Annotated in this window: 115 protein-coding genes and 3 pseudogenes (2 of these 118 only partly in view); 23 read left to right on the forward strand and 95 right to left on the reverse strand. The window is 37.8% G+C overall.

Annotated features, from left to right (window positions below):
• Positions 1 to 154, reverse strand: partial view of a formate dehydrogenase subunit alpha gene (gene fdhF, locus ACZ9EE_RS31180; protein ID WP_476033165.1) — the start only. 2,792 nt of this gene lie to the left of the window's left edge; the window shows 154 of its 2,946 coding nt (coding positions 1-154); the start codon lies at positions 152 to 154; its stop codon lies off the left edge, out of view.
• Positions 155 to 341: 187 nt separating this feature from the next.
• Here fdhF and ACZ9EE_RS31185 point away from each other — a divergent pair, with 187 nt between their 5' ends.
• A complete protein-coding gene (locus ACZ9EE_RS31185) occupies positions 342 to 605 on the forward strand; it encodes a hypothetical protein (RefSeq protein WP_476032465.1) in 264 nt (87 codons plus the stop codon).
• A 109-nt stretch (positions 606 to 714) separates the two neighbouring features.
• Here ACZ9EE_RS31185 and ACZ9EE_RS31190 read toward each other — a convergent pair.
• From ACZ9EE_RS31190 to ACZ9EE_RS31205, 4 genes and pseudogenes are all read right to left on the reverse strand, one after another.
• Positions 715 to 1,408: pseudogene (locus ACZ9EE_RS31190) on the reverse strand (DUF2278 family protein).
• 116 nt (positions 1,409 to 1,524) lie between these two features.
• Positions 1,525 to 2,499 (reverse strand): S8 family peptidase, encoded by a 975-nt coding sequence (locus tag ACZ9EE_RS31195; RefSeq protein WP_476032466.1) that lies wholly within the window; start codon positions 2,497 to 2,499, stop codon positions 1,525 to 1,527.
• A 307-nt stretch (positions 2,500 to 2,806) separates the two neighbouring features.
• Positions 2,807 to 3,382, reverse strand: a complete 576-nt coding sequence (locus ACZ9EE_RS31200) for a YitT family protein (RefSeq protein ID WP_476032467.1) — start codon at positions 3,380 to 3,382, stop codon at positions 2,807 to 2,809.
• A 223-nt stretch (positions 3,383 to 3,605) separates the two neighbouring features.
• Positions 3,606 to 4,508, reverse strand: a complete 903-nt coding sequence (locus ACZ9EE_RS31205) for a DMT family transporter (RefSeq protein WP_476032468.1) — start codon at positions 4,506 to 4,508, stop codon at positions 3,606 to 3,608.
• Between the two features lie 392 nt (positions 4,509 to 4,900).
• Here ACZ9EE_RS31205 and ACZ9EE_RS31210 point away from each other — a divergent pair, with 392 nt between their 5' ends.
• Positions 4,901 to 5,083 carry a hypothetical protein gene (locus ACZ9EE_RS31210; RefSeq protein WP_098527274.1) on the forward strand — a complete coding sequence of 61 codons (183 nt, stop codon included), beginning with the start codon at positions 4,901 to 4,903 and terminating at the stop codon, positions 5,081 to 5,083.
• Between the two features lie 169 nt (positions 5,084 to 5,252).
• Here ACZ9EE_RS31210 and ACZ9EE_RS31215 read toward each other — a convergent pair whose 3' ends face one another.
• Both ACZ9EE_RS31215 and ACZ9EE_RS31220 read right to left on the reverse strand, forming a co-directional pair.
• Entirely contained in the window at positions 5,253 to 5,750 is a 498-nt protein-coding gene (locus ACZ9EE_RS31215; RefSeq protein ID WP_476032470.1) for a hypothetical protein, read from the reverse strand.
• A gap of 292 nt (positions 5,751 to 6,042) precedes the next feature.
• A complete protein-coding gene (locus ACZ9EE_RS31220) occupies positions 6,043 to 6,849 on the reverse strand; it encodes a hypothetical protein (RefSeq protein WP_476032471.1) in 807 nt (268 codons plus the stop codon).
• A 241-nt stretch (positions 6,850 to 7,090) separates the two neighbouring features.
• On the opposite strand from ACZ9EE_RS31220, the gene ACZ9EE_RS31225 reads away from it, so the two are divergent.
• On the forward strand, positions 7,091 to 8,560 hold the full coding sequence (locus ACZ9EE_RS31225; RefSeq protein ID WP_476032473.1) for a flavin monoamine oxidase family protein: 1,470 nt from the start codon (positions 7,091 to 7,093) through the stop codon (positions 8,558 to 8,560).
• 216 nt (positions 8,561 to 8,776) lie between these two features.
• Positions 8,777 to 8,950, forward strand: a complete 174-nt coding sequence (locus ACZ9EE_RS31230; protein ID WP_476032475.1) for a hypothetical protein — start codon at positions 8,777 to 8,779, stop codon at positions 8,948 to 8,950.
• Between the two features lie 118 nt (positions 8,951 to 9,068).
• On the opposite strand, the gene ACZ9EE_RS31235 is transcribed toward ACZ9EE_RS31230, so the two are convergent.
• From ACZ9EE_RS31235 to ACZ9EE_RS31245, 3 genes are all read right to left on the reverse strand, one after another.
• Entirely contained in the window at positions 9,069 to 10,316 is a 1,248-nt protein-coding gene (locus ACZ9EE_RS31235; protein ID WP_476032477.1) for a Bcr/CflA family multidrug efflux MFS transporter, read from the reverse strand.
• Between the two features lie 584 nt (positions 10,317 to 10,900).
• Positions 10,901 to 11,107 (reverse strand): hypothetical protein, encoded by a 207-nt coding sequence (locus ACZ9EE_RS31240; protein WP_476032479.1) that lies wholly within the window; start codon positions 11,105 to 11,107, stop codon positions 10,901 to 10,903.
• 415 nt (positions 11,108 to 11,522) lie between these two features.
• Complete coding sequence (locus ACZ9EE_RS31245; RefSeq protein ID WP_476032481.1) at positions 11,523 to 12,245, reverse strand: DUF2161 domain-containing phosphodiesterase; 723 nt, start codon at positions 12,243 to 12,245, stop codon at positions 11,523 to 11,525.
• Between the two features lie 316 nt (positions 12,246 to 12,561).
• Here ACZ9EE_RS31245 and ACZ9EE_RS31250 point away from each other — a divergent pair, with 316 nt between their 5' ends.
• Positions 12,562 to 12,945, forward strand: a complete 384-nt coding sequence (locus ACZ9EE_RS31250) for a DUF1398 family protein (RefSeq protein WP_476032483.1) — start codon at positions 12,562 to 12,564, stop codon at positions 12,943 to 12,945.
• Positions 12,946 to 13,255: 310 nt separating this feature from the next.
• Here the strand turns inward: ACZ9EE_RS31250 and ACZ9EE_RS31255 are convergent, their stop codons facing one another.
• The 19 genes from ACZ9EE_RS31255 to ACZ9EE_RS31345 all read right to left on the reverse strand — a co-directional run bounded on the left by ACZ9EE_RS31255 (position 13,256) and on the right by ACZ9EE_RS31345 (position 35,707).
• Positions 13,256 to 14,506, reverse strand: a complete 1,251-nt coding sequence (locus tag ACZ9EE_RS31255) for an ATP-binding protein (protein ID WP_476032485.1) — start codon at positions 14,504 to 14,506, stop codon at positions 13,256 to 13,258.
• Positions 14,507 to 14,810: 304 nt separating this feature from the next.
• Positions 14,811 to 15,464 (reverse strand): vWA domain-containing protein, encoded by a 654-nt coding sequence (locus ACZ9EE_RS31260; RefSeq protein ID WP_476032487.1) that lies wholly within the window; start codon positions 15,462 to 15,464, stop codon positions 14,811 to 14,813.
• A gap of 77 nt (positions 15,465 to 15,541) precedes the next feature.
• A complete protein-coding gene (locus ACZ9EE_RS31265) occupies positions 15,542 to 16,522 on the reverse strand; it encodes a macro domain-containing protein (protein ID WP_476032489.1) in 981 nt (326 codons plus the stop codon).
• Positions 16,523 to 16,751: 229 nt separating this feature from the next.
• The gene (locus ACZ9EE_RS31270; RefSeq protein ID WP_476032490.1) at positions 16,752 to 17,699 is read right to left on the reverse strand and encodes a sugar ABC transporter substrate-binding protein; all 948 of its coding nucleotides are present in this window, start codon (positions 17,697 to 17,699) and stop codon (positions 16,752 to 16,754) included.
• Entirely contained in the window at positions 17,696 to 19,777 is a 2,082-nt protein-coding gene (locus ACZ9EE_RS31275; protein WP_476032492.1) for a PAS domain S-box protein, read from the reverse strand. The genes ACZ9EE_RS31270 and ACZ9EE_RS31275 overlap by 4 nt, the downstream gene beginning before the upstream one ends.
• A complete protein-coding gene (locus ACZ9EE_RS31280) occupies positions 19,731 to 20,576 on the reverse strand; it encodes a CheR family methyltransferase (protein ID WP_476032494.1) in 846 nt (281 codons plus the stop codon). Before ACZ9EE_RS31280 ends, ACZ9EE_RS31275 begins: the two co-directional genes overlap by 47 nt.
• 12 nt (positions 20,577 to 20,588) lie before the next feature.
• Positions 20,589 to 23,330 carry a response regulator gene (locus ACZ9EE_RS31285; protein ID WP_476032496.1) on the reverse strand — a complete coding sequence of 914 codons (2,742 nt, stop codon included), beginning with the start codon at positions 23,328 to 23,330 and terminating at the stop codon, positions 20,589 to 20,591.
• Between the two features lie 461 nt (positions 23,331 to 23,791).
• Positions 23,792 to 24,166 (reverse strand): FixH family protein, encoded by a 375-nt coding sequence (locus ACZ9EE_RS31290; RefSeq protein WP_476032498.1) that lies wholly within the window; start codon positions 24,164 to 24,166, stop codon positions 23,792 to 23,794.
• Positions 24,167 to 24,223: 57 nt separating this feature from the next.
• Positions 24,224 to 24,673 (reverse strand): hypothetical protein, encoded by a 450-nt coding sequence (locus tag ACZ9EE_RS31295; RefSeq protein WP_476032500.1) that lies wholly within the window; start codon positions 24,671 to 24,673, stop codon positions 24,224 to 24,226.
• A 276-nt stretch (positions 24,674 to 24,949) separates the two neighbouring features.
• Positions 24,950 to 25,855 (reverse strand): hypothetical protein, encoded by a 906-nt coding sequence (locus tag ACZ9EE_RS31300; protein WP_476032502.1) that lies wholly within the window; start codon positions 25,853 to 25,855, stop codon positions 24,950 to 24,952.
• Positions 25,856 to 26,195: 340 nt separating this feature from the next.
• A complete protein-coding gene (locus tag ACZ9EE_RS31305) occupies positions 26,196 to 27,059 on the reverse strand; it encodes a 50S ribosomal protein L11 methyltransferase (protein WP_476032503.1) in 864 nt (287 codons plus the stop codon).
• A 286-nt stretch (positions 27,060 to 27,345) separates the two neighbouring features.
• Positions 27,346 to 27,969 carry a chloramphenicol phosphotransferase CPT family protein gene (locus tag ACZ9EE_RS31310; protein WP_476032505.1) on the reverse strand — a complete coding sequence of 208 codons (624 nt, stop codon included), beginning with the start codon at positions 27,967 to 27,969 and terminating at the stop codon, positions 27,346 to 27,348.
• Positions 27,970 to 28,157: 188 nt separating this feature from the next.
• Complete coding sequence (locus ACZ9EE_RS31315; protein ID WP_476032507.1) at positions 28,158 to 28,664, reverse strand: AAA family ATPase; 507 nt, start codon at positions 28,662 to 28,664, stop codon at positions 28,158 to 28,160.
• A 157-nt stretch (positions 28,665 to 28,821) separates the two neighbouring features.
• Positions 28,822 to 30,150: an alpha-galactosidase gene (melA, locus tag ACZ9EE_RS31320; RefSeq protein WP_476032509.1), complete on the reverse strand. Its 1,329-nt coding sequence runs from the start codon at positions 30,148 to 30,150 to the stop codon at positions 28,822 to 28,824.
• A gap of 25 nt (positions 30,151 to 30,175) precedes the next feature.
• Positions 30,176 to 30,817: a YesL family protein gene (locus tag ACZ9EE_RS31325; protein ID WP_476032510.1), complete on the reverse strand. Its 642-nt coding sequence runs from the start codon at positions 30,815 to 30,817 to the stop codon at positions 30,176 to 30,178.
• Positions 30,818 to 30,845: 28 nt separating this feature from the next.
• Entirely contained in the window at positions 30,846 to 31,733 is an 888-nt protein-coding gene (locus ACZ9EE_RS31330) for a carbohydrate ABC transporter permease (RefSeq protein WP_476032511.1), read from the reverse strand.
• Positions 31,723 to 32,595 carry a carbohydrate ABC transporter permease gene (locus ACZ9EE_RS31335; protein ID WP_476032512.1) on the reverse strand — a complete coding sequence of 291 codons (873 nt, stop codon included), beginning with the start codon at positions 32,593 to 32,595 and terminating at the stop codon, positions 31,723 to 31,725. The genes ACZ9EE_RS31330 and ACZ9EE_RS31335 overlap by 11 nt, the downstream gene beginning before the upstream one ends.
• A gap of 143 nt (positions 32,596 to 32,738) precedes the next feature.
• On the reverse strand, positions 32,739 to 34,067 hold the full coding sequence (locus tag ACZ9EE_RS31340; protein ID WP_476032513.1) for an ABC transporter substrate-binding protein: 1,329 nt from the start codon (positions 34,065 to 34,067) through the stop codon (positions 32,739 to 32,741).
• Between the two features lie 611 nt (positions 34,068 to 34,678).
• The gene (locus tag ACZ9EE_RS31345; RefSeq protein WP_476033166.1) at positions 34,679 to 35,707 is read right to left on the reverse strand and encodes a LacI family DNA-binding transcriptional regulator; all 1,029 of its coding nucleotides are present in this window, start codon (positions 35,705 to 35,707) and stop codon (positions 34,679 to 34,681) included.
• An 864-nt stretch (positions 35,708 to 36,571) separates the two neighbouring features.
• Between ACZ9EE_RS31345 and ACZ9EE_RS31350 the strand changes: the two genes are divergently transcribed.
• The gene (locus tag ACZ9EE_RS31350) at positions 36,572 to 37,021 is read left to right on the forward strand and encodes a hypothetical protein (protein WP_476032515.1); all 450 of its coding nucleotides are present in this window, start codon (positions 36,572 to 36,574) and stop codon (positions 37,019 to 37,021) included.
• A 263-nt stretch (positions 37,022 to 37,284) separates the two neighbouring features.
• Here ACZ9EE_RS31350 and ACZ9EE_RS31355 read toward each other — a convergent pair whose 3' ends face one another.
• From ACZ9EE_RS31355 to ACZ9EE_RS31425, 15 genes are all read right to left on the reverse strand, one after another.
• A complete protein-coding gene (locus tag ACZ9EE_RS31355) occupies positions 37,285 to 37,863 on the reverse strand; it encodes a hypothetical protein (protein ID WP_476032516.1) in 579 nt (192 codons plus the stop codon).
• 565 nt (positions 37,864 to 38,428) lie between these two features.
• Positions 38,429 to 39,451: a DUF3231 family protein gene (locus tag ACZ9EE_RS31360; RefSeq protein ID WP_476033167.1), complete on the reverse strand. Its 1,023-nt coding sequence runs from the start codon at positions 39,449 to 39,451 to the stop codon at positions 38,429 to 38,431.
• A 269-nt stretch (positions 39,452 to 39,720) separates the two neighbouring features.
• The gene (gene lepB, locus ACZ9EE_RS31365; RefSeq protein WP_476032518.1) at positions 39,721 to 40,266 is read right to left on the reverse strand and encodes a signal peptidase I; all 546 of its coding nucleotides are present in this window, start codon (positions 40,264 to 40,266) and stop codon (positions 39,721 to 39,723) included.
• Between the two features lie 326 nt (positions 40,267 to 40,592).
• The gene (locus ACZ9EE_RS31370) at positions 40,593 to 40,940 is read right to left on the reverse strand and encodes a hypothetical protein (RefSeq protein WP_476032520.1); all 348 of its coding nucleotides are present in this window, start codon (positions 40,938 to 40,940) and stop codon (positions 40,593 to 40,595) included.
• 232 nt (positions 40,941 to 41,172) lie between these two features.
• Positions 41,173 to 41,523, reverse strand: coding sequence for a VOC family protein (locus ACZ9EE_RS31375; RefSeq protein WP_476032521.1), 351 nt, complete (start codon positions 41,521 to 41,523; stop codon positions 41,173 to 41,175).
• 237 nt (positions 41,524 to 41,760) lie between these two features.
• On the reverse strand, positions 41,761 to 42,234 hold the full coding sequence (locus ACZ9EE_RS31380; protein ID WP_476032522.1) for a GNAT family N-acetyltransferase: 474 nt from the start codon (positions 42,232 to 42,234) through the stop codon (positions 41,761 to 41,763).
• A 146-nt stretch (positions 42,235 to 42,380) separates the two neighbouring features.
• Positions 42,381 to 42,740, reverse strand: coding sequence for an HIT family protein (locus ACZ9EE_RS31385; protein WP_476032524.1), 360 nt, complete (start codon positions 42,738 to 42,740; stop codon positions 42,381 to 42,383).
• A 262-nt stretch (positions 42,741 to 43,002) separates the two neighbouring features.
• Positions 43,003 to 44,331 carry a group II intron reverse transcriptase/maturase gene (ltrA, locus tag ACZ9EE_RS31390; protein WP_476025116.1) on the reverse strand — a complete coding sequence of 443 codons (1,329 nt, stop codon included), beginning with the start codon at positions 44,329 to 44,331 and terminating at the stop codon, positions 43,003 to 43,005.
• Between the two features lie 642 nt (positions 44,332 to 44,973).
• Complete coding sequence (locus tag ACZ9EE_RS31395) at positions 44,974 to 46,098, reverse strand: NADH-dependent flavin oxidoreductase (protein ID WP_476032526.1); 1,125 nt, start codon at positions 46,096 to 46,098, stop codon at positions 44,974 to 44,976.
• A 172-nt stretch (positions 46,099 to 46,270) separates the two neighbouring features.
• On the reverse strand, positions 46,271 to 46,690 hold the full coding sequence (locus tag ACZ9EE_RS31400; RefSeq protein ID WP_476032528.1) for a MerR family transcriptional regulator: 420 nt from the start codon (positions 46,688 to 46,690) through the stop codon (positions 46,271 to 46,273).
• A 319-nt stretch (positions 46,691 to 47,009) separates the two neighbouring features.
• A complete protein-coding gene (locus ACZ9EE_RS31405; protein WP_476032529.1) occupies positions 47,010 to 47,297 on the reverse strand; it encodes a DUF4362 domain-containing protein in 288 nt (95 codons plus the stop codon).
• 334 nt (positions 47,298 to 47,631) lie between these two features.
• On the reverse strand, positions 47,632 to 48,039 hold the full coding sequence (locus tag ACZ9EE_RS31410; RefSeq protein ID WP_476032531.1) for a VOC family protein: 408 nt from the start codon (positions 48,037 to 48,039) through the stop codon (positions 47,632 to 47,634).
• Positions 48,040 to 48,129: 90 nt separating this feature from the next.
• Positions 48,130 to 50,166 carry a glycoside hydrolase gene (locus ACZ9EE_RS31415; protein ID WP_476032533.1) on the reverse strand — a complete coding sequence of 679 codons (2,037 nt, stop codon included), beginning with the start codon at positions 50,164 to 50,166 and terminating at the stop codon, positions 48,130 to 48,132.
• A 123-nt stretch (positions 50,167 to 50,289) separates the two neighbouring features.
• A complete protein-coding gene (locus tag ACZ9EE_RS31420) occupies positions 50,290 to 50,499 on the reverse strand; it encodes a transposase (RefSeq protein ID WP_476032534.1) in 210 nt (69 codons plus the stop codon).
• Positions 50,500 to 50,783: 284 nt separating this feature from the next.
• Complete coding sequence (locus ACZ9EE_RS31425; protein WP_476032535.1) at positions 50,784 to 50,972, reverse strand: hypothetical protein; 189 nt, start codon at positions 50,970 to 50,972, stop codon at positions 50,784 to 50,786.
• Positions 50,973 to 51,792: 820 nt separating this feature from the next.
• Between ACZ9EE_RS31425 and ACZ9EE_RS31430 the strand changes: the two genes are divergently transcribed.
• The gene (locus ACZ9EE_RS31430; protein ID WP_476032536.1) at positions 51,793 to 52,254 is read left to right on the forward strand and encodes a hypothetical protein; all 462 of its coding nucleotides are present in this window, start codon (positions 51,793 to 51,795) and stop codon (positions 52,252 to 52,254) included.
• Positions 52,255 to 52,828: 574 nt separating this feature from the next.
• Here ACZ9EE_RS31430 and ACZ9EE_RS31435 read toward each other — a convergent pair.
• The 3 genes from ACZ9EE_RS31435 to ACZ9EE_RS31445 are packed head-to-tail and all read right to left on the reverse strand — an operon-like array spanning position 52,829 to position 53,877.
• Positions 52,829 to 53,260, reverse strand: a complete 432-nt coding sequence (locus ACZ9EE_RS31435) for a GerAB/ArcD/ProY family transporter (protein WP_476033168.1) — start codon at positions 53,258 to 53,260, stop codon at positions 52,829 to 52,831.
• Positions 53,202 to 53,474 (reverse strand): GerAB/ArcD/ProY family transporter, encoded by a 273-nt coding sequence (locus ACZ9EE_RS31440; RefSeq protein ID WP_476032538.1) that lies wholly within the window; start codon positions 53,472 to 53,474, stop codon positions 53,202 to 53,204. Before ACZ9EE_RS31440 ends, ACZ9EE_RS31435 begins: the two co-directional genes overlap by 59 nt.
• Positions 53,440 to 53,877 carry a GerAB/ArcD/ProY family transporter gene (locus ACZ9EE_RS31445; protein WP_476033170.1) on the reverse strand — a complete coding sequence of 146 codons (438 nt, stop codon included), beginning with the start codon at positions 53,875 to 53,877 and terminating at the stop codon, positions 53,440 to 53,442. Before ACZ9EE_RS31445 ends, ACZ9EE_RS31440 begins: the two co-directional genes overlap by 35 nt.
• Before the next feature lie 583 nt (positions 53,878 to 54,460).
• Here ACZ9EE_RS31445 and ACZ9EE_RS31450 point away from each other — a divergent pair.
• The 3 genes from ACZ9EE_RS31450 to ACZ9EE_RS31460 all read left to right on the forward strand — a co-directional run bounded on the left by ACZ9EE_RS31450 (position 54,461) and on the right by ACZ9EE_RS31460 (position 55,601).
• The gene (locus ACZ9EE_RS31450; RefSeq protein WP_476032539.1) at positions 54,461 to 54,757 is read left to right on the forward strand and encodes a hypothetical protein; all 297 of its coding nucleotides are present in this window, start codon (positions 54,461 to 54,463) and stop codon (positions 54,755 to 54,757) included.
• A 172-nt stretch (positions 54,758 to 54,929) separates the two neighbouring features.
• Entirely contained in the window at positions 54,930 to 55,088 is a 159-nt protein-coding gene (locus ACZ9EE_RS31455) for a hypothetical protein (protein ID WP_476032541.1), read from the forward strand.
• Between the two features lie 342 nt (positions 55,089 to 55,430).
• On the forward strand, positions 55,431 to 55,601 hold the full coding sequence (locus tag ACZ9EE_RS31460; RefSeq protein ID WP_476032542.1) for a Spo0E family sporulation regulatory protein-aspartic acid phosphatase: 171 nt from the start codon (positions 55,431 to 55,433) through the stop codon (positions 55,599 to 55,601).
• 217 nt (positions 55,602 to 55,818) lie between these two features.
• Here the strand turns inward: ACZ9EE_RS31460 and ACZ9EE_RS31465 are convergent, their stop codons facing one another.
• From ACZ9EE_RS31465 to ACZ9EE_RS31490, 6 genes are all read right to left on the reverse strand, one after another.
• Positions 55,819 to 56,037, reverse strand: coding sequence for a GNAT family N-acetyltransferase (locus tag ACZ9EE_RS31465; RefSeq protein WP_476032543.1), 219 nt, complete (start codon positions 56,035 to 56,037; stop codon positions 55,819 to 55,821).
• A gap of 522 nt (positions 56,038 to 56,559) precedes the next feature.
• Complete coding sequence (locus tag ACZ9EE_RS31470) at positions 56,560 to 57,012, reverse strand: YoqH family protein (RefSeq protein WP_476032544.1); 453 nt, start codon at positions 57,010 to 57,012, stop codon at positions 56,560 to 56,562.
• Positions 57,013 to 57,580: 568 nt separating this feature from the next.
• Positions 57,581 to 58,399 carry an alpha/beta fold hydrolase gene (locus tag ACZ9EE_RS31475; RefSeq protein WP_476032545.1) on the reverse strand — a complete coding sequence of 273 codons (819 nt, stop codon included), beginning with the start codon at positions 58,397 to 58,399 and terminating at the stop codon, positions 57,581 to 57,583.
• 143 nt (positions 58,400 to 58,542) lie between these two features.
• A complete protein-coding gene (locus ACZ9EE_RS31480) occupies positions 58,543 to 58,773 on the reverse strand; it encodes a hypothetical protein (protein WP_476032546.1) in 231 nt (76 codons plus the stop codon).
• Between the two features lie 763 nt (positions 58,774 to 59,536).
• On the reverse strand, positions 59,537 to 60,574 hold the full coding sequence (locus ACZ9EE_RS31485; protein ID WP_476032547.1) for an FAD-dependent monooxygenase: 1,038 nt from the start codon (positions 60,572 to 60,574) through the stop codon (positions 59,537 to 59,539).
• 185 nt (positions 60,575 to 60,759) lie between these two features.
• Positions 60,760 to 61,611, reverse strand: a complete 852-nt coding sequence (locus tag ACZ9EE_RS31490; RefSeq protein WP_306074788.1) for an aldo/keto reductase — start codon at positions 61,609 to 61,611, stop codon at positions 60,760 to 60,762.
• A 182-nt stretch (positions 61,612 to 61,793) separates the two neighbouring features.
• On the opposite strand from ACZ9EE_RS31490, the gene ACZ9EE_RS31495 reads away from it, so the two are divergent.
• Positions 61,794 to 62,228, forward strand: coding sequence for a MerR family transcriptional regulator (locus tag ACZ9EE_RS31495; protein ID WP_476032548.1), 435 nt, complete (start codon positions 61,794 to 61,796; stop codon positions 62,226 to 62,228).
• A 197-nt stretch (positions 62,229 to 62,425) separates the two neighbouring features.
• On the opposite strand, the gene ACZ9EE_RS31500 is transcribed toward ACZ9EE_RS31495, so the two are convergent.
• On the reverse strand, positions 62,426 to 62,731 hold the full coding sequence (locus tag ACZ9EE_RS31500) for a hypothetical protein (protein ID WP_476032549.1): 306 nt from the start codon (positions 62,729 to 62,731) through the stop codon (positions 62,426 to 62,428).
• A gap of 373 nt (positions 62,732 to 63,104) precedes the next feature.
• On the opposite strand from ACZ9EE_RS31500, the gene ACZ9EE_RS31505 reads away from it, so the two are divergent.
• Positions 63,105 to 63,182 (forward strand): YjcZ family sporulation protein, encoded by a 78-nt coding sequence (locus ACZ9EE_RS31505; protein ID WP_476033171.1) that lies wholly within the window; start codon positions 63,105 to 63,107, stop codon positions 63,180 to 63,182.
• Positions 63,183 to 63,400: 218 nt separating this feature from the next.
• The gene (locus tag ACZ9EE_RS31510; protein WP_476032550.1) at positions 63,401 to 63,553 is read left to right on the forward strand and encodes a hypothetical protein; all 153 of its coding nucleotides are present in this window, start codon (positions 63,401 to 63,403) and stop codon (positions 63,551 to 63,553) included.
• A gap of 95 nt (positions 63,554 to 63,648) precedes the next feature.
• Here the strand turns inward: ACZ9EE_RS31510 and ACZ9EE_RS31515 are convergent, their stop codons facing one another.
• The gene (locus ACZ9EE_RS31515; protein ID WP_476032551.1) at positions 63,649 to 63,867 is read right to left on the reverse strand and encodes a Type 1 glutamine amidotransferase-like domain-containing protein; all 219 of its coding nucleotides are present in this window, start codon (positions 63,865 to 63,867) and stop codon (positions 63,649 to 63,651) included.
• Between the two features lies 1 nt (position 63,868).
• Between ACZ9EE_RS31515 and ACZ9EE_RS31520 the strand changes: the two genes are divergently transcribed.
• The gene (locus ACZ9EE_RS31520) at positions 63,869 to 64,174 is read left to right on the forward strand and encodes a hypothetical protein (RefSeq protein ID WP_476032553.1); all 306 of its coding nucleotides are present in this window, start codon (positions 63,869 to 63,871) and stop codon (positions 64,172 to 64,174) included.
• A gap of 73 nt (positions 64,175 to 64,247) precedes the next feature.
• Complete coding sequence (locus tag ACZ9EE_RS31525) at positions 64,248 to 65,144, forward strand: RCC1 domain-containing protein (RefSeq protein WP_476032555.1); 897 nt, start codon at positions 64,248 to 64,250, stop codon at positions 65,142 to 65,144.
• A 235-nt stretch (positions 65,145 to 65,379) separates the two neighbouring features.
• Here ACZ9EE_RS31525 and ACZ9EE_RS31530 read toward each other — a convergent pair whose 3' ends face one another.
• The 10 genes from ACZ9EE_RS31530 to ACZ9EE_RS31575 form a co-directional block, all read right to left on the reverse strand.
• Complete coding sequence (locus ACZ9EE_RS31530) at positions 65,380 to 66,672, reverse strand: MFS transporter (RefSeq protein WP_476032557.1); 1,293 nt, start codon at positions 66,670 to 66,672, stop codon at positions 65,380 to 65,382.
• Positions 66,673 to 66,844: 172 nt separating this feature from the next.
• A complete protein-coding gene (locus ACZ9EE_RS31535) occupies positions 66,845 to 70,018 on the reverse strand; it encodes an SH3 domain-containing protein (RefSeq protein WP_476032559.1) in 3,174 nt (1,057 codons plus the stop codon).
• A 437-nt stretch (positions 70,019 to 70,455) separates the two neighbouring features.
• Complete coding sequence (locus ACZ9EE_RS31540; protein WP_476032561.1) at positions 70,456 to 70,743, reverse strand: hypothetical protein; 288 nt, start codon at positions 70,741 to 70,743, stop codon at positions 70,456 to 70,458.
• Positions 70,744 to 70,877: 134 nt separating this feature from the next.
• Positions 70,878 to 71,207: a DnaA N-terminal domain-containing protein gene (locus ACZ9EE_RS31545; protein ID WP_476032563.1), complete on the reverse strand. Its 330-nt coding sequence runs from the start codon at positions 71,205 to 71,207 to the stop codon at positions 70,878 to 70,880.
• Positions 71,208 to 71,520: 313 nt separating this feature from the next.
• Positions 71,521 to 72,534, reverse strand: a complete 1,014-nt coding sequence (locus tag ACZ9EE_RS31550; RefSeq protein ID WP_476032565.1) for a GlgC family sugar phosphate nucleotidyltransferase — start codon at positions 72,532 to 72,534, stop codon at positions 71,521 to 71,523.
• Positions 72,535 to 72,575: 41 nt separating this feature from the next.
• Positions 72,576 to 73,706 carry a glucose-1-phosphate adenylyltransferase gene (locus ACZ9EE_RS31555; protein WP_476032567.1) on the reverse strand — a complete coding sequence of 377 codons (1,131 nt, stop codon included), beginning with the start codon at positions 73,704 to 73,706 and terminating at the stop codon, positions 72,576 to 72,578.
• Positions 73,707 to 73,909: 203 nt separating this feature from the next.
• Positions 73,910 to 74,038, reverse strand: coding sequence for a hypothetical protein (locus ACZ9EE_RS31560; RefSeq protein WP_476032569.1), 129 nt, complete (start codon positions 74,036 to 74,038; stop codon positions 73,910 to 73,912).
• Positions 74,039 to 74,244: 206 nt separating this feature from the next.
• The gene (locus ACZ9EE_RS31565) at positions 74,245 to 74,826 is read right to left on the reverse strand and encodes a hypothetical protein (protein WP_476032571.1); all 582 of its coding nucleotides are present in this window, start codon (positions 74,824 to 74,826) and stop codon (positions 74,245 to 74,247) included.
• Between the two features lie 411 nt (positions 74,827 to 75,237).
• Positions 75,238 to 75,879, reverse strand: coding sequence for a PAQR family membrane homeostasis protein TrhA (gene trhA / locus ACZ9EE_RS31570; RefSeq protein ID WP_476032573.1), 642 nt, complete (start codon positions 75,877 to 75,879; stop codon positions 75,238 to 75,240).
• A 219-nt stretch (positions 75,880 to 76,098) separates the two neighbouring features.
• Positions 76,099 to 77,832, reverse strand: a complete 1,734-nt coding sequence (locus ACZ9EE_RS31575) for an AAA family ATPase (RefSeq protein WP_476032574.1) — start codon at positions 77,830 to 77,832, stop codon at positions 76,099 to 76,101.
• A 384-nt stretch (positions 77,833 to 78,216) separates the two neighbouring features.
• Between ACZ9EE_RS31575 and ACZ9EE_RS31580 the strand changes: the two are divergent.
• Positions 78,217 to 78,408 (forward strand): annotated as a pseudogene (locus tag ACZ9EE_RS31580) (SelT/SelW/SelH family protein); the annotation flags it as partial.
• A 400-nt stretch (positions 78,409 to 78,808) separates the two neighbouring features.
• On the opposite strand, the gene ACZ9EE_RS31585 reads toward ACZ9EE_RS31580, so the two are convergent.
• Both ACZ9EE_RS31585 and ACZ9EE_RS31590 read right to left on the reverse strand, forming a co-directional pair.
• Entirely contained in the window at positions 78,809 to 79,360 is a 552-nt protein-coding gene (locus ACZ9EE_RS31585; RefSeq protein WP_476032576.1) for a DUF6241 domain-containing protein, read from the reverse strand.
• A gap of 78 nt (positions 79,361 to 79,438) precedes the next feature.
• Positions 79,439 to 79,609 carry a hypothetical protein gene (locus ACZ9EE_RS31590; protein WP_476032577.1) on the reverse strand — a complete coding sequence of 57 codons (171 nt, stop codon included), beginning with the start codon at positions 79,607 to 79,609 and terminating at the stop codon, positions 79,439 to 79,441.
• A 417-nt stretch (positions 79,610 to 80,026) separates the two neighbouring features.
• Between ACZ9EE_RS31590 and ACZ9EE_RS31595 the strand changes: the two genes are divergently transcribed.
• Entirely contained in the window at positions 80,027 to 80,341 is a 315-nt protein-coding gene (locus tag ACZ9EE_RS31595; protein ID WP_476032578.1) for an excalibur calcium-binding domain-containing protein, read from the forward strand.
• A gap of 61 nt (positions 80,342 to 80,402) precedes the next feature.
• Complete coding sequence (locus ACZ9EE_RS31600; RefSeq protein ID WP_476032580.1) at positions 80,403 to 81,056, forward strand: class D sortase; 654 nt, start codon at positions 80,403 to 80,405, stop codon at positions 81,054 to 81,056.
• Positions 81,057 to 81,188: 132 nt separating this feature from the next.
• Here the strand turns inward: ACZ9EE_RS31600 and ACZ9EE_RS31605 are convergent, their stop codons facing one another.
• The 3 genes from ACZ9EE_RS31605 to ACZ9EE_RS31615 are packed head-to-tail and all read right to left on the reverse strand — an operon-like array spanning position 81,189 to position 85,844.
• Positions 81,189 to 81,788, reverse strand: a complete 600-nt coding sequence (locus ACZ9EE_RS31605; RefSeq protein ID WP_476032582.1) for a hypothetical protein — start codon at positions 81,786 to 81,788, stop codon at positions 81,189 to 81,191.
• An 11-nt stretch (positions 81,789 to 81,799) separates the two neighbouring features.
• A complete protein-coding gene (locus ACZ9EE_RS31610; protein ID WP_476032583.1) occupies positions 81,800 to 82,237 on the reverse strand; it encodes a hypothetical protein in 438 nt (145 codons plus the stop codon).
• Positions 82,230 to 85,844, reverse strand: a complete 3,615-nt coding sequence (locus ACZ9EE_RS31615; RefSeq protein ID WP_476032584.1) for an AAA family ATPase — start codon at positions 85,842 to 85,844, stop codon at positions 82,230 to 82,232. The genes ACZ9EE_RS31610 and ACZ9EE_RS31615 overlap by 8 nt, the downstream gene beginning before the upstream one ends.
• 242 nt (positions 85,845 to 86,086) lie before the next feature.
• Here ACZ9EE_RS31615 and ACZ9EE_RS31620 point away from each other — a divergent pair, with 242 nt between their 5' ends.
• The gene (locus ACZ9EE_RS31620; RefSeq protein WP_476032585.1) at positions 86,087 to 87,187 is read left to right on the forward strand and encodes a DUF4236 domain-containing protein; all 1,101 of its coding nucleotides are present in this window, start codon (positions 86,087 to 86,089) and stop codon (positions 87,185 to 87,187) included.
• Positions 87,188 to 87,415: 228 nt separating this feature from the next.
• On the opposite strand, the gene ACZ9EE_RS31625 is transcribed toward ACZ9EE_RS31620, so the two are convergent.
• Together ACZ9EE_RS31625 and ACZ9EE_RS31630 are read right to left on the reverse strand one after the other, a co-directional pair.
• The gene (locus ACZ9EE_RS31625; protein ID WP_476032586.1) at positions 87,416 to 87,739 is read right to left on the reverse strand and encodes a thioredoxin family protein; all 324 of its coding nucleotides are present in this window, start codon (positions 87,737 to 87,739) and stop codon (positions 87,416 to 87,418) included.
• 144 nt (positions 87,740 to 87,883) lie between these two features.
• Entirely contained in the window at positions 87,884 to 88,765 is an 882-nt protein-coding gene (locus ACZ9EE_RS31630) for a LysR family transcriptional regulator (RefSeq protein WP_476032587.1), read from the reverse strand.
• A gap of 143 nt (positions 88,766 to 88,908) precedes the next feature.
• On the opposite strand from ACZ9EE_RS31630, the gene ACZ9EE_RS31635 reads away from it, so the two are divergent.
• Entirely contained in the window at positions 88,909 to 90,117 is a 1,209-nt protein-coding gene (locus tag ACZ9EE_RS31635) for a multidrug efflux MFS transporter (RefSeq protein WP_476032588.1), read from the forward strand.
• A gap of 235 nt (positions 90,118 to 90,352) precedes the next feature.
• Here the strand turns inward: ACZ9EE_RS31635 and ACZ9EE_RS31640 are convergent, their stop codons facing one another.
• From ACZ9EE_RS31640 to ACZ9EE_RS31650, 3 genes are all read right to left on the reverse strand, one after another.
• A complete protein-coding gene (locus tag ACZ9EE_RS31640; RefSeq protein WP_476032589.1) occupies positions 90,353 to 90,511 on the reverse strand; it encodes a hypothetical protein in 159 nt (52 codons plus the stop codon).
• A 57-nt stretch (positions 90,512 to 90,568) separates the two neighbouring features.
• Positions 90,569 to 90,703, reverse strand: coding sequence for a hypothetical protein (locus ACZ9EE_RS31645; RefSeq protein ID WP_476032590.1), 135 nt, complete (start codon positions 90,701 to 90,703; stop codon positions 90,569 to 90,571).
• Between the two features lie 601 nt (positions 90,704 to 91,304).
• Positions 91,305 to 91,955 carry a hypothetical protein gene (locus ACZ9EE_RS31650; RefSeq protein ID WP_476032592.1) on the reverse strand — a complete coding sequence of 217 codons (651 nt, stop codon included), beginning with the start codon at positions 91,953 to 91,955 and terminating at the stop codon, positions 91,305 to 91,307.
• A gap of 143 nt (positions 91,956 to 92,098) precedes the next feature.
• Here ACZ9EE_RS31650 and ACZ9EE_RS31655 point away from each other — a divergent pair, with 143 nt between their 5' ends.
• Positions 92,099 to 92,332 (forward strand): hypothetical protein, encoded by a 234-nt coding sequence (locus ACZ9EE_RS31655; RefSeq protein ID WP_476032593.1) that lies wholly within the window; start codon positions 92,099 to 92,101, stop codon positions 92,330 to 92,332.
• Positions 92,333 to 92,396: 64 nt separating this feature from the next.
• Here ACZ9EE_RS31655 and ACZ9EE_RS31660 read toward each other — a convergent pair whose 3' ends face one another.
• The 5 genes from ACZ9EE_RS31660 to ACZ9EE_RS31680 form a co-directional block, all read right to left on the reverse strand.
• A complete protein-coding gene (locus ACZ9EE_RS31660) occupies positions 92,397 to 92,543 on the reverse strand; it encodes a hypothetical protein (RefSeq protein WP_476032594.1) in 147 nt (48 codons plus the stop codon).
• A 165-nt stretch (positions 92,544 to 92,708) separates the two neighbouring features.
• Positions 92,709 to 93,158 carry a CBO0543 family protein gene (locus ACZ9EE_RS31665; RefSeq protein WP_476032595.1) on the reverse strand — a complete coding sequence of 150 codons (450 nt, stop codon included), beginning with the start codon at positions 93,156 to 93,158 and terminating at the stop codon, positions 92,709 to 92,711.
• A 165-nt stretch (positions 93,159 to 93,323) separates the two neighbouring features.
• On the reverse strand, positions 93,324 to 93,833 hold the full coding sequence (locus ACZ9EE_RS31670; protein ID WP_476032596.1) for a CBO0543 family protein: 510 nt from the start codon (positions 93,831 to 93,833) through the stop codon (positions 93,324 to 93,326).
• 127 nt (positions 93,834 to 93,960) lie between these two features.
• The gene (locus ACZ9EE_RS31675; RefSeq protein WP_476032597.1) at positions 93,961 to 94,461 is read right to left on the reverse strand and encodes a DinB family protein; all 501 of its coding nucleotides are present in this window, start codon (positions 94,459 to 94,461) and stop codon (positions 93,961 to 93,963) included.
• A 188-nt stretch (positions 94,462 to 94,649) separates the two neighbouring features.
• Entirely contained in the window at positions 94,650 to 95,411 is a 762-nt protein-coding gene (locus tag ACZ9EE_RS31680) for an SDR family oxidoreductase (RefSeq protein ID WP_476032598.1), read from the reverse strand.
• Positions 95,412 to 96,073: 662 nt separating this feature from the next.
• On the opposite strand from ACZ9EE_RS31680, the gene ACZ9EE_RS31685 reads away from it, so the two are divergent.
• Positions 96,074 to 96,694: an NAD(P)-dependent oxidoreductase gene (locus ACZ9EE_RS31685; protein WP_476032599.1), complete on the forward strand. Its 621-nt coding sequence runs from the start codon at positions 96,074 to 96,076 to the stop codon at positions 96,692 to 96,694.
• 136 nt (positions 96,695 to 96,830) lie between these two features.
• Here ACZ9EE_RS31685 and ACZ9EE_RS31690 read toward each other — a convergent pair whose 3' ends face one another.
• The 10 genes from ACZ9EE_RS31690 to shc form a co-directional block, all read right to left on the reverse strand.
• Positions 96,831 to 97,148: a hypothetical protein gene (locus tag ACZ9EE_RS31690; RefSeq protein ID WP_476032600.1), complete on the reverse strand. Its 318-nt coding sequence runs from the start codon at positions 97,146 to 97,148 to the stop codon at positions 96,831 to 96,833.
• A 53-nt stretch (positions 97,149 to 97,201) separates the two neighbouring features.
• Positions 97,202 to 98,308 carry a chitobiase/beta-hexosaminidase C-terminal domain-containing protein gene (locus ACZ9EE_RS31695; RefSeq protein WP_476032601.1) on the reverse strand — a complete coding sequence of 369 codons (1,107 nt, stop codon included), beginning with the start codon at positions 98,306 to 98,308 and terminating at the stop codon, positions 97,202 to 97,204.
• A gap of 34 nt (positions 98,309 to 98,342) precedes the next feature.
• Positions 98,343 to 98,654 carry an AtuA-related protein gene (locus tag ACZ9EE_RS31700; protein ID WP_476032603.1) on the reverse strand — a complete coding sequence of 104 codons (312 nt, stop codon included), beginning with the start codon at positions 98,652 to 98,654 and terminating at the stop codon, positions 98,343 to 98,345.
• On the reverse strand, positions 98,635 to 99,972 hold the full coding sequence (locus ACZ9EE_RS31705; RefSeq protein WP_476032604.1) for an acyclic terpene utilization AtuA family protein: 1,338 nt from the start codon (positions 99,970 to 99,972) through the stop codon (positions 98,635 to 98,637). Before ACZ9EE_RS31705 ends, ACZ9EE_RS31700 begins: the two co-directional genes overlap by 20 nt.
• Before the next feature lie 11 nt (positions 99,973 to 99,983).
• Positions 99,984 to 101,282, reverse strand: coding sequence for a CitMHS family transporter (locus ACZ9EE_RS31710; protein ID WP_476032605.1), 1,299 nt, complete (start codon positions 101,280 to 101,282; stop codon positions 99,984 to 99,986).
• A 350-nt stretch (positions 101,283 to 101,632) separates the two neighbouring features.
• A complete protein-coding gene (locus ACZ9EE_RS31715; protein WP_476032606.1) occupies positions 101,633 to 103,051 on the reverse strand; it encodes a sigma-54 interaction domain-containing protein in 1,419 nt (472 codons plus the stop codon).
• Between the two features lie 241 nt (positions 103,052 to 103,292).
• Positions 103,293 to 104,642: an MFS transporter gene (locus tag ACZ9EE_RS31720; RefSeq protein WP_476032607.1), complete on the reverse strand. Its 1,350-nt coding sequence runs from the start codon at positions 104,640 to 104,642 to the stop codon at positions 103,293 to 103,295.
• Between the two features lie 939 nt (positions 104,643 to 105,581).
• Positions 105,582 to 105,914 (reverse strand): nuclease domain-containing protein, encoded by a 333-nt coding sequence (locus tag ACZ9EE_RS31725; RefSeq protein ID WP_476033172.1) that lies wholly within the window; start codon positions 105,912 to 105,914, stop codon positions 105,582 to 105,584.
• A 90-nt stretch (positions 105,915 to 106,004) separates the two neighbouring features.
• Positions 106,005 to 106,550 carry an HXXEE domain-containing protein gene (locus tag ACZ9EE_RS31730; protein WP_476032608.1) on the reverse strand — a complete coding sequence of 182 codons (546 nt, stop codon included), beginning with the start codon at positions 106,548 to 106,550 and terminating at the stop codon, positions 106,005 to 106,007.
• A gap of 148 nt (positions 106,551 to 106,698) precedes the next feature.
• Positions 106,699 to 108,591 carry a squalene--hopene cyclase gene (gene shc / locus ACZ9EE_RS31735; protein WP_476032609.1) on the reverse strand — a complete coding sequence of 631 codons (1,893 nt, stop codon included), beginning with the start codon at positions 108,589 to 108,591 and terminating at the stop codon, positions 106,699 to 106,701.
• A gap of 116 nt (positions 108,592 to 108,707) precedes the next feature.
• Between shc and ACZ9EE_RS31740 the strand changes: the two genes are divergently transcribed.
• A complete protein-coding gene (locus ACZ9EE_RS31740) occupies positions 108,708 to 109,844 on the forward strand; it encodes a DUF2515 family protein (RefSeq protein WP_476033174.1) in 1,137 nt (378 codons plus the stop codon).
• Between the two features lie 324 nt (positions 109,845 to 110,168).
• Here ACZ9EE_RS31740 and glgA read toward each other — a convergent pair whose 3' ends face one another.
• The 5 genes and pseudogenes from glgA to ACZ9EE_RS31765 all read right to left on the reverse strand — a co-directional run.
• Positions 110,169 to 111,614, reverse strand: coding sequence for a glycogen synthase GlgA (gene glgA / locus ACZ9EE_RS31745; protein WP_476032610.1), 1,446 nt, complete (start codon positions 111,612 to 111,614; stop codon positions 110,169 to 110,171).
• Positions 111,611 to 112,636: a GlgC family sugar phosphate nucleotidyltransferase gene (locus ACZ9EE_RS31750; RefSeq protein WP_476032611.1), complete on the reverse strand. Its 1,026-nt coding sequence runs from the start codon at positions 112,634 to 112,636 to the stop codon at positions 111,611 to 111,613. Before ACZ9EE_RS31750 ends, glgA begins: the two co-directional genes overlap by 4 nt.
• Before the next feature lie 32 nt (positions 112,637 to 112,668).
• Positions 112,669 to 113,203: pseudogene (locus ACZ9EE_RS31755) on the reverse strand (GlgC family sugar phosphate nucleotidyltransferase); the annotation flags it as partial.
• Between the two features lie 538 nt (positions 113,204 to 113,741).
• On the reverse strand, positions 113,742 to 113,825 hold the full coding sequence (locus ACZ9EE_RS31760) for a putative holin-like toxin (protein ID WP_476033175.1): 84 nt from the start codon (positions 113,823 to 113,825) through the stop codon (positions 113,742 to 113,744).
• A 1,398-nt stretch (positions 113,826 to 115,223) separates the two neighbouring features.
• Positions 115,224 to 115,343: the 3' portion of a hypothetical protein gene (locus tag ACZ9EE_RS31765; RefSeq protein ID WP_476032612.1), read on the reverse strand. It continues 36 nt past the right edge of the window; 120 of the gene's 156 nt are visible here — the last part of the coding sequence; its start codon lies beyond the right edge, outside the window; it ends in the stop codon at positions 115,224 to 115,226.

The raw sequence follows: 115,343 nt of genomic DNA on the forward strand, positions 1-115,343 counted from the left end.
CATTTACTTCTACGATACAAGCGTCACAAGTTTCAATCGGCCCGAGACTGGGATGATAGCACACCTGCGGAACTTCAATCGAGCTGTTGTTAAGGTATTCGAGGACTGTCTGGCCTTCCGCTGCCGGAACAATTTCACCGTTAATCGTAACCATTATGTTTTTTACCAATATGGCTTCACCCTTTCTGCTTTATGATGAATGCAATGATTCTCACCTTTCTAAATACCCCATCGGTTAAAAAATTAACACCAAATCCGATTAGTTCAATGAAAATAGGGTAAAAAGCAGGTTTGCAGATTGTGAAATTGTGGTAAATAACTTAATAAAAGGACGAATCTTCATGAAATATATTATTTTAAAAACGAAAAACGGGAATGGCAAATATAGGTACCGAATGGTAGATACAATAGAAGCGTCGTCTTTGGAGGTCGCGCGAGATCTCTTATACAGGAAATTTAGACGAGAGGTAAACAAGGAGAACGGTGAAACATACATAATTATTCCTTACAGCCAAAATATCAATTTGAAGAAAAATGAAATTCCGTTGGAGGGTGTTCTCTATGGAGTGCTGCAGTATCGGGAACCGGGGGATGATTTACTTTAAATTGATTCATCAAAGAAACTATGTCATAAGGGGGTTAACGAGACTTTAGGTTCTGCAGGCACTAGTGATGACCACTAGTGCCCTTGATTGGTTATAACAATACGATTCTCTATTTCGAAACCATTTTAGTTTGATAGTTACATTTTTCAACTTCTGTGATGACATCACCGTTTCTTATCGGTACACCAAGATTGGGATTGAAAGGCCAAAAAGATCGCTGCCCACCTATTCTCCTGTTCAAAATGAATGAAAATTCCTCCATCCTGCCAGATCCCGTTATCAGTTTCCCAGCGTCCACTATTACCCTGATTCATATGAATATCATGGATACCGTTACCCGGTGAAAAATGAAAATAGGTATCTGGCCGACCCTGTTCCGGCCCCCAGATGTCTCCATACGTGTAAATGATCGCCTTATGGTCAACCGCATGGCTAAAATAAGACTGAATTTTCTCGTTTAAATCATTATCAGGACCTTCTACATCAGAAGCCAAAGGAATCATCTTGGCTGAATCAAACAAGTTTCCTCTGATATAATCCAGTCCCATGTCAGGACTATTTACTGGGATGAAGGTTAAACCATCAGGTAAATCTGGTAATTTATTGGTGTGTTCGGAGTGGAAGTCCTCATCCACAAAATATAATACTTCTGATGGTTGAGCTTCCGATTTTATATTAATGGCAATCCGATATTTCGTACTTTGCCTATCCTCGATTAGTACCTGGAAATGGGGCTTATCCCCTCTTCCCATCATCGTTTGAATGGCTCTGCCCTTTAGAACACCATACCGTTTTAGAGGCATAATCAAGTCCCTCCCTTTTTAGATGGTTATTTCCAATCGTCTTTCTATTTAATATAGCTAAATAAAGCTATAAATAAAGCAATGCCAAAAGAATTCGTTGACACTGCTTTATATATCTAGTTGTTTATTAAAACTTCAGCTACCTCTGCTTTCACCTGATTGCTGAATACTTTCTTTAAATAATCAGCCGTCGTCAGATACAACAGTCCATTTCCTTCTAACTTTGGAGAATCACCAAGAGGAACTGTTCTCTTGATTAATTGCGCATAGAGCTCAGTTACGGTTAACTCCCTCTCAAATGTTTCGGTCGCAATCGCTTTGATAAGAGCTAGCGCACCAGATACATGTGGAGTGGCCATGGACGTTCCGCTGAGCTTCGCATATTTTCCATCCAGATAAGTGGAAAGAATCGTTTCTCCAGGAGCGACGAGATCCACTTCATTATTCGAATTACTAAAATCAGAGATTCGTCTATCCAGGTTGATGGCTCCAACACTGATTACCTCATTGTAGGATCCGGGATAATCAAATTCATTGGTGACATCCTGTCCATCGCCTTCATTGCCGGCCGCACATACGACAAGAATATGATTCTCGACTGCCTTTTGAATGGCTTCATGTAACTCCGGAACATCTTCAGGACCGCCCAGGCTCATCGAAATAATGTCAACCTTTTGTTCAATTGCATAGTTAATGCCATTAATGATCCATTCATATTGACCCGAACCGTTTTTATCAAGGACTTTGACAATTAATAGATTAGCTTCAGGAGCAACACCGACAACCCCTTGTTGATTTTGCGTTGCTGCGATCGTGCCAGCTACATGGGTGCCATGGCCATTATAATCCCGATAAACATCTTCACTCCCATTATCATCATTCGTGAAATTCCGTCCGCCGATAATCCGTTCCTTCAAGTCAGGATGAGTTAGATCACAGCCGGTATCGAGGATGGCAACGGTCATGCCCTTTCCTTTTGTTTGTTCCCAGACTTTTGGAGCCTGAATCATTTCGATTCCCATTGGCACCTCGGTTACTTCTTCAACCTCAGCAATCAATCGGTAAGGAATTAAGCGTACTTTTCGTTCCATGTTATCCCCTCCTGTTAGTTTCATTGAAGTCAACCCATGATGATAATAATAGTTTAACCCGTCTGATTCTATTAAAACAGATTCTTTTTACGTACATTTGTTCCCGTCCTTTTTTCCTATTTTAGGTATCTGCCTTTTTCAATTACTATTTATACAGAAATATAAGAAAATGTCTGGTTGGAATGACCTGTTAATACAACATTAAAAAAAAGAGTTGCACAGCAACTCCTTTTCAGCTTCAACACTTAACTAAAGTCCTTTTTCCTTTAAACGGTCGTTTTTTACCAATTCTGCTAATATTTTAGATTTATTCAATTTTTTTTATCAATAATGAGGTGATTAAACCGATGATAATGATTGCCAGACAAGAACAAAGGAATCTTTCTAAATCAAATAAAGCATACCCAGCCAAGACGATAAATCCGTCAATTAAAATAATGACAATTGCAATATTGACCGAAGTCGTTTTTGATATAATTTTAGCAAGTAAATCAGTTCCCCCAGTGCTTGTCTCATATCTAAGCATAAGCGCTACTCCTACACCGATTAAGACTCCTCCAATTAAAGCACCTTCTAAGCTAGAAACATCGAATTGGGAACTGATTGGAGAAAGTAAATCGATAAATAAAGAAGAAATCAATAACCCTTGCAAACTATTAAAAAAATATCCTTTATAAAATATGGATGAAAGCATGCAAATTGGAAGACTTAATATAAACATTGTCATTCCTGTCTGAACTTCAAAATAGTAATGAAGAATAAGAGCTATTCCGATGATTCCCCCATCTATCAAGTGGTTAGGAACTAAAAATCCATTTACCCCAATTCCTAATAATAAACTCCCGATGAGAGTAGCGGCAAATTTTTGAAGAATAACAATCACCTTATTTTAGCTTTTAACCTATACTATGTCTCCTCTGTTAAATTAAGAATCTTTTTGTCAATGAGTTTGTTGCAACTGGAATTCATCGCCATTTAACCTCAATAAGAAAAAAGCCACTAAATGGGACTAATGACAAAATTTGTCATCAGTCCCATTTGGCAGCTTATAAGACTATTGATTATTTAATCGAACCAAAGAATCATCTATTCTTCTAACAACTTTGCTATAAATGGATCCGTGCTTTTACTTTTTGAGGTTTAAGGTTGATATTTACAAGACAAATGCTAAAAACAATGAATAAAAGTCCAATTACCAATTTAAAAGTAATAGATTCATGTAAAAGAAAAGAACTACAAATAATGGCAATGAGGGGAATTAGAAAAGTATACGAACCAACTTTACTAGCTTCACCCGAACCCACAAGTGTAAAGAAAATAAGCCAGCCAAAAGCAATCACAAAGATAGAGATAAAAAGCAAGTTTGATATAAACGGTAATTTCCATTGAATACTTGACCAGCTCTCAAAGCTCGAACCTACACATGATAAAAAGATTCCACCAATAATTAGTTGAAGGGTAACCATCCATAGGGAATCAACACGATTACCCGTTTTCTTTACAAAAACGGTCCCTAATCCCCAACCAATCGCAGAACCTAAAGCAAGAATAATGCCAATCACCGAAATATCACCGGAAAAACCCCCAGAGCTGATGATGGCAACACCTGCAAAGCCAAGAATTAAACCGATAACCTTTAATCGATACATTGATTCACCCAACCAAATCCAACAAAAAATCCCAAGTAGAACGGGCTCAATGAACACAATAGCGGAAAATAGTCCCGCCGGCATATAACCTAATCCCACTGTTTGCAGACCGTAAAACATAATAATGTTTAGGAAGGAAGAAATGAAATATAAATGCCAGGTTTCCCTAAAACGAAGTTGCTTATATCTTGGTAATGCAAAAATGAGCAAGATAAGCCCGCCTAGTAACGTTCTTAAGCCTGCGAACAATAATGGTGGTGTATAGTTAAGTGCCATTTTTGATAATGGCCAATTGATCCCCCAAACAATAACAAGAAAAGTAAGTAATAAAACCGTTCTTGTTCGCGAAATTTTTCCCATAGATGTCCCCCCTTAGTTGTTAAGTCACTTTAACAATAATACTTATTTTATTGAAATAAACAATTGATTTGCTCTCTCGGTAGTCCTGTTAAATTCTCCTACTTTAAAAAATAAATAATTCGTCATAAATGCCAAAGTATACTTTAGCATAATTTCCATACCCACAAACAAACAATTGAAAATAATATTTTTCTACAATTAGTAGATTCCCTGTTAGATTTACCGTCTTAATTTGCAAGAAAAAGGAGTATTTTTTCTATTCTTTATAAAATATGGAGATTCGTGTAGATAAGTTTTATAACGTGGGGGCAGGAAAAAGTCATCTTTATACAAAATATTAAAGACAAGACAAAACAGATGTCTTACGAATAAGTTGAAAGGTGGTATGATCCTTGAATGAACTAACCCTACAACAACTCGTCGAAGGTCTTCCAAAGTCTTTATTAAATGCATCTGATCGGGATTTGGAAGGATTTCAAAAAATCATCGAAGAAACGATAAAATTAAGAGAAGGTCATCGAAACCTGCAAAAGATGGTGAAAAACTTCTCACTCTCTACAATTCAGCGAACTTAAAACTGAATCAATAAAAAATTTGGAAGGTGAAAGTACCTTCTTTTTTTTCGTTCCCCAGGTTTTGATGGTTGCAACGTGAAACAAATGAAACGAAAAAATGAGAGGAAATACCAAGAAGAAGAAAATCAGCCAGATTACCGCTGTGTTCTGGCTGATTGTTTTTAAAAAACTACTGGTTCATTGAGCCGCTGTTATTGGTGGCATTTCGGTTGTTAGAAGCATTGTTATTTCCGCCAGCTTCCTCGCCAATTTGGTTTCCGAGTGCACCGCCTGCAAGTCCACCTGCGACAGTACCGATTGGTCCCAAAATAGATCCAACCATAGCTCCAGCTGCACCGCCGCCTACCGTACCTACCGCTTCACCAACGTCACTTCCACCTTGGTTTGTTGCATTGTTACCAGCCTGGTTCGTTGCATTGTTACCAGTTTGGTTCGTTGCATTGTTACCAGCTTGGTTTGTTGCATTGTTACCAGCCTGGTTCGTTGCATTGTTACCAGTTTGGTTCGTTGCATTGTTACCAGCTTGGTTTGTTGCATTGTTACCAGCCTGGTTCGTTGCATTGTTACCAGTTTGGTTCGTTGCATTGTTATCAGCTTGGTTCGTAGCGTTGTTGCCGCCTTGGTTTGTGTTTCCACCATATTGATTGCGTTCGTTATTTTCAGTCATCTATTTTCACTCCCTTGTTGTATAGGAATGAGCTACTAACTTGGTTAGCAACATTCCCACAACATATTTTATCCAATCTACTCGGTATTACCCACTTATCATGGATTTTCTTAAAAGCCCATACGGTCGTAATATTTTGTTGGATAGGTGGAAAATCTAATACCTATATACTGCTGATAAGACGCTAATTTAATCAGGGTCCTTTTAAACTTATGAACGACTGCATCCGAATATCAGTGTACCTTGTTATATAAAAAAGTTGGTGCCATTGTCTAGCACCAACTTCAAATGACTATTTTATCTTTTCGCATTCCTCTAATATATTCTCCGTCTGTTCGATTAAGGAGAACGTTTCATTCCAAGAGTGTTCCGTGCTGATATCCTGAGAATGGGCCAAATTGTTCCGAAGTTCTTCTAGCTTTTTAAAAAACTGTTTCCCCTTCGTCTTGTTCTCAATCCCCAACTGTTTTCTCAATGGGTCTTCATTTAGGACAATGTCTCTTTTATCACAAATCTGCAAGCAATCACTTAATTGAATCGCTTCATTCTTGGATTTTCGAAGAGCATATAGATCTTCTGCAAATTTGACCCGATTAGGATTTAAATGTTGTTTCCAGGTATCATTAGGAAAATAATCATGAATAATCCGATATAAATGCATCTCTAATAAGGAAATCAACCCAAAAAGCAGCATCCGAACAGGCGGCTTTTGTAAATCGGCCAAGGTGACAACTTTTGTGATTCTATTCCCTTCCAGGATAAAAATTCGTTCCATTTCTTTGAAAATAAACAGCGTCTGTAAAAGTGACGTTGATTCTGAAACAAGCTCAGTCGGACTAAACCTTCGATAGTATTCTTTACAGGTTCCTTCCCGAAGCTCGTCTCTTACCAGATAACCAATGACAATTCCGTTCTCTTCCACACCCAAAATATCAAAGTCTTTCGCTACCATCATGTTTTTTATCTCATTAGCATCATCGTATAGTTGACAAGTATCTAAATGTTCGGCAATGCTATTTACAGTGATGTTTTGTTCATATAAGGAACGAAGACTTTGATAGGAACTGACTTTATCGCGCTGTGCTGGAATAACTGTCATAATAACCTCCTCCGATAAAACTCCTTTTCCACAAAAAAACTTAAATTTATTATAACCATAATCATGACAAGAAAAATAGAGTAGTCCTATGGAAAAGATGATTTCGCCAGGACCTTTTGAGTGTTTCACAGCACAGAAATAGGAAAAGTACATACCCGAACATGCCTCTAATTACTCATAAACACATAGGTGCCTCTTGAAGTGAATACAATGTAATAAATTATTCACAAGGGGGGATGGGATGCCTGATCCATCTAATCAGTTAACGACTCCACAAATGATCAGCGTGATTAGAAATGGGCTGACCAAGTCGAAAGTACCTAAGAATATTACGATCGTTGGCGCTGGAATAGCAGGACTTGTTGCCGCTTCACTATTGATGGATGCCGGTCACACGATCAACCTCTTGGAAGCCAGTGACATGGTAGGCGGCCGCATCTATACCATCCGTTCCCCTTTTCACAACGGGCTGTATATGAACGCTGGACCGATGCGTATTCCAGAATCACATTATTTAACCTTAGAGTATATTAAGAAATTTGGGTTAAATTTAAACGTGTTCATTAACCGAACCGACGTCGATATTCTTTATATTAACGGAATCAAAACACGACTGAACATCTTTGAACGTTATCCGGATATCCTTCACTTTCCAGTAGCGCCCAACGAAAAAGGGAAAAGCGCCGAAGACCTTTTAAATTTAGCTTTACAGCCCATTGTGGATTTTATTAATAAAAATCCTCAAAAAAATTGGCGCTTTATAGAAAAAGAATTTAGTGACTACTCGCTTGGTTCGTTCCTAAAATTTTACCATTATCAATATGGAACGACATTTTCTAAAGGCGCGGTTGATATGATTGGTGTGCTGCTTGATTACGAAGCCTATATGGGAATGTCCTTTCTTGAAGTATTGCGAGAAGCCTCGCAATTCCGAACAACACGTTACTATGAGATAACAGGTGGTATGGATTTGCTTCCTAAAGCATTTCTGCCACAATTAAAGGATGTCATTCGGTTTAATCAAAGGATGACCAAAATTACCCAGCATCCCAATAGTGTCTCGATCCATTCCTCCCATCCGAAAACGCTAGCTCCTTCTACCATAACCAGTGATCTTGCCATCATCACCATACCCTTCTCCGTTCTAAGATTTGTCCAAGTGGAGCCTTATCATTCTTTTTCCTACTACAAACGGCGGGCGATTCGTGAATTGAACTATATGGCCGCAACCAAAATAGGAATAGAATTTAAAAGCAGGTTTTGGGAACGGGCCAATCAACTTGGAGGAAAATCGATAACGGACTTACCCATCCGTTTCAGTTATTACCCGAGTCAGGGGATCGGGACAAGTGGACCTGCTGTGATGGTGGCCAGTTATACATGGGCCGATGAGGCTTTGACATGGGACGGTTTATCAGACGAAGATCGCATTCAATACGCTTTAAGGAATTTAGCTGAAATTTACGGAGACCAGGTCTATTCGGAGTATATCGTTGGGACTTCGTTTAGCTGGGTCGATAATCCCTACTCTACTGGAGCATTAGCCACCTTCGAACCGGGTCAAGAAACCGAGCTGTTTCCTTATATCACTAGACCCGAAGGAAGAGTCCACTTTGCAGGTGAACATACCATCATGACCCACGGATGGATGCAAGGTGCGATTGAATCCGGGATACGGGTCGCTTATGAAGTGAATGACCTGCCAAAATGAACAACAATAGGTATGGTTGCTCGAGCGATGAGCAACCTTTTAGTTGTCCGCTAAAGTTTTAATATCATCCACCTACTGATATGCTAAAAATTTGATGGTTAATCCAGTCTTCCACTTCCTATGAATTTTTTTGAAAACGTTCACAAAAAATAGTGGAAATCGCTTTCAATATCCTATATAATTATATTAAAATTACAACTTGAGAGGTGAAACAGCATGAAAGAATATATTTTTCTTCTAGAAGAACCAGTCGGGACTAGAGAGATTAAGATATTAGCAACAGGAATGATGGAAGCTTTTAAAAAAGCAAAAGAATTTCGAAAAAATATTGTTCAAGATGCTAAAATAAATGTCGATATGATGTTAAAAGGTGTTAGATATACGGATTAACCTTAAAGAAAATGATAAAGAAAGGAACAATCCTACCTTTATGTTCTTATTAAGATTAATAGTAGACAAATAAAGGAGAACACATTCACTAATTGATGAAATGTGTTCTCCTTCTCATTTATATCTTAGAGACGGTTTTCTTTAAAACGCACTGGTCCTTGGATAGTTGCATTTTCAGCGAAGCTCTTCTTACTAATCCAAAATAGGAAAGGAACGCCAGAAAACTTGCACAAAAGATTATGACACCCATCGGAACGCCTGTAAACGCCCCAGCAATACCCACAAGTGGAGCCGTTATGGAGCCAAGAACAAATGGCAATAACCCTAATAAGGCAGAAGCACTGCCGGCAATATGTCCTTGCGTTTCAATCGCTAAAGCAAACGATGTGGTTCCAATAATACTGATAGAAGAAATAAAAAAGAAAATCGGAATCGCGACAGCAATAAGCGGAGCTTTTAATAACAATGCGATCAATAACCAAGCCCCGGCTATATTAGAGATGGCTAAGCCGATCTTTAAGAACGTCCGCTCCGAAACGATGTCTGCCAAGCGACCAACCAACTGACTGCCAATAATTAACGCTATTCCATTTGTCCCAAATAATAAACTAAATTGCTGTGGAGTTACCCCATAAATATTCTGATAGACAAATGGAATCCCAGATACATAGGCAAAAATCCCAGCCGTCGTAAAACCTTGCGTTAGTGCGTACCCCATGAACGTTCGATCCTTAAATAAAGAACCAAAATTCTTCATGATCTGTGGTAAATTACTTGGAACACGGTTTTCTTCTGGCAACGTTTCTTCTAGTTTAAAAGAAACAGTAAAGAGCAACACCGCGCCGACACAGGCCAAAGCAACAAAAACTCCATGCCAATTGGTAAAAGCAAGGATCCCCCCTCCAGCAATCGGTGCCACGATCGGCCCAAGGTTACCTACTAACACCATCATCGTAAAGAACTTCGTCAGTTCCCTTCCGCTAAAAAGATCTCGAACAATCGCTCTTGAGATTACCAGTCCACCTGCCGCAGCAAAGCCCTGGACTAAACGCGCGATGATCAGGAAATAGATATTAGGCGCAAACGAGCATGTTACGGAAGCCAGTAAGTACAAGCTGATAAAAAATAGCAAGGGTTTCCGGCGGCCTTTTACATCACTCAAAGGACCAATGACTAATTGCCCCAATCCCAATCCTAATAAGCATGATGTTAAACTAATTTGCACAAGTGATGCTGTAGTATCAAAATCTTTTACAATCGTTGGAAAGGACGGTAAATACGTATCGATTGTAAATGGTCCCAAAAGTCCAAGTGATCCTAAAAGTATAGCCAGCTGTATTCGTTTCTTTCCACTCGGTTTATTCAATGTCCATCGCCTTTCTAAAAATAGTATTTTCACATGGTCTATCTTTTCACGTTCACATTACCCCTATTGTCTGCCCAATCGATGATCTAGAGAATCCCCTCCAATATGTCTGTACCCCTTTGTTCCATAAAATAACGAAAGAACTTTTCCAATTATTTCGACATGCTAAATAAAATAATGTTTATTATAACCCGATATTGCTCAGTGGTAAACAAATAAATTTATTTGAATATATGTAAGTTGTAAGGACAGCTTTAATAGTGCATTAGAATCAAATAAAAGAAGGGTGGGAATTAGCCTAAGTAGTTCAGTTACGAGTAGAAAATTAAAATGCACAACTGAGCTATCAACCTGATTAACACTGCTTTTGTACGAAAAAAATAGCAAAAAAAATATTTGGGAAACTGAGCGTTTTTTTTAGCGTGTCGGGTAAACTTATTTGTAAGAAGATTTCCTGACTTTGGACAGAACTGAAGTAATTCAGCCATCTGTTGTCCGAAGATGCCTCGACTTTGGACAGGATTAAAGTAATATAGCCATCTGCTGTCCGAAGATGCCTCGACTTTGGACAGGATTGAAGTAATTTAGCCATCTGCTGTCCGAAGATGCTTCAACTTCGGACAGAACTGAAGTAATTTAGCCATCTGTTGTCCGAAGATACCTCGACTTTGGACAGGATTAAAGTAATATAGCATCTGCTGTCCGAAGATGCCTCGACTTTGGACAGGATTGAAGTCATATAGCCAGCTGCTGTCAGAAGATGTTTCGACTTTGGACAGGATTGAAGTCATTTAGCCAGCTGCTGTCCGAAGATGCCTCGACTTCGGACAGAACTGAAGTCATTTAGCCAGCTGCTGTCCGAAGATATCTCGACTTTGGACAGGATTGAAGTCATTTTGCCAGCTGCTGTCAGAAGATGTTTCGACTTTGGACAGGATTGAAGTCATTTAGCCAGCTGCTGTCAGAAGATGTTTCGACTTTGGACAGGATTGAAGTAATTTAGCATCTGCTGTCAGAAGATGCCTCGACTTCGGACAGGATTAAAGTCATTTAGCCATCTGCTGTCACACATTTGCCCGTATGATGTTTTGAGCAGCAAGCGGAAGTTAAAATTACATTTTTTATTTTTATAATCGAATCAAATGTATAATCATAATATAATCGAGTTTCAGCTATCAGCTATCCTGGCCCAAGTGTATCTAAATACTAGTTTTTTAAACTACTTAAATAATAATTCAAAAGATCAGGATATTCCTTTATTTCTTCTCTGCCCTTCTCACTTATTACATAGGTTCCTCTCTTAATTCTTTCAAACCAACGATAATAGTTTTTAACAAGAATGGAGGAAGTTTTGTCTCCAGTTCCTAATTGAATTAACGCTTTCGGTGATAAGGGTCCCAGCTCCATTAGATAACAAGCAATTTGGATACAAGTCTCTTTATAGGCTGTCATTATTTTAGTCCGATTGCTGCCGCCCACATTGAAGTCTGCACTTCGCCCATTAATTTCCTTCAAAACAGCTGCTCTTTTTAACTTGCTTTGCCCCATACTTTTACGGCGGTCAAATGTAGATGGATGAAATACTACTTCTGTCTTCCCCCGTTTCGATGGGCTTGAAACCAAAATTAACCCCAATTCCAGCCTTCTAATTAAATGACATTTATCAGCCCACCGTCTAGAATTAAGACGATGCTTTGGTTTGGGGATGGCAATATAAACTTGATCTGTTATTCGCTGTCGTTTGGCAGCCTGTATAAGCAAATCAACACTTAACGTAAGCTTCAATTCAATCACAACTATTTGTTCATCTTTGACCGCAACGATATCACAATCTTTCACTTCACCGTAAACCTCATAGCCTTCTTTTACGAAAAAAGTCTGAATTGGCTTATATAAATCCATCTCTTGCAGCTTTTTTGTTTCCGTCATATATGATCACCATCCAATTCAAACCAAACTTGCTGCCCAAAATACTTTTTAAAAACAAGAAATAATTTTATATATTAAATTTAACCTATATTGTGTTCTTGGAAAAGGCTAAAATCGGCAAAGTTCATCATTGTAGTAATTATCCTGTTTTTTCTTACCATGGTAAGTAGACTATTTGGCTGTTATTTCTTTTTCAGCTGAGATGGTTTCTGACCATTTTATTTAAAGCTTTCCTTATCTGATTGTTCCTATTTTGGCATAAGAATTAGCTTTACGGTTAAAATGATGAAGAAAATCTCTAGCTGGAGGAATAATCATGAATGACGATCTAACGGAGAAAGAGTTACATAAAATTATTGAAAGAAGAAGTACAGGAAAGACAAGCTTTGCGGAATTCTTGGATGAACTATCTACTAGCGGGATTACTGAGTACGATATTGATGTAGCCACCGGTGAAGCTACATACAAAAGCGAGCACGCAGAGCTAAAAACAGATCCTCAAGTTGACTTTGTGATTTCAAAAGACTTTGATCGGAATGAAGCATTAGAAATCATTGGAAACATGTCCCTTCCCTTTTTAGACTTTCTACGGGAGATAGCGAACACAGGAATTAAGACTTATAACATAAATATTAACGAAAAGAAAGCAATTTATGTCGGAATGAATGGTGAACAAATCGTGGAACAACTTCGACTTTAAAATTAACGAACGTTTTTTAATTCGGGTTTACAAAACGTATCTGTTGTTTATTACCTAACATTCCAAGTTATTATTGGTTACCAATGTGCATCAATTATTTGACATAAAAAACATGTCCTGAATAGAAAATTCAGGGCATGTTTATTGTAGTTACTAATTTTAATTCTTCTTTCAAAATCGAACGTTATACCTCTTTTAATTCATGATTCATGATTCATGATTAGCCTCAAGAATTTTTTATTATAACCTGCATTTATTTCTAAAAAACCATAAACGACTAATGTAAATCCATTTATTAAAACGTTAATCGTTAGGCTATCTGGGGCAAAAGAATGATAAATTCTGTCCCCTTTTCTTTTTCACTGTTCACTTGTATTTTCCCTTTGAAAGAACGGACAATTTGAAAACTAACCATCATTCCCAGTCCGGTCCCACTTTCCTTTAAGGAATAAAACGGAGATCCAAGCCGATCAATTTGCTCTTTGGTCATGCCAATTCCTTCGTCCTTTATGGAAATCTTGATATATCCATCATCCGTTGCCGTACAACTAACCCATACCAGTCCTCCATTCGGCATGGATTCGATTGCATTTTTCAAAATATTAATCAACGACTGGTTTAATTTTTGAGGATTCGCATAAATCCAACAATCATCCAAAAAATCTGTTTTAATTTCAACATTATAGTTCTGGGAGTAACTTTGCAGGATATTTACGACACGTTTTAACTGATAACTTACATCGATTTTCTGGCTTTGATCGATAGTAGGTTTACCAAGAGTTAAAAAATCATTAATAATTTCATTCGCACGATCTAATTCTTCAATCGATAACTGTAAATATTTCTTCTTTTCATTAGGCAATTCAGGCTCGTTGAGAAGCTGCAGAAAGCCTCGCGTCACTTGCATTGGATTTCTAATTTCATGCGCAAAAACACTGGTTAACTCACTAATCACTCGCAATTTCTCCGTGTTTTCCATCTCTGATCGCATCTGGTGAATCTCCCTGATGGTTTCATTGAGGACCATGAAAAACCAAGTAACGACCACCGCAAAGATGAGATGAATGCCCTGTACTTTCAGATTATCGAAGGTAAATCCTCTTAGAATACCAAAGATAGTCAGGCCAATCAGACAGTAATAAAAGGCTAGACCAACAGCAATTTTAACCCGTTTATTTTTTCTCGCACTCGCAAATGATTTTTGAAAAAATAAGATAACAGGCAGTGAAAATAATAAAACCAGCAGCGTATTATAAAATCCTACACTGATTCCAAAATAAAGTCGATAAAGGATAATAAGAACTGATAGGAAGATACCTGGCCAAACTCCTCCATAAAGGGTTCCTAATAAGAGAGGAATAATTCTTAATTCTATCCGAGCATTTTCGCCAAAATCCACTGGGAAGGACATACAAAATATGATAGATATTCCCCACAAAATGGACATGATGACGATTCTATTTTTTCTACACTTTACCCACTCGGTCAAAAAAGTGTAGTAAGTAAATATGGGTAGGACCATAAGTGTTAATTGCAGCAAAAAATCCTTTATTATACTCATCTTGGTTACCTTTCATACTGTGTTCTATCTTTGAATCGTGCTGGATAGGGCGATAATCTTGTTCTTATATGTAATGGTCTATTCATTTAAATATGGATTTAAGATAGTACCTAATTATGCCAATTATACCTTAAAATGATGATCATTTGTCAGTTTTTGTTATTAAAAATGCACGTAATATAAGTTTTTTGTATGATTCTGAAGATTTGTTCGACAAGAAAAGGGCCGCCGCAGCGACCCTTCACCATTTTTCCCCTTATCGTCTTAAACAATTTCAATGTATTCCCTTGAATAAAATGATTTCCTATTCATTCCTCGAACGCCGAATATAATCGTTTTCGATTCCTTTTTTCCAGTTTCGATCAATCTTTTTACCGCTTCGAAGGCTGCTGACTGCTTCATTAACTGCTTCATAATTTAATTGTGTCCCGACGTCATCAGCATGGTAATCGACCGCGAAGTCCTCATCAATTCCAAATCGTGCAGCTGTTGAGATGGCATCAATATTCGCGCCAAGAAATAAGAAATCCCAGCCATATTGCTCTTTTTGGTGATGAACCATTTTTTTAATCTTCTCCGCTGTGAACTCGCGGCTGGCATTTTCCATTCCCTCTGTGGTAATCACAAACAATACTTTTTCTGCCTGTTCTTCCTTCCTCGTTCGTTTTTGCACATTGACGATTTTTTGAATCGTAAAGCCAATCGCGTCTAATAACGCAGTGGTGCCGCCTACTTCATAATCCTTTTCGGTCAGGAGTGAAATACCCTTGACATTGATTCGGTCATGTAAAAGTTCGTATTGATGGTCGAATAATACGGTGGTGACAATCGCTTCACCTTCGGCTTTCTGCTGTTTCTTTAACATTGCATTATAGCCGCCAATCGTATCCGCCTCAAGCCCACCCATCGAGCCGCTCCTGTCTAAAATAAACACTAATTCGGTTAAATTTCTTTTCATGATCATCATCCTTCGTCATTTGATAAACAAAGGATAGCATTCATCCGGGAGGGATTGGTCGCTTGGAAAGCGACATTTTAAGCACCGAGTATGGGCTGATCGAAAGCAAATAAGGCTCCATTGATTTCATGAATATTGTAGTTGGCTTGTTGAACAAAGAACTCAATAATCACATCAAATTTACTGCTCCGTGATAACGTGTAGCCGGCCGCCTCAAGCAGTTCATTTGTTTCCGCTAAATTTAATTGTAATGCAATCGCAAACGCAACAGCGGTCTTCTTTTTTGGCGTATAATCAGCTTCATTGCGAATTTTAGAGAATAACCGCCGGTCAATATTGGCCCGTTTATACGTCTCCACATCCGTCAAGCCTTTCTCATCAATAAAACGTAACAACCGATCCGAAAAAGATTCATTAAGCTGGTCTAACAAATCGACCAACGAATATTCTGCTTCTTGGAACAGATCCTGCTGTTGTTCCAAGATATAGTGTTCTTCCCGATTCCGATTAAACATGTTTTCCGCTTCATCTACATAATGCTCATCGATATATTCATTAATGGAAGAAAACAATTTCTTTGTTAACCCGAATGAACGTTTATCAAAAACCACCAGGAAAACAAGCATCTCATGGTTCAGTAAAAAGGAACTAATGGCGGAAACCGCTATCTGTAAGGCTTGTTCCTTTGGATAACCATAGATGCCCGTCGATATTAACGGAAAAGCAATCGATTCACATTGATGATTTTTTGCCAGTTCCAACGAGTTAAGATAACAAGCCTTTAATAGATCAGCTTCTTGGCGGTTTCCCCCTTCCCAAATAGGACCGGGTGTATGGATGATGTATTTGGCATCTAAGTTACACCCATCCGTAATGACCGCTTCACCCGTCTGGCAGCCGCCAATTTCATCACATTCTTGTTGTAACTCGCGGGCACCTGCGGCCTGAAAAATCGCACCACAAACACCCCCGCCCATTTGCAGCGCAGTATTCGCAGCATTCACAATCACATCAACCTTCATCTTCGTGATATCATGGCGAACCAGTTCTAACGGCATAAATGAAGCCCCCAATACTTTAATCTAGCTATTATTACTATACTATAAAAGGAAGCATGGGGACGGTTCTCCTGCTCCCTTCCCAAACCATAAATGTATGACTATGAGCAATATGCAGCAGCTACCCAAAACGTAAATCTACAGCATAAAAAGACTGGCTGATAAAGTTGGTATACACTCAACTATATCCGCCAGCTCTTTTTTCTCGCTCTATCTTTTCTATTTATTTCTACTTTTTTAATATACCTTCTAAAAATTCTATTTTGCTTTTAGCATTATCCGCTGTAATAATGTCAACGTCACTGTTTATCCTTTTTTCAACTCTTTGCCCTTTTATCGCCTTTAAAGCATTTTGGACACTGATATAGCCCATGTCATATGGATTCTGTGCAACGGAGCCTGTCAACGTTCCATCTTCGTGATATTTAAGCATTTTAATAATACCATCTGCCCCGACAACTGGCATCTTCAATCCTTTTTGTTTTACATACTGGATCACTTCTAAAGCCATTCGATCATCAGAGGCAAACACACCTTTTAAATCAGGATGATCATTCAGCAATTGAGCGATAATGGGAATCACTTTACCGTCAGGATCATCAACCCGTATCTTCCCGTCAACCGTGTCAATTCCAACTGTATGTAAAGCCTCTTTTGCCCCTTGAATCCGCTCTTCACTTACATGATCTTTTGAAATCCTCCCGATCAATGCAACCTTGTCTCCCGGCTGCAGCATCGAGGATAATAGTTCCCCCGCTTTTTCACCTAAGGAGGGGTTATCGGTTCCAATAAAGGAGGTTTGACCAGGCCAATTGACCGACGTATCAACAAGCAGCACGGGAATATGGTTCTTTTTAAATTCCTTTAAGACAGGGATTGAGGCTGGAGGGTCGTTCGGCGCGAATATAAGGGCGTCCGGTTTATCCTTTAAGACCCGTTTCAAAATAGAGAGTTGCTCTTCATTATTTAGGTCAGGAGCATAAATTTTCCCTTTCACTCCAAAGTTTTTTAAGCCTTTTTCGACTCCAGCGACGATAATCGCCCAATACTCCGACTTTGTTCCTTTCAACACGACAGCAACGGTCGGCTTTTCGGCTGCATATGCTTTGTAAAAGTAACCCAATAAACCACAGAAAAAGAAGGCGGAAACAAGTAGGATCTTCCATTTTTTCTTCACTGGTTCTCACCATTCAACAACTGTTTTTTATTTGAACACTGGAAACAAATCGAAAAACAGGTTCCTTCATGCCCCGACTCCACGTTGATTTTTGCCTGATGCCGATCGGCGATACTATAACAAACTGCTAGTCCCAATCCAGTCCCCTGGTCTTTTGTCGTAAAAAAAGGAGTACCCATTTTGTCCAAAATGTCGGCTGTAATTCCTTTTCCGCAATCCTTCACTTCTAAAATAACCAGATCTTCTTCATGGTAGGTTCTAACAGTAAGAGTCCCGCCAAAATCCATCGCCTCAAGTCCATTTAGGACCAGATTCAAGAAAAGCTGCCGAATTTCTTTTTCATCTAAGAGCAGTTCAGGACATGGCTCCAACTGATGCTGAACTCGTTTCCCAGCCAGGTTCGCTTCTGCGTTGATTAAGGGGAGGATGGTTTCGATGATTCTATTTAAGGATTGTTTGGTTTTGTTACTTGCCTTATTTTTGGCAAGCGTTAAAAACTCTTTAATAATGCTATTTGCTCTGTTTAATTCATCTAGCATAAGATCGATGTATTCAGGTGAAAGCGGTTCGCTGGTACTTTTCCACATTTGCAAAAAACCATGCACCGTTGTCATCGGGTTGCGAATTTCATGTGCGATTCCAGCAGCCATCTCGCCGATTAAATTTAATCGGTCCAACCGAAACATTTCTTTCTCTAAATTCTCTCGATCCGTAATATCATTGACCAAGATGAGAACGCAGGCTTCATCCTGGATTTCAATGATTTCCGTTGATAACAAACCACTGCGCAATTGCCCGTTTTTTGATTGGTACTTGATCTTTAGATTACTCAACGGTTTATTCCACTCGAGCTCAGCTAAATCGTTCTGATTCCCCTCCATACACCTAAAAAGGGCCCAGTCGAACATCTGATTCTTTACTTTTTCATATTCATAACCAGTTAAATCTAGCCATGTTCTATTAACATCTATAAATCTTCCATTACTGATGGAACGAATCGCCATTAAGCAAGGACTAGCCTCAAAAATCTTTTTAAAGCGTTCATGGGAAACAAATAGGTCATCCGCTACTTTTTTCCGCTCGCTAATTTCCTCTTTTAGCTTCTCATTGGTAGATAACAAGTCTAATGTTCGTTCTTCCACTACTTTTTTAAGAAGATGGAATTGTTGGTTTTTGATTTTCTCGATTTCTTTCCGTTCCGTCACATCACGAATGGTACATACAAAAAGAGGATTATTTTCGATGGCCGCTTTTCCAATTTGAATATCAACAGGAAAACGGTTTTTATCTTTTCTTACGGCTACCCCCTCGAGTATTTTTCCAATCGAGAACTTGGTAAGTGATGGAATGGATAAGGGCTCCATCCGTTCGCCGTTTTGCTTTACCACTGGAAGAAGTGTGGCTAAATGCTTCCCTATTAATTCCTCAGTAAAATAGCCAAACATTTCTTGAACCATCGGATTAACCGATAAAATAACTCCCGATTCATCAAAGGTAACAATCGTGTCCAGCAAGGTTTCACCAATCACCTTTGATAGAGTCTCATTTTTATTTAAATCAACCGTTGTACGATTCAATTTGAGTTGAACTTCCTCAAGCTCAATCGATTTTTTCCATTCGCACTGTTTTAAGCTCTCAGTATGACTATGATAAATTTTTACAAATTGTTCTACTTTTTGTTTTAAGGTCTCGGGATTGAACGGTTTAAAGATATAATCAATCGCACCAACAGAATACCCATGAAGAACATGTTCCATGTCTTGACTGATGGCGGTAATAAAGATAATCGGAATATTTTTTGACTTTTTTCTGGCTTTAATCAGTTTTGCCGTGTCAAAACCATTAAGTCCTGGCATTTGAACATCGAGCAAAATGACGGCAAAATCTTGCTTTAGTATGCATTTTAACGCTTCTTCACCAGACCTTGCCGTCACCAAATGATAGCGGGGTGAAGAGAGAACTGCTTCCAACGCGACTAAATTTTCCTTAAGGTCGTCTACCATTAAAATATTAATCATTTCCGTGTCTGGATTATTTGTTTTTTCGGTAAAGTCTTTCTGCTGAATGGAGTACTTCATAGTGTTTTGCATAATTGGTAAAACGGATCTCCTCTCTATTTCCAAGCCCTAAAAAACCCGAATAAAATAGACTTTCATATAATAACTGATGAACATGATTTTGCAGCTTTTTATCAAAATAAATCATAACATTTCGGCAAATAATGATATGAAACTCGTTAAAGGATTGATCGGTAACCAAATTGTGTTGAAAAAAGACCATATTCTTTTTTAAAAAGGGAGAAAAACAAGCTCCTTCATTTTTCACCGAGTAATACTCTGAAAAAGCCTGTTGCCCCCCGGATTGAATGTAGTTGGTTGTGTAAAGTTTCATTTTCTCTAAAGGGAAAGAACCTTGTTTCGCCTTTTCTAAATTGACCTGATTGATATCGGTGGCATAAATCTTTGTTTTTTCCAATATTCCTGCTTCATGCAGCAAAATAGCCATCGAATAAACTTCTTCCCCAGAACCACAGCCAACATGCCATATGCGGATCGCTGGATAGTCTCTTACTAGAGGAATAACCTTTTCTCGTAGACTCTTAAAAAAAGAGGGATCCCGAAACATTTCTGTTACATTTATAGAAAAATCCTTAAACAATCTCTCCATGGCAAGGGTGTCATGTAAAATTTTTTCCTGCAATCCTGAGACGGTCCTTCGCTTTTCTGCGGTCATTCGATTCAAAATTCTTCTTTGCAGGAATGGAGCAGCATAGTTTCGAAAATCATATCCGTAATGGCGGTAAATGGCTTCAAGTAATAACTCCATCTCCATTTTCTGCAGTTGCGGAACGTCTTGTTTCTGATCGATATTGGTCATGGTTATCCCCGCCTATCTATATAGCCAAACCTGGATCAGTGAGTATAACTGATCGACATCAATTGGTTTGCTAATGTAATCTGAAGCACCAGCATCGATACATTGTTCCCGGTTATGTTTCATTGCCTTGGCTGTTAGGGCAATAATGGGTAAATTCTGAAATTCCGGTTTCGTACGAATGTAGCGCATAGCCTCAAATCCATCCATTTCCGGCATCATAATATCCATCAAAATGAGATCAATATCTGGAGATTCTTGTAACACTTCGATCCCTTCTCTGCCATTCTCAGCAAAAAGAACATCGATTTCAAATTCCTCCAGTGCAGAGGATAAAGCATAAATATTTCGCATATCGTCATCTACGATTAGAATTTTCTTCCCATTCATTAACGGGTATTCCCTTGTTGCATCTTCGTCATTTATATTTTCATTCGGTTGAAAATGACCAGCGCCGTTGGAATGCGTTTCCTCCTCATGAAAGGCAGCAGCCGTTTCTAGTAGGGTGGAAACGTACTGTTCATTTTCTTTCAATTGTTGAAGGGGCAAGTAAAGTGTAAAGGAACTTCCAGCCCCTTCTTCACTTTGTAAATCGATAAAGCCTCCAAGCAACTCGGCCAACTCTCGACTAATCGATAAGCCTAAGCCTGTCCCCCCATATTTTCGGCTAATCGTTCCGTCAGCTTGAATAAACGCATTAAAAACCACTTCCTGCTTATCTTTTGAAATCCCAATTCCTGTATCCATAATGGTAAAACTGATCAATGGTTCGGTCTGCTTTGCTGATTCACTTGGAACCACCTTTTTAATCATTAAGGAAACCTTTCCTTTTTCTGTGAATTTATAGGCATTGGATAAAAGGTTTCGCAAAATTTGGTTCAGTCGATGCTCATCGGTATAAATGGATTTCGGTAAATCATCAGCTAAGAAAATACCAAACTCCAAACCTTTTTGACGAGCTAAAGGAGAAAAATATCTTTCTGCAAAGGTCGTAATCGTTTCAAATGGAACTTCTCCGTGCAAGACCTCAATTTTTCCAGCTTCCACTTTTGCTAAATCTAAAACTTCATTAATCAAATGAAGCAAATCAATTCCCGATGAATAAATGGTTTGGATATATTCCAATTGTTTAGCTGTTAAATTTTCATTCTTCTTTTCCATTAGCATTTGAGCCAGAATCAATAAACTATTGAGAGGGGTCCGAAGCTCATGTGACATATTCGCAAGGAATTCAGATTTATACTGGGAGGTTTGAGCAAGTTCTTGTGCTTTCTCCTCCAAGGCAATACTGAATTTCTCCAATTCCTTATTTTTCTCTTCCGAATGTATATACTGCTCCTCGAGCTCTTCGTTTATGATTCGCAGCTCCTCTTGCTGCTGCTGCAGCTCTTCTGATTGACTTTGCAGCTCCTCTGTTAATGCCTGTGATTCTTGTAATAAATGTTTGACCTGCATTCGATTACCTATACTGTTGATGGTAATGCCGATATGGTCCATGACTTCATGAAGAAGGGCTTGTTGAACGGCAGTAAACGGTTTAAAAGATGCGACCTCAAGCACAGCCAAAACTTCTCCTTCATATTCAGCTGGCAGAATCAAGATATTTTTGGGAGATGCTTCACCGATTCCAGAAGCAATTTTCACATAATTGTCGGGGACCTCCGAAATCATAATCGGTTTCTTTTCAGCCGCACATTGGCCGACAAGTCCCTCCCCGAGATGGAAACTTCTTGACGTAACCGAATCAAGGTTATACGCATAAGAAGCCCTACTGATCAGACGTTGATCACCGTTCCTACATTCTTTAATATAAAAGACACCAAAATGCGCCTCTACCATCGGTGTGATATTTTGGATAAATAATCGGGATAATGTGGAATAATCCTCAACGGAAGTATACATGGAAGTCATCTCCGCCACTTTTGATTTCAGCCAGCTATGTTCCTCCGCTTTTTCGATTAATGCTTTTTCTTGTTCCGCTTTTTCTTCCAAGGTTTGAGCCATTTGATTATAGGCAACAGAAATCGCTCCAATTTCGTCTTTTGTAGCAATCCCGATGCGCGGGAACTTTGTCCCATGATAAAGAGCGACATTGCCCATGACGGACGTCACCCGCTGCAAGTTTTTGGTCAAGCCCCTAATAATCCAAATTGCAGCACAAAGGCCGATAAGAAAACCAATGAGTACTAGGACATAAATCATGTTTAACTCAAGGTTATAGGTTTGCCTTGTTCGTAAAAGTTGATCTTTCATTTCCTGTTCCTGCAGGGTAATTAATAAATCGGTAATTTGCTGGAGCCGTGCCCGATCGCGCTTGACATCTCCCCAAATGAGCTTGTCAAAATGAGCGTTTTGATCCGTTTTTTGTAAAATGATAATTTGGTTGCCGACCTCTTCATAGGTTTTGTAAATCGTATTAAATTTAGAAAGTAAAGCCTGTGTTTCTTTACGTCTATCTAACTTTCCTAGTTTTTCAATGGAGGAGTGAATATTTAACCTGGATTGCTCCCATTCATTGACTACTTGTGGAAGGACATTTTCAGGCGGGATAGAGGCGATTTCACTTAGCTCTCTGCCCATATTGCTAACTTCGAACTGAATAGTCGAAGCCATCAACTTCCGATCATCTAAATCGGAAACGACGGAATTCATGCTAACGGTCTGTTGATTAATCATCTTAATTAAAATAACGAGAAAGATAATGCTAAAAAGAAATATAAGTCCTAACCCACCATAAAGCTTTGTTCTAAATTTCATATAGACTTCATTCTCCTGATTGTTTTAATGAATTACGATTAGAAATTTGTTATTTAACAACGAAATGACGGATGACAAATTAAAAAAGCGAAGATTGGGAAAATTAATAATGTTATAGAGTATTATCCTATGATCATCTTATTTATACATAAATCATATAGAGTAGTGCTTATGTAATGAAATCTATACCTATTTTAGAATACATACTTTTCTGTAGTGGATTCTAGTAAACTTTAATATAAAAACACAAATAACTTGAGTAGACTAAATTAGTTTATCATAATCGTTAGGGCTAGAAAAGGTTTGTTAAAAAGAACGCACATGTATCCTGATGAAAATCTATCCAAGCTATTATGTATTTATAAAAAAATCCTCGAAATCATGAATGGTTTCGAGGATTTTTGCTGGCCCGTTCTAAATTTTTCGAACTTCGGCTAATATAGGATTGTTATTTTTTTAATTTATTCTGCTTTGTTATAAACAATGGAAAATCTTTTTTCACCTTTCCATTTTTCCCCGTTGGAGTCTATATAAATGTTTGCAGTATAGTCCCCTTCCATTTCCAATTTAGCTTGGCCAACATACACCCCATTTTCTGTTTCCTGCATCTTCATAGAAACATCACCATGACTCATCCCCTGCATATCCAATATGGAACTAACCTTCGCACCTTTTACTGGTTTACCATCCTGATCGAAGATTGTTAGTTGGATGGGAGTAGCTTGGCCTGGTGTAAAGGATTTAGGTGTAGATAGTTTTATGTCAAAGTTGTTTGAACTGCAGCCTGCGATCAAGACCATTATTAGGCTAAAAATTAAAACTGTAAATTTGTTCATACGCACCCTATTCTTTCTATAGATTTGTCTTGTTGAAATCAACCCCTGTATAGAGGCCTAAAATGGTAAATCATCATTGGCTATACTAAATTGTAATTTACTATTTTGTGTTTGAAGGATCGTGTTAGTTTCTTCATCTTCTTCCATCTCAGCTTTTGTTATCCCAAAGGGTACTCCGTTTTCAGTATATCCAGCTGCAAAATAAAACATATCTTCGCCAAATTCATCTTCCAGTTCTTTTTCTCTCTTCCTTATTTCCTTTTGTTTTTGTCTAGCTGCGAGAGAGTTTTTAACCTGATTTTTGTAAGACTGTTTAAATTTATACCCTAGTATTTCTAGCTCGGTAATCGCGCATAACAGGTCTACTCCAAACCAATTACTATATCCTTTTGCTATATGTTTGCCATTATAGTGGTCAACCCATTTTTTAGCGTTTTGAAGACGGTCTTTTAGATTATACCGTTTCCTTCTAGGAGCGTTATTTGTATTATGCTTCTTTTTTGCCACACTACTGCCTCTTTTCAATGATTAACATATTAATAGTATAATATTTTATTCATTCTTTCATATAAATCATCTTTCTAATTTTATATTCCCCTCATAACCGTGGGAAAGTCAAATTAAACTGAGGGATTTACATTTCATAATAAAATGGTTGGTGTATGTTTTTGCGAATAAAATAAGGCAAACCCAATAGAGGATATGCCTTAGTCGTTGTAGTTGGTACTTCTTAGTGTACACTTAGTTAGTTGGAACTTAGCTTACTAGCTGTCTTCAATAATTTTACTTCTCACCAAATTCTACATCAAATAGATAATCAGCTGGTTCGGTACTATCGAAGCTTTCCTGTGTAATATGTCCTTGTTCATCTCTTTCTTCACTTGTTTTCTTCATTGCAAAAGTTGAAATATAATATCCTTCAACTGGCAGCTGATCATCATCTAATAATTGAATTTTTCCATTTGTTACAATAAAATGAGTTGGATCTTTTACTGCATAATTTTCCCGTTGCCCTGAGCTTTGTATACTATAGGAAGAAAAGTCACCTTTAGTATGAGTAATATCTTTAATATTTAGTACATTAAGATTTTCAAAGAAACGGTCAGCATCAATTAAGCGATTGTATTGAGGCCATATATCTAGCTGACGATCCATAACTTGATACCTGCTCTTCCTAACATCATATTGGATTTTATATAGATTATAGCTATCGCCATTTTGCTCGAGTAGCTGCCATCTTAAGTCTGTAATTCTACCATTTTTAACATAGTCTACTTTAAAATCCTCAAGACTCATACTATTGTTATCTAGATTTAATTCCTGCTTAATTCGTTCATTTTCATCTTGAAAGTTCAGCGTATATACTGAACCAAGTTGATGTTCGATATATATTGGGCGACTTTCCCATTCATTAATGGCAAATGGTAAAAGCCAATGGGTAAGTATAAACGCAAGAACGCCAAAGACAGCAGCTAGTCGTTTTACATCTATATTTAATTTGGGTCGAAAAAAGATCAAATACACTACAAACCCAAGTGGAAGTGAAATTTGATTGAAATTAAATGCAAATGAACCTAATACAAAGTATCCCATGATTTTTAGCGGATAATAAGATTCTGTATCGCTCTTTTTCTTCACTAAAAATAGGAAACTAACAATTAATATTACGATATAAACAATAGATGCCATTTTTACCTCCATCTGCAGGAGTACGCTAGCCAATGTGGAAAATCTGCAAGATAAGCTAAGCAATCCTAAATTTCATTTTCTTCTTAAACAAATACCCCGTTAACACCATAAGCCTTTTTACCAATTTTACCATATTATTACTCAATAAAATGCTAAAAGCAGTGTGATTTCGGCTGAGAAATCCACTGCTTTTATATGTGTTTACCATATGCTTTTTGCTATGACATGTCCTTAAACATTTCAACTAAATTATAGTAAAACTGATTTTGAATAAATTAAACAAGACCAGGCATGCAGCAACATGTCCGGTACAGCAATAGACGGTTCCCTCTTAGGGCGATCAATTGAAAATGCATGTCACCCATTCGTTACTTTGTTTCTTTTCCTCCAAAAGGAATCCTTCTTCTTTAAATAAAGTCTCTACCCGATAGTAATTCCATTCAAGCATACCTGACAATATAAATGTAGTGTCCTTGCAATCTAAGAGTCTTTGGGCATTTAGGATATCAATATTTTCCTGCGTTCCGATATTAATAAAAATCCAATCATATTGTTTGTTGATTCGATTTTTATTCTTGATTAAATCACTTTGAAACACATTCACCGGCTTGACACTATTTAATTCACACTGATACAGTATTTCTCGTTCGACCGGTTGGATATCATATGTATCGATAGATTTTGCTCCCTTAAGGGCTGCAGCAACACTTAAGACTCCTGAACCAGCTCCGATATCCGCAACACTCAACCCTGTAAAATCACGGTTTAATATGAAGTTCAAACAATCTTTTGTAGTTTCATGATAGCCTGTACCAAAATTCCCTTGGGAGTCAAGTACAATTCGCTTTTCTTTGTGGTAATGATTCCTTCTATCGGGTGTGGTGATGACCCATCCATTCTCAAGGAAAATATCATTAAACGTTTGCTGGTAAATCCGTTCATTAACTTCCTTAACGACGAGACTAAATTCGTCAATGGCTAATAATTCTAATAAATTTCGTCGTTCCTTTGCTTCGAGATAATTATTTATATAGATATTTAGTTCTGTTGTTTCATTTTGCTTCTCAACAAAGGCATAGCCGTTGGAATCTGTCACTACATCTAATGGAACCTCATAAAAGGTTTGGTAGTAGCCCCTGTGGTATAAAGATGTAACAATTCTCTCGATCTTTTTTGTTGGGAGTCTTACGGTTATTTCATACATTGTTTTTCTCCTTGTTGTGGCTATTTACATCATACGAATAGCCCTTTATTGATCAATCTTTTTATCATTATCGCCAGGAAAACTAAACGAATTCCTTAAACCTAGGTATATTTTCATCTAAGAAATTCGAATTTTGGACATGTTTGGGAACATTGATCATAATAGATTGAAAACTTTCCTGAGAGAAAAACTGTTCTTCTTCAGCCATATTCGAACCCCAGAGAAAATCGTATTTAACGGAAGCTTAAATAGAGTCATTCACATACTTACTTCTAGAAAGACTCAGTTAAACTCCCTTCTTTGCAATGCGCTGGAAAGCTGTCGGGGGTGGACCATCTTCGAGCAGCTGGCGAATCAATTTAGCACACTCATTAGAAGTGAGCACTGATGTATCGACCACCAAGTCATAGATACCAGGTACGTGGACTTGCTGCTGCCATAAACTGACTGGCTTTGGTATTTTTCCATCAGCGGTGTATCCAATATACCCAGTTTTAAGCCGCCGTTCCATGACAATTTCGATTGGACAACAAACGCCAACAAACCAAACAGGAAGCCCATTTAAGATCCGAGCACAATTTGGAAGAATGTTCAATGGAATGGAATACCCTTCATGGTGACCAACATCTACTACGACGTTTAGCCCTAATCGACTATATAGAGCAATCGTCTCATACATCGCACGGTACATAATAGTTACGAGAGGTTCAAGGTCAGGGCGTTCACCGCCAGGTCGCAAACCTATCCCAGGCTGATATTTTTCGGGAGTCATCTGCATGAACGAATCGACCCCTATGTTCATCCACACACCTTCGAACCTATTCTGAATCACAGCGGCAATACCGGATTTCCCAGATCTAGGAGTTCCGTTTAGGATTATAATCTTTCCAGGTTTATTAACTTTTAACATAGAGTTCTCTCCTTTGATCATACGCTTTTGAAGAAATATGCTCTTTGAATTCAAGTAATCTGTTGCTACTGTGTCATTTAGCTAAGATTTTCATAACTCCATTTATTTTACTTAATTTTTTTAATTCAGATAGTCGCTCCCTTTTGTTGGTTAGGTTCTATTCATTTCTGTAACCAACCAAGAAAAAATTAGTTATCCAAAACGTTCAACACCCAATTTTTAATATTCAGCGCTACTTCATCCACATTACGATTTGATGTATCGACGATAGGCATAGGTGGAGAATAAGCTTTATCCGCATTTTCAAGCAGCCATTTTGCAAAAATTTTATGTTCCTCAATAAGTTCCTCTGACCAACCTCTTTTAGATAATCGTTTTTCACGAGTAGCATCATTACAATGAAGGTTCAGATAATAAATATGACTAAAATCTTGATAAGTAACGCATTTTTCGACATCCCAAGGCATGATCGTTCCACAAAGAACGGTCATTCGATGGCTTTTAGCGATATTACTTGCAATTTTTAACCAGACATTTTTAAGTTTTTGCCAATCACCAACATCTTCCGATATGACATCTATATCAAACACATCAAAGTGACCCAACATCTCTTGAAGGTATGGAACCACTGTACTTTTACCCGTCCCACTCGCACCAGTAATAATAAATAAAGGTAATTTATTATTTTCCAACAAATTGGACCACTCCTTAAACTATTTTCTTAATGCTTAACCGTACAATAGCGATAAACCTTCTTTAACTCCGACTATCCTTGAGTTCATATGCCGCCAAGTCACAAAAGACTCTCAATTATACAATTGAGAGTCCTTACACCGTAAAAGATTTTTAACCTTAATTCGTAGCGATAAACTGTTTTTTATCTTGATAGGCAGGCAGCCATTCTCCATGGGCCTCTATTAAATCGTCGCATAATGAGACAATATCATCTAATGATAACTCTGACGCTGTATGTGGATCGAGCATAGCTGCTTGGTAAATGTACTCTTTTTTCCTTGTTACGGCAGCTTCAATGGTTAGCAATTGTGTATTGATATTTGTTCGATTTAAAGCGGCCAGCTGCTCAGGTAATTCCCCTATATAACAAGGGATGATGCCGCTTCGGTCCGCAATACAAGGAACCTCTACAACCGCCTTTCGAGGGAGATTACTAATCAGTCCGCCTGTGTTTAATACATTGCCGCCGAACTTAAAGGCAATATTTGTTTCCATCGCTTCAATAATTCTTGAACCATATTCTGATGAACGTACGTGTGAAAGATTGGAGTCAGTGGTAAGAGATTCGCGCATTTCTTCCCAGCCTTTAATTTGATTTTCACAACGCCTTGGGTATTCATCAAGCGGTATATTGAACTTTTCAATTAGTTCTGGATAGTTATTTTTAATAAAGTAAGGATGGTATTCAGCATTGTGTTCAGAAGATTCTGTTACATAAAAGCCGAATTTATCCATTAGTTCAAAACGGACCATATCATGATGTTTAGATTTTTGCTTTTCTAATGCTCGCTGTTTAATTTCAGGGTATAGATCCTTCCCATTCTTTTTGACTTCCAGCAGCCAAGCCATATGGTTAATTCCAGCTATTTTTTCTTCCACGCCTTCAGGATCCATCTCTAATGTCTTAAACAAGTCTCTTGTACAAACTTGAACACTATGACATAATCCTACTGTTTTTACATTTGTATATCGCAGCATGGCCCCTGTTAAGGAAGCCATCGGATTAGTATAATTTAAAAGCCAAGCGTCAGGGCATACCTCTTCAATATCCTTCGCAAAGTCGAATAGTACCGGGATGGTACGTAACGCTCTAAAAATACCTCCGATGCCAATCGTATCAGCAATGGTCTGACGAAGGCCATATTTTTTAGGAATTTCGAAATCAATTACTGTACTTGGCCTATATCCGCCCACCTGGATTGCATTGATTACGTATTTAGCTCCTGTTAATGCTTCCCTCCGGTCTAAATAGGCTTTAATGCTAATGGATTTATTGTAACGATTCCTTAGATTCGTCAGCATAGCCTCTGATTCTCTTAATCGCTTTTCATCAATATCATATAAAGCAAATTCAAAGCCATCAAGGGCAGGAACCATCATACAATCCCCCAAAACGTTTTTCGCAAAAACAGTACTGCCTGCCCCAATAAAAGTAATTTTCTCCATTCCCTAATCCTCCCTAAAATAAAGTTTATATTTCTAAAAACTCGACATCATATGGTTCCTTGACAGATTCCACCCCCTTAAGCCGTTCTATTTTCCGAAAACAACGGTTGCAAAGGGAAAATAATCCATAAGTACTGATGCTAAAAATAATCACACCAGTAATAGGCAATGCCATTGCAAGGATCGCTGTTCCAACTAGCATCAACAGCCCCAAAAGGGTTGTCGGAAAATGAATAATTGAAATGAAGATCGCATTTTTAATGACCATACGCCAATTCGCTTTGTAGTGGACCATGACAGAAAACAAAAAGACGGTTGAAAAAGAGTATAGAATCCCAAAAAAGAATAGAATCGGCAGCAAAATAGGACGGATCGAACTAAAATGGTTCATAAACTTATAGTCAAAATATAATAAAAAACCAATAAGCAGCCAGATAATCCCTAGCAGAAAACTCTGCTTGAAATTTTCCTTAAAAAACCGGAAAAAAGGTCTAATTACACTGGAATCCTTATACAAAACCGATTGCCTAATAACCGCATACATGGCGGTTGTTGCTGGAAATATCGTAACTATAGGCAAACACATTAAAAGCCAAAGCAAATTGATCAGAAGAAGATTCGAAGCAGTCTCGAATGCGGAATATGCCTTGCTGTTCATAAAGTTCATATATTTTCACCACTAGTTTTTTAATTTCTTATTTAATTCCTGTAATCGTGACACCTTCAATAATTTGCTTTTGAGCAACAATATAAATGATCAATACTGGAATAACAGAAATGGTCGTTCCTGCCATCATCAGCGCCCAGTCAGCGACATACAGACCTTTGAACGTGTTTAGCAGCAATGGTACAGTAAATTTCTCAGGTGTATTTAAGAAGATTAAGGCATCCAGAAAGTTATTCCATGAACCTAAGAACACAAATATTCCTACTGCCGCAAGGGATGGACGAATAAGCGGCAAAATAATGCTCCAATAGATTCTAAGGTAGCCAGCCCCGTCAATAATCGCTGCCTCTTCCAATTCTTTTGGAATTCCCATGATAAATTGCCTTAATAAAAATACGGCAAATGCGTTAAATAAAGCACCTGGTACAATCAGGGACAGGTGGGAATCTAACCATCCGATTTTCCCCATAATGATATATAAAGGAATCATCGTTACTTGCTTCGGAATCATCATAGTAGCTAAGAAAAGAATGAACAAAAAGTTTGCGCCTTTAAACTCAATTTTCGCAAAGGCATAGGCGGCCATAGAAGCTGTCAGTAATGTAGCCAATACAACTACAGCTGTAATATAGAAGCTGTTCCAGTAGGCTAAACCGAATGGCATCGCAGTCAAAGAATCGATATAATTCGACCACTTAATGGGATTTGGGAGCCAAGCCGGCGGCACCAGAAAGATTTGTGAAATATCTTTTAAGGAACTGCTTACTGTCCATAGGAATGGAAAAATCATTATGATTGCGCCAATCGTTAAAATAATATGAAGAATGATTTGAGACGGTTTAACCTTTTTCTTCACCTTTGCCTCAATAACTGGAATGGCGTTCTTTTCTACTGTTGTGACAACATTATTCGCCATAGTGAACCCACCTTTTCGACATTTTAAATTGGATAAGTGTGAAGATTAAGATAATCACAAACAAGATCATGGCCGTAGCAGAGCTATCTCCCATTTTGAAGTCAATAAATCCTTTTTGATAGATATGATAAACGAGTGTGTAACTCGCTTTCGCTGGGCCACCGTTTGTCATAACAAAGGCCTGATCAAATACTTGGAAGGAGCCGATGATGGCCATGATGGCAATAAAAAACGTCGTTGGTGAAAGAAGTGGCAGGGTAATGTGCCAAAACTTCTGAAAACTGTTTGCTCCGTCTATTTCGGCAGCTTCATAATAACTTCTTGAAATTCCTTGCAATCCCGCAAGAAAGATAACCATGTTATTGCCAAGTCCCCACCATATACTAAGGATGGCTATAGCTGGAATAACCCAATGCGTATCCGTCAGCCACTTTGGTCCTTCAATCCCAATATGGGAAAGCAGTATATTCAAAATTCCAAAGTCACCGTTTAATATCCACATCCAAATGACTCCGATGGAAACAGAGCTTGTAACAACAGGCATGAAATAAAACACACGATATATCTCTTTTCCTTTTACATTGTTTAAGGCCACTGCAAGGAGCAGGGAAATGACAATTCCAACGGGAATAACTAATATCATGTAATACACCGTATTTTTCATTGCCATCCAAAAATCAGGATTTTGAAACTGCTTTGAATAGTTGGCGAAACCTACAAAGGTTTTAGCACCAAAACCGTCCCATTTCATGAAACTTAACACAAGTGCGTAAGCAACTGGGAATAATGAGAAAGCAAGCAGGCCAATCAATTGCGGTGTAATAAACAAATATCCTGCTAACGCCCTTTGACGTTTATGCATGGAACTCACCCTCCACTTCAATTTATGATAATCAGACCGCTAAGCCCCAAAGCTTCTATATTAAGCGTCTGTCATCTATCGATTTGAATAGAGAAAAGGAAGGAATAGAACGTGATCATTCCCTCCCTCTTACTCTCGTAAAATTAGTTTCCTGCTTTATATTCGCTTGTCAATTGCTTCGTTTTCTCGGTAATATTCTTGATTGTCTTATCTACACCTTGTTTACCTAAAAGCAATAAGTCGTATTGATCTTCTACTTCTTTATTCAATCCAGGAATTTGACCTTTGAACATAAGAGGGGCGCCGTTAACAAAGCCTTTTTCACGGCCATCCATTAAGTATTGTGTGTGCTCGACTGTTTTATCGCTTGTTACGATCTCGTCAATCCCGCTAACGGATGGTATCGCGTTACCATTTCCATCTAAGCGAGCCCTCTGTCCTTCTTTGGAAACATAGTAGGTTACAAAATTCATAGCTTCTTCTATATGTTTAGACTTTTTATTTGCGGCCATATAGGCTACACCAATTTGAACAGGCTCCATTTTGTTACCTGTGTTAGTTGGCCAGTAAATGTAATCGAAATCAAGATTTTTATTTTCACTGAACATTGGAGTTAACCAGCGGCCAGCGGCCACCATTCCTACTTGGTTGGACATGAACATGGCATCTAGACCTTGGCCCTTAGGAAGGGAACCAGCATACATAATTTGTCCTTTTTTTGTTAAGTCACTGATAAATTGAATAGCCTCATGTGCTTTTTCATTCTGATCTAAAACATAATTACCTTGTTCATCATAGGCACGTCCGCCGTTTGACCAAATCCACGTATCCATCAGCCATTTTTCAGCGATAAAGCCTTTTTTACCACCGTCTTTTAACTTTTTCGTCACTTCATCAAAAGCCTTCCAATTCCATTGCCCTTCGTCAAAATATTCTTGAGGCGTTTTAATTCCTAAATCCTTGAACATCTTTTTGTTGTAGTAAAGTAACAACGGGTTACAGTCTACCGGTACACCATAATATTTTCCATCCTGCTTGGCTGCTCCCCATAACCCGTCGGCATATTCATCTGGCTTAGCATAACTGTCGCCGGTCTGCATATATTCACCTAACTCCGCTACAGAACCGTTTTGCGCAAGCTTTGCCATTGTCGCGTCACCTACATAAAAGACGTCTGGGGCATCTCCACCTTGCAGCTGCGTCAATATTTTTTGTTCATAACCATCGCTAGGCACTGGAATTAATTTGATTTTTACGTTTGGATGCTCTTTTGTATAGGCATCAATTCCTTTTTGATATACCTTCAACTCTGCTGGATTTCCCCAAGCAGACATCGTAAGATTTACGATATTACCAGAACCGCCGCCTTCGGAGGATGCTTTTTCCCCACTGCCGCTGCAGCCGGAAAGGGCTAGCATGCCGGCAAACAATACTGGAGCAATCTTGAGGAGAACATTTGATTTTCTTTTCATATATATCCCTCCTGATTCTTTTTTGGAAATGAAAAAACAATAGATTGTGCTGTCTTGGATACCTCTATGTATCCCTACTTGTTTCCTTTTTTTATTCCAATTCAGTTATCTCTGAAAAGTATGTTGAACTTACCAACTAGCTCCAATGGTATAATCTACAGTAACCTCTTACCTATTGCAGCTCGATTTGAGTCATAGAACCATGTTACATACTGTGTTAGTTATCTATCTCCCTACTAGTCTATGACCTTCTTGACTGGCTTTTTTACATCTTCCAGGCTAATCCGATGACAGCCTATCCTACGAGATAAGTTGTAGATCTTTAATACTTGCTAAAACAAAATTTCCCACCCTGATACTTCTCGTAAAGCGTCTCAAGACTTTGAATGCGCTTTCGCATTTAGGAGTATTCTCTCAAATACTTAAGCTGCATTCATAATGTTGCTAGTAGAATGAGACTGCTATATAATAATAGAGACTCATTTACTTAGTCCTTGAGTCCTGGTTTAATGTCCCTATCACATGTGATGGCCGTCACAATAGGGATATTAAACCTAATTAAAACTACTGGCATTTCTCTCTTAATCACCTCCTTAAAGTGGTACTTCTTTCTACTTATTGGTTCCACAGCTTTGTCTAATCACTAATTCTGTAGGAACCGTTACTTTCAACGGAAGTTTTCTGCCATTGATTCGATCTAATAATAATTTAACCCCAGTTTGTCCCATCTCTTTTGTATGGACCTTTACGGTTGTTAAAGGCGTACTACAAAATTCTGCCATTTCAATATCATCAAAGCTGACGATAGCTAGATCGGACGGAACGGAAATTCTTAATTCCTGCAGGGCCCGTAAAGCTCCAATTGCCATTGGATCACTCGCAATAAAAAATGCTTCTGGTACATCGTTCTGTTTGACAGCTTTCTTCATCAATTCATATCCTTGCATCATCGTATATTCACCAATGAACACATAGGAAGGTTGATAGAATCCTTCTGATTTCATCACATTTTCATAGGTCGTAAGGCGTTGATCCTCACTGATGATCGTTGTCTCTTTTAGATGCTCTCTTTCGACGCCGCCAATATAACCGATCCGTTTAAAACCAGCTTCCAGTAAATGCTGTAAGGCTTTTTCTGTTGCTTTTTGAAAATCGACGACAACGGAATCGTACATATCCTCATCAGGAGAATGATTGATATAAACGATGTTTTTACTATGCGAGCTTACTTTCTTTAAGGCTTCATCATTTATTCTTCCAACAATAATCATTCCATCAAGTTCCCGAACTTTCTGATGATCGACCTTATCATATAAGCGGATCATAGTGGTTGTACTAATCCCTTGCTTTATCAGTTCTTCCTCAATTCCCTGACGGATTGATAAAAAATAAGGATCACTCAACTCCTCTTCATTTGAAAGAAAAAGGACAACACCTATTGCAGGATTCTTTTTACTTATGGTAGTTTGTTGTTGATTACGGCGTTCTTGAATGGTCTTATATCCCAGTTCTTTGGAGGCCTGATATATTCGCTGGCGGGTTTGGTCCTGAACAGTGATGGTATCATCACCATTTAACACCCTTGAAACCGTTGCAGCTGAGACCTTTGATAATTTTGCTATATCCTTAATGGTCGCCATATTACACCTTTCTAGTAAATAATTTACTAAATAACCGATAATTCTGTTAAACATTTACTTGTACAATTTTAGAATATCAGGAAATGAAAGTGCTTTCAAGAAAATTTTAAATTTTTTGTATTTTTTTACTAAATAGGAGAACTGTTAATTAAAATTTACTAAATTACCGCGCAATAGAGCGATACTGATAGAACGAAATGAACTATAAGAAATGAGAGAATTCGGGAAAAAACCTCAAGGTCCTTCTTTTGTTAGAGACTCTTCTTTGTGTCTCTTTGTTACAATTCCACAGCCGGAAAGAAAATAATTACCATCACTTGTTAGAATACCTTTCAGGCCTTCCTATTTTTAGTGAATTTTTCCTCTCCACTTTAAAACCTTACCTAATGTGTCTAGAAAACGTATAAACGTAGAGTTAATAGATCGGTAGACACATGGTTCTACCGATCTATTCTCCTTAATCGCTCTATTAGCTTTAAGCAATCGTCTCAAACACTTTTTACATTTCAGATCAATCACTTTCTTTTCATACATTTTCACAATAGATCTTTCTATGCCACCATCGGGTTAGTTTTATAGGATAAATCCCTCGATCTATATCAAGTAAATCCAGCCAAGAGTAACAAACGCAAATCATTATGTTTATAAAGATGTTGGAACGGAGACCCATGTTAAAGTCTAGTCCATTTCATTCCTCCAGATAAGTGCTACCTAAATACAAATAAACCTACCAATTAGGATTCCACAGGTGTTATTGCAACTTTTTTGAAGGTGATCGCCTCAAATGCAATAGGAAAAAAGCCCAAGGAAAATAGAAGGATTTACTTCCCCCCTTCTTTTCTTAAAAATAAGATGTAGAAGACGTTGAAAGGTCGTGTCGATAACATGCTTTATATAAAAGATATTGAGAAAATTATTGAAAATACATTGCAAGAACTCAAATTAACTGTTGATTATGAATTTAATAATAACCTACCCGCACCTATGAGTTTTAACGTATCAAATACTACGATTAAGTTTAACTATTTACAAATTAATGGATACATAGCTAATATTAACTTTAAGATAAAAGAGACAGATGAAGACTGTGTAAAACTTATTCTCTATCATCAGCTTGGATATTATTTAGCTTTTAAGGACAACAAACATGATTTAAGGGTTTTAAAGTATTTCGAGGATGAAAAAAAAGCACAGCTTCTAGCTAAAATAGAATCCAATGCCTGGGATTATGGGAGAACCTTGGTACCAGAAAGATTAGTAAATTCCTATGATAAAGTCCGTCAATTAGATAAAATGCTACTAAAAAACTATTAAACAAATGTAAAATGAAATAGTATTGGGTGATATTGCAGTAAACCAACCGTCTTTAGGGTTTATTTACCGTGCTTAGTGCGTCCAGTCAGTATTATCAGGTGAAAATTCTGCAAAAGCCGTATTAATAAAAATAAATTAAGCGATGCTTCTTTCTTAAGCATCGCTTAATTTATTTTTTACCTACCTTCGTTTGTATCGCCTGATGTACTTGTAGTTGCTCATCGGACACTTTAGACCTCAATAATAACCATGGAGCTTAAAATCTATTTCAAATTTACCGGCCTTTTAAACTTGTAATCCGTCCTAAAGAAACTAAAAATCGGTTCAGATGAATTAGAATGAAGAACGCTTGTTGTGTACTCGGGCATTCCCATATTTAAGGATAGAGTTACACAATCATCGTTTGGATAATTAGGATCATAAATAGAAATGGACAAATTGTTTTCATTCAAGTCATACCCATAGGCAAGTACTTGATGATTTCTCCTAATCTCAAAAGGATTAAGGGATTTGACTCTGACTAAACCAAGTGGTGAAAGCTTTCCGTTATCAAGATCATTTTTCACTCTCGGCCATTCCTCTTTCATCATTCTCCACGCCCTTCCGTTCGGTCCATGATCCTGGAGGAAAGGATTCATTAAAGCCATATATTTCATAAGTCCTAAGGGCAGATGAAAGCTTTCAATCTGCCGATTAACGAGATATTGGAATAATGGACCTGAGGAAGGAGCGGTCGGATTGAACGGGATCGGCATGTTTGCTTCAAAATAATCGATGACAGCAAAAATCATTCCCCCGCAAAGACCATAGGAGGCATCACCGATCGTTAGCTGCCGACCCAATACCTTAAATTTCTTTACGGGAACATGTGGAAAGCTGTTTCCGAATTTAAAGGCGGATTCGCTTGGTAGAAAGCCTGTTAAAGTTGATATACTGATTTCCCCCCTTTCTTAGACGTAAATGAATATCTAAATCAAGCTAAAAAAGATGGATGGTAAATATTTACTCACAAAAGGTTCCATTAAAACTATGTTCTTAAATATTTTATTTAAGTTGTATAAAAATAATGGTGAATAAATTAAAAAAGACCAAACATGTTTTTGGCCCTTTTCTGTATTACTAATATTGTTCAACCTCTGTTTTTAGAGCTTAGATACCCATATTCAAAACTTCGGTTTTAACGGCAAGGTTTTCAGTCATTTAATCTGATAAAAATGTGATTTAACATTTATGCTAAATCACAATAGAATAAAAATAATCCCTTAAAGATACTTTCCTTTTTAGTTATTGACCAAAACCTCCGAAGAGCTATGCTCCATAACAACGCTTCTTTTTTGTTCACCACAATTATTATAGTCATTTTCTAAATATTTTTTCGACTAACCTACAAATAATCCAATAGCATACTTAAACTCTGTCAAATGCTTGAGGAGGTGATTCCAGCCAACCTTTATCAATTAAGATATTGGCACCGTCATCAACAAATATGCCAATGTTCATAAGAGCTCTTCCGTACAACAATCCTAAATCCCTTCTTGGGCTAACGGCCAAAGAGTTTCCAAAAGCCCTTATCTTCATGGAAAACATATCAACTTTGTGAAACAGCATTATTTTATCGGAAAAAGGAGGGTATGTAGATGTTGTAACCAAATGGTCTAAGTAAGACGGTGTTTGCATGTGTTCGGTATGAAGTTTTTCCATATACTGCTTTACTGATTTGTCTGTCATACCTAAACCTCTTTTAAACAGAGCTTTTATCTTTTCATCTTGAACCGTCTGATAAAAACCCAATAACAATGTCTTACTCGTAACATTATTCTCAATGTTATCAAAAAGATGAATAATTTCCATTGCATTCAATGGTCGGACATCTCCAACAAAACCATTTAAGTAACTTTGTTGATCAGCAAAATCAATTCCTTTTGGTAACGGAATAGTGGGAACCTTTGGAATATATTTTCTTTCAATTAAAACGTTATTGATTTGCCCTAATAAAATTGCGGTGCATTTAAAACAATAAATAAAAAACTCTCTTACATCCTCCTTCATTACTAATGGAATGGCTACTGAATAAAGGCTCATTCCCGCTTTTGCCGCATATTTTAAATAGTGAGCATAAAATTCATCTAGATATAAGCGTGGAGCCCCAAGATTTACATCGTCTTGTGTAAATCCTATTGGCATGGGAAAGTTCTCTTTTTTAAAAAATTCTTCTATCTTCTGCATGAAATCCTTAACTAAGGCTAAACCATTTTCCAATAGCGTTTTAATATCTTGATCCTCACAATGTTGAAGAAAAAAAGATAAGATTTGTTTAGACATACTATTTCCGACATAAGTTGCCCAAAGTTTCCCCATTTCAGCTGATGTGAAGGCTTGGTTTTCATCTAATTCTTTTGAACTTAATTTTATTGGTTTCATCACATTCATTGGATTTAATTCTTTGTCTGTGGTCATTACTAATCCTCTTTTCCCGCATTTTTGATTAGGATTACCATTGGAAAATACTTTCATTCCAACAAATACAATGACTTGTCCTCAACTCCCTGCGGTAGTTAACAACACTAAGCTTTTTTAATATTTTTAAACTAACCCGCCAGTAAACACAACAAGAAAAAGCTGCCGAGGAATGGCAGCTGCATTAAACTTTTACACCACGTTGAACAATGAGTATGCTTTTTCATCTATCTTTGGCAATATTATTTACCAATAATTTTTATCTCATTAATAGGGTAATAAACAATTTTCGTTGTTCCTACTACCTTTTCCATTGAAATAGCCCCTATATGGCGGCTGTCCTTGCTTCTTCTTCTATTATCACCCATTACAAACAAATGCCCATCAGGAACAGTCGCACTGCCGACTGCCGTTTCCTCCAGTTTAAAAGACTCTGTAAGTGGACCAGTCTCGATTTCCCGTTTGTATTTGTCAAGATAAGGTTCTTTATAAGCCTTACCATTGACAAATAAAGTATCATCTTTATATTCAATACGGTCTCCAGGCAAACCGATTACACGTTTGATATAATCTGTTTTTTCTGAAGCGTGGAAAACAACAATATCAAATCTTTTGGGTTCACCTATTTTTGTTACAACCATTCGATCATGGTCTTGTAAAGTGGGCATCATAGAAGCACCTTCCACTACAATTGGTGTAAGGAGGAATGTTCGGATAATAAAAGCAAATAATAGTGCAATAAGAAGTGCCTTAGTCCATTCCCAAGTTTCATTTCTATCCTTTGCCATTAACTTCATCCTTTCAAACAGGTAATTTTCTTCAGCATATTAACCCATAGAGGGGTCTAATAGCGTTATTCTTCACGTAATTCGAACACTAAGGAAATCTATTTCAAGGAATATATTTCCACAATAAAGGTGTAAATTCCTTCTTTCACTAACTGTCAGTTACGCACTAAGCAAAAAAAGGATCACCACAGCGGTCCTCTGGCGTCGGTTAGCTGAAGAAGTAAGTATTACAAACTTGTTCTTATATTATTTTTATAAAGGTCCACATTGTTTGCTGTGAAGTTCAATAATTGATTTTTTTCCATTGATGTTAAGACTAATAATTTTTAATTCTTTACTATTGGAGCTTTCCTCCGTTTTAAAATTAATTTAATCACCAAATAAAAGAAGAAAAAGTTAAATATAAACCCGAAAGAGCTAAAAGATAAATCCCATCCGCCCCGATAAACAAAACCTTCAGCAGGAAGACCAAGGTGAAACTCCTTAAAATCTTTATCAACTCGATTAACAATTGTAGGAATGAAAGTAAAAATAATAGTTGAAATAAGACTTAAGATAGATAACCATTTTTTATGTCGGTTTATTTTGCTATTGAGGCTTAATAATGCCATTATTATTAATGCGTTCAAAACAAACTCGAATAAAAAGGTTAACACTTTTTCCATCTCATTCATCTAAAACGCCTCGTTTCGAATATGGTTATTTTCTCCATATTAACCCAAATTTGTATTATATAAAATATTTTGTTTTACATAATTTCTTCTTCGACTGCTAAACTGCCAAGTTAGTCCAATAAATCTTTAATTGCGAATTATCTTCGTAATGTGCAGCAGTAACTCTTTTGTTTCTATTCAACAAAAACTCCTCATTAAAGTAGATAATCAACACATATGTCATCTTATTTATCTAAAGATGGCTAAGAATATTAATAAGCTTACCGAAGGGATCTTTTACATAAAAACGTCGAACCCCCCACGGCTCCTCAATTGGTCCATACTCAATTGGAATCTCTGCTTCTTTTATGCGAGTTAGTGCATTATCGAGATCATCAACTTCAATTGACAAGTCAGGCACTGGTGTCCCTGAACCTCCCTCAGAAAGAAAGCTAATTTGAGTGTCCATTTTCTCATGCGAACCGTAAGTTACAATAAATCCCATATCCATCAGTTGATCAAGTCCGAGCACTTCCCCGTAAAAGTACCTTGCTTTAGATATATCCTGAGTCTCAACATTGGCAACAATTCGTTTGATCTTCATTACTACATGCTCCTTAATTTTTGTGATCCAATAGTTCAAATCTTACAGTAAATAAATTTATTGCACATCCTGAGTCGATGCATAATGGGTAATTATTCACTCACCTGTCCTAAAAAGCTGTCAAGGTAGCCGATGTTCAAGTAACGCCCCCGTTAGTTTAAGTTCAGTGATTAACATACTAAAAAAAGGCTGTGTCAACAGCCCTAACAAATTACAGACTCATATTAACTGGAAGAATTAACATACTTTTGTGTAATGAACCAATGTTGTATTTTCATTTAAGTTATGTTTCCAGTCTTCTAACTGTTTATAACCCATTTTTTCATACAAATAGCAATTTCGTTCTTCCTGTATAAGTGTCCTCAATTCCCAAGTTGTTGCATGGGGAAATAACTCTTCAATTAAGCGTATTGCCTTCTGTGCAATACCTTTACCTTGATATTCAGGTAAAATAAACATCGGACTTATCCAAAATTGATTCTTTTCTCTCCAAAATACGCAGATAGCCCCTACAAGAACATTATCATATAGTATTTTATAAAATCTTCCTTCTGGATTATTAATTCTTTGAATAACTCTTTCAATCTTTTCGCTTGCTGGGTTTGTATCGTAATCTTTATATTTTTCCAACAAAGGCATAAAAGCCTTAACCTGAATCTCAAAAATAGCTTGTGCATCTTCATCTTTTGCTTTTTCTAATCTTACTATCATAAAGAACCACCACCAAAATAAAGTAATTCCTAAGTATTCCACAACTCCCTAAACAGTTTCCTTCTTGAACAAATCTGCCTACCTAGTTAAATAAAAAAGGCTGCTTTTTTAGCAACCAGTTGTTTACGGAAAGTATCAGTTTGCTTTTAGCACCAAGTACCATCTAAATATTTTATACGATTTCCATAATGAACATGCCAATGCATGTGTTTATTGCTTTGATACTCACCTAGATTAGTTGATACAGTACAGGCACCGTATTTATCGTTTACCTGTTTTGATACTTTCTGAATCACCGAAAATAAATCATTAAGCACATCTTTATCCTCTTCTTTTACATCTATTAATGAAGTAATGTGTTTTTTGGGGATAACCACGATATGTACATCGTAAAAAGGACGCGTATGATAAAAAGCTAGAGTATCCTCAGTTTCCAGCACTTTTTCAACCACTGTATTGCCACTTAAAACTTCGTCACAATAAAAATCTTCAACACCATTTGTCACAGTAACAACTCCCAAATATTTAATAACTAATTACTTATACAACAATTTTTATCTAATTCCTCTAATTTAAAAGAATTAGAATTTTTCTTTATTCCACTAATCTTCCAGTTAGTTCAACAAGAAAAAATGACCGCAGTAGCGATCATCATCCTTTACAAGTCGAGTAGAAGGGAGCCTTTCTACCTTGCGGTAGATTGTACTCCTCCCCCCTCACAGAACCGTGCTTGCGCTATTAACGCACACGGCTCCTCCTAGTCATCATTTACAAAATATAGCTAATTTCTTTTCTTAAGTCGTATATATTAACCTTAACTCTTGCGTAAGGTAATGGATATTTATTAAGAAAGAGTCTGAATTTATCCCAAGTAAATGATTTCCTTTGACTTCTTCTATTGAGCCATTTAAACAGTAAGTACCCGATTTTGTCTCTGAATTTGTTTACACTTTGGGTATTATCTGTGATGCAATAGTAGTTGTAATAACCTACTAGTGAGCGTTTAAATCTATCCATAATCATATGAATGTCTTTATTTCTGTTAATTTTCAACCATTCTTTAATTTCTTTTAGTTTAGCTTGGACTTTCTTCCTGCTTGTTCTCCGTTTTACTCGAAATTTCCCTTGTTTACTTCTACCGCAATAGTGTGTAAATCCAAGGAAATCAAAAGTTGCCGGTTTACTCCTTCCCTGTTGATTTGCATTTTGCTCCGCAAACCGCCCGAAGGGTATGATTTTAGTTTTATCCTCAGCTATTTCTAGATTAAATTTCTTTAATCTCAACTTTAATGAATGGAAGAATTGCTCGGCTTCACATTTATATTGAAAACAACAAACAAAATCGTCTGCATATCTCACTATGTATGCTTGTCCCTTGCACTGTTTCCTAACCCTTTTCTCAAACCATAGGTCAAGGACATAATGGAGGTATACATTGGCTAATATCGGAGATATTACTCCACCTTGCGGTGTGCCTTTGTCTGTTTTATATTTCTTACCTTCTTCCATGTATCCACCTTTAAGGAATCTACCAATGATTCTTAGTAGGTTAGGGTCAGCGATTCTCAGTTTTAAGAAATTCATCATCCATGTGTAGTCAACATTGTCAAAGAATCCTTTAATATCTACATCTACTACATAATTTACTGTTCTCTTTTCAATATAGTGGTTCAATGTTTTCAAAGCGTCGTGGCAGTTACGATTTGGACGGAATCCAAATGAACAGTCTATAAAATCATTTTCATAGATAGTATTTAGTATTTTCGTAATGCCTCTTTGAACAATCTTATCTTCATGTTCCGGAATTCCCAATGGTCTTTTCTTGTTTGAATTGAGCTTTGGAATATACATTCTCCTTACTGGAACAGGATGATAACTTTTGCTTTTAAGCCTATTTACTAAATTCTCTATGTTTTCTTTTAGATTTTCACCGTATTGATCTTTGGTTGTACCATTAACCCCAGTTGCTTTCTTGTTAGGTAGCTCCTGGTGACATTGAACTAGTGATTGCTCCTTTAATAAATGTGCAAGAGATGTAAATTTCATTTTAGGATTTGATTTTGCTAATTCTGCTATCCTTAGTAGTTTTGTTTCCATTTATTTCCCCTACCTCTGTGTGTAGTAAATGTGTCCCTAGTAAGGGTGATAACTGGTAGCTAGCCTTTCCTCCGTCGGCATTACCCAACTTCATTGGTACTACGCTGCTATCCGACTCCCTACATCGGCATTTGGTTTCCTTGCTTGTTATCGCTTGTACACCATACTCTTCTAAAAAAAAGAAAAGACCGGTAGGGTCTCCCGAGTTGCCGTATCATATCAATGTATAACGTGCCAAGGTCTCTGACTCCAGAGAGGTTTTATCCTTCTTGCCTTTAACGAAAGATAAAATGTAGCTTTCTGCTGTGCTTAAGGCATCAGCCCTCTCGATTTACTAACATTATGGAGCTCAATCCCTTCAACCATTTGGCTTTCGGCCCGCTACCTAACTGTCTACGCTTAAAGACTAAAGTTACCTTTAGCCCTCCAAGACTCGTTACGAGCGAATGGCTAGTTCTTACTCGACGGGAATCCCACCCGCTATATGATACGACCTATGCTCGGCCGCACAAGCACCCGTTTGTTTAAGTACAAAGCTTCACAAGCTTTGAGTTCAATCTTCCTTTTTATTAATGTCTCAAATACCAAAAAAGCACCCCAAAAAAGTGAGTCTGAAAAAAACAGTAACATTTCTATTCGATTTTAATCTTCAATCTTAAACCAGGGACCTGAAGCTTGAATGAAATTCCAAAGTTTTTCTGGAAGCTCAAGCTCGCTTACTTTTGAAGTCTTAATTGCTGTCTCAATTTCAGCTTCTTTTCCATTCTGAATCTTTTCTACCCAGTCTGGATTCATGATTAATGTCTGACCAACTGCTGCTAGGGATAGACCCTTATCTAATGCAGATGCAACATCATCAGCAGTTACCATAGAACCCGCAGCCATTACAGGAACTCTGTCGTTTACATGTTCAACAATTAATTCAAGCCGTGTTTTTCCATCTTCAATGCCTCGTGGTTTTGAAGATACATCATCAAGCGAAACATGGATGTAATCCAAACCCTGTTCAACCAGACGGTCAATTAATTCATAGGCATCTTCCATCCCATAACCGCCATTTTCTTCGGGTGATATTCTATACCCTAAAATAAACGGCTTTGTTGCGTGATTCTTAATCACATTTTTCATTTCCTGAATGACTGCCAATGGGAAACGCAAGCGATTTTCTAGAGAGCCACCCCATTCATCCTCACGTCTATTGAAGAAAGGAGAGAAGAAGTTTTGAAGTAAAAATCCGTGTGCACCATGAATTTCAACACCATCAAAACCAGCTTCAATAGCTCGTCTGGTTGTTTCTCCAAAAGCATGAATCACTTCTATTATTTCATCATGTGAAAGTTCTCTAGGTAATACTGAAGGAGCAAATGCAGTAGCTTCAGTCTCTACAGCACTGGAACTAACCACCTCACCATTTGGAGTTAAAGATGGCAGTGCTTTGTTGCCTGCATGAAAAATTTGAAGCAACGCAGGAGCTCCTCCACTTTTCGCCGCATCCGCCAATTTCCGTAGACTTGGAATAAATTTATCATCATAAGCTGCGAATTCATGCGTAAAACCTATACCGTTTGGTTGAACATGAGTACATCCAGTGATAACAAGTCCTACTCCATTGACTCTTTTTTTATAATATTTTACTTCTTCATCTGAAACGGTGTAATCATCATTACTGCTCCAAGTTGTCATTGGTGCCATAACGACTCTATTTTTTATGGTGATACCATTTTTAAATGTAAATGATTCAAATAAGTTGCTATATTTTGTGTTCATTTTTAACCTCTTTCTTCTTCTAGTTAGTTTTGCACTATTTTGTATAGGTGTATCAAATGGTGCAAGAATAGGTTAATCCTTAGAGAGCACTCTAAGGCAAGTGTTTTTTTATTTTTATTTTTTCGATTACGAGTTTTTTAAAAAAGACGCAAATGGAAAAACAACTGGCTGTTTAATTTTTAGAGAAACAGTCTCCTAATTCATTTTCATAAAAATTAATTTTATTATCCAGATGTTCTAAACTTTGACGAAGCTTCTCAAATTCTTCCACTACTTTTTTTCGATGATTTTTAAGTAAAGCTAACCGTTCTTCCATTGTTGCATCCCCAACATGCCCCCACATGGCAAATTGCTTCATGTCTTTTAGTGACATCCCCGTATTTTTTAGGTGGAGCAATGATTCAATCCATAATTTATTTTCATCAGTGTAGATTCTGACATTGTTATCGTCTCTGTTTACTTTTATTAAGCCTTCCTTTTCATAAAACCTCAATGTATGTTCACTTAACCCAACAATTTTAGAAAATTCTCCAATAGAATATGTCAATATAATCGCCTCCATTAAATCTGATATGTCTATATCTTCTTTCATTTTTAATTTTTGACACCAAGTAAGTGTAATGCTTAGAGTTTACTCTAAGTCCAGAATTATTAATTCCTCTGCCCGTTTTGAGGTGCTTTCCCAAAGTTATAACCAAAATTACAGTTGCTTTAACTCGATATTGACATACAAAAAATCAAAACTCGCCACAGGTATATTGGCGAGTTTCCTTTACTATATTTTCCGATTCCTTATTCAACTAACCTGCCCCGTTAGCACAAGAAGAAAAGGGGATCGCCGCAGCCATCCCGTGTTTAACCTAAGCACCCGTTAGTTGAATAGGGTATCTTAATTTGATACAAAATAAAATTCATTTCCAAATTGCCAAAATGCCATTTTCAATACTGGGACTCTCACAATTTTCAACCATATAACTTATCTTTTCGTGATTTTCTTTTATCCCTATTGATTCACAAGTTGTAATTTCTATTTTACCAGACCCAGATTTGTCTCTAGTGTAGTCTTTAGTTGATTTAATATTTTTTCCGTTATATTCAAGGTCGTGAATTATAGAGTAACCTTCGATTGTATAACTAATAACCCTAACTTTATCTTTCTCTCCGGTTAGCTTATTACTCGATTTTTGGTATTCAGGCACATGTCAAACAACACTTCACGATCATCCTCTCCAATAAATTGGGCACGATACGGGAGCATTGCTGTCTAGGTATTGCCCTCTCTTCACCTCCAAACTTCCTTTCAAATAAGCGAAGAGATTGAAGCCTTTCTGGAAAGAGATCTGATTGTTACCGATTACTAATAGGAAGAAAAAGGACCATTGAGCGATGAATTAGTTTATTCATCCCCTCAATGGTCCTTCTATTGCTCATACATACAAGCGATATTGCAACTAGTGGGTCTTTCGCACGTAACAGTAGATTTCGCTAGATGCAATTTTTATTATTTTAGCATTTTTCCTTTTTTAACACTCTCTAAGCATTATTTTGGGGCGATTCCGGGTGCATCTGCATAAATTCAATTCGATTGCCATCCGGATCCCTTACCCAGCATTGATAATTAAGATCGGCACCCTGCTTTGGTTCATCATCTAGGGTTAATCCGTGGCTTTTCATATGGTTAGCGATTTCATTTATATCCTCTACCTCTAGACATAAGTGGGAATAACCAATAGTAGAGAAGTCAGTAGTTACTTCTTTGCTTCCGCCGTAGAACAGCTCAATGAATTGCCTTTCCCGAACCTTTAAATAAACAATCCAAGGTTCACCGTTATCTTTATTTAATTCAAACGCTTTTTTAAAGCCAAGAACATTACAGTAAAAGCTTAAGGACTTCTCCATATTTTTTACTACAAATGCAAGATGGCCAATGCCTTTAATCATCGTTTAGCCTCCAAATGACCGTATTTTAACACTATTCGCAATCATCATCATGCGTACGCTTCAGAGTAATCTACTAAACTTTTTAAAAAATTACTCTGTCACTTCGATGGCTGGCTCAAGGCTGCCATCATTGAATTCAAAATAATCAACATTAAACATCTTTATATTTTCACTATTTTCGTTTTTAAAGACTAAGTATAAATCATGGAAGCCATAGGCACCATCAATGGAATTGGTATCAATCATGGTCGATACTTTAAACCATCTGTTGATATCATTCACTTTAGGAATTTCCATCGTACCAACGATCTTGCCTGACTTTGGATCATCCAATCTGACTTCAATCTGACCGCCGTTCATGGAGGCAACACGCGCATTCATACTAAGCACACCTCGCTTGTTGGCTTGACCATTTGCTGTACCATCTGCAAAGTTTACATTGGAGTATTTTACATATGAGTTATTGCGAATATTAGTAAGCACCTTGGTGCCTTCGGCGTTTTCTCTTGCTTGAAGCCCTGGTGTCTGAGCATCATTTTCCTCAGCCAAGTAAGATGAAAATACATCCTTCATATCAGGTAAAGCTGGCAGTTCGAAATTTTTTGGAATGAAGCTTGTTATGCTAGATCCTCTTAGTTCCATAGTAAAGGAACCGTCATTCACCTTTATGTCATCCAACTTTTTAAGATTTTCACTCGCCGAAGTACGATATGGCACGACTGCTTTTGTATCAGCAGGGAAGTCTTTCAGATTAAACGAAATCTTTTCCGATTTAGAGCTATTGTTAACAGCTACAATCGTAAAGTTTCCTGTCTTAGGATCCTTATAGGCCGTAACCATGACATTATCGGCAGGATTCTTTTCAGCCCCTATCATCACATAGCCCGGCTGAATGAAACGGCTATAGTTACCAAAAGAATAATAACGTTTGAAAACCCTGAACAATCCGTTTTCAGTGGCCTTAACCCCTTGAGGAGAACCGTCATTGACTAAGCGAATGAGATCAGAACCATCTGCCCCGTTGTTGGCCGCAGGCCACCACCAGAAATAAGCACTGACACCTGTCACGTTAAACATGTTGCCGATAAGGTTCGCATATCGCATGGCGTCCGTGATGGTATTATCTTGATAGCTCTGTTTATTGTTACCTTGATTCATGAATTCTGTTTGCCAAATTGTTTTTCCTAATTTTTTTGAAACTTGAAATTCGCCGGGATTAGGAGTGGTAGCATTGGATTGCAAACCTATGTATCCATGAGCGGCAACAACATCCACGTAATCGACCGTATTTGGATCGTTTAGGGCGCTAAGCGCATACTTTTCACTGAAACCCATTCCCTCTCCTAAAACAATCTTGGCTGGTACATGTCTTTCTTTAAAAATAGGTCCTAGATAATCCCGAACAAAGATGTTAAGTTCTTCAGGTGTCCAAAGGCTGCTGGAATAGCCCCCGGTGTGGTCTGGTTCGTTTGTCGGTGAGATATAATTGATGTCAATGTCATAGTATTTCTTGTAGCCAAGAACGTACTCAGCTAAATAATTGGCAAAATCATCGTACATATCTCTTCTTAATTTATTTGGAGGGGTATTCCTTCCGGTATCGATGACGCTGCCATTTTCCTTCATCCAGGCAGGGGCACTCCATACACTGCTTAGGAAAGTTTTCACACCACGTTTTTTAGCTTCCTTCATAATCCAAATTTGATATTGGTCAAATTCTAGCTTTTTCGTATCCCATTCCGGATCATCCCAAACAAATTTCCCTGGTTCTGGTTCAATCGTAGCAACGGGGCCATCATAAAAAGAATTTCCCCATGTTCCGAGGCCGCCATCACCTACCATATTACGGACAATACTGAGGCCGATCCCATTCTTTTGATTAAAGATCATATCCAGTATTTGAGTTCTTTGAGGTTCCGGCAGCCTCATAATCGAACCGGCTTTATGAAAAGCAAACGAGCCGCCAAAGCCATCCACTTTCTGTAATTCTTGATTCCAATCGACGATGCTGACTGGCTGGTCCTCTTTACTTTGAACAGCGGACTTTCCGTCCAAAGCGAAACAGCCAAGTACAAGGGAAAAGCATAACCCCAGCGCCATGATTAGCTTTAAATACCTATTACGCATACACTCACTCCTTAGTTTGTTTAATCAATAAACTATTCAAATTTATAGTAAGTTGTAATGTATACGCTGTCAATTAGTTTTTCTAATATTCAGTAATTAGTGACTTAAAATGGTACTTTTGAATTATGATTTTCTATCATCCTCGAAATTACTTCTAAATACGTAAAATACTGTTTCAATGAGTAAACAGTAGGTCTTTTGTGTATTGCTGCTTTTACCTGTTACATCTAAATATTTCAAATACCTCATTACTGATGCAACTGGTATTCCTCCATCATTAAGAAGCATATACCTTTTCTTATTAGCATCAAGTAATACTTTCTGTACGTCCATAACATCCTCCGCCTTATAAGATCATAAAGTAAACATATTAAACTAAAAATTTAAAGTCTAGTTTATGAATTTAATATATATGAGATAAAGGATACCAGCTTTTATATTGAACTAATTATCCTCTAAAATAATAGTACAGTTAATTCGATGCCCCTAAAAAGCCTCCATTCGTTTTCAATCTTTGGGAGTAAAACAAAGCAAGCGACACGATTCCTGGTGATAGCCCGGGAATTTCCCATGCTCTTCAGTACACTGTATAAGATAAGAAAAACAAAAGAGGGGACTTACCCCTCTTTCATCTCAGCCAACTCTTCCATCATGGCTTCGATCCACTCGATGGCTTCTTGTTTGCTGCTGAAATCATCGGTTAATCGTACAAACTGTGTAGTGACTTCGTCTTCCTTAAAATATCTACCTACATAAAGTCCTGTGCTTGATTTTGCTACCTTCAATCCATAAAAATTTGCTTTCATTCTCTATCACTCCTTTTTTGTTTGACCACTCCTAATCTTTTGGAAAAGGGCTGTCAACGGGCTTGAAGTTTGTGAAGTTTTTTAATCGATCTTCTTAAAAAAGTTCACAAACTTTGCGAAGCGCTAGCGTAGCACCCTTGACTGCCCTTATGAGCAAACGATTACAATCAAGAGAACAAAGAAGGAAGTTATAGGGTCCGAGCGTATGATGCGATCCAACGGGCTCCCGTTGGCTGGGTTTGGGCGAGGAGCCCAAGGTCTTAAAGGTTTTCGGTTTGTTTGGTATGGCCCGCCGTAAATGGAACAGGAAGCTAAGGAGTGTAGAAGCCAACCGTACAGACCGTGGTTATCGGTCCATTTAGTGCCAAAGCGACACGTATGGAATGACAGAAAGACGCTTTCCTTTCTGATCAGTCCGTAGTGCTGCCGTCCTAAATATGTTATTTCCTGTTGATTAAGAATCTTTAAAGTTCATATTTCTGAAGAATCTACGCAGAAGCCAAATTGATAAATATTGTTTTGGTTTGAAAGCATATATTCCGTTATTTCTCCTTTAGAGATCTCCCTCGGCAAATTCGAATCAACTTTTCACAAAAAATGTAGTTGGATTATATGTTTGAAGTTATTTAGCAAATTTTGTTTCAATACCGAAAAAAACCCGCATTTTTCTTCAAGAATTTTTGCTTTAAATTTAATGTTAGTAAGAAAAATAATTAACAATGATAATTAAGATGTGAATCATAGTAATTACAGGGTGTAGCTACAAATCACTGTATTATTTTCTAATTAAATGGTAATTAATTGGAAAAGGAGTGATTTAATGATTGGACTTATTATTGCAATTATAATAGTAAATTTTATCGCATTTTATACTAATACACGGCTAACACTAAACCAAATTGTCCATATTTGGATGTTTACAATAGCATTACAAATGAATTTTGATTTTTATGTAGATATGGAATATAAGGGATACTGGTATTTTACAAAAAAAGCAGACTGGGAGGAATTACCTACAAATATTGTACTTGTACCGCCAGTTAATATAATATTTTTAAATTTCTTTCCTTTTGATAAAAGGATGATACAAAAAGTGATTTTCTTTGTACTGTTTTTAATCGGAATATTAATTTATGAAGTAATTGCACTGCTGCCTGAACCTTGGGGATACTTTCATTTAGGATGGTGGAATTTGGGGTATTCTTTAATATTAGACCCGATACTTCTATTGATTATGTTGGGGTATTATAAATGGATTTGTCGGATCGAATTAAAAAAATAGTTTTGTCTATCACGAGCAATAGTTAAAGATGAAGATTGCGACGGCAATCTTTTTTTCTTTTTGTGCTAACGAGAGTTTAGTTGAAGAAGGACTTGTTTATTAACTTCGTATTTGACTCTTATTATGTACTTAAAGCAATAGTCAGGGAGTTCCCTAACTATCGTTTTAAGCATAATCGTTCATCTTATTCGTGCTCGTATCTTACCACACCTAACACACTCACCTGAATCATAACTAAATTTATGCATTTTTAGAAAAAAACAGATAATAGCTTTAAGTTTCATGCTTGGTACTCCCTTTTTAATTGATTCAATACTAATTAAGGATAGCTATTAAATGTTATGGAATTATTTCCATTAAATTAAAATCACATAATAAAACGATTAAGAAAGTGTTTCAGTTTTAAGCTTTTTTTGAAAGTATTCTGGAACAATGTAATGAACAATACGAGAAAAATGTTCAGCAAATGTAAAAGTTCTTGTTAAACTAAAGGGGCATTTTACTTCAATAAAGATTTCGGTTTTTTTTGATATCACAGTATCAGAAATTAAAAGGTTAAACCGTTTATTATTTTTTACGTATGAGATGTACAAGTAAAAAGTAAAACGGGAAAGATAAAACAAAATAGAGGTAGGATTAATTTTAAATCTAATTCCCCTTCTTTAAAATGTTCGGAAATATTATTTGCCTCCACTAATGAAGTATAGAGGGTTAAAGCCACAACAGGAATTATCACTTTTTGCTTATTTTGAAATTTAAAAATATCTGTAGCCACAATAACTGCGGCGAAACAATATATAGAAATTTTATAAAAATCACAGATAATCACTGTGAGGATTGGAAAGATGTCCCACCTCTCCAAAAATTCTCCAATTTGAACTTTTCGCATTACATCCATTAAAGGAAAGAGACTTCGACTATAGAAAGGCTCACTGAGAACCGATATACTAAGAGCATGAACATAACATAATATAATGGTAACTAAAATGAGTGCTGATAATCCAATTCATTTTCCCAGATTCTCGATTTTTTAAACTTGGTAAAATAGTTGTAAAACATATCATTTCACCAAAAGGAAACATGACTATGTTTGGATAGGCTGCCTTTAGAACGGGAGTCCATCCTTTTTCAAAGATTGGAAAAAAGTTTTCAATTTTAATATACCCTCCAAATATAATGGCGGAATTACCCAATATCGTCAAAACTATGTAAAAAAGCATACATAATTCTGCTGTTCTCGGCCAACACTTTTACTCCCTTATAGAGTCCGTATGCTACAACAAGTATCAATAAAAATTCTATTACAATCAATGGGGTTTCATCATAGGCAGTTGTAATCATTAATTCACCAGCTTCCCTCAAATCTCTGGAAGCAATATAAATAAAAAAAAGGATATATAATAAACTAAGTAATCTTCCAATATGTTTCCCAAGAATTCTTTGGGCATAACAACTTAATGGAAGCTGCGGGTATTGACGTGAAAGGTATTCGTTAATTATAAATAAAAAACATCCACCAATGGAGGCAATTAATATAGATAGCCAGACATCCTTTTGGGATGCAAATCCAATTGGAAATACAATTGAAGTTCCTAACTCAAAAAAACAATCAAAACAAAGAATTGACTGGAGCTAATTTTTTCATTTTCCATAATTTTATATCTACCCTTCTTACCAATAACTACAAAATAGACCTAGCAATAGAACCTTTAAATTAAGTTGCTACAATGGATGGTAATTTATTCAAAAGAATATTAAGGAAACTCTTGATAAAGGGGAGGATTACTTATGTATTTACAGTCCGTATGAAAAAGTTCCTTTGTGAAGAATTTCACTTAAAGTAACGGGTAGCTTTAACACAATAAAGATTAAAATTAAAGAGCCAAAAATATGCAAGCTTTTATGCACTACTTGCGTATTTTGGCTCTTTTTGCATTGCATTTTTTAATTGCCAAACACAGTTGGTTATAGTTGTACATAAAAATTACCCATTTAAACTATCTTTATTTATAATTCGTAGAATTGATATTATATGTCTAGTTTGAAATTTTGCATACCTTCATTACTCATGTGTAGTTTACAGCACTCATTTAATACGCTTTATCATCGCAGTGTTCACTTAAAGTCTTAATTGGAATTAATGTACACTTGTCCAAAACCTAACCCTCTTTTAAACTAAAGATATTACAATAAAGGGAGAAAAAGCGTGAACAAAATACTCGCATTTTTAGCAACCTTTTCGATACTAATGGCTCTTAATTTCGGTGTGGCATATCTTTTTCAAGCCAATATTGTTGATTTAACTTTTCCAGTTGGAGTACTTGGAATCCTAGTTACTGCACCGAATAATCCAATGACAGATCTATTTAACAGCCAAATCTACATGGAGGTTGAGGGAAAAAGAGGCCCTAAATTTGGCAGAATGCCAATCTTTGCTTCAGTTGCTTATACTTTATTTGCGATTATCATTACATTCTTTTATTACAAAAGCTATTTCATATAGTTTGAATAAATTAACCGTTCATACTGTGCTGCTATCTTAGTGGCACTTTTGTTTTAGTTCGCATTTTCAGTCCATAACCTATTTGTTCGTTTTCCTTATTTAGTAGAAACCCTTTCAAAAGTTAAAAGGATGATAGATAATGATTACATATCATTAGGGAAGGAACAGTACCATGATTCCAATTGAATTAATTTGCCGTGAACTTAAACGATTAACAGACGATTTTTATAAATGTGACAATCCTAAAATCAAAAAACTAATACAAAATGATATGAAGCTTTTAAGTTATGCCCTTTTTGTTTCAGATCTCCCTGAAAAAATAGAAACTTAAATTTTTTATGCCGCAATGTTTGTCTCAGCTGAATTTATGATATACGATAACCAGTGCTTTTTTAACTCGATTGAGTATCAAGAAAATGTATTTAATTTTTTTTTAATGGACAGGTTCCCTACATGCATGTACAAGCATCAACATATACTGTACTAACCATAAAAGTTTCCTTTATTTGAAAATGGCAAAGCCACTTTATTTTTTTTGTTTAACCTTTTTCGGCTACTGTTCGTATGATGGGATTCCAATTATTGTTGCAATTTTACCATAAATCCACTTGTCTACATCTCCTATATTCTGTTACTATTTTCTAGTATTTAGTAAAAAGGAGTCATGTTTACAATGTTATCCTCAAAAAGTGTTGAAAAAAGCAACCTCATTCAGATTATTGAATTATTACGACAAGAGATGACCGAAACTGGACTAAAAGAAGGACTTACAAGTAAACAGACAATTGAACTTAGTCAAAAACTAGATGGCTATATTACAAAATATCAATATTATATGAACTAATTCACAATTTGTGTCAAATGTGACATAAAAGTATATTGGATTTTCATCTTTCTTTCATCTAAACAGCGCATTAGCTGAGAAGAAAAAGCTGCCATTGATGGCCAGCTATGCTCTTCAACAAAAGCTACCCGTTTGTTTAAGTACATCTTTTCACAATGTTATGTCTGAAATCTAACAAAAACCAGAGTAGCCATAGGAACTCTGGTTCAAATATTAATTATTTTCCTGATTGAACATTATGGTTTCTTATAATCATACCAGTAGATTTTATCATTCCAAACTGTTCATAGTAAGATTGGAGGTCCACATCACACATTAAGTCAATCATATAAAAATCTTGAAGTTCATTTAGAATTCTTCGAAATAATTCCTTTCCTATCCCTTGATTTTGATATTCAGGTAAAACCTCAAGAAAAGGAATGTAAGCAGATAACACCCATCGGTTATTGCTGTAACAAATCGGACCACTTTATTTGTATTTTGGTCGATAGCGATGACACGTTGATCACTTTGATTTAACAATTTTAAATGTGTTTGTGGATTAGGTGAGTTTAACCAATTCACAAAAAATCCTTCTAACATATCTGGTGAAATGTCATTTGCCGTAATTTTATATAACATATTCGTCAACTCCTATCTGAGTTTCAATAGTTCTTCTCAGATGGCGTATCAATTGAAAAGTAACAAATAGAAAACCTCCAGCTTTTCAGGATACTTTATTCTATTCGATAAGAAACCTAAATTTCCCCTCTAAAATTGGAATATTTATTTAACTAAACTGCCCGTATTTCAACAAGAAAAAATGACCGCCGCGCGATCACATCATCCTGGATAAAAGCACCCTTTAGTTTAAGTGTAAATCTTCACAAAGTTTTCTTAGCTTTCTTGAAAATTGTTGGCGTACTGGTCTTTATAATAAAGAAACATTACCTCATTGTTGAAGTAATGCAACTTAGCTTTACTTACACTGATTGATATTACCTCTTAATATAGGTGGTCCCAATTTTTCATTCTTTGTATTTGAGAGACGAACCTGCACTTCTATATTTTCCATCTTTGCTGTTATTTCATCAAATCTTCCTGCCCAAGTGGGACTATCTATTTCTGGAGTAGGATAAAGTCCGAAACGCCAACTTATTTCACTTGGCTTAAAGGCAAATCCTTCATAACTGTTGTAATTTCCAAAAGAAGATGGTTTAGGAAGGTGAACTCCAAGGATACTTATATTTGTTCGTACGAAACCTGGCTCACGTAACCGTACTTTATAAATTAAGGCTGTGCCCTTTGCATTTTCAAGTTTCTTATCTATCGGTTCCAAGACCATACTGCAAGGGAATGTTGCTGCCTTTGAATGTAAAGGATAAATACAAAAAGTTAAGACGATAAATATGCCAAAAATAAATTGTTTCATAAAAACACCTCTTACAATTCTTTTGGGTTAATCTACCCTAATTAAGCCCTAAATATTTCTTATTTCACTAACCTGCCACGTTTCTTCAATAAGAAAAACAAGATCGCCGTAGCCACCCCGTTAGAACATAATCCACCAATTATTTTATTAGGAACTAGCCGAAGCAATCATTGCAATACTCCACATTATCAAGGTAAATGATGTTGTAAGCCAGAATGTATTAACCATAGTTTTCTCATCATTCTTGACTTTTTTGATTACGGAAACTAGGTTAAGACAAAATACCATGGACAATATCGGCATTAAAAAACAACCAATATAGAAAAATGCAATTATGAAAATCCCCCCCTATAATTTAAAATATCTCTATATAAATTCTATTCCGCCCATATCCATAATTTTTCTACCCTACTAATCTGCCCATTACTTCAATAAGAAAAAGCATTACCGTTGTTCCAGTAATGCTACCCGTTAGCTAAAAATTATTAAAGAAGTGGATTTTCTACGCCTAAGTGAATCCAATCTGCTTTTGGAGGTCCATAAGAAATTTATTTTCACGGTAGTTAAACTAGGAGTTTAGAGATTTCTTCAGTGTATCTCTTAAAAAAGCTTCAACAGTTCGACGCCATTCTCTTGGCTGGTCCAAATGTAATTCATGTCCTGATTCTGAAATGCAAACATTCTGTCCGTTTGGTATCGAATTAACCATATCGTATACTACCTCTTTAGAAATGAATCCCTTTTCTCCAGTGACAACCAAAGTAGAGCACTTTATTTTTTTCCACTCTTCCCAATAATCCCGAGATTCGAGGTCTTCCATCGAATGAACCATGCTGTCGATTCTAAATGCAGGGTAATACCCATCCTCCCGCTTATCTAACAATTCGGCGAACGTTTTTCCTCGAAAAGTACCTTTACCAAAAAATTCCCATGCATCATCAAATGTTTTGAAAGGAACATTCCATTTTTCCAACCAACGTCTTATCCCTGTCTGTATACCCCGAGACTGATTAGGGGCTGCTTCAACAATAATAAGAGTTTGTACCAACTCGGGGCGTTTTGTAGCAACGAGAAACGCATTAATGCCTCCCATAGATTGACCGATGAGAATAATTGGTGTTTTGCAGTGTTGTTCAATTGTATTTATTGCATCTTCTACGTAAGCCACCCTTGAAAAGTCACTTGTATCCTCTGCACTTTCCCCATGACCTCGTTGATCAAGTGCAATTACTCTTCCAAATTGGGTAAGCCACTCCGCTGTATTATTCCATTCTCTTCCTCGACCTGCCAACCCATGTAAGAGCAATATATCTCGTGAGCTATTCCCTCCATAATCTAAAGCGTTTAATTTAATCCCTCTTGAATTTACAGTTAAACTGCTTGCCATGGTTTTTATTCATACCCCTCTTATTTTTTCATTTTTAGAGCTTATTCCACAACATCACCTATGATTCCTTCTTATACTAAACTGCCCAGTTACTTCAATAAGAAAAGCCGCCGAAAAAGGCAGCCAGATTGTTGAACAAGAAATTAACGTTTTATATCCTTATCATATGTTTCAGCGACCAACTCAAAGTTTAAATCGTCTTTATTGATAAATACACTTGTCTTAAAAGGATAACCCGTTAATGTAGAAACAATATCAACCTCAACAAGGTTGAACTTTACATTATAAGCCTCCTCAATATCCAGTCCACCAGTTAAAAAAATGTTCCCCATCACCAAATGATTTAAAAACAACCACTTTTTCATCCAAATCATTTTTATCCATCTCAACCCACTCACAGTTTACTAGAGCTTTGAACGTAGGATAAGAATACGTGATTTAAAACTTCACCGTTAAATTCCGTATGTTCCTGTAATAGAGGCTTATACTCCTTGAAGTTTTCAGTAAAATGCTTTGCTAGGTCGTTGTAATTCATCTTTTTCTCCCTGTATTAAAACGTGTTTAATACTATATTTCTCTATGAAGTGTAAAGGTACTCCTTCTTCAACAAACCTGCACCGTTAGCACAAGAAGAAACGGGATCGCCGCAGCCATCCCGTCTTTAACATAAGCACCCGTTAGCTTAAGTACACTTCTTCACAATATCATCGTATTGTTCATTACATTGTTCCAGAATACTTTCAAAAAAAGGTTAAAACTGAAACACTTTCTTAATCGTTTTATTATGTGATTTTAATTTAATGGAAATAATTCCATAACATTTAATAGCTATCCTTAATTAGTATTGAATCAATTAAAAAGGGAGTACCAAGCATGAAACTTAAAGCTATTATCTGTTTTTTTCTAAAAATGCATAAATTTAGTTATGATTCAGGTGAGTGTGTTAGGTGTGGTAAGATACGAGCACGAATAAGATGAACGATTATGCTTAAAACGATAGTTAGGGAACTCCCTGACTATTGCTTTAAGTACATAATAAGAGTCAAATACGCATTAATCGTTTTTCTTCTTCAACATAAGCACCCTTTCCTTTAAGTGTAATGCTTCACAAATTATTGTATGCTGTATACTCCACATTTATCGTCCAAATGATTGACTAAAAGATTGTCCAGATTGCACAATTTGACGTGCATTTTTTAGACGGAGAGACTCATATTCCAGAAGAGCCTCAGTTGCTCCAGTTCCCTGTATCCCCTTTGCAACACATTCAGCTAAGGTAGAAGCATCTTGTAAGGAAGCATTAAATCCTGACGCAGTTAGTGGTGTAGGTAGATGTGCAGCATCTCCAACGATTGCTATACGTCCTTTCACTAGATTTTCAGGAACATACTCGGCAATCGGTGTTCCGATAAGATTACGTGTTTGAATACTATGGAGGATTGCGTCCAACCAAGGTTGAGCCCATCTGTCAGAAGCCTTTTCAGCTAGCTCAATCAATGTCTGTTCAGGGATGTCTGGTGCATAAAGTGAATGTTGCACAACGTCTCCTTTGACACATCCAAGACGACGTAACAAATCATTTTGAGTGTTATCGTACCAAGCCCATCCCAGTCGTCGATCTCCTAGAGCTGTAGAACCGTCTGCTCCAGCAATAATGGAACCGAGTAAAAAGTCACCGATACCATCTGGCATAGTAAACTTTGGGGCATTGAGGCTAGGTCGGTGTTTTTCAGGTATGTCTTTCTCATCTACAATAGCTACCCATATCAAGTATCCCGCAAAAGTGGCGTTCGGTTTATGCGGTGAAACATAACGTCGCATAATACTACGGTGACCATCTGCACCAATTAAAATATCTCCGTGGAATGTTTCACCCTTATCCGTCACAACCCAAGCAGAGTTGTCGTCCTGATTAACAGTTAGAACACGGGCATCATAACGTAAGTCAATTCTGGAATCAGTTTCAACTTCTGTGCGTAATCGAAACTGTATAGATGACCAAGCCTCGGCCGACCTAATTCCACCAGAAGCAAGTTCTCTCAAGAATTTAGCTGTTTTTGTTCGATCAATTTCCCCACTGTCAACCTGAAGAACAGCACCACTACGTGGTTTCGCCCCAGCTCTCTCTAAAATTGTAACCTTCAGTCCAGCTTTTGAAAGAGCAATCCCTGTCATTAGTCCAGAAAGCGACGCACCAACTACAACCGCAGAGCAGTTATCTTCTTTTATAAAAGTATCATTGATTGATTTGTTCCTGAAATTCATTCTCATTGCGTTTTTCCCCCTTACTAGTAATGTCTTCAAAAAGGAAAAACCGAATTTCCAAATTTGGAAATTCGGTTTTTAAGTGATAAAAAACATTAAACATCAAATTTAACGTTACCAAGCCATCTTACAAATTCAGGATCTCTATGTGAAAAGAACACGCTCTCTTTCGTATCTAAAGTAGCAATAGTCTCCATATCCTCATGACTTAATTCAAAGTCAAAGATATTAAAGTTTTCTATGATTCTTTCTTTATGAACTGACTTTGGAATCACGACTACTTCTCTTTGTGTTAACCAACGTAAAATCACTTGGGCAACAGATTTATTGTATTTTTCAGCTATTGATGCTAATACTTCATTTTGGAACATGTTATTTTTTCCTTCGGCAAACGGACCCCAGGACATAATCTGAACATTGTTCTCTTTCATAAGGTTATGACTTTCTATTTGTTGGCAAAAAGGATGGGTTTCAACCTGGTTTACTGCTGGAACTACTTCATTATGATCAATCAAATCAACTAGACGGTCCGGATAGAAGTTGCTGACTCCAATCGCCCTAATCTTACCTTCACGATACAATTCCTCCATCGCACGCCAAGAACCATATACATCCCCAAATGGCTGATGGATTAAATACAAATCGATATAATCTACTTGTAATCGTTCCAGTGATTTTGCGAATCCTTTCTTGGCATTCTCATAACCTGCATCTTGAATCCAAAGTTTTGTCGTAATAAATATTTCTTCTCTTGGGACACCACTTCGCTTGATAGCTCTGCCTACTGCTACTTCATTCATATAGGCTGCTGCTGTATCAATCAAGCGATAACCTGCCATAAGGGCATCATATACTGCCTGTTCACATAGGTTTGGATCTTCAATTTGATATACACCAAAGCCAAGAATAGGCATCTCAACACCGTTGTTTAAAATTACTTTTTGCATATATAACTCCTCCTGTATTTTAAATGTAATATTTCAAATCACTGATTTTATCCCATTTAGTCCTCATTGGTGGGTGATTTACAATTTCAGTAACTTGAACTATGATAATCCTATCACCTTCGAGCGACACGAAGGCAAGGGATTTTAAAAAGTTTTTTTAAAAATTTTAGGGAGTGGTTAAAATGCATACTGTAAAGGAAGTGTCCAAGCTACTTGATCTGACTCAACATACCGTTCGTTTCTATACGGATAAAGGATTAGTTCCAAGTGTTCAGCGTGACAAAAACAATAATCGACTTTTTGATCAAGAATCAATCAACTGGCTTATAGGTGTTAAATATCTGAAGCAAGTTGGTATGTCAGTGGAAGACATTAAAGCCTATGTAGATTTGTGTTTGGAAGGTAATAGTACCATTCAGGAACGATATGAAATCATTTTGAAACAAAAAGAGATAGCCCTGGCTCAATTAGAGGAAGCGAAACGAACAGTAAAATATATGGAAGAGAAGGCAAATCACTATCTTGAGATTATCAATGGTGTAATCCCAGATGACACGAATCCTGGAGATTGGGAATCAAAATATGCTAAAACCAAACTAAAAAAAAGACCAAGCTGATTTGGAAATCGGCTGGTACTAATGCCTTGGAAATTGAAAACCGACCAATGATTAGAAGAATTTCTTTCTACTATTACAATATTTCTGCTTCAAAATTGACTGAATTTGTGAAGGAGTATACTTAAACTAAACTGCTCCGTTAGTTCAATAAGAAAACGGGATAGCACAGCCATCCCATCTTTAACATAAGCTACCCTTTAATTAAGTTTAAACAATCCTTGCTCTTTCCATTGGTCGAAATATTTTTGATAACCCATTTCCTCTGCGGTCATAGTGTATATCGTATCTCCAAATTTAAGAGTATGAGAACCGGACAATTCTTCATAGGTCGGATTCCCAGCTACATCCCCGAAAAGCGTTTCGAATGTTTTCACATCCACTGAATGTGTTGTTCCATTCTCGTAGGTTTCAAGAAGAATGTAATCAACCTCATCCTGAGCAAGAGCTGTATGCTCCTTAAAAATCAAACCAGCTTCATTTAATGACAAATATAATTGAATCATATTAAACCTCTACTCGAACAAAGAAAAAGTGTAGCCATTGCGTTACTTTAACTAAGAAAAATTTCAAGCACCTGATGTAGTCAAAAAATACATTCCTAAAAGAATAATCATTACCACCAATACACCTTTTAACTCCTCCCTTATTTTGACCACTATTTTTCTACTAAGACATAAAATTCTAGGTCACTTCCTATTCCTTCTTCAACTATCCTGCACTTTAGTTTAACAAGAACCTTTACATTCGCTTCAGATTTTTCTCGGTATGCGTAGCAATTTATTTTATTTTTCCATGCTTGTCCATTTCAAAAATTGCCCATTAACATAAAATGTAGTACCTCAAAGATAAGGAGGTGATTTTTATTGAGTAATTATAATGGTGGGAAGTTCATTCGTTTTAATTGTCGTTCTATTCATCCTATTAATTATTGTTGGCGCTACCTTAGTCCGCTAATACTTTTAGCATCTAGCAGCTATTTAAATAACCGTGAGAGGTTAGACAGAAGAAACAGCCTTTCTCTGAAAGAGGCAAAGCCACCTTATTTTTTTTGTTTAACGCTTTTTTAGCTATTTCTCGAATTAAGTAATAATTTACTTAGCAAGTCTAAATTTCCACCTTGTTACATATAATTGATTATAAGTATCTGTACTTTTAAAGAAAGGAATTTACGAATGAACGAAATAAAACTCCTTTTATCGAAAGAAATTGGTCGTCTAATTGATGATATTTATAAATGTAACAACGAAACTTTAAGGGAAAAAATTTTAATGGATATTATTCTATTAAATGACGCTATTATGCAAGATAATGATGAGGCTTTTTAGTTTAGAGTTATGTCGCAATTTAGTTCAAATACGATGTTAATAAACAAGTCCACTCAGCTCCCTCAGTTTAATACGATTTTCTCCCGAATACTCGCTTATCCACTTAACTTCATAGCTTGTGCAAGAACGAAAGTATTGCCCCCTCTTACCCAGATAACATCAAACTGATTAAGATTTTCTTTTAACCCCTCTGGATTATGGAAATACTTTTTCAAATCTAAAATATCCACTGTAAAACCTATTCTTTGAAGTTCTAATACGTCTATTGAATCACTTTTATTCTTTCTTACTAAGTCAGTCGAAGAGTACAACAAGTTGTTTGAGGAGGCGGGAACATTAGCTGGTATGGAGGATTGGAAAATAACTCTCGGCGGTGTTAGTGATGCCTTGGTTTTTGCTGAATTTGGTATCCCGTCAGTGAATCTGTCAGCAGGCTACCAAAATGAACATAAGCCCACTGAAACCGTAAATTACAAGTCAACCTTTGAAACGGTGCTGCTTTTAGAATCGGTTTTACATCATCAATTAATCAAACAAAACGCTATAACGGCCAGAAAATACAAAAAGCTAAAAAGACAAATAGATAGGGTTCTTTTATCACCCACCCATACAGCTGCTTAGATTTGACGAACAACCATAAAGTTACCTATACTTGTCAGATACTGCAGGGTTGCTTGTATGCAAGGAGGGAAACATGGATTACATTTCACCGAAAAAAGCGGTGTTTAAGGTGGAACGGTCGCCTAAAGACACCATAGCGGCAGCTCGTCGTCATACCGTTGGGCTTAAATCAGACGGCACGGTGACAGCTGTTGGTGATAATAAATATGGTCAATGTGATGTAAAAGGCTGGCGCGATGTGGTAGCGGTCGCGGCGGGAAATGTTCATATGGCGACGAATACGGGGAATGCTCATACCATCGGTCTTAAATCGGATGGGACGGTGGCGGCTGTAGGTTGGAATATGCATAGCCAGTGCAATGTAAACAATTGGCGCGATATTGTAGCGATTGCGGCGGGTTGGCGTCGGACCATTGGGCTTAAATCGGATGGAACGGTGGTAGCAGTGGGCCGAAATCATGACGGTGAATGCAATGTAAGCAGCTGGCATGATATGGTGGCGGTCGCTGCGGGTGACTGGCATACCATCGGGCTTAAATTGGACGGCACGGTAACGGCTGTCGGTAATAATCGCTATCGCCAATGCAATGTAAGTGATTGGCGCGATATTGTGGCGGTCGCAGCGGGTTATCTTCATACCATCGGGCTTAAAACGGATGGGACGGTGACAGCTGTAGGTTTGAATAAACATAACCAATGCGATGTAAACGACTGGCGGGATATCGTAACGGTTGCGACGGGCAGTAATCATACCATCGGCCTTAGATCGGACGGTACGGTAACGGCTGTGGGTTGGAATGAGTATGGCCAATGTAATGTAAGTGGTTGGCGCGATATTGTGGCCATTGCGGCGGGTTGTGCCCATACCGTCGGGCTTAGATCGGACGGCACCGTGGTTGCTGTAGGTGATAATGGATATGGTCAATGCAATGTAAGCGACTGGCGCGGCATCCAGCTTCCCGGCAAATAGTTTTTAATAACATCAAACCAGCGAATCACTGAACGAGTTAAGGAACATTGCTTTAGAAGTAAGGCCATTCCATTAAAGGTCGTGTTTATGAAAGATTACAAGCCTAATTCCTCGATGGAGGGATTAGGCTTTTTCCTTTTCAAAATCATTGTTTTATCCTATTGGTAAATGAGATGCACATTTTCCCACATATATGTCGTCCAAAAAACTGTTTTTCGTAAAACCATCTGGCTGATTATTTTTTGCCTCCACGAGACCATATCACCACTGGAATGAGTAACAGGGATAAAATCCCTCCAACAATGGATAATGTTGAATAACTGGAACCTGCCACAACGATTCCCGACAAGGCTCCACCGGCAGCTCCTGACAACGCTATCAATACATCTACTGCACCTTGCGTTTTAGCCCGTGTGGAAGTGGCAGTTGAATCAACAATAAGTGCAGTCCCACTGATCAAACCAAAATTCCATCCCAATCCAAGTAAAGATAGAGCGATGACAATGAGAACCATAGAATCTCCTTGTGCAAATGCGGCTAGTAAACCTGCCAGAAGCAACGTAGTTCCAGAAGCAAGGGCCATTGCCGTACGCCCCAACTTATCAACAAGGAAACCGGTAACCAGTGAAGGGAGATACATGGCACCTATATGAAAACCAATAACAAGACCGACTGCCCCCAAGTCAAGTCCATGATGCATCATATGAACCGGTGTCATGGTCATAATAGCGACCATGACGATTTGAGTAAGAACCATAATCGTGGCTCCCACGAATATGCCTCTTTTATTTTCTTCTGTATGTTCAGTTGTTGCCAATTGTCCTTTATCACTAGCTTCTTGGTTGGCCGCTTCTATCGTTCTGGCGATAACTAACGGATCGGGACGAAGCATGATGAATAGGACAACACCTGCTAAGATATAGGCTGCCGCTCCTAAAAAGAAAGGGCCAGCAAGTGATGGAACACCAATCGAAAGAGCGAAATTCCCCATCACATTCACTAGATTTGGTCCTGCAACGGCACCAAATGTGGTAAAAACCATTGTAATACTAATTGCAGTCGCCCGCTGTTTACTATTTGCTAAGTCCGTACCTGCATAACGAGCTTGTAAATTTGTTGCCGACCCTGCACCATAAACAAGCAGGGAAATAAATAACAAGAAAATACTATTTATGATGGCTGCCATGATGACTCCTATTGCTCCAAGCCCACCAATCATAAAACCGGCTGATAGACCTGTACGACGTCCATAACGTTGAGAAAATCTCCCTACAAATAAAGCGGCTCCTGCTGACCCTAAAGTAAGTAATGCGGAGGGAATTCCAGCAAACGCATCCGTACCGAGCATTTGCTGGGCAAGAAGAGCCCCCACTGTAACTCCTGCTGCTAACCCTGCACCACCAAAAATTTGTGAAATACTTACAACGAATAATGTCCGCTTGTATAACGATTTTTGTTTTTCTGAAGAACCAATGTAGTTGTTTAACGAAGCTGTTTGGGCGTCTAACACTTTTTCTTTTTGTAACATGATCCAAACCTACCTTTCTAGAAACCTACTTCTATTTCTAATAAACTGCCATCTAGATTTGACTCATCATAACACGCACAAAAAAACCATACAATATTATAATTGTATGGCAAACAATATTAGGTAAAACCGTTTAGCACACTTAGGATCATACTTTTTTATATATTCGCATTTATTTGTATTTAGGTATCTCAAATACTAGCTTATAGGAGTCTACTAAACTATATAAATTATATATTTGCGAAACTTGTTTCGCGGCCCAGCCAATATCAGATGCATACTGATGGGTAGCAGTCCCAGTTGCAGCTGCAGCTTTAGGATTCCATCTCATTTTATAAAGCGTATCTTGCCCTGTGCCAATATAGCCATTGGCAATAAATTGGGCACCACCAATAATAGCCGCTTCAGGAGTGAACCAACCAGCATTATAAGCAAATTGAGCACCACTGGTTATAGCAGAATTGTCATAAGCACCAATTCCGTACATATTATATACCGTTTTTCCATTTATTTGGACACCTTTTGCAAGCTCAGATGTTCCATTATTTGTTTCTAATAATGCATGAGAAATAAGATACATTTCATTTAGACCATATTTATTGCCAGCTGAAATGAAAGTAGATGCTAACCCTACCAGGATGCCCTTTCCGGTTAGTATTCTTTCGTTTACTTCATCCGCACTAAGATTCGCGGTTACAGATAATTTTAGAAATTGAAGCGAGTCTAGGGTTTTACTTTGGGAATTTTTCGGATCCAAATAATAGCTTACATCATCCGGGCTTGCGTTAACCCACGTTTTATCATAAGCAATTTGGTACCACTGATAGCCATCGGTTCCCTTTACTGTATTTAAGATTTGAACACTCTGCTGGTTCGTTACCTGACCGATGACCCAATAATTTGTACCAGCCCCGCCTCTTACATTCCAGCTTCCTCCTATAACGGTGGCAGCTGAAGAACTAGTCAGCTTTAAAGCATCTTCCCTAATGTATGTATCATACTTCTTATCTGTTTGTGGATTCACAGCCATCTCGGTCTTTAGCATATCTGCTAAGCTAATATTATAATTTTCATATGTAATTTCGGTTGAACGATCTGTGGTGTTTGGATTAAAGGGTGCTGTTTCTGATAAGTATTGTGTACTAACGTAACCAGTTAGCCCATTGGCCGTTACTTTCGACCAGCCATTTTCTTCGGAAAGAACTGTGACAACGGTCCCCCGGGCCAGCTTTGTAATAATTGCTGCATTTGCTGAAGCGGATGCGCGCATATTTAAGCTAGATCCATAAATCACATTTACGTATTTTTCAACCTTTTCCCCATTATTCTGCTCAGAACTGCTAGCAGGGGCTGTATTGGCTGCTGAATCAGAATTACTTTCAGGAGTAGTGCTATCTGCTGAATCAGGATTGCTTTCAGGGTTTGTGCTGGCTGCTGAATCAGGATTGCTTTCAGGGTTTGTGCTGGCTGCTGAATCAGAATTGCTTTCAGGGTTTGTGCTGGCTGCTGAATCAGTATTACTTTCAGGGGTTGTACTGGCTGCTGAATCAGAATTGCTTTCAGACCCTGTCGTGGAGTCTGTTCCAGTTGTAGGCTTAGTGTCAGACAAAAATTGGGCATTAACAAATCCAGTTTTTCCATAAACTTTGACTTTGGCCCAACCGTTTGATTCAGAATATACGGTTACTTCGATGCCCCGGGCAATTTTAAGCAAAATAGATGCATTTGTCGAGGCGCTTATGCGCATATTTAAGGAAGAGCCTACACTGACATTTACATATTTTTTTATGGTTTGCTCTGCTTCTCCTGAAGTACCGCTAGCCGGTTTAGTCGCAGAAAGAAACTCAGAGCTTACATAACCCTTCTGTCCATTAACTTGTATTTCGGCCCATCCCTTTGACTCGGAATATACCATTACTTCGGTTCCATGTGTAAGTTTTGTCAAAATGGCAGAACTGATGGAAGCACTTTTCCGAACATTTAAGCTGGAGCCAGAGTTAATATTTACATATTTTGCTACGGACTGATTTGCGGTTGGAGTAGAATGATTAACAGTAGATTTTGGGTCTGATGTTGATAGAAAGCTAGAGTTGACATACCCGGTTTTTCCATAGACAGTTATTTTAGCCCATCCCCCCGCTTCAGAATAGACTTGTACGGCAATCCCTTTAGCAAGTTTAACGATAATAGATGCACTGGTTGAAGCTCCATTTCGCATATTTAATGAGCCGCTGGAGATATTGACATACTTGGTGGTCGTTTTTACAGTAGCCGCCGTGGTCGACCTGCTAGGATTTTCAGCTGATAAAAAGCTCGCGCTGATATACCCGTCTTTCCCGTTGGCCTTCACTTTCGCCCAACCGTTCGATTCAGAGTAGACGGTGACAGCGGTCCCTTTGGAAAGAGCAGTCACAACTGATGAGCTGCTAGAAGCTCCACTCCGTAGATTCAATGTGCCGCTGGAGATATTGACATACTTGGTTGTCGTTTTAACAGCACCCGCCGTGGTGGTACTGCTAGGATTTTGAGCAGATAAAAAGCTCGCGCTGACATACCCGTCTTTCCCGTTGGCCTTCACTTTCGCCCAACCGTTCGATTCAGAGTAGACGGTGACAGCGGTGCCTTTAGAAAGAGCAGTTACAACCGAAGAACTACTAGAAGCTCCACTCCGTAGATTCAATGTGCCGCTGGATATATTGACATACTTGATTGTCGTTTTAACAGCACCCGCCGTGGTGGTACTGCTAGGATTTTGAGCTGATAGAAAGCTCGCGCTGACATACCCGTCTTTCCCGTTGGCCTTTACTTTCGCCCAACCGTTCGATTCAGAGTAGACGGTGACGGCGGTCCCTTTGGAAAGAGCAGCCACAGCCGAAGAATTGCTAGAGGCTCCACTGCGTAGATTCAATGACCCGCTGGAGATATTGACATACTTGGTTGTCGTTTGAACCGCACTAGCTGTAGTAGCATTGCTAGGATTTGTAGCGGCTAAAAAGCTCGAACTGACATATCCTTCTTTCCCGTTGGCCTTTACTTTTGCCCACCCGTTGGATTCAGAGTAGACGGTGACAGCGATCCCTTTAGCAAGAGTTGCAACAACCGAAGAGCTGCTTGAAGCTCCACTACGTAAATTCAATGACCCGCTGGATATATTGACATACTTTGTAACTGCCTGATTGGCGCTGACTTGAGTAAAGCTCGAGTCAGCAAAAACAGCTTCCTCAAAAGCAACCGTTGAGAGTACAGCGAAACAAAACGTTGGTAATATAGCCTTTTTTACCACACTACCCCGCAATCGATAATCCTCAGAAAATTTCTTCTTTCGTGATATTCTTGTGGGTTCCATTGATCCTCCTCCAAAAAATTATTATTCTATAAAACTTCCTCTATTTCATAATAACGGAAAAAGAGGAAGAAATTCAAAGGATTTTGCCAAATTTACGTAAATATTGGGTAAATTTGTGGTAAATTAGGAATCCGTGGAGAATGATTTGATTTATATTTGCTTTTAGGAAATGGTCTAACGATTCTACTTTGATTATTTTTCAATACAAACAATGACTCTTTGCTGTCTATAAAAACGTATAAAGCTGCCAGATTCAATGACTATTGATGAATAGTGAATTGAATCTGGCAGCTCTTTTTTTAAAAATATAAGACAAAATAATTAGTGAGTTTTCTTCAATCCCTAATAGAATAAGCCTAAAAAAAAAGCAGATTTTGGCATTCAGAAGCTGATCGTTCTGTAATGTTTCCAACAAAATCATCCAGCCAAAAGGCACATTATTCTTTATCCTTTTCTTCCAATAGGTTCAATTCTGTTTTTGCTTGGGAAACGAGGAATTCATCATTCCAACCGTTATAATTAAACATAGACCAAATCTTTTGATTTTTCTTGTGAAATTCATGAATCTTTTCGGTCAGATCATAATAAGGCAGATTGCCTTTCTTCCATTCCAAAAAGGCCTGATATAACTGTTCCAGGTAGTCTTCTGTCAGTTTTTGATGATACTTCTCGACAAGCTCTCTGTCTCTCTTTCTCTCTTCCTTTGATTTTTTGCTTCTTCCCATTTAGTCTTCATCCTTCTTATTTTCAAACTCATCTATTCGTTGTTCTAATTTAACTAATTTTTCTTGTTGCTTCTCGATTACTTTAGTCTGTTCCTGGATTAGATTAAACAAATCATCTTAAGAACTACTTACATTTAATATTCGTAGTTGTAGCGTTTCGTCATGAATTGGCTATTCAAAAGAACAGATTTCGCTTTCATACTTTTTTCCAGCCACTTCCTTAACAGTTTCAAAAATGAGACTTTTATATCCGCATCAAGCCAGTCCGCCACAAAGGAATTGCTGTCACTTACAATCATCCAATCATCTTCGATTTTAGCGTTAGTGTTCGCTAGCCATGTTTCAAAACTAGGTTTTGATATTTTATCACGAATCTTTTTAAGAACCAAAGACCATAAATCCTTTACCGCTGTTTTATGTTGAAATGTCTTTGACACATTCGTTAAATGTATGACTTCATTCATTGAAAGCACCTCCTGATATCTTGCTTTCATTGTATGATCCTGAAGAGGTAGGTTTTAGTAAGCAATGTCATGACTTTAAGGTGACAAATGTCAGTGTTTAGCTAAGATAAATAAAAAAACACCACAGTATCAAAGACTGCGGTGTTACACTTTCCTTCTATATCATTTTTGTATTGTTCTAAAATAAGATAAATGAAAAGCCGCTAACATAAATTCAGTGGTAGCTAATTCTCACAATCCCCCTATTCAAGTGCCACGGCTACCCATGCCATCTATTTTAATAAACGAGACACTAGATACGGAAAAAAGAACTTCATGAATGATGAACGCTCCTTTTTACTGTACCTTTATTTACTACATAAGGGGCCTCGGTTGTCCCTTTCAATTGGATACCATCCCCAATTTGGACATCCTTATCTAAAATGACCCCATCAAGTAGGCAGTTTTCTTCAATCCGACACTTCTGCATGATAATGGAGTTTCGAACAATCGAACCTTTTCCGATTTTAACGGCTCGAAAAATAATGCTATTCTCCACTTCCCCTTCAATCATGCATCCATTGGCGATTATCGAGTTCGTCACCTTTGCGCCCTTTTTATAGTATGTTGGCGGCTCATCCTTTACCTTTGTAAAGATGGGCTCATTCTGATTAAAAATCTGTTTCCATACAGGTGGGTGAAAAAGATCCAAGCTATTTTGATAATAACTGTTGAGAGAATCTATAATGGCTAAATAGCCTGTCCAATCATATCGATTAATTTGAAAATTATGCCGTTTATCATGCACGACATCTAAAATACTGTAATATCCCTGATCCTTGTATTGTTCAAAAAGACTTAGCAATAAGTCTTTACTTAAAATGTAAGTCTCTATAGGTTTCCCATTATGAACGACCTCTGTAATATCCGCTCCTATTTCCAAATGACGATCTAAAATCTTACAAAAGTCAAGGATTCCGATCGTATAGCAATTGGCAATAACGACATACTCTTGCTTACTACGTAAGAAATAGGTCATATTTTTTGCAAAATGAGCTAAGGATCCAAATCTCTCGTTTCGAGAAGTGCCTTCAGGTGAAAATACAAACAGCCCATCCCGCTTTCTGTCCAAATCCCATTGCTTGCCTGATCCTAAGTGATCCATCAGGGACCGAACCTCTTGGCCAGTGAAAACAGCCACATTCGTAATCCCTGAATTCACCATATTGGATAACATAAAATCAATTAATCGATATCGTCCTGCAAACGGAACAGAGGCTAAAGAACGTTCCGCAGTTAACGTTTGATATGTGTCAAACTCAGTGGTGGCATTGATAATTCCAAGCATTGAACACGGCATAGTATCTCCCTTTCTCCTCTATGGGTTTTTTACGATTCTTCTCCTGCAAACAGGATCACGGCGCCCTCCTTTGATGGGCGAATGACCGCGTGATCTTCAACTACGATTCCGGGTGCGATAATGGCTCTTTCTATCAGTGCATTTTTTCCTACACGGGTATCCGGCATGATAACAGAATCGCGAATCACGCTTCCTTCTTCTACTGTTACGCCCTGGAATAAAACCGAATGATCGATGATTCCTTCCACCGTGCAGCCCTCATTAATCAATGACTCTTCTATTTGAGCTGACGGGGCAATATATTGGGGTGGCCGATTTGGATTGGCAGAGTAAATTCTCCAATCTCGATCATACAGATCTAGATCTTTCTCTTCTTTTAATAAATCCATATTGGCTTCCCACAAACTCCCAACGGTCCCAACATCTTTCCAATAGCCTTTGAATGGATACGCTATAACCTTTTTATTTTCTTCGAGTAACAATGGAATAATATCTTTACCAAAATCATTGGTTGATTCTGGATTTTTATCGTCCATTTCTAAAAACACTTTTAAAACCGGCCATTTAAAGATATAGATACCCATTGATGCTAAATTATTTTTCGGGGATTTTGGTTTTTCCTCGAATTCAATGATCTCTAAATCCTCATTCGTATTCATGATTCCAAACCGGCTTGCTTCCTCCCAAGGCACCTCGATGACAGAAATGGAAACATCCGCATCCTTTTCCATATGATAATGAAGCATTTCAGAATAATTCATTTTGTAAATATGGTCACCGGAAAGAATGATCACGTATTCTGGATTGTATTGTTCTAAATAATTCAAATTCTGATAAATAGCGTTTGCTGTACCTCTATACCACCTAAGGCCGGAAGTTTCCGAATAAGGAGGCAAGACGGTTACACCACCATTCATTCGATCTAAATCCCACGCGCTGCCGATTCCGATATAAGAGTGCAAAACAAGGGGCAAGTACTGAGTTAATACCCCGACTGTATCAATCCCAGAGTTTGTACAGTTACTTAAAGGAAAATCAATGATTCGATATTTTCCACCAAAGGAAACAGCCGGTTTTGCCTTATCTCTTGTCAATGAACTAAGACGGCTGCCTTGTCCTCCTGCCAGTAACATGGCTACGCACTTTTTTTTCTGTTTCATTACTTTTACTCCCCTTTCTTGTATTCACAGGCCGGAAGATGGAGATTCCATTAGGTGGTGTGGTAAGTTCTAGAGGCACATGGCTGGTTGTAAAAAAAAAATTGCAACCGCTTTCACTTTGTTTAACCATTCAAAGCCCCCATTTTCCTGCTATATCGGCCACAATGCCTTAGAACGGTTAAATAGCTTCAACCATTCTTTGATTAACGATGCAGCTTATAATGGTGTAATACCCATTCTGAACCTTCTAAATCCTTCCATTCATCAAACCTCCCAAACTCTCCGCCATAAACAATAGATAGGTACAGCGAAATGAGATGAACAAAAAACAAAATGAAAAGAGTCTAACAAAAATAGACTCTTTTCATTTGGTTTTAAAAATGGTGGTTATTGTGCATTATAACTCTATTTATCTATGGTTTCTGGTTGTTTATTGCAATGGAATAATGGAAAATAAAACATACAGTATTTTACTGAACAAAATCAGCTAATTCAAAAACAGGACAAAACGTAAGGTTTTACCTGAATCTTCTTATAATTAAGTCGATTTTACCGTGGTCAGCTCGTCTAGAATATGATTAGAAAAGGTTTCACAATAATGCATGACCGTATCAATGACTACTCCAGATGAATATTCCAAGAAATTGACCATAAATTCCCTATTATTCGGCTGCAGGAATGCCACGATGAATTCAACCATTATGTCGTTAACCAGCTTGGTATGAATAAAAAACCCTTCTGCATGGGTAACTCGCTCTTGACTTGTTGATCCTTTGTAAATTAATTCCCTAAACCTTGGCATATTTTCCTCTATAAAATTAGAATCCTCGACTTGCCTAGGGACATTTACCATCATAGATTGGAAGCTATCATGAGACAAAAACTTTTCTTCTTCAATACATTGCGTTAAAAAAGATATGGCAGTATTTGTATTTGCATATTGGAAGGTAACATTTCTTAAAAGAGATTCTAGATACTCTTCCTGAGAACCTGCACTTTCTCTTATTTGAAATAAAGCTGTTTTAATTCTTTCTTGCATCTCAGCTTTATCCCAATGGGGCTGCCTAATTAAAGCGCTAACAATTCCTGCTGTATTTTTTGATAACAATTCCATTGACATTGTGTTCTTCTCCTCTAGTAGGTTATTTTTATCAAAAATTTTCCCTCTGAAAAACTGCTCAAATATTATGGCAACATACTTCCAATTATAACTCAGATATCCAACGACATAAACTTGAATTTAAATTATTCATAAAAATCCTCCGTTAAATTGAAAGTACCTACTATATCTCTTATTCTACCATAATTATACATCCATTTTCCCCATAAGTTAGTAGATAACAAAGTACAAAAAAAGCACTATCCTTAGAGTGGATAGTACCAATATAAAACATAAATTTCCACTAAGTTAACCGAAATAAAAGAACATACTTAGTAGCCCATAGAAGTTTCTTTAAATACTTTTATTAAGCGCCTCTTTCTAATCCCTTTCCTTCTTTTCTGACTTTCACACATGCAGTCAAATATTCAATCACTGCAAAAGTGTTAGCACACTAAAAAAGTGCATGATACTTCCGGCCATTACGAAAAGGTGCCATACAGCATGGTGATATTTGAATCCTCTCCAAATGTAGAAAACGGATCCAAACGTATAGAATAACCCACCTATAATTAAATACGTCAAACCAGAATGCGGCATGTGTTCCGATAAAGGCCCCCAAGCGAATACAATGAACCAACCCATTAATACGTATAACGCAGTCGATGTGAATAAAAACTTCTTTACAAAAAAGGATTTAAACACCGTTCCTCCAATCGCGAGTCCCCATACAATCCCAAAAATAGTCCATCCTAACCAACCTTTAACGACTAAAAAAAGGTACGGTGTGTACGTTCCAGCGATAAAAAAATAGATAGAGGAATGATCGAAGATTTCAAATAAGTCTTTAACTTTGCTTCCTTCAGGGAAAGCATGTAACAGTGTAGACGATGTATACATTAAGAACATGGTAAACCCAAATAAAGTGAAACTGACAATGTGCCAAGCGTTTCCATATATTGAAGAAAAAACAATTAGTAGTACTAAAGCTGCAATGCTTAGAAGAGCACCTATACCATGAGTAATGGAATTTGCAACTTCCTCGCCTCTGCTAAAAGTGTGTGTGTTTGCCATAAATAAATTCTCCCCTAATGGAATGGATATTATTTATTGTAACAAGTCTATTAGCAAGAATGTAATATACAAATGTCATAGGTTGACATTAATATTTGAATCCTTTCACATAAAATATCTAGGGCTTCCTTTAGGAAAACTGCCTATATGGATCAGACTGCTCGAAAAAAAGGTGTCAATGGGATCTCCCTTGACACCTTCTTACTGAATCTTTTCTTTTTATGAATCCTTTTCTGCTTTATCTACCATTTCTTTTGCCGGTGCTGCTTCTGAAAGGGAAGAGAAAATCTCTCTATGGATCATTGCATCTTGAGCTACAGGCCGTTTCTCGCCATAGAGTTTTAAATAGATCTCCTCTATTTCCTCACCTGTCAGGTCACCCCGCTTCAGCAGCTCCGTGGCAATCGCATGGACAAAGTCACTATGTTTGGTTACCAGCTTCTTTACTTCGTTCATTTCATTGTTTAATAGTTCGTTGATTTTGGGACGAAGTGCTTTTAATCCTTCTTCCTGTGAACCAACGGCTAGCCAGCTGAACAATTCTTCCCCCATCCCGACAGCCCCAAGGTAGGCGCCGGCAAGCTGAGTAGCCTGCCTTAAGTCGGAGGTTACTCCGTTCAGTTTTTTCCCCAGAAACTCTTCTTCTACAGCACGTGCGGCAAGACAAACCTGTATCTCAGCCAACATCTCGCTATCACTACGGTTATACCTCTCATGAGTCGGCTTGGTGGCTGCAAGTCCAAGGGCGTCTCCCCTGCGGATGATCGTTACTTTCCACAGCCGTTCGTGCGGCTTCAAAAGGAACTGAGCCACTGCATGTCCCGCCTCATGATAAGCCACGTTCCGCTTTTCATCTTCGCTCATGGAGCGAAGCGGCTGTTTGAGTCCCCATTCATAGGTTTCCATCGCCGCCCGGAAGTCCTCGTAATTCGTAACGGACGCCCCCCGTTGATGAGCGATAACAATGGATTCATTCACAATGTGTTTGATCTGAGCTGGACTGTAGCCGATGGTATCGAGCGCCACACGTTCCGGAGTCAGATCCGGGTCACGTGTTACTTTTTCAAGATAATACTGGAATACGTCAACACGGCCATCATAATCGGGTGCATCGACCCAGAGTTTGCGGTCAAAGCGTCCCGGCCTTAGCAACGCAGGATCTAATACATCCGGCAGGTTGGTGGCACCGATGGTTAGAACAGCCAACCGTTCTGCCTTCTTTTTCCGCAGCCCAAGGGAGCGGAGAAGCTTGGCAAACCCATTGTTGTCCATGTTCGGCGGGTCCATTTGCAAGAGGAGCTCATTAAGTAGACCGGAACCGCCCATGCCCATTAATCCACCTAGTCCGCCGCCAGCGCTTCCTGCGCCGCGGCTCATCCCAATCGCGTCAATTTCATCGATAAAGATGATGCAGGCACCGTAAACCTTCGCTAGCTTTCGGGCCTTTTTATAAAGTCCCATTACTTTAAGATTGCCGACACCGAAAAACATATTTTGAAAACTCGGAGCAGAGGCATAAGCAAACGGAACCTGTGCTTCATTCGCAACCACCTGGGCAAGGTAGGATTTTCCTGTCCCTGGAGGTCCACAGAGCAATAAGCCGCGAATGGCCTCGCCCCCCATTTCCTTAAATTCTTTCACACCTTTTAATAGGGTAACGATTCGCTTGGCATTTTCGACAATCTCAGGGTTCCCCCGGTAATCGTCCCAAGTCGCACCCGTTTCACCGGGCAAAATCCAGTAGGTTCGTCCCCTTGCGAGAAACCAAAATAGGGCAACGAACTGAATAATCATAGCAAACATAGCTAAAAGCAGCTGCAGGGCAATAGTGAAAATCGTGCTCGCAACATCCCGCACTTGCTGCCCTCCTGTCAGCAATACAATACCAATAATGGCAAGAGCTGCGACCCAGAGGATTACTTTACGCCATTTGATCCATCGATATTTCCTCATGGTCCACTTCCTTTATGAAATTACTTTCTATAAAAAAATACGCCTATCAATATCTTAAATAAGTTGATAGAAATTGTAAAACCGAAATGATTACCAACGTCCAATTATTTTTATTGAATCATAAATTGTTCTACTATTTATGTGAAAAAGTCTGCCTCACTACATAAATTTTTTACCTGTTAACATTTTTATATTTCGGCGATAACTGTATTCTTCCACCGTCAAGTCTAGTCAAATCATAGAGACAGCAATTGGCTTAATTCATTATATTTGTAAGCGCAATCATTTAAATATATAATAGTAATAGATTTAAAATTTACCAAAAGGAGTAGTGAAACTATGGAATTTCGAATTGAATATTGTACGTCTTGAGGTTTTTTACCAAAAGCCGTCGGTCTGGCGGAAGAACTATTAAAAGAATATACAAATAACATCAACAAGCTTGAATTGGTGCCAGGCACTGGTGGGGTGTTCGAGGTTTCCTTAAACGGACAGAACATCTTCTCTAAAAAAGAAATAGGCCGCTTCCCTGAAGAAGGCGAAGTATTGAGTACATTAAAAGAGAGAAACCAATAAAGCGTTTTTATACAAATAGGACAACAGCCGTTCCTTCCGCTGTTGTCCTTTTCACATCATTCAATTCCTCTTTGAGGGTTGCAGTGACGTTTCTCATTGCCCCTGTTATTTCTTTAGAACATGATTTGAAGACACATAATTAGGATGATTCCGCTTACGATTTCGTTTAGCATGATTCGATTAACGGGTTCGGTTTTGAGGTAGAAAACATCAAATACCTAGCTAAAAGGGATACTAATTCGTATAGTGTCTCTTTTTATTATATGTATATAAAAATAGCCATCAGTAGATGGCTACTATTCTTGTTAAATCTCCTATTCATTAGGATCAACTTCTTACACGGAACTGTACTCTTGAATTCTACTAAACCCAATCCTATTACCGAATTTTAAGAGAGATATCATTCAAAGTTAGTTTTTCTATACTCGTCTTCCTCCTCCTTACTTAGCAGTCTGGTCGCTTCTCCGATTGTCCCTCCTTGAAGCTTCCAAATTTGATTATGATCTGAAACAGCTTGGCTAAAGTCACCCGCTTGCCATCTTTTTAAAATCTCCATGTATAGATCACTCTCATTCAAACCATCCTGATTGGATTCAATGACTTCTAGTAATCGATCAACTCTTTCTTGGGTTGGATCTAGATGAGTCCATTTCTCCACTGCGTAAACTTTAGAATGGCTCATCGCATGGATTGTGTTTTGTATTTCCTCTTCAGCCATTTCTAGTGGGAATTCTGTTTCCCCTGCCGATGCTGTTTCTACTTCCGATTCCTTATTCTCTTCTTCCGCGACACCTTCAGCAGCGGTAGTGACTGGTTCTGTAATCATCTCTTTTTCTTCTTTTTCAGATGGTCCTTTTACTTCCTTTGAGCCTATGAAACTAGTAGAACCATAAATTCCAAACCCCAAAACAATGGCGGCAATAACGATAAGGATAGTAGATTTATTTTTCATGACGGTAACCTTTCCTGTAAAAATGATTTTTGCAAATGTTGTTTACTTTCTTTTGCATAAAGAAACACTCCCATTTCATCATTTTTTCAACAAATGATCGATGACCAAAGCAATGTTATGATCATATGGTTCGATTTCATCGGCAAGACGTGACATATGCTTCTCATTATAAACTTCTCGTTCCTTTAGCTCATTTCCTCTTTTTAACTCCTCACCGATGATCTTTAAATGCTTAATTAATTCAGACATCTGGTTCTATTGTTAATCCGGAAATAAATGGGAAGGGTTTTAACATTATTAACGATTAATAAGTGAATTTCTATTTACCATAAGAAAGAGTTTAAAGTGAATGTCCGAATTGATAAAACCATAAACCCTTCTCTATGGTTTGGGGTTATAAATTGAATAGTTTAAAGTTATAAGCATTTCTCTGAATGGAGGAATGCTTTTTCTATATTTTTTACATAATCAATGATTTAAAAGCTCCGTATACCTTAATAGTGCTTTCATCAAAGATCTCACAAAATAAGTAATGCAATAAGAACTCCAGTTTTTCCATTTCGTGCATATTTTGTTATTTTAGCGAGATATTATTATTGGGCATTAAGTCCTAAGATGGGGATATACATTCGGCATTCAGGAGGAAAATACTTTATGAAAAAATTAATGATGGCTTTACTAACATTCAGCTTTGCATTTATGTTTGGATTACATAATGCGTCTGCAGCAGATAAGGATTGCGGAGATTTCAATAGCCAAGCGGAAGCTCAACAATATTTTAATCAAAATGGCGGCAGCTCCTCTTACAACTTTAACGGCTTAGACCGCGACCATGATGGTCAAGCATGCGAAGATACTAGTTACACGGGTGGCGGAACCTTGCCTGAAACGGCAACTCCTTATGCAACAGAAATCATCATCGGTTTATCAGTAGTGGCTTTAGGATTTGCACTTATATTGAGAAGAAAAGCAGTCCGCTAATTAAAAACGTCCCCATCTTTAAAGGGCAGGAAAATTACCTGCCCTTTTTTAGGAGGTTCAAATGAGGAAATACATTGGTATTGTATTGATAATTGCCGGAATCAGTTTAACTGGACTTCGATCATACGAATGGATTTCAGGGTTGAAACAGGTTACCCGCATCGAAACCAAAGATTTAAATACGGAACCGATTACGGGAACAACAAACACCGAATCAAATAAGGAAACAAAGGTAGAAAAAAATCACCAGTACCAAAAGGGTGAAAAAATTGCTGACTTAATCATACCGTCCATAAACAGCAAATTTCCGGTACTGTTGGGTACTGACTCTGAAATATTGAAAAATGGAGCTGGAATGTATCAAAGCAGATGGACTACCCTCCCCTCTGAACGTGGTCATACTGTCATTTCCGGACACCGCGACACGATCTTTCGCGGTCTAAAAGATGTAAAAGAAGGAGACGAACTAATCGTATCCTTTGAAAATGAGCTGTATCATTACAAAGTCAATAAAATTTGGATCACCAAAAAAGATGATAATTCCGTAATCGTTCAAAAAGAGCAGCCTACATTAACACTAACCACGTGCTATCCATTTTATTTTGTCGGTAATGCCCCCAATCGCTATATTATTCAAGCCTTATTTCAAGAAAGGCACATTACCAGCATCAATAATGTCACCCAAATGAAAACTCCGACAAATCAAGCAAGGTAATTGCGAAGTCGGAGTTTATTATTTTTCAAATACCTTTATTAATTTAATAAAAATAAAGAGTACCTTCCATTTTAAGAGCAATATCAAAAAACCTGAAACCTCAAAAATTGAGTCTTCAGCTTTAAATTTATGCTATGGTCTAGGAAGAACTGTATAGGTATTCGATTGTCCAACCGAAACGACATTAAAGTAGGTAGTTTCATTATTTGGAAATTTAACCGCATAGGAGATTCCACCCCCAAGGTCTTTCACTCCACTAATCGTAACTTTGCTTGGAACAGGTATGCTGATGGCAGCAGCGTTTTCGGATAAAATTAGTTTTCCTTTTACTGGGACTCCATCAACCAATATGGCTACTTCATCCAAATCCACTTTGTTAAAATCCCAAATTAACATTCTAGCTTCCCCACCATCAGGTCCAGCGTTTGTTACTTCAAAATCTTGTGCTTTAATATTCGCATTTGTTTCATCTTCTAATAAGGTTTCACCCGCTGTTGTAGCTTTACTAATCCTGTTGGCAACCACTTCTTCTGCCGTTCCTTCGTCACTATAACTGGTAGTAAAGAAGCTCCCTAGGATGGCCATCGCTATGATAATCAACGTGGTCCACCCAATGGATTTACGTATAAATGGCTGATGTGGTACAACCTCTGGCTCAGTCTGTTCCTGGTCATACTCAGAAAGTGATTGGTTATACTCTGAATGATTAGGCTGCTGTTTTACTTTCTTCATCGTTTATCCCCTTACATCTTGTGTACTTTATAACTGATAGGGTATTTACTGTACCAATATGATAAATATATTCGTACGATCAATAGGCTTAGGATGGATAAGGTAATGGCTATCTGTTTGCCGTAAAAGAGTTTGTCAGCCCACAGATTGGCAAAAAAGATCGCCAATTCAATACCGACTAATGTAATAAAAAACATTTGTAATAAGGGCACCAAAACCGGGAACTTTTTATACAGCCATCCGAGTCTTGGGTATCGATAGGATAAAAATAACAGGGTCCCGATAAAACCTAACAAACCTAAAGTTAAACCTTCTCTAGGTGAACCAAGTCGAAAAATCTCCAAAAGCACCGGAAATTCCATTATAGGGCCCAAAAGGACGAAAATAAATACAAATGGATAGCATAGGTAATAAGCAATTGCTCCAAGAATGGCAAATATTTTACCCATTTTGTTCACCAACTTCCGAAATATCTTGTGGAAGAATCGTAACTAATTGCTCTACAGAAGGATTGTTAATTTTACTAACTCGTAATGCGTGATGACGGATAGCTAACTCACAAATGTTTCGTGCTAATCTTCCATTACCGGCATTTTCAATCTGCTTAGATTGATAAAACCTCTTAAGTAAAGCCTCCTCAGTATCTGTCGAAACCTCATAGCCCTTTGCTTTAAAGGTAAGCCGGCTAATTTGCAGCAGTTCATGAGGAGTATAGTCAGGAAAATCAATAATCGTAGGAAAACGCGATCGCAGTCCCGCATTAGAATCAAGGAATCGTTCCATATCTTCATCGTACCCTGCTAAAATCACAATGATGTTTTCACGGTGATCATCCATAAATTTCACAATGGTATCGATCGCCTCCTGACCAAAATCATTGTTCCCTCCTAACAATGCATAAGCTTCATCAATAAATAAAACTCCACCAAGTGCCTTCTCCAGCACCTTCCTCGTTTTAAGAGCTGTTTGACCAACATAACCTGCGACTAAACCTGAACGATCGGTTTCAACTAGTCGATCCTGTTTAATGACCCCTAGTTCTTTAAAGCGTTTAGCTAAAATACGAGCAATCATCGTCTTACCGGTTCCAGGGTTTCCTTTAAATACCATATGGAGCGATTGTGCGCCGGCCTTCGGCAAACCCAATTCTTCCCGCTTTTTTGCGATTTCAATTTGAGCAGATAGAGACCTAACAAATTCCTTTATTTTCTCCAAGCCAATAACTTGTTCTAATTCCTTCAGAGCCGATTCCTGTTTCTCCACAGCTGCCAGCTGGAAATCTTTTAAGGTTAATCGATTGAGCTCTTCTACCCCCAAATCGGGCTGCTCCACAATGCGAACAGATTGATTTCGGACCGCACTCTCAACGGTATTCCGCACAAGACGTCCATTACCGCTATCATTCTTACCGGGAATTTGCTTCTTCTCATAAAAAGAAACTAATGCAGTTTTTACTTCATCTGAGACAACAAAGCCTTTTGATTTTGCTACAACATCTGTCATTCGAGCTAATTCCTCGGCTGTATAATCAGGAAACGTTATATTTAATGGGAAACGAGAAGATAATCCAGGGTTTGACTCCAAAAACCTTTCCATTTCATTCGTATACCCCGCAAGGATGACTACCAGGTTTTCACGATGATTTTCAATCAGCCGTACCAATGTGTCAATCGCTTCCTTCCCAAATCCTCCCCCTACAGTCCCTTCCTCTACAAGTGAATAAGCTTCATCAATAAATAAAACTCCACCTAATGCACTTTCCACTACTTCGGTGGTCTTAACAGCTGTTTGTCCTGCATATTCGGCAACTAGGTGTGAACGATCCACTTCAACAAGATGACCCCGTTTTAATATGCCCATCGATTTAAGCATAGCGGCAAACAACCGCGCAATCGTGGTTTTACCGGTTCCAGGATTTCCTGAAAAAATAATATTCAGCGTTTGCTCATTTCTCGTCTCAATTCCAGCTTCTTTCCGCCGTTTATTTGCTAGAATTTGCTTTTCTAACGTACGAATAAAATTTTTAACATTGTCCAAGCCTATAATCTCTTTAAAAGAGTCGTCCAGATCAAATTCTTCCTTTACACCGATTCCAAAATCAGCATTCGTGAGAACATTTATGGCGGCCTGGTTTTCTTTTTGAACACTTTCACTGATTCGAACAGATTGTTTGCGAATGGCTTCTTCGAACAAATTGCGTACAAGGCGTCCATTTCCACTATCATTTCTTCCAGGAATCTGTTTTGTGGCAAATAAATCTACCAAGCCTTCATGTGCGGCAGCATCAATTCTATAATCCCGCTTTTTTGCCGTTAACAGCAAAATATCCAGCATTTCTCTTGGTGAATAATCCGGGAATTCGACAATAAAAGGAAATCTTGAACGCAGACCAGGGTTTGATTTAAGGAAGGTTTCCATTTCTTGGGTGTATCCGGCTAGAATAACCACTAAATGATCGCGATGGTCTTCCATCCCTTTTACCAAAGTATCAATGGCTTCCAGCCCGAAAGTGTCGTGTTTGTTTCGAGCCAGCGTATAGGCCTCATCCACAAACAAAACGCCGCCCAGGGCCCGTTGAATGATTGCCTCTGTTTTAGGAGCTGTTGAACCAACATATTCACCAACAAGATCTTGCCTTGCTACTTCGACAAGCTGCCCCTGAGATAACAACCCCATTGCTTTTAAAATTCTCGAAATCAATCGTGCAACCGATGTTTTACCCGTTCCGGGGTTTCCGGTATATACCATATGTAAAGCCATTGGTGTGATCTTTCCACCAAGCGCCTCACGCTGTTTTTGTAATTTAACCGTTTGCAGCAGTTCATGGACAAAGGATTTAACAGAGTCCAACCCCACCAGACTATTCAGTTCGTTGAGAATATCTTCTAATGTTTCTTCTTTAATGATTGAGATGGTTTTTAATACAATTCTTACTTTACCGGTCTCAGCAACAAAATCCTCATCCATCATTTTTAAAATAATAGAGCTGCTGCTTGAGAGTTGACCTCTAGCCCGGGCGTCTAAGAGCACAGAAAAAAAGTGATTTTCGACAAGATCTTGGACTGCTTCACCATATTTTTTGGTGGCTAAAAGTCTTTCCGCTAATGCCGAAAAAACGGGAGGGTCAAATTCAATCGTTAACTGTGCCTGTGCTTGCAAGGTTGCAGCTGCTTTTTGAAGTTGTGTTTGTAAAATAGTACAAAGAGCATCTACTGTTAAAGGTGAGGTATAAGCAAAGGATCTAATCTCTCTTAGTAACCCTGGAGGCACCTTATTTGCGATCGATACAGGAATTTGGGTGCCAGATTCACTTAGCTTCACTTCAGCATCCATATAGAGAATTAAAAAGTAATCGGAAGCACTCACGACAATGCCTTCCGGTGTTCGAAAATAACTATCTCGAAACAGCTTTGTCACATAATGAAGCACCTCTGAATGGGCCTTTTCAAACCCAGAGAAGCAAACGGTACCAATTCCATAACTAAATAAAGCCGAACAATCCACAATAAAGTTGGTATGGATATCTTTTTCACCATATTGACTTAAATCAATGGTGGAATAACTTTTATAAGGTGTAAGTTTTTTCTTATACAATTCATTGATCAGTATAGTCAAGCTTAAACTTTTTCCGGTTCCAGAAGGCCCACAAAGTAAGATAGTGTTTTGAACGCTGCCTTTATCTCTTGCTAAAAACGACTTTTTAAAACACACAAGTAAGTCATCAATGTATTGTCCTTGTCCCAAGACATGACGATTTAACGTATGCTTCATTTCATTAAATAAGTGATCAAGTTCTTCATTTGACCGATTCAAGGTTAAATTCTTAATACCTAAAGTAGCATCCCGGGCTGCTTCCTTTATCGCACCACTGGATTGAGGAATCCGAGCTTGATACGGTGCAGGTATGGTAGAACCGCTAGGAATATTACTCACCCCAGCTATCGTTTGCCTTCCCAAAGCAGTTCTTTGTTTCTTCCCTCTAAACCCTTCTTTTTGGATAAAGTCAATTAGTTGAATTTCAGGTAAGACGAGCCTCAACCATTTTTGAAACCCCATATGTACATTCACCCTAACTATGTATAATTCCAATCATTATTTAGTCTCATCAAAAGATAAGAAAGTACCCTCGTCCATTACTATAATCCTCCGAATTTTTATAAATCCTTCTCTTATTTTGTACAAATTTAACACTTCAAACCCCCTATCCTTACTTCCTCCCTGTTGAAAGCCATTTTGTTTTTCTATCCTTCTTCAGGAAGGGTTATTTTGTTATAATTTGTAAAAAGGGAGGAAAGGTAATGGGATTTGGGTTTAGAAAGAGTTTCAAGATTGCTCCAGGGATTCGATTGAATGTTGGTTCCAAAAGTGTGGGTTTGAGTGCAGGTGTGAAAGGATTACGCTATAGTGTGAACTCTAGAACAGGCAGCCGGATGACGGCAAGCATTCCAGGAACAGGGATTTACTATACCACTTCAGGAGGAAGGAAGCGAAACACCCCAGCTTATAACCGGCAAAGGGAAATACAGGCACGACAAAAAGAAATAGATAGATTAGATAAACTAGAACAAGCTGCCTTAGAGGTTGATCTCTATGAAAATAAATTAGAAAGAATTCAATCCATCCATAAAGAAGCAGATGAACCGATTAATTGGATTAAGGTCAGAAGCGCAAACCCGCCCTATAATAAAAATCAAGGACAGATAGGCTTCCATGAACAGGCAGCATTAGATAAGGTACATAATTATAAACCGAATCTGATCTCAAAATTATTCAAACAATCCGATAAGGAATTGGAAAAACTTAATAATGAAGTGATAGAAGCAAGACAAAAAGATGAAATGGAATATCGTTCCTGGGAAAGGGACGTTCGAATAGCCACTAAGGTTATAGAAGGGGATATTGATACCTACTTCGAAGTCATCCAAGAATTCAATCCATTAGATGACTTACTTGAATTTGGAAGCGGCTTCGAGTTCTTCGCAGAAGATCCAAAGACGATGGAAATAGAATTTGATGTTCACGGTGATACAGTTGTACCTAAGGAACAGCTATCATTGACAAAGACAGGAAAACTCTCCACAAAACAGATGCCAAAAGGCAAATACTTCGATATCCAACAGGACTATGTCTGCAGCTGTGTATTAAGGATCGCCAGGGATATGTTTGCACTGCTGCCATTGGACACCGTCTATATCCATGCAACGGAGACGATTATGGATACTGCAACCGGCCATTTCAGAAAGGTAACGATTCTTTCTGTAAAAATAGAAAAAAGGACGTTAAACAAATTGAATTTCGACAATATCGACTGTTCGGACGCGATGCAAAATTTCATTCATAATATGAAATTCAAAAAGACAGCGGGTTTTGATGAGGTAGATCGTTTAACAATTGATTAAATTTTTCATACATCAATGGATTAAGGTATTCTGGTAAATAGTTTTAGGACTGTAATTTCATATATGAACAATAATATGTATGGTCCTTTTGTTGATTAATATGCTATTAAATATATTTCTCCTTCTGATTATCTCGGCCACAGTCAACAAGAAGTATATGTTTACCTCTATCCGATCAAACGATAATAAAATACAAAAAACGACCAGAGATTTCTGGTCGTCTCAATGTTATTTTTGATTCTGTTCGTCCAAAAACTCTCTAACTTGTTCTGGAGATTTGGCATTCGCGCTATGCAAATGAGCAAGTTTTTCTCCATTTTGGAAAATAAGTAAACTTGGGATGCCCATGACAGAATATTTTTCAGCTATCTCCGGAAAATCGTCACGATTAATTTCGTACCATTTATATTGAGGATAATCCTTAATGACCTCATCAATGAACATGTTCATACGCGTGCAATCCGGGCACCAACCAGCAAAAAACTTAACGATAACTGGTTCAGTTTCCGAGATGACTTGATCAAATGTTTCAGTTTTAGTAATTGCCTCCATTTTAATCCCTCCGATCCTATTCATGATTTTACTATAACATTAGTGTAAAATTGTTTTACATTTTTTTCAATATATCTGTTTGGATTAAAATAACGAGTTTGTTAAGTATACCCCTACATATCTCCAAAAATCCCCATGCTTCCTTTATCTTAATTCTTTAAAATACCCAATCATAAATTCTCGGAATTCCCGAACGACCTTTGAAGTATACCGCTCCGTTTTCCATGCCATTCCTATCGTTCTTCTACAGACAGGCTGTTCAATGTGCAATGGAACAATTTTTTCATGGTGTGAATAGCGAAGGGTATGTTCGGTTAAAAAGGATACACCCAATCCCTCCTCTACAAAGTTTTGAATGGATCCCGGTTCTTCGAGCTCAAAGGCGATTTTTGGTGTGAATCCTGCTTTTTCACAAAAACCATCTGTTAGCATTCTGAAGGGATTTGTCGGCTCTCTGTGAATAAATTGTTCATCTGCCACTTCCGTTAACTGAATGCTATCTCTCCCAGCCAAATGATGGGTATCCGGCACGATAATGAAGACTTCATCCTCCATCAGATTAATCCAGCTGATTCCTTCTTTTTCAATAGGAAAGTAAGTAACACATAAATCGATTTCCCCTTTTTCCAATTGTTCCACAAGTCGCAAAGGGGAATGCATACTTACTTGAAAATTGACAGATGGATAGGTCTTACGAAATTGACTAATAATATTCGGCAATAATGGGGTATGCATGACCGAGAGTGAGATTTGATTCATGCTCTCTCCTGCAAGTTCCGCCATTTCAAGCTTGGCAGATTCTAATTCAGAAAAAGCTCGATCTACTCCTTTTAAAAAAATGCTCCCAAATTGATTTAGTTTAATATTCCTTCCCTCGCGGTCAAAAAGGGAAACACCCAGCTCTTCCTCTAAACGGGAAATGGTTTGGCTTAGTGATGGCTGCGCTATCCTAAGCTCTTTTGCAGCCCTTGTCATATGTTCAAAAGCGGCAACGGTTTGAAAATACCTTAATTGTAAGAAATCCATTTGTTCACCTCTATTGATAGTCCTTAACCTATAAGCAAATAGTAATATATATATTAGTCGTTATCAATTATTTGGAGTATGATTAACGATATAAATTACTTTGGAAGTCGAAATAAATTCTAACGAATAAGAAAGGTGTTTATATGGAGAATTGGAAAAGAAATTTATTTGTTTGTTGGTTCGGATCATTTGTGACGGCCGCTGGGATGAGTCAAATATCCCCTATGCTCCCTTTATATATAGAACAGCTAGGAGTACACGCAACTTCAGATATTGAAAAATGGTCTGGATTGATTTTTGGTTCAACCTTTTTAATCTCAGCCATTGTTTCGCCTATATGGGGAAGACTTGCAGATAAAAAGGGCAGAAAACTAATGTTACTTCGTGCTAGCCTCGGAATGGCCATTGTCGTTTTTATGATGGCCTTTGTACAAAACGTATATGAATTGCTCGCGTTGAGGATGTTAATGGGTGCCGTTTCTGGTTACATTTCTGCATCGGTTACATTAGTGGCAACACAAACACCGAAGAAAAATTCAGGCTGGGCACTCGGTACACTTTCAACAGGCTCCGTCAGTGGCGGACTTTTAGGTCCTTTAATGGGGGGATTTATTACAGAATTCTTTGGAATTCGAAGCTGTTTTGTGGTAACAAGCCTATTATTGTTAATCGCCTTCTTTGCCGTTCTATTTTTAATAAAAGAAGAATTTACACCTGTTCATAAAACACCGTTAGCCTTTGGCCAAGTGTGGAAGCGAGTTCCTGATACGAGATTGCTCATTTCATTGTTTGCCAGCACATTTATTTTGCAAATTGCCAATATGTCCATTCAGCCATTAATAACGGTTTATGTAAGAGAATTATCACCCCATGCAACCCATTTATCTATGATTGCGGGAATGGTGGTAGCTGCTGCCGGTTTAGCCAATGTAATCGCTGCACCAAGATTAGGTAAGCTTGCTGACCGGATTGGTTCAAGAAAAATATTGATCGGAGCACTTATTGTGGCAGGAATTATCTTTATTCCTCAAGCATTTGTGAAAACACCATGGGAACTCATGGGATTGCGCTTCTGTCTAGGACTTGCGACCGCTGGATTACTGCCATCGATTAACAACCTTGTCCGAAAAAGTGCACCAGATGAAATTGTTGGTCGTGTTTTCGGGTATAATCAATCTGCACAGTATATTGGTACTCTCGGAGGATCTGTATTAGGCGGGCAAATGGCAGCATTCTTTGGCATACATTATGTGTTCTTCACTACAAGTGCTTTATTACTCCTAAATGCATTATGGGTTTACAGTATTAATCATATTGGTATTAGAAGAAGGACCATGTCACATATTCATTAAGAAGCACACTGAGATTTCAGCGTGTTTCTTCTTTTTGTTCTGTATTTAATCATGTTAAACCCTTGGCTTAGACATGGTTAACGGGGTACCGCCAATAAAATGCTGGTATCTATACTGAACTAAAAAAGCATCTAAAAATACTTTGAAAATTAAGGTTGTTTTACTAACGCACCCCTTACTTTAAGTACAATCCTTCACAATGTCTTTGAAAAGTTTTATTTGAATCATTTTAAGGTCAAAAATTATTGGGTCCGAAAGGATTTTCTGGTGGATATTCCTCTAACTTATCAGCTGTTCTTTTATCTGGTGAAGTCGCCCCAGATTTTTTGTCAAAATAAATGGCTATTCCAACCAATATAATGATAGGTGTAAATATATAAATCCAAATCATCATAACACCTCCAAACTAACCAACGAATTACTTATATTATATTACAAATTTCACTTTTTTTTACAATACTTTTAAACAAAACTGCCCCGTTAGCCACTCATGAATCCCTAAAAACCAGATCTTCACCACAAAGAATGAAAATGGTTTGGAAGTGTCAATACTGATACTGACCTTAATCCAGTCAACCCAATCCATAGACTTATTAATTATCGGCTCTCCTCTTTTTTTTAATGATTGAGCAGGGTCTTATTAAGCATTGTCATTTTTCTAATCTTGAGGAACTTATTTTCATGGTAGATTAATAAACTTTTTGATTTTGAGTCTATAATGTCTACTAACTCATCTATGGTTCCAAAGCACTTTTCGATATTAGGTAAATGATAAAATGTACTGGTTGAGGAGGTGTTCCATATGAGTGACAAAGTTGGCGGTTACACAGGCACAAAACCTGGCGGATATATTCTGGATGATCCAGGCACAGGTGGTTCGAAGTGTGAAGGAACTAAGCCAGGCGGTTGATATCCCCATGCTGGTAACATGAGGGTTGCAACTACTCATTAAGTGGTTGGTCACATCTTAATCTAAATCAGAAGAAGAAGAGCCATTCTCATCTTGGTCGGAGGAGTGGTTCTTTTTCTTTTTGATTAATAAAGCAATCCAGACAAAAAAAGAGTCCCCTCTACCGAGGAGACACAAAGGAGTTGTATTAGATATGTTCTTATAATACCAAACATATGTTCCTATGTCAAATGCGAACAAAAAAGAACACCCTGATTAGTATGCTCTTCTGTGTCACTTATCGTCTACCTGTTTTTATCGTCCATTGTTGCGTTTTTACTAACTTTGTCCGTGCAGAATCTGAATATTGTTTTGTTACTTCTTTTCCATAATAACTGTATGAATCTTGTGCTTGATACACCCATGTTTTATAGTACTTTGTGGTTGGCGGTTTAATAAAAACATTGTACGTGGCAGATCCAGCTCCACCAATCCAAACATTTTTACTGATAAGACCTGGAATAACAGCCGCTCCAAATTGTTCAACCCACTCTACTAAAGTATCAGTCCTTGAAGAATCAGCAGTAAAAGTATCAATCAATTTATATCCAAGTTCTGCTTCACCAAGAGGTAGATAATTAGGACTACTTGTATTTGGGTTCGTTACTTCTGTAATGGTACCTTCATTATAAGTTGTTTGTGATTCCAATGCGCCAGTAGTTTCGTCGTACTCCTCCACTGTCACTGTGCTGTCGTAACCTTCCTCTTCATTCGTTGTTAGATCTAATAGTGATGAATCCTCCTCGGTAACTGGTGTAGTCGTAGTAGTGACTGTCTCTTCTGGAGTTGGACCAATAACTGGACCAACTGGTGCAGCATATGTACTAAATGGCACAGCAAGCAGTGATGTACACAAAGCACATGTGACGACAAGATTTTTAATTTTCATTTTCCCTTTAACCCCCATTAATGTTTAATTATGTAAATCTATGATACTTCTGTAGTATATCGTTATTTTCAAAATATTGCTATAATAGTTGATAGATAATATACAAAACAGGAAAATAGTACCATCGTTAGGAGGAAGTGACCATGAAGTATTCTAAAAAAACAAAGATTGTTTTCACTGTATTCTTTATTCTTTCTGCTATAACTCTCATGCTCAATACTGCGGGGCCACTTGAAGGGCAATTGCGAATCGTAGGCTTTTCTCTCTTCACTCTTCTTTGTATAGGAATCGGAATTATTAGTAGGAAGTCTCCGTTGAGAATGGTTGCTGTAGTAGCTTATTGGATCCTCTTCGGTGTCATGCAAATGTTTAAATAGAAAAAGAGCATCCGTGGCTAGGATGCTCTTTTTCTATTAGTTGGATAACTCCCTCATATAGTTATCACGCCAAGTCTTTCTTCTCTTTCGCAGGAATCGGGTCAAGCAGTTGTAGCTCTTCAACTTTATCTGGATCATAGTAGTTAGATAGAACATTGCTGTCAACAATATTTTGAACACGCTCTTCACTTAATTGATAGTTGCGTTGCATTGGTTGGTATACCGAAAATTCACGATACATAAATTCTTCATTAGGAAAGATTTTACTATATTTATTTTCTTTGAAGTCTGCATATAGTTCAGTGATTTTCTTAATGTGGGCTTCACTTTCGCACAGTGTAATCCTTCACAATCTAAATAGAGATAAACCAGGGACTTACTTGATTAGTCTCCGAACGAACTTTAAATTAAGCAGAAGTATTAAAAATATGATTGGGTAAACGATAGCGGAATACCAAAGCTTCCACCCATTATGATAATAAAACTTAGTATGTAGACAAAACCACTCAAAAACAAGTGAAAAAACTGTCCAAGCTAAGATGTATAAAATCTTTTTTCCTATATTGCTTTTTAAAGGATAAAGATTGAGAAACAAAATACTAATAGATGGAAAATACATATATATAGCTAAAAGTCCTAGCCATTGGAATCCTTCTTCAAAATATCCATACAAATTATAATGTAGGTCTAATACCATATCTACTGTAACACCATAGGTAAAGGCAAAAAAGGAAGTAGCGTAAATTTCTATTTTATTTAGCCTTTTTGGTATTAAAATTGCTGCTAAATTAAAGATACCAAAAGCTAGAAATACGAGTTTCCACATAAGTATTTCCCCTTCATTTAACCCTTTTGTTGATTATAAATCACATCCATTTAATTACTAATTCCACTCATAAAAACCCTTACCTTCTTCAATTAACCTCCCCTACAAAAAAAGAAATAGACCTCTACAGCAATCACTTCTTTCACTCTTCCCCTAAAATATGGCTTAGTGTTCAGGCAAAGGAACATGAAAATAAATTACAAAAAAGGCCGTAAATACAAATGAAACAAACCACGCTGAAATCGGCTTAAAGTAATGAAATCTTAACATAATTACCATAAGGAAATTAAAAGCAATTGACCACCAGTAATTCCAGCCATGATGATATGTTATTTTTTCAGTTAAATACATTACTCCTTCTATACCACAAAGAATAAATCCCCATAATAATATATATTTCATTTGCTTCGTCAGGGACTTGGGTAAGTGAGAAAGAAACAATATAATAATGCAAGGAAAAATGATAAAAGCTACCACTAATACGGAAAATGTTCTGTTAAGTAAAAAACTTTCACTCTCCATCTTCCAAAGAAAATAATGCCCGTCAACAAAGAAATTATATAAAAGCTGATTTACAATCATATATAAAATAGTGGGGTAGTATTTCTCCCAGTTTTTGAAATCGCCCCATTTCCAGCAACAAAGTAAAAGGATTAAACACAATGCAGTACGCAAAAAGTAACACCTAATTTCACTTTTTTTTAATATCTGTGAAAAAGTTCAAATTCATACGATTTCCCAAGTAAACTCCCCCGAAAGCGGAACAAGAAATGCGGCCGTTCTTATAGAACAATCGCACCAGTTATTTAACAAGTCTTTGTTCTAACTCATTTTTTTGGCGCAAGTGATGACGAAAATGCATACCAACCAAATCAACCCATTCTCTTGCATTCAGCCAGCCGAATCCTCCATGCACGACTTTATAATTTGCGTTTATACCATCTACTTTCGATTCCCATTGGCTCAACCTTTTAATTAATTGATTCATTCTGCTGATAAGATCGTCCATGCTATCCGAATTATTAGGTGCAGTATTTAGTTCATCGGGTAATTTAATTTTAATTGGCGGAAACCCTCCGATCTTATATAAATGCTCACCAAACTCCGTTTTTCCAAGGAGTTGTTCATCATTTAAGCTAGCACATGTTTCCACATTATCTAGATACTCATGGGCAACAAGGATTAAATGGTCATACATTTGCCCAATAGACCAAACCCCTTCTTCAGATATATATCTTAACTGTACCAATGAGTACTTTTGAAGTTCGTTCTTATAAGTATTAATCAGTTTAAGTTCGCTCAATTTGATGCCTCCTTTGTATTAATTAACTCAAAATCTTTTTTTACATTTTTTGTATATATCACTAATGATTCACTATTCGATTACAAATACCTTCTTCCACAATCCTTCCAGTTAGTTGAAGTGAAGTGATTTTACATACTTTAAGGGAATAAAAAAAGGTTGCCTCGCAACCTGCCCTTACAATCTCTTTAAACCATTCTTTTAAGTAGATATTCCTCGAATGTAATGTTTCCCATTTTTCGTATAGGATTAGTATTTTTTCCCTCAGAGAAAGATTTGTACAGTTTTCCTGGTAAAGAAATGCTTAAAACTTTATTTGGTTCATTATTTTTGTTGATTTTCAGTTCAGCCATTTCTCTTAAAGTCATAATATCTGGCCCAGCAAAATCATCTGCTCTTCCTTGTGGATTTTTATCCACTAAACCGATGAGATGATTGGCAAATTCACTAACATCGACACTTTGAAATTTAACGTTTCCAGGAACAATATATCTTTTAAATAGGGGTTTTGAGATAAATATATTTTCTACAAAATGGTGGAACTGGGTGGCTCGAACAATGGTATGCGGGATCGAACTATTTTTTAACAAATTTTCTGCTTCATATTTTTGTTGATAATATTTAAAGGGTATTTCATCGATTCCAACAATGGACGGATAAATAAAATGTTTTATGTGATGCAACTTCCCTATAAACTCCTTAAAACCTGAAACCTCTACAATTTTTGAATTTTTCATCGGACTTGTTGCTGCGTGAATGATGACATCTACATCTTTAATTGCTTCCTCAATGCCTTCACCAGTCAATAAATCGCTATAAACCCACTCCAAATGTCCGATTCCTTCGGGTTTTTTTCTTGAAGTTAGTTTAACTTGATAATCAGAACCGTTTAGCTGCTTAATCAAATTGGAACCTAGTTGTCCTGACGAACCTGTGACCAGTATATTCAAGGTACAACACTCCCGTTGTATTGGATTTCCTTCTATTGTAATATTCAGACGCTGGGGTCATTATTCAACTAAACCACCTATCGGAACAAGAAAAGCGACTGCACTATTGAACAATCGCCCCGGTTTATAGAAAGTCTATTAATCTTCATCTTTTACATACGAAAACTAGAATAATAACCTAATGGATAGGAAAATACATAAAACAGAACAAGCATAAAAAAGTAAAGCCGTTTTAAAATTCCTCCTGAATTTAATAGCGTAAGCACAAAAGAAGATAGCCGCTGCGAATTTAGAACCACTTCGTAAGTAAGTATGATTTGAAAAAAATGAACTGCTTAAAATAATCGAAGCAAGAAAAGTGATAGAAATAAGGATTTTAAACCACAACGGTTCATGGAGAAACACTTTAATCATAAATTTTATCCGTTGCATGAGGGTACATCTCCCTTCTATCTTACTAAGTGGGACTCAAGTAAAAGAGCTTGACTCGATTATCCGTAATCCATCAATACAGCTCTCAAAACATATTTATGTTATCCTTTATACGATTGGAAAATGAAAAAGTTTCCTACATTACAGGAATGCTGCCCCTTACGTTGAACAAGACAATACACTAACTTTTATAGTAAAATACAACAACGACAAAAAGGAGCCACTTTCATATGAATATTTTAATCTTAGGCGCAACGGGACGAGTTGGAAGTCAACTAGTGACAAATGCCCTTGATGACAGGCATCATGTTACGATATTAGTTCGTACACCAGAGAAAATTCAAATAAATATCAAAAATTTAACGATTTTTGAAGGGAATGTTTTAAATAAAGATGATATCGTACATGCCATGCATGGGATTGATGTTGTGATTAGTGCACTAAATACGGACGGGACAACCACTCTGTCAGAAAGTATGCCACTTATAATCGAAGCAATGGAAAACGAAGGGATAAAACGAATCATCACGATAGGAACGGCGGGTATTCTCCAAAGTAGAACGATGCCTAATTCTCTGCGTTATCAATCAGGTGAATCAAGGCAGAGGTCAACCCGTGCAGCGAAAGAACATCATAAAGTTTACGATATGCTCAAACAATCAAGCCTCGATTGGACAATTGTCTGTCCTACGTATTTGCCGGATGGAGAAAGGCTAGGCAAATATCGAATAGAACGAAATTTTTTACCGGAGGGTGGAGCTGAAATATCGGTACAGGATACAGCTGATTTTACATTTAACCAGATAAAAGCAAGCGAGTATATTAAATCACGTGTAGGGATCGCCTATTAATATTATTCTTACACACTATCATATTGGATTAACCTGCTTTTTGCAAAAGATCATGAGATGCGGCAACAATCCCCACTCTATAACTAAAGCTTCCTTTCAGAATATCTATATATAAATTAGAGTCTAAAAATAACAATTAATGAAAGTAAAAGAGATGTTGTAAAATTAACATCTCTTTTTTTACTAAACGCAAAAAGCATCGGTGCTGAAAACCGATGCTTGTTTGCGTGTTAGGAATGATCGCCAAGTTGCTGTGCGAACGGAAGTTAAGCGGGTAGTTCACTCCTACATAGACATATAATAAGGATTGATTCGCATTGATTATACCACCGATGATAAAGAACAAGATGGAGAGAACGGCAATATCCCATTTGAAGCTAAGCGAGTAAAGCAATACACTCGCGATCAAAAAGTAGATTACTAGAATTGGCTTATGACCAAATTTGTCTGCCAATTTTCCTCCTAATGGAACAAACAAACTTGCCATATGGATAATAATATTTAAAATTAATTTGAAGATTTAACTTGATTAAATACCCATTCAATCATCTCTTTATTCTCATAAGCAGGTACCCATGATCCATGGTTATACTTCATCTCAGCTGGGTATTCAGTATAATTAGGGGTTCCTCCAGCATTTTTAATCGCCTCTATAGCATTTCGTGAAAAGGAAACAGGAATGACTTGGTCATCCTCTGCATGAAAGGCCCAGATTGGTTTCTTAGCAAGTACATATACCTTATCTGGATCAGCCCCGCCTGCTATAGGAACCATTGCAGCAAATAGATTAGGGTAAGCGATATTTAAATTAAATGTACCAAATCCCCCTTGGGATAAGCCAGTGGAATATAAACGATTAGAGTCAATATTATAGTTTTGTCTCACATGTTGGAAGATATTATATGCCTTTTGTAAATCGGTTGAAAACTCAAAAACTCGGCTTAAATTAACTATGTTATTAGAATCCCGTGTGACCGTAAATCCTCCATCCGGTACATTTCGTGCTTGAGGGGCCAACACAAAAGCAGGATGTTTTGCTTGATTTTCCGGTGCCGCCCAGATAACGGCCCCATCATTAGCTGTTAACTGCTTTATATTATCATTACCCCGTTCTCCTCCACCATGTAAAAATAAAACAAGAGGATAAGCCCTGTGTGGATCGTAGTTTTCAGGAACATAAAGTCGATATGGCATAGAGTCATAGGTGAAACTTAGGAATTTCGAAGCAATGGATTCTCTAGTTTCGAAAGTATAAGTGAAAGTAGCGATTTCACTAGTAATATTCCCCTTACTAACGGTTAAAGCTTTACTGCTGACATCCCCTCTAATAGCAATGGCTTTAATTGTCGTATCTTCTTGTATTTGAAAGGGGGTAGTGTATAAGAAACTACTCTTTGTAGGTGTGCTTCCATCAAGTGTATAGTAAATAGTTACACCTGGTGTCGAAGAACTTAGGATGACGGTTTGCTCCTTATAATAAGCCCCTTCCGGTAATGAAGAGATCGGGGGAGCGACATTTCCTTTATTTTCATCATTTTTAGCAAAGGCTGTTACGGTGAATGCAGGAATAATAAGAAAGGTCAGTATAATGATATTGGTTAATTTTTTTAACATATTATTTTGCTTCCTCCCTTTTTCGTGTTTATATCTACCAATCTATCTCCATCTCCAACAATGCATAGCTCAAGCTTTTCCCATGAGTATCGGTGCTTAATGAAGTCGTCACCCCTCCAAGAAGGGCTTGCTGACATACAAATTGGAGGGCTGCAATATTTGGAACCTCATACCGAATAACAGTCCCTTCCACTACATCTTTTAAATGGTCTTTTACTTTTTCGGAACTGATTCTTTTACACAATAATGGGTAATCCGCTTCATTATAGGGAATAATCGATACGATTAGCGTATTTCCTTTGTCACCAGCACGACTATGAGCTAATTCATATAATTTTTTCTTCACTTTTTATACTCTCCCTAATAACCATTGACGGTTTAACTTTTTCTCTTGGTAATAAGGTTGACACAATACCAATGATTTCATTTGTATACTTTCGGGCTCCACCGCCACCAGCTGGGCCATTTGTATAAAGTGCCTCTACTTCGTCACCAATTCTTAACGCCTTCTCCTTGGTCTCGGCTCTACCCGCAACTCGCAAACGAATCTCATAGGGGGACTCCTTCTGACCAAAACAGGTCCGATGAACCGAAGAACTGCCGATATAATCGATTCGAAGTTCAGTAAAATCATTCTTCAGTCGTTCGTGGATGATTTCTCCTGCGAGCGTTGCCCTTCCTAAGGCATTTGACCCTGCATAGGAAATTTCTCCCTCCCCTATAAAGCCGGCATGGTAGCCTACACTTACCTTCAGTTTCTCAGGTTTCTTTTTTCCGGTACATCCTGAAACAGCAATTTGATTCGGTCCTATTTCTTTTAAATGAACGGTTGCGAAATCAGCCACTACATCGGGAGTAATGTATTCATTTGGATTCGTTACTTCATACAAAAGCTGTTCCTTCGCTGTTGCTAAAGAAATGATTCCTCCAGTTCCCTCTATTTTACTTATTATAGCGCTTCCATCCGGTGCCACATCTGCATATGGAAATCCTAAATGAGCCAAATTCGGGACTTCCTTTTTACCAGGGTCTGCAAAATACCCTCCGCAAATCTGACCCCCGCATTCCAACAAATGACCTATAGCAGTTCCTTGCGCTATCCGATCCGTATGATCTAGAGACCAGCCAAAATGATAAATCATAGGAGCAACAAAGAGTGAGGGATCGGCGACTCTTCCAGTAATGATAATATCAGCTTCAGATGCCAGCGAAGGTAATAGAGCCTCTACTCCCAAGTAGGCATTTGCAGAGATATACGGCTGATAGTTGGAAAGATCGGTATTTGTCTCCAATGTTTTATCATTAGATTGGATGTGAGTCAGTACGTCATCTCCCGTAACGGCTGCGACTTTTAAGGAGATTCCTAGACTTTTAGCCATCTTTACTACCATTTCTGCAGCACCAACAGGGTTAGCCGCCCCCATATTGGTTATAAGTCGAACCTTGTTTTTACTGATGATCGGCAAGAGAAGTTCCATTCTCTTTTCTAATAATGGATCATATCCCAAATTTGGATTTGAAAGTTTTCTTTTTTGGGCCAATGCAATAGTCCGTTCAGCAAGACATTCCAATACAAGATAATCTAACTGTCCTTTTTCCGCTAACACTACGGCTGGTTCTAGTCTATCTCCTGAAAATCCTGCTCCTGATCCAATTCTAATCATTTTTTATCACCTCAAATTGATATAGCTCCTGTTGCTAATGCAATAATGGTCATGACAATCGTTGTTCCGAAAGCCCATTTAATAATAAAACGCTGATGTTCACCTAAATCTACACCTGATAATCCAACCAGTATAAAAGTTGAGGCTGTCAGCGGACTTAAAGGAAAGCCTGTTGTCATTTGACCGAGAATCGCTGCACGCCCTACCTCAATGGAGTCCATTCCAAAATTTGAAGCCGTTTCACTTATAATAGGAAGGACGCCAAAATAATAAGCGTCTGGAGTAAACACTAGACTAAGAGGCATACTTGTAATAGCAACAAGAATAGGTAAAAGTTCTGCATGCTGTGCAGGAATAATGGAAACGAAAGATGAAGCCATAGCGTCAATCATCTTTGTTCCTGAAAGAATGCCTGTAAAAATACCGGCTGCAAAAATCATGGTTGATACCATCACTACATTTCCTGCATGATTAGATAACCGCTCTTGTTGATCACTTAGTTTTGGGTAGTTCACAAGTAAAGCAATCACAAATGCAACAATAAATAACACAGGCATTGGCAGCCATGCCATGACAAGTGCTATTAGCAGTAATACGGTTAATAACGCATTGAACCAAAATATTTGTGGCCTTTTTCCTTCAATAGTAGCTGCTTGTTCCGACAAAAAGTCATCATATTGATTCTTTATATCAATAATTCCCAGTCGTGCTCTCTCCTTTTTCCCAAGCCAAAATGCGGACAATAATACCCATGCTATCCCTCCAAGCATGGCAGGGAGAACTGGATTAAACAATTCAACTGAGTCAGTATGAAGTACTGTCATTGCTCTTGCAGTTGGACCTCCCCACGGTGCAATATTCATGACACCAGCTCCTAAAGCAACAACACCCGACAGTACAAGCGGATTCATCCCAAGCCTTTTATAAAGAGGGAGGAATGCTGAGATGGTAATCATAAAGGTAGATGCCCCTTCACCATCCAACGCAACAAGCATCGTGACGATGGCTGTACCTATGACAACTTTTAGAGGATCTCCTTTCACAATGCGAATCATACGAGAAATGATGGGATCAAATAAACCAGCATCCATCATTAGTCCAAAATACAAAACTGCAAAACCCACCATAATTCCCGTTGGTGCAACCTTTTGAACCCCTTCAAGCATCATGGGTCCTAACTTAGTTCCAGCTCCACTAATAAGTCCAAAAACAATCGGCACAAGGACGAGCGAAATAATAACGGAAAGACGTTTTGTCATAATTAAAAAGAGAAATACCCCAATGGTTAAATAGCCTAAAAGTGCTAACATTCTACCCCCCCTTTGATTTACACCGCTATAAAAGATTAAACACCTATCCCCCTTTTAGAAATGGTTAACTATCATAATTACTTGCAAGTACTGTGCCAAAATGATTTTATTTTGCTTTATTAAACTTGAAATAATCGAACTTATTATAAAATTGCTTGATTTATAAAGATTTTACACAAACAAAAAAGAAAGCGCGTTCAAAATGTGCACTCTCTCTAATATCTCATTTCTTAATTGTATTTCTAACATTTTAGAACAAAGTTTTATTTTTTCTCCTTGCCTTCTACTATAAATAAAGGTTTGCTCCATTTCTAATTATTTAGAAATGAAAATGACCAAATTCTAATAGTTTAGAAATTTAGTTGGTGGCGTTTAAGTTTATTATATAAAGTAGCTAGTGATATCCCTAACACTTCGGCAGCTTTTTTCTTTTCTTCAATATCATGACCAAATCTTTTTATTGTATCTTGAATAAAGTTTCTTTCAGCTACCTCCATTGCTTCTTGTAAAGTTTGGTTTAACGGAGACTCACCTGATTCGATTAAGGGGACATTCTTTTTCGTAATAATCTCGGGAAGATGATCGATCTTTATTACTGTTCCCTCCGCCATACAAGTAGCATAATCCATTACATTCTTTAATTCACGGACATTCCCAGGCCATTCATACCTCTGTAAAAAATTCATGGTTTGATTTTCAATGGAATAACTGGCAGGGAACTTGTTTTGTAACAAATTGATTTCCGTTGATTTAAGCAGAAATTGGACAATGTCTGGAATATCTTCTTTTCTATCTCGAAGGGGAGGTATATGAAGACTTATCACATTTAATCTGTAAAATAAGTCGTCACGAAAACGGTTCTTTTTGACAAGTTGCTCTAAATCACGGTGTGTTGCAGCAATGATCCTTACATCAATATTCCTTTCACTCGTTTCACCTATTCTTCGAATTTTCTTTTCCTGTAAAACCCTTAATAGTTTAGCCTGAAGGTCATAGGACATGTCTCCAATTTCATCAAGGAAGATGGTTCCGTTATTGGCCATTTCAAAGAGCCCTATTTTACCACCCTTTTTAGCATTGGTAAAAGCACCCTCACCGTAACCAAATAGTTCACTTTCTAAAAGAGATGATGGAATTGCGGCACAATTAACGGGGATAAAAGCCCGGCTAAATCTGTTACTTTTATTATGTATCGCCTGCGCAAACAGTTCTTTTCCAGTACCACTCTCCCCTGTGACGAGAATGGGCAAATCTGATTCAGATACCTTTTCAGCAACATAGACGACTTCATTTAATCCTCTATTTTTTCCGATAATGTCTTCAAATGTGTATTTTGCTTGATAAAGAGAATTCATTCTTTTTTCAAGCTGCTCTAATTTTTCCCCTTTTTTCTTTAATTCTTGAGATAGTTTATGGACTTCTGTCAGGCTTTTACAAACAGATACAGCCCCTATTATTTGATCATTTACGATGATAGGGGCCATATCCACCATATATTCCCTGTCCTCTGTTTTTCTGTAAACTCCTACTCGGCATTTTTGATCTATCAATGTTTCAGTTAATTGGGCACCTGGACGATATTCCTTCAACGGCTTTCCAATAATATCCGGAGTTACTCCTGTTATTTGTGTATACTCCGGGTTAATAAGCCTAACGATCCCTTCATGATCGATTACCAATACACCATCATTAATGGAATAAACGATCGCTTTCCACCATTCAATTTGTGATTCCAAAGAGAAATCGGTTGTATTATTTTTTAGAAGCACTTTTTAAACATCCTCTTTTCTATTATTTTTGAATTATCTGCCTGTTTACAGAATATTCTATCACTATTTGATGTTCCTTGGTTAAGAATGAGGTACTTTTATGGTTTTTGATTCTATTCAACGACTTCATCGGTGAAGCAAAGGACGACATAAAAAAAAGACAGGTCTCCCCGTCTAGCTAAATACGATTTATATTGTTCTTTTATCTTTCGTCTCCGTGTAGGGAATCTGTAATTTATTATTATGCGTTTTTGTTTATATAAGCAATATTCATATTAGCTTTGTTTGACGAATTGGCCATATTTTTTGTCAACAGGACAACCAGTCCCGCCACAAGAGCCGGTATAGCGAATACCAGGAAATTCACCGTAACAGAAGCATGAGCGGATAAAAGCATTCCCATGATAGTTGGTCCAAAAGCCCCTCCAAGCCGCCCGAAACCAACGATTCCGCCAAGTGCTGTCGACCGGAAGTTAAGCGGGTAGTTCACTCCAACATAGGCATATAATAAGGATTGGTTTCCATTGATCATCCCACCAATGATAAAGACCAAAATGGAAAGAACGGCAATATCCCATTTGTGGCTAACCGTGTAGAGCAATACACTCGCAACCAAAAAGTAGCTTAGTAGGATTGGCTTATGACCAAATTTGTCTGCCAATTTTCCGCCTATTGGAACAAACAGGAAGGATCCGAGGTTTAATGTCAATAATAAGGATAAGCCGGAAACTAGATTATATCCCTGATTCATCATCAACTTCGGAAGCCAAGTACCGATGCCGAACAGAAGGAATAAATTGATGAAAAACATGATGCAGAAAATGGTCGTGTTTCTTGCAAATCCATGTTTAAACAGATTCGTCAGACCTCCCTTTCCCGTATTGTGGAACTCGTTGACTGTGTATTCATCATTTTCATTTAAAACTAACGCCGGGTTGATTTTCCTCAGAAGTTTTTGAATTTTACTCTTTTCGCCCTTTTTCACCATGGAAACAACAGAATCAGGCAGACAAAAATACGCTATGACGACCATGAATATAGGGATAAATGCAAAGAAAAACAGGATGCGCCATCCATGTGCGGGCATCACCGACATTCCAATCAAGGTGCAAAGAATCGTCCCGATCGGCACCCCGATATTGGTGATTCCGATTAAGGTTGCGCGGCTTGAGAGTGGGGAATATTCCGAAACAAGCGCGAGCACGTTTGGCGTCACACCAGCAAGTGCCATACCTGCGATAACCCGGCAGATTGCAAAGGTCACTAGAGAATGACCGGTTCCAGCAAAGCCGGTAAAGATACAGTAAATGGCGATGCATAACATAATGACATTCTTTCTCCCAATTTTATCGGCGAGCCAGCCGAAGAAAATCGAACCGAAAATCATGCCATACAAGCCGTAGCTTACAAGCAATCCGGATTGTGTTGGATTCAAACCGGTATCCTTCATTAAAACCGGCATCACCACACCAAAAATGTTCAAATCGTATCCATCGAAAATGATGATGAATAGACCGCAAAGGAAAACGGTAAAGAAGAACGGATTGAATTTCGCTTTGTCAATTTGTTCGTTGACGTTAATGTATTTCATAGGGCACCTCTTTTTATTTTTAAATGATAGCGGTTTCAAAAATATCCTTCTAAAGACGAAATCCTTTCCCCTTTTACATATTTTCTAAAATCTTTGCTTGCTCAGCTGATAGAATTTTGCTTCCAGCTTTTTGGCTAGTCCCGGATTATATGTTTTCACATATTCATGTCCCAATCCGGTGTGAGTCTCCAAAGCTAATTTAACCGGTTAACGCCCGGTACATATACAATTTCGAACAGCGTCTGATCTGCCACATGGTTATTCGCTTCACTGACTCCTACTGCCCGTAGGAATCATGTACCAGACTCAATAACCATGATTGTTTGGTTAATAGATTAGTATTTTCAATGTGATACCTCCTTTTTTTATAAACTATTTACTTCCTTTTTAATAATAAGATAATAATGAATTTTCTTGAAATTCAAATTTTGGATGAGAGAAATCTCAATTTACGATTAAGAGTGGGATTAGTTAAGGTTGGAGGATTTTCATGGATTTACGACAGTTTGAAGTTTTCATTTCCGTGGTTTTGATCTTACCTTTCATTTGATAATAGTAATAGACACTTTTAGGAAGGACGAGGCCTTCAAAATCTCAGACAAACTATATTTCTGCCTTAATTCAGTCACTACTTGCGCTTGCTTTTGTCTATCTATAGGTTCCTGCAGGATTAGGCTTTTTATCTTTCAATATGCGGAAAAATCCCGCAGGACTATTCCTATAGAGTGAAGTTGGATTTCATAAAATAGAACACGGCTAATCATAAATGGTTAGCCGCTCATATAAAATCAGTATTTATTTACTTTTTTGATCCTCTTATTCTTCTTTTTTCTCTCATGAAGAACCCCATCAAGATACCTTTTTAACTCAAATTCACCCGAGTATGACTGGCAAAGAAATTCCTTCGCCCTTTTCATCCCTGAAGCAACATTTCCCTTTCTAACTCGACAAGCGACTAACACTTCTTACAATCTTACCGAGGAAAAATTCATCTTCTTCCATAGGCATTACTTTAATTGCCCCCATGCCATATTGATCATGATAATCAGAATGGAAAAATCTCATCCCTTCAGCTGCCTCATCCGTTGACGGTGTGAGGATATAGACCGCTTGAACAGCTCTCTCACCGGTGTTACGCTTGAGAATGCCATCGCGGTATTTATGCATTTCTCCCAGTGCAGTACCGAGATTGTCAGGAACACGATATTTGGGGTCAAACACGATCAAGCCGTTTTCCCCTTCCAAAACAATATTTTTATATTTCAGGCTCACCAAACATCGAAAATATTGAAAAGTAAACGGACTCAAACACATCTTGATTCCGAAAGGGTCATATGACTTTATAAAAAAATCTGAGACCAGTTATCGAATAAAATAACGGCCTAAAAGATTGCCAACTAGGAAAACCAGAATCATGATCAAACTAACCGGTAGACTGGTGAATAGCAAATGCCAGTCCATCTGTCCATCTTCGACTAAAAAATAATATGTAACGAGGCAGTAAGGGGCAAGGAGGAACAGTGACGTTAGGATGCCAGGCGTGTAGCCCCTAAACATAATGGTTTGAACCATATGAATGAATGCCTGCAAAACAAATAAATTAAGAATGGCTATAAATAAAAGAAAACTCCCACCGTAAGATGAAAAATGGGCGGTCATCACTGTAGTGAATGAGATAATCAGTAAAATCCATGTCGCCGAAACAGCAAGCTGGGCAGCGGTTGAACCTAGTTTTTCCCTCATTCTTAACGTTTGTTCAACGAAGTTAGTTTTCGGATATTTGTCTTTATGTGCAGCCATGGAAGATTCAATCGTAATGATCTCTTCTAAGTCATGGAAAATAAAAATAATCGGAAACAACCATATTAATAGGTTAAGATCCAAAAATTGGTGGAGCGCCCCTAGCATCTATTGCCTACCCCCTTTTTGTTGGCAAGATTTCGCTTTTCTCTAAGACCACCGTCTGTTTTGGTTTGTTCATTTTATGGGACAGGATATAAAAATATGCCAAAGGTCACGCAAGAGATTTTTTTAATACCTAGCCTTAATTAATATCCTAATGTGACTCAGCATCTAGGAGCTGCCCACCAGCCAATTTTTGAAAATGGGACAGGGCTAGCAATGGAAAAACATATTCATAACAATGATAATTGAGATAAAAAGATCCTGCCATTCCCCTCCCTTTTGGGTAGGCCGTCGTCCAATCTTTTTCCTTCCTATCTACTAAAAAAGCTGCACCGTTTTCAATTTCAGGCGTAACTACAGTGGCGGCCGAGATGAGTGTGTCAAGGGCCCAAGCGGTATGAGTACGAGTACTTTCGCCCAACGGCACATAACAATTTTTGATATCACTTTTACAGGATTCTCCCCAGCCCCCGTCGGGATTCTGTATACTTCGCAACCAAGTTAGAGCCTTTTGAATCGCTGGATGATTCGGGGAAACACCAACTGCAACCAATCCCGTTACAGCCGCCCATGTGCCATAAATATACACGCCCCATCGCCCCACCCAGGAACCATCTGAATTTTGCTGCCGCAACAGCCACCGAATCCCATCTTTCACCATGGGATGGTGAAGATCCAAATGGGTATAGTTTCCGAAGAACTCTAATGTCCTTCCCGTTAAATCAACTGTCGACGGATCAATCAATAAATCTTTTCCACCCTCTATCGGTAACAAATTCAACAATTTCTTATTCACATTCTTTTCGAATGCCGCCCAACCTCCGTCCTTGTTTTGCATGGAAATGAGCCAGTTTATTCCCCGATCCCATGCCTGCCGGCAATTCACTTGGTTTTTGGCCAACGTACGGATTGACCTCAATGCAACAGTTGTATCGTCAATATCTGGGTGGATTGTGTTCATGTCCGCAAAGCCCCAACCACCCGGTAACAGGTTCGGTTCATGAATAACCCAATCCCCGTATTTGAGATGCTGACGGGAGAGAATGTACTCATTTGCCTTTTGTACAGTGTTGGATGAATAGGGAACTCCAGATTCTTGAAGGGCATAATTGATTAAAGTCGTATTCCAGACCGATGCTGTCGTGTATTGGCAGTGAAGTTCCCCGTCTATCCGGCAGGTCATCGCTTTTAATCCTTGTACGGCACGAGTAATCACCGGATGTGTAGTTGGATACCCCCTCGCCAGTAAGGCAAAAATCATCAGAGAAGTTGTGCTGAAATAATTTAAATAGGTGCCGTCCGGTTCGATTCGGTCCAGCATATATTTTTCGGCACGATATAATGACAATTCGCGAAGATTTACATGGGATTTCAGACCCTTAATCCCCTGTTTAATCCATTGGATCACCGAGCGGGCCTCTTCTGCTTGATCCTCTGTAAAAAAACGAACAGCTTTTTTTTGAAACAAATCGGAGAGATTGGGCGATCGAGGCGTTCTCTTACGAAAATTCGTATTGGCGAGAATCAAAAAAGGGATAATGTTCGCTCTTCCGTACACGGAGAGGTCAAAAAGATTGATGGGAAAGGAGTCTGGTAAAAGCATCACTTCAATATTAATGGGGAAATGCGGCCACTCACATTGTCCTGTTAAGGCCAACATGATTTTTAAAAACATATGGACCTCCGCAGCCCCTCCGTTGGCCAAAATGAACCTTCTTGCAGCCTGGATTTCCGGGTCTTTTCGATTCCGGTAACCAGAATAAAGAAGGGCATAATAAGCCTCTACAGTGGATGTCAGATTTCCCTTTTCCTCATCATGAAACAGCTTCCATGATCCATCTTTCTGCTGTTTTCCGGCAATCCGTTTCACCAATTCTTTTATGAAATCCTCATCATCTATCTCCAATGTCCGTAATAAGATAATCATACTACAGTCCATTGCGATCCCGGTCTCGAAAGGATAATGCCAGGCCCCGTCCTCTGATTGGTCCTGGACTAACTGATCAGCGATTCTGTTCATCTCCTGATAAATCCGATGCCTCATATGACCCATCCTCTCCCCTATATTCATCTTTGTATTCATATTCCATGAGCAATCTGAATATGCATTCCAATGATGGGGATAATCGATGCACTCAAAATGAACGTTGATAAAGGATGATGCTGTTTTTGCTGAACTCTTTCTCAGATGTAAAAAAAGAATTAAAAAAAAAGCTGAAAACTAAATCTTCCGGCCATCTTCCTTGTTTATCAGAAAATGATAAACAATTTATTCAACTTATAAGAGAACAGACGAAGCAACTGAACCAAAACAATGTAACACGGACGCAAGCTTATTTTCAGTTTTACCTTCAGCATCCTGAAATACATTGGGCCCTTCTCGGTCATATGGTATCGCGAAACGTCGGATGGAACATGACCGATTTAAAAGGGGAATTGCTGACGAAACTTCTGCCTGAAAGAGATCAGAAAGCTTTTTATTCCTTTTTGGAACACGGCAGTTGGTTGATTTTTCAAGATGTGTTTCCTCAATTTTTGGTTTATGACCTGAGTGTGAGGAGTAACCAAGAAATGTTCCACCTATTACCTTTTTTTCATACTTCAACCTTCATGGAAACGATATGGCGTTATTTTTGGCACAGTGGGGATAGCTATACATTGGCGATTGCGACGGTGATCAATGAACAAAGCTATTTGGAAAAAAGATTGATTCAAAATCATCATTTCAAGAAAACCGTAACAGGTACGGTCAGCTTTAAAATGTATGATTTTTTGCGCCTCAATAACATTCTTTTCCCCTACTGTACAGGGGAAAAAGAGGAGAAAACCTCACTTGCAGGCGCCACCTCACGGTATTTCACTTCGCTCCACGAAAGAATTTTATTTGGAAAAAAATTATATTCTCTTCTTTTTCAGGGTGAAAATATTCTGGAGGGGGTCTTGAAATGGGCGCATGAAAACCCTCACACGGGTTCACGGAAAGATTATTGGCCCGATTTGTATAATGATGTAAATGAATCTTTTCCCCGATCCCTTTATAAGCGACGGGTCAAGAATTGTGTGTTGAGAAAGGGTGCTCTAAGGCTGTACAGCCCGCCTTTAAAATACGCCTGGCCGAATACCCCGCATGAAGATGCGAAGAGCGGAGATTGGTTTGAGGATTGGCGTGTTCTGGATTATATTCATGAAGAAGTCAGTTTGAATGGAGAGATTTTGAATAATTATTGCAAAACCCTTGAAACAATTGAACTTGCGGTGATGGCAAAGGAAGCCATTCTGTTACGAGAAGAAGAATAACCATTCACGAGCGGTCGTCTTGATCCTGTTCAAATGATGCTAGTTTAATGTTGAATGGATAAATTGCCATAAAAATCAACCTAACCTTTATTTTAAGTTTTGTTGTTAAATAGAGTTATAATAAGAAGAAATTAAAAAAGATCAGTCATGCGGCAACATGTCCGGTCGAGTAATAGACGGTTCCCACTAAGGGATCGGCTAATTTAGTATGATAATCCACCCGAGCCGTTAACTCAAGGGTGGATTATTTTTGTTTTATAAAAAGGATGGCTTTAAAAAAGGGTGTTACAAACTTATTGCTAGAAAGATCCATTCTTATCATGCTTACTCTATTCCCGAGTTTAGCAGCAGTTCCCTATAGATATCGTTGTATTTCTTCGCGGATTGCAGCCAACTATAATCTTGACTCATCGCATTTTTTATTAAGCGACTCCAAATTTCATTTTCCTGATAATAATTAATAGCTCTTCTAACTGTATACAGCATGTCATGAGCATTGAAATTTTTAAAAGTGAAACCATTCCCGTTACCTGTAAACTCATGGTAGGCTAGAACCGTATCGTTCAAGCCGCCTGTTTCTCTGACAATAGGGATGGTACCGTACTGTAAGGCAATCAACTGCCCTAATCCACATGGCTCAAATTGAGATGGCATTAAAAATAGATCAGCCCCTGCATAGATTTGATGCGCTAACGCTTCATTAAAACCGAGATATACCCCTAATCTTTCGGGATACTCTTGTTTCATTTGGTTAAAAAAGTTTTCATAATGAGTTTCACCTGAACCAAGGATAATGAATTGAAGATCCTCCTTCATCATTTCCCTAAATACATGGAGTACTAAATCTAACCCTTTTTGATTGGTTAAGCGTGTGACCATCGCAATAATGGGGGTGTTATATTTTTCTGGTAATCCGAAATAGTGCTGCAATTCTTGCTTGTTTTTTGCTTTACCCTCTAACGAATCAATATCATAGGAAACAGCAATATCTCGGTCAATCCTAGGATTGTAAACCGTATCGTCTATCCCATTGACTATTCCGATAAGCTTATTTTTGTGCTTTCGCAAGAGGGCGTCAAGTCCCTCGCCAAAATAGGGAAATTGAATTTCATCTTTATAGGTTGGGCTGACCGTCGTCACCATATCTGATGCAACAATTGCCCCCTTCATAAAATTGATATCCCCATAAAACTCCAGCTGCTCGTTGGTAAAATATTGATGACTTAATCCTAACAGATCACTCATAACCGAATAAGGGAAAATTCCCTGGAACTGCAAATTGTGAATTGTAAATACGGTTTTCATATCCCAATAGAGCGGATTCAGACGATAGTGTGCGTCTAATAAAAAATTAACCATCCCTGTGTGCCAGTCATGAGAATGAATCACATCAGGAACAAAATCTAAATGAGGAATAATCTCAAGAACCGCCTTACAGAAAAAAGCGAATCGCTCCCCATCATCGTAATGACCATATAGAGAATCTCGATAAAAATAATATTGGTTATCAATAAAATAATAGGTAATCCCGTCTTGCTCTAGTGTAAAAATGCCGCAGTGTTGATTCCGCCATCCAACCTGCACACGAATCTCTTTTTGAAATTGAAATGATTTTTTTAGCTTTTCAGGAATTAAGGAGTAATTGGGTAAAATAACTCGTACTTCTGTCCCAAGATCTTTTAACGCTTTAGGAAGTGCCCCTGCTATATCAGCCAGGCCACCTGTCTTCACAAACGGAACACACTCTGATACAACAAATAGAACCTTCATGAATGAACAACGCCCCTTTTCACGGTACCTTTTTTAACTACAAGAGGAACTTCGGTTGTTCCTGTCATTTGGATTCCATTTCCTACAATGGCATCCTTATCTAAAATAACTCCATCCAGTACACAATTTTCTTCAATTTGACATTTCTGCATGATAATAGAGTTACGGATAACTGTCCCTTTTCCGATTTTAACAGCACGGAAAATAACGCTATTCTCTACTTCCCCTTCAATAATGCACCCATTTGCGATAATGGAATTCCTAACCTTTGAACCCTTTTTGTACTTTGTTGGCGGCTCATCTTTAACCTTTGTAAGGATGGGGTCGTGGTTTGTAAAAACCTGTTTCCATACGGTTGGCTGTAGAAGATCTAAGCTAGATTGATAATAGCTGTGAAGGCAATCAATGTTGGTAATATACCCTGTCCAATCATACCTATTTATTTGAAGTGTATGACGTCTATCATGCACTACATCAAAAATATTGTAATATCTCTGATCCTTGTATTGTTCAAACAAAGAAAGCAATAAATCCTTGCTCAAAATATAGGTCTGTAATGATTCACCTTGATGAACGACCTCTGTGATATCCGCTCTTGTTTCTAGATGACTATCTAAAATCTTACAAAAGTCAATCGTTCCGACGGTATAGCAATTGGCAACAACTACGTACTGTTGCTTACTACGCTTGAAATAAGTCATATTATTTGCAAAATGAGCAAAAGATCCAAATCTCTCAATCTCCGAATTGCCTTCAGGTGAAAACACAAACAGCCCATCACGCTTTCTGCCTAAGTCCCATTGCTTACCTGATTCCAAGTGATCCATAAGGGACCGAACCTTTTGTCCGGTAAAAATGGCTACATTCGAAATTCCTGAATTCACCATATTGGATAACATAAAATCAATTAATCGATAGCGTCCTGCAAACGGAAGAGAGGCTAAAGAACGATGAGCAGTTAAAGTTTGAAATGTGTCAAACTCAGTGGTTGCATTGATAATTCCAAGCATTGAACAAGACAAAGGTATCACCCTTTCTACTCTTTTTAGTTTACTTACGATTCTTCACCTGCAAACAGAATGACACCTTCATGCTTTGATGGACGAATAACAGCATGATCTTCAAACACAATTCCTGGGGCTATAATCGCCCTCTCTATTACGGCATTTTTTCCAATTCGGGCATCAGACATAATAACAGAATCGCGTATCTGACACCCTTCTTCTGCGGATACTCCCTGGAATAAGACAGAATGATAGATGATCCCTTCCACTATACAGCCTTCATTAATCAATGACTCTTCTATTTGTGCGGAAGGGGCAATATATTGGGGGCGGCCGGTTTGGATTGGCAGAGTATATTCTCTATTCTCGATCATAAGGATCGAGCTCTGTTTCCTCTTTTAATAAATCCATATTGGCTTCCCATAAGCTGCCCACTGTCCCGACGTCTTTCCAGTAGCCCTTGAATGGGTAGGCGACAACCTTTTTATTTTCTTCCAGCAAAAGTGGAATAATATCCTTACCAAAATCATTGGTTGATTGTGGATTTTTATCATCCATTTCTAGAAAGGCTTTTAAAACCGGCCATACTTTTTCTCTGTTTCAATGCTTTTACTCCCCTTTCTTGTATTAACAGGTCGTAAGATGTAAACTCCAAATGGCGGGATAGTGAGTTCTTGATGTCAGAGCTAGATAACAAAAAAATGTATGTGTTTCCAATTTTCATTGTCTAACTCCCACAATGCCTTAGATAGTTCATATAGATTCATCAATTTTTAAAGTAATCATTCATTAAGCGATGTATCTTATTATTGTGTAATACCCAATCTAAATCTTCTAAATCCTTCCATTCTTCAAACAATATAAAATATAGTATTGTATTGGGTCTAATTGAGCCCTAAGTCTCATTAAGAACGGAAACAAGAATTCGCAAAAGGTTTCCCTTAAAAGATATTATTGAAAAATTTTACGATAAGAGTTGAATCAGTTATAATAAGACTAATAATGAATAAATTAAAAAGACCAGACATGCAGCAACATGTCTGGTATAGCAATAGACGGTTCCCTCTACGGGCAATCGGCTAGGGAGAAATAATCCACCTGAGCCTACTAACTCAAGGGTGGATTATTTTTTTGATTTAAATGACAGTATGGTTACGATTAAACTTGCAAAACCAATCGCAAACATTAATGATTCATAAACTGTCATACAGCATCACCCCCTTTCTATTGGGAGTGGGCCGACCACCCTTGTGAAATCCTATTCTATTGTATCTATAGTTTATCATATTTACACCAAAAACAGAACAAGCGTTCTTTTTACTTTACATAGAATAGATTAATTCCCGACTAGCACCTATCCTCTAGCCGGGCATTTTCTCGAGCAAGAGTCCCCCTAAGATACGATAATAGATACATCAACTGGTTATCAAAAAAGATCACGATCCTTTCCGTAAAAATGGATAAAAGAACTTTAAACAAATTAAATTTCTACCATATCATCCCTTCGGATTCGATGCAAAATTTTATTCATAATATGAAATTCAGGAAAACCACTGGCTTTGAAGAGGTAAATAAATTACTCATTGAATAGTTTTATTAAGGGTAAGACAAAAAGGCATACTGTAAAAACAGTATCCCTAAATTACTTCAGATCATAGTGTAAAAGATTTTCATACCATAAATATTTAAATTTCTTATCCAGCAAACCTTAATTCAAAAATGACTTTTCTTATGACAGCAAATAGTAAGTTTGCGTTTTTGAAACATAAAACTAAATTAGTTTTTTACAGAAAGGTTCAACCTTCTCATGCTTACTCTATTCTGAGTCAAGTAGCAGCCCCTCATATATCTCGTTGTATTTCTTTGCCGATTGCAACCAACTATAATCTTGACTCATCGCTTTTTTTACCAAGCGACTCCAATTGTGTTTCAAGATGAGCGCCAAATACTTTATAGCTTTCGTACAAACTCCCTTTGTGAAAAAGGTATACTTCGTAATCTGTAGGATGTGTTAAGACCAATTGTTTCACCTCTTTGACCTGCTTTTGGCCGCTTAATTTTCATCAAATATTTTTCAATGTACTTAAATTCTTTTTCCGACCGTTCACCTTATGTCAGTCTTGAGTCTTTTGTAGTTTTTCTAAATAGAAGTGTTTAATTCATTAAAAACTGGAATGGGGTATAAGTAAGGGGTAAAAAATTTTTTCTCTTGGAAAAGGATGTTCTTCTATTAACGTAGAAAAGACCCGGTAAATAATCTTCCCGAGTCCTGGTCAAAAAAATAGCACTATAAAATAGATATGTCTAATAGTAGAAATAGCTGAATAATGATTCATAAACTGATAAATGGCAGTAGTTTTATTGAATATAAAAAAGAGCAAAAATAGCAAGTATTGAATAAAAACTTGCATATTATAGGCTCTTTCTTTTTATTTCTTATGCTGTAAAAGTACCCATTACTTTATGTACAGTCCTTAGGCTCCAGAGTATATTCTTTTTCAACTCAACCCTATATTTTACCGTAAAGTAAGTAACCTGCCCTTAAAAACTAGGTAAAAAATCATCCGCTCGACACAAAATACAGGACGAATATCCTTCCCTTAATTTAATATCCCCAATTTCTTCCAGTTTCCGGATTTTGAATCGATGCCATTTCAATCATTTGGTTCCAATAGGGCAGCTCCCTTGAAAGACGGCTGATTATTTGCCGAATATATTCATCACT

The sequence above is a fragment of the Bacillus sp. URHA0034 genome (genome assembly GCF_056280405.1).

Excerpts from the sequence above, each read along its gene's own strand:
- ACZ9EE_RS31590 (WP_476032577.1), bottom strand. The coding sequence starts at position 79,609 with ATGTCTGAATTAATTAAGCATTTAAAGATCATCGGTGAGGAGTTAAAA.
- ACZ9EE_RS31630 (WP_476032587.1), bottom strand. The coding sequence starts at position 88,765 with ATGGATTTCTTACAATTAAGGTATTTTCAAACCGTTGCCGCTTTTGAA.
- ACZ9EE_RS31555 (WP_476032567.1), bottom strand. The coding sequence starts at position 73,706 with ATGAAACAGAAAAAAAAGTGCGTAGCCATGTTACTGGCAGGAGGACAA.
- ACZ9EE_RS31225 (WP_476032473.1), top strand. The coding sequence starts at position 7,091 with ATGCCTGATCCATCTAATCAGTTAACGACTCCACAAATGATCAGCGTG.
- ACZ9EE_RS31205 (WP_476032468.1), bottom strand. The coding sequence starts at position 4,508 with ATGGGAAAAATTTCGCGAACAAGAACGGTTTTATTACTTACTTTTCTT.
- ACZ9EE_RS31620 (WP_476032585.1), top strand. The coding sequence starts at position 86,087 with ATGGGATTTGGGTTTAGAAAGAGTTTCAAGATTGCTCCAGGGATTCGA.
- ACZ9EE_RS31610 (WP_476032583.1), bottom strand. The coding sequence starts at position 82,237 with ATGGGTAAAATATTTGCCATTCTTGGAGCAATTGCTTATTACCTATGC.
- ACZ9EE_RS31420 (WP_476032534.1), bottom strand. The coding sequence starts at position 50,499 with ATGGACGTACAGAAAGTATTACTTGATGCTAATAAGAAAAGGTATATG.
- ACZ9EE_RS31565 (WP_476032571.1), bottom strand. The coding sequence starts at position 74,826 with ATGTCAATGGAATTGTTATCAAAAAATACAGCAGGAATTGTTAGCGCT.
- ACZ9EE_RS31185 (WP_476032465.1), top strand. The coding sequence starts at position 342 with ATGAAATATATTATTTTAAAAACGAAAAACGGGAATGGCAAATATAGG.
- melA (WP_476032509.1), bottom strand. The coding sequence starts at position 30,150 with ATGGAGAAAATTACTTTTATTGGGGCAGGCAGTACTGTTTTTGCGAAA.
- ACZ9EE_RS31500 (WP_476032549.1), bottom strand. The coding sequence starts at position 62,731 with ATGATTCAATTATATTTGTCATTAAATGAAGCTGGTTTGATTTTTAAG.
- ACZ9EE_RS31250 (WP_476032483.1), top strand. The coding sequence starts at position 12,562 with ATGAATGACGATCTAACGGAGAAAGAGTTACATAAAATTATTGAAAGA.
- lepB (WP_476032518.1), bottom strand. The coding sequence starts at position 40,266 with ATGGCAAAGGATAGAAATGAAACTTGGGAATGGACTAAGGCACTTCTT.
- ACZ9EE_RS31540 (WP_476032561.1), bottom strand. The coding sequence starts at position 70,743 with ATGGGAAGAAGCAAAAAATCAAAGGAAGAGAGAAAGAGAGACAGAGAG.
- ACZ9EE_RS31425 (WP_476032535.1), bottom strand. The coding sequence starts at position 50,972 with ATGAAAGCAAATTTTTATGGATTGAAGGTAGCAAAATCAAGCACAGGA.
- ACZ9EE_RS31475 (WP_476032545.1), bottom strand. The coding sequence starts at position 58,399 with ATGGCAAGCAGTTTAACTGTAAATTCAAGAGGGATTAAATTAAACGCT.
- ltrA (WP_476025116.1), bottom strand. The coding sequence starts at position 44,331 with ATGGAAACAAAACTACTAAGGATAGCAGAATTAGCAAAATCAAATCCT.
- ACZ9EE_RS31395 (WP_476032526.1), bottom strand. The coding sequence starts at position 46,098 with ATGAACACAAAATATAGCAACTTATTTGAATCATTTACATTTAAAAAT.
- ACZ9EE_RS31505 (WP_476033171.1), top strand. The coding sequence starts at position 63,105 with ATGGTGGGAAGTTCATTCGTTTTAATTGTCGTTCTATTCATCCTATTA.
- ACZ9EE_RS31490 (WP_306074788.1), bottom strand. The coding sequence starts at position 61,611 with ATGCAAAAAGTAATTTTAAACAACGGTGTTGAGATGCCTATTCTTGGC.
- ACZ9EE_RS31305 (WP_476032503.1), bottom strand. The coding sequence starts at position 27,059 with ATGTATGAAATAACCGTAAGACTCCCAACAAAAAAGATCGAGAGAATT.
- ACZ9EE_RS31410 (WP_476032531.1), bottom strand. The coding sequence starts at position 48,039 with ATGATTAAAGGCATTGGCCATCTTGCATTTGTAGTAAAAAATATGGAG.
- ACZ9EE_RS31380 (WP_476032522.1), bottom strand. The coding sequence starts at position 42,234 with ATGATAGTAAGATTAGAAAAAGCAAAAGATGAAGATGCACAAGCTATT.
- ACZ9EE_RS31335 (WP_476032512.1), bottom strand. The coding sequence starts at position 32,595 with ATGCATAAACGTCAAAGGGCGTTAGCAGGATATTTGTTTATTACACCG.
- ACZ9EE_RS31625 (WP_476032586.1), bottom strand. The coding sequence starts at position 87,739 with ATGGAGGCAATTACTAAAACTGAAACATTTGATCAAGTCATCTCGGAA.
- ACZ9EE_RS31655 (WP_476032593.1), top strand. The coding sequence starts at position 92,099 with ATGAAGTATTCTAAAAAAACAAAGATTGTTTTCACTGTATTCTTTATT.
- ACZ9EE_RS31290 (WP_476032498.1), bottom strand. The coding sequence starts at position 24,166 with ATGAACAAATTTACAGTTTTAATTTTTAGCCTAATAATGGTCTTGATC.
- ACZ9EE_RS31550 (WP_476032565.1), bottom strand. The coding sequence starts at position 72,534 with ATGCTTGGAATTATCAATGCCACCACTGAGTTTGACACATATCAAACG.
- ACZ9EE_RS31340 (WP_476032513.1), bottom strand. The coding sequence starts at position 34,067 with ATGAAAAGAAAATCAAATGTTCTCCTCAAGATTGCTCCAGTATTGTTT.
- ACZ9EE_RS31455 (WP_476032541.1), top strand. The coding sequence starts at position 54,930 with ATGATTCCAATTGAATTAATTTGCCGTGAACTTAAACGATTAACAGAC.
- ACZ9EE_RS31215 (WP_476032470.1), bottom strand. The coding sequence starts at position 5,750 with ATGACTGAAAATAACGAACGCAATCAATATGGTGGAAACACAAACCAA.
- ACZ9EE_RS31575 (WP_476032574.1), bottom strand. The coding sequence starts at position 77,832 with ATGAGGAAATATCGATGGATCAAATGGCGTAAAGTAATCCTCTGGGTC.
- ACZ9EE_RS31695 (WP_476032601.1), bottom strand. The coding sequence starts at position 98,308 with ATGTTAAAAAAATTAACCAATATCATTATACTGACCTTTCTTATTATT.
- ACZ9EE_RS31635 (WP_476032588.1), top strand. The coding sequence starts at position 88,909 with ATGGAGAATTGGAAAAGAAATTTATTTGTTTGTTGGTTCGGATCATTT.
- ACZ9EE_RS31650 (WP_476032592.1), bottom strand. The coding sequence starts at position 91,955 with ATGAAAATTAAAAATCTTGTCGTCACATGTGCTTTGTGTACATCACTG.
- ACZ9EE_RS31310 (WP_476032505.1), bottom strand. The coding sequence starts at position 27,969 with ATGTTAAAAGTTAATAAACCTGGAAAGATTATAATCCTAAACGGAACT.
- ACZ9EE_RS31495 (WP_476032548.1), top strand. The coding sequence starts at position 61,794 with ATGCATACTGTAAAGGAAGTGTCCAAGCTACTTGATCTGACTCAACAT.
- ACZ9EE_RS31530 (WP_476032557.1), bottom strand. The coding sequence starts at position 66,672 with ATGTTACAAAAAGAAAAAGTGTTAGACGCCCAAACAGCTTCGTTAAAC.
- ACZ9EE_RS31345 (WP_476033166.1), bottom strand. The coding sequence starts at position 35,707 with ATGGCGACCATTAAGGATATAGCAAAATTATCAAAGGTCTCAGCTGCA.
- ACZ9EE_RS31300 (WP_476032502.1), bottom strand. The coding sequence starts at position 25,855 with ATGGCATCTATTGTTTATATCGTAATATTAATTGTTAGTTTCCTATTT.
- ACZ9EE_RS31595 (WP_476032578.1), top strand. The coding sequence starts at position 80,027 with ATGATGGCTTTACTAACATTCAGCTTTGCATTTATGTTTGGATTACAT.
- ACZ9EE_RS31470 (WP_476032544.1), bottom strand. The coding sequence starts at position 57,012 with ATGAAACAATTTATTTTTGGCATATTTATCGTCTTAACTTTTTGTATT.
- ACZ9EE_RS31220 (WP_476032471.1), bottom strand. The coding sequence starts at position 6,849 with ATGACAGTTATTCCAGCACAGCGCGATAAAGTCAGTTCCTATCAAAGT.
- ACZ9EE_RS31440 (WP_476032538.1), bottom strand. The coding sequence starts at position 53,474 with ATGCTTTTTTACATAGTTTTGACGATATTGGGTAATTCCGCCATTATA.
- ACZ9EE_RS31710 (WP_476032605.1), bottom strand. The coding sequence starts at position 101,282 with ATGTTAGCACTTTTAGGCTATTTAACCATTGGGGTATTTCTCTTTTTA.
- ACZ9EE_RS31245 (WP_476032481.1), bottom strand. The coding sequence starts at position 12,245 with ATGACGGAAACAAAAAAGCTGCAAGAGATGGATTTATATAAGCCAATT.
- ACZ9EE_RS31615 (WP_476032584.1), bottom strand. The coding sequence starts at position 85,844 with ATGGGGTTTCAAAAATGGTTGAGGCTCGTCTTACCTGAAATTCAACTA.
- ACZ9EE_RS31645 (WP_476032590.1), bottom strand. The coding sequence starts at position 90,703 with ATGGATTGGGTTGACTGGATTAAGGTCAGTATCAGTATTGACACTTCC.
- ACZ9EE_RS31460 (WP_476032542.1), top strand. The coding sequence starts at position 55,431 with ATGTTATCCTCAAAAAGTGTTGAAAAAAGCAACCTCATTCAGATTATT.
- ACZ9EE_RS31285 (WP_476032496.1), bottom strand. The coding sequence starts at position 23,330 with ATGAAATTTAGAACAAAGCTTTATGGTGGGTTAGGACTTATATTTCTT.
- ACZ9EE_RS31280 (WP_476032494.1), bottom strand. The coding sequence starts at position 20,576 with ATGACCAATATCGATCAGAAACAAGACGTTCCGCAACTGCAGAAAATG.
- ACZ9EE_RS31720 (WP_476032607.1), bottom strand. The coding sequence starts at position 104,642 with ATGAAATACATTAACGTCAACGAACAAATTGACAAAGCGAAATTCAAT.
- ACZ9EE_RS31230 (WP_476032475.1), top strand. The coding sequence starts at position 8,777 with ATGAAAGAATATATTTTTCTTCTAGAAGAACCAGTCGGGACTAGAGAG.
- ACZ9EE_RS31415 (WP_476032533.1), bottom strand. The coding sequence starts at position 50,166 with ATGCGTAATAGGTATTTAAAGCTAATCATGGCGCTGGGGTTATGCTTT.
- ACZ9EE_RS31370 (WP_476032520.1), bottom strand. The coding sequence starts at position 40,940 with ATGAATGAGATGGAAAAAGTGTTAACCTTTTTATTCGAGTTTGTTTTG.
- ACZ9EE_RS31545 (WP_476032563.1), bottom strand. The coding sequence starts at position 71,207 with ATGAATGAAGTCATACATTTAACGAATGTGTCAAAGACATTTCAACAT.
- ACZ9EE_RS31430 (WP_476032536.1), top strand. The coding sequence starts at position 51,793 with ATGATTGGACTTATTATTGCAATTATAATAGTAAATTTTATCGCATTT.
- ACZ9EE_RS31510 (WP_476032550.1), top strand. The coding sequence starts at position 63,401 with ATGAACGAAATAAAACTCCTTTTATCGAAAGAAATTGGTCGTCTAATT.
- ACZ9EE_RS31740 (WP_476033174.1), top strand. The coding sequence starts at position 108,708 with ATGCTGTTTTTGCTGAACTCTTTCTCAGATGTAAAAAAAGAATTAAAA.
- ACZ9EE_RS31400 (WP_476032528.1), bottom strand. The coding sequence starts at position 46,690 with ATGAAAGAAGATATAGACATATCAGATTTAATGGAGGCGATTATATTG.
- ACZ9EE_RS31260 (WP_476032487.1), bottom strand. The coding sequence starts at position 15,464 with ATGAAAAGAAATTTAACCGAATTAGTGTTTATTTTAGACAGGAGCGGC.
- ACZ9EE_RS31325 (WP_476032510.1), bottom strand. The coding sequence starts at position 30,817 with ATGAACTTTATGAACAGCAAGGCATATTCCGCATTCGAGACTGCTTCG.
- shc (WP_476032609.1), bottom strand. The coding sequence starts at position 108,591 with ATGAGGCATCGGATTTATCAGGAGATGAACAGAATCGCTGATCAGTTA.
- ACZ9EE_RS31605 (WP_476032582.1), bottom strand. The coding sequence starts at position 81,788 with ATGAAGAAAGTAAAACAGCAGCCTAATCATTCAGAGTATAACCAATCA.
- ACZ9EE_RS31640 (WP_476032589.1), bottom strand. The coding sequence starts at position 90,511 with ATGATGATTTGGATTTATATATTTACACCTATCATTATATTGGTTGGA.
- ACZ9EE_RS31480 (WP_476032546.1), bottom strand. The coding sequence starts at position 58,773 with ATGATTTGGATGAAAAAGTGGTTGTTTTTAAATCATTTGGTGATGGGG.
- ACZ9EE_RS31330 (WP_476032511.1), bottom strand. The coding sequence starts at position 31,733 with ATGGCGAATAATGTTGTCACAACAGTAGAAAAGAACGCCATTCCAGTT.
- ACZ9EE_RS31665 (WP_476032595.1), bottom strand. The coding sequence starts at position 93,158 with ATGTGGAAACTCGTATTTCTAGCTTTTGGTATCTTTAATTTAGCAGCA.
- ACZ9EE_RS31525 (WP_476032555.1), top strand. The coding sequence starts at position 64,248 with ATGGATTACATTTCACCGAAAAAAGCGGTGTTTAAGGTGGAACGGTCG.
- glgA (WP_476032610.1), bottom strand. The coding sequence starts at position 111,614 with ATGAAGGTTCTATTTGTTGTATCAGAGTGTGTTCCGTTTGTGAAGACA.
- ACZ9EE_RS31195 (WP_476032466.1), bottom strand. The coding sequence starts at position 2,499 with ATGGAACGAAAAGTACGCTTAATTCCTTACCGATTGATTGCTGAGGTT.
- ACZ9EE_RS31685 (WP_476032599.1), top strand. The coding sequence starts at position 96,074 with ATGAATATTTTAATCTTAGGCGCAACGGGACGAGTTGGAAGTCAACTA.
- ACZ9EE_RS31730 (WP_476032608.1), bottom strand. The coding sequence starts at position 106,550 with ATGCTAGGGGCGCTCCACCAATTTTTGGATCTTAACCTATTAATATGG.
- ACZ9EE_RS31585 (WP_476032576.1), bottom strand. The coding sequence starts at position 79,360 with ATGAAAAATAAATCTACTATCCTTATCGTTATTGCCGCCATTGTTTTG.
- ACZ9EE_RS31265 (WP_476032489.1), bottom strand. The coding sequence starts at position 16,522 with ATGCCGTTAGAACTGGTTCGCCATGATATCACGAAGATGAAGGTTGAT.
- ACZ9EE_RS31660 (WP_476032594.1), bottom strand. The coding sequence starts at position 92,543 with ATGCAACGCAACTATCAATTAAGTGAAGAGCGTGTTCAAAATATTGTT.
- ACZ9EE_RS31760 (WP_476033175.1), bottom strand. The coding sequence starts at position 113,825 with ATGACAGTTTATGAATCATTAATGTTTGCGATTGGTTTTGCAAGTTTA.
- ACZ9EE_RS31275 (WP_476032492.1), bottom strand. The coding sequence starts at position 19,777 with ATGAAGTACTCCATTCAGCAGAAAGACTTTACCGAAAAAACAAATAAT.
- ACZ9EE_RS31375 (WP_476032521.1), bottom strand. The coding sequence starts at position 41,523 with ATGAAGATCAAACGAATTGTTGCCAATGTTGAGACTCAGGATATATCT.
- ACZ9EE_RS31535 (WP_476032559.1), bottom strand. The coding sequence starts at position 70,018 with ATGGAACCCACAAGAATATCACGAAAGAAGAAATTTTCTGAGGATTAT.
- ACZ9EE_RS31485 (WP_476032547.1), bottom strand. The coding sequence starts at position 60,574 with ATGACAGGGATTGCTCTTTCAAAAGCTGGACTGAAGGTTACAATTTTA.
- trhA (WP_476032573.1), bottom strand. The coding sequence starts at position 75,879 with ATGGCAAACACACACACTTTTAGCAGAGGCGAGGAAGTTGCAAATTCC.
- ACZ9EE_RS31360 (WP_476033167.1), bottom strand. The coding sequence starts at position 39,451 with ATGAATGTGATGAAACCAATAAAATTAAGTTCAAAAGAATTAGATGAA.
- ACZ9EE_RS31255 (WP_476032485.1), bottom strand. The coding sequence starts at position 14,506 with ATGAGTATAATAAAGGATTTTTTGCTGCAATTAACACTTATGGTCCTA.
- ACZ9EE_RS31705 (WP_476032604.1), bottom strand. The coding sequence starts at position 99,972 with ATGATTAGAATTGGATCAGGAGCAGGATTTTCAGGAGATAGACTAGAA.
- ACZ9EE_RS31240 (WP_476032479.1), bottom strand. The coding sequence starts at position 11,107 with ATGACTTCAATCCTGTCCAAAGTCGAAACATCTTCTGACAGCAGCTGG.
- ACZ9EE_RS31600 (WP_476032580.1), top strand. The coding sequence starts at position 80,403 with ATGAGGAAATACATTGGTATTGTATTGATAATTGCCGGAATCAGTTTA.